Below are 115343 nucleotides of genomic sequence, written 5' to 3'. Positions count from 1 at the left end.
GGCTGGGAGGCCGGACTGCTGATGGGATGGCGTGCCCGCCGGGCTAATGGGCGTGACCACTGGATCCTTATTGGCGCGAGCTGTGTTCCGGTCGGACTGCGCTGGCCCGCGACACCGGGCGTCACCCTGCTCGGCGACGCGGCCCACCTCATGTCACCGTTCGCGGGCGAGGGAGCCAATCTCGCCCTGCACGACGCCTGTGAACTCGCCCTCGCCATCGTCGGGGCCCAAGGCGATCTCCACACCGCACTGGAGAAGTACGAGCAGGCACTCTTCGATCGCGCCACCCCCCGCGCCGCGGAATCGGCGGCCAACCTCGAACTGTGCTTCTCCACCGACGGCGCCCGCGCGATGGGCGCACTGCTCAACGGGCAGGACGGCAACGGCGGCGGCAACGCAACTCGCACGCCGCAGGCCCCCCAGATTCAGCAGGCGGCACGGTGATCGACTGGATGCAGCTGGCCGAAGACCTGATCACCTCACCCTGGCTCTACCTGGTGCTGGCCGCGGTGTCCATGCTCGACTCGTTCCTGCCACTCATACCCAGCGAACCCGTCATCGTCGTTGCGGGCGTCTACGCGGCCGGCGGTGAGACGAGTCTGGCCGCCTGCATCGCCGCCACGGCACTCGGAGCGTTCCTCGGTGACCTGGTCCCCTGCGCGCTCGGCCGTCTGGTGGCAGGCCGCTTCGCGAAACGGCTACGCCCCGGGACCAAGCGCCGACGGGCGCACGACTGGATCGCCGGTGAGCTGGAGGCCCGCGGCGGCTATGTGCTCATCACCTCCCGCTTCATCCCCTTCGGGCGCTACCTGGTCACCGTTTCGGCCGGCATGGTCGGCTACCCGTGGCGGAAGTACGTCTTCTTCGCCGTGTTCGCCGGGCTGTGCTGGAGCAGCTACACGGTGCTGATCGGCTATGTCGGCGGCACGCTCTTCCAGGAGAACGACCTGGTCGCAGTCGGCGTGGGCCTCGGGCTCGCGTTCCTGCTGAGCGGCGTCATCGAGGCAGTGCGCCACGTCCGCCGGCGCCGTGCCCCGGCGGCCGGGCCCGAGCCCGCCCCGCGCGTCAGTCTCACAAAGGGTTCGGACCCGCGGATCCCGCTCACGGGGACGTACACCGAGCCCTGACCGGCGGACTGCGTGACCGCGTGACCGCGTGACCGCGTGACCGCGTCCCAAGAGGGTGCCCCCGGCCGACGGTTGTCCGGCCGGGGCGCTCGTTCTCAGCCCTGCGACATCTGCTGGATCTTGGCCAGGGTCAGGGACTCGCCGCCGATGCCCCAGCCGCCGTCCGTGACCTCCTCGACCAGAACCATGGTGTTGGCGCGGTCGGGTGGTACGGGAAATGCCTGACGCCTGCGGAACGGAAGCCGGTCAGACGATGCCGCCGTTGGCGCGGATCACCTGGCCGTTGACCCAGTGGCCCGCCGGGGAGGCGAGGAAGGCGACGACCTCGGCGATGTCGGCGGGGGTGCCCAGCCGTTCCAGCGGGGGCTGGGCGGCCAGCCGGGCGATGGTCTCCTCGTCCTTGCCCTCCAGGAAGAGGTCGGTGGAGGTGGGCCCCGGGGCGACGGTGTTGACGCTGACGTCCCGGCCGCGCAGTTCGCGGGCGAGGATCAGCGTGACCGCCTCCACCGCGCCCTTGCTCGCGCTGTAGGCGCCGTAACCGGGGAAGGCAAGGCCCACCACGGACGTGGAGAACGTGACGATCGCGCCGCCACCGCGCACCTTCCGGGCTGCCTGCTGGGCGACGACGAAGGTCCCGCGGATGTTGGTGCGGTGCGTCGCGTCCAGCTCGGCCAGATCCAGTTCGGCGATCGGCGCCAGATACATCCGTCCGGCGGCGTGGACGACGACGTCGACGCCGCCGTACTCGGACTCGGCGGTGGCGAACAGCGCGGCCACGGCCTGCTCGTCGGCAACGTCGGCCTGGACGGCGACCGCCCGGCCACCCGCTGCCGTGACCTCCTGTACGGCCGCCTCGGCCAGCTCCCTGTTGCCGGCGAACCCGACCACGACGGCGAACCCGTCGGCGGCCAGCCGGCTCACCGCTTGGCGGCCGATACCGCGCGATCCACCGGTGACGAGGGCGACGCGGCCGGAGCCGGGAGCGGAGCTGCGGTCAGGGCTGGGGCCGGAGCCGTGGCGGGTGCCGGAACCGGGCGCGGCGCTCTCCGCGGGATTCGGGAGGGACATGGAGCGCTCCTGCAAGGGATCGGCCTCGGGCCGCGGCCTGGTCGCCGCGCCCCGTCGGTCCCTTCACGATCGGCCGACTCGCCTCCGCCAGCCAGGGCTGTACCTACCCTGGGGTCGGCAACCCCTGGCTCAGGCCCGCCGTACGGGTGACGATGGTGGAGTGAACCTTCCCGAACTCGCTGCTTTCCTGAAGTCCCGGCGCGACCGGATCCGGCCGGCCGACGTCGGTCTGCCCACCGGCCCCAGGCGCCGGGTCCCGGGCCTGCGGCGCGAGGAGGTCGCCCAGCTGGCGGGCCTGTCGGCGGACTACTACACCGAGCTGGAACGCGGCAGCGCCCAGCCCTCCGCTCAGGTGCTGGCCGCCCTCGCCCGGGCGCTCCGCCTGGACGGCGACCAACGCGACCACCTGTTCCACCTCGCCGAGCGGCCCGTCCCTCCTGCGGCGCACAGTCCGACCGCGCACGTGCAGCCCGCCCTGCTCGGCCTGCTGGACCGCCTCACCACCACTCCGGCGCAGGTCATCACCGACCTGCACGAGATCCTCGTCCAGAACGCGCTGGCCGCCGCGCTCGTCGGCAGACCTCCGGCGGTACGCGGCACGGCGGCGAGCTTCGTCTACCGCTGGTTCACCGATCCGGGCGCCCGTGCGATCTATCCGCCGGACGAGCACCCGCACCACTCGCGGGTCTTCGTCGCCGACCTCCAGGCCGTCGCCGCCCGGCGCGGCCGGGACACCGAGGTGGCTGGCCTGGTGGCCGTGCTGCGGCGGCGCAGCGAGGAGTTCGCCGCACTGTGGGAAACCCGCGATGTCGCCCTCCGGAGGAACGACCACAAGCGCATCGTCCACCCCGCGCTGGGCGTCATCGAGCTGGACTGCCACAGCCTGTTCAGCGAGGACGGACGCCAGCGTCTGCTGTGGTTCACCGCCCCACCGGGCACCCAGGGCGCCGCCCAGCTGGAGTTGCTCTCCGTCATCGGCACCCAGGACATGGCGAGCCGGTAACGCCCAGGGGGCGCGTCAGCCCTCGGTCGGCGCGGTGGCGGGCGCGGGTTTCGGAGCCGGCTGGGAGGGCGCCGGGCTGTTGCGGTGCGCTCCGGGCAGGAAGGCCGCGATGGCCAGCGCGGCGAGGGCGGCACCGACCCCGATGGCCATGACGAGGCGGAAGCCGTCCTGGGAGGGTACGGCGACCGGCCCGAGGGAGACGGTCATCTGGGCGAGCACGACACCCGCCACGGCGCTGGACACGGACGTGCCGATGGACCGCATCAGGGTGTTGAAGCTGTTTGCCGTTGCGGTTTCGGAGACGGGCACGGCGGCCATGATGAGGGCCGGCATGGCGCCGTAGGCCAGCCCGATGCCGGCGCCGATCACCGAGGAGACGAGCACGAGCTGCCAGACGGCGGACATCAGGGCGATGCCCAGTCCGTACCCGGCGGCCACCACCACGGCACCGGCCATGAGCGTCACCTTGGGCCCCCGGGTCCGTGAGATACGGGCGGAGAGCGGGGCCACGGCCATCATGACCAGGCCGGACGGGCCCATGACCAGGCCCACGGTCACCATGGAGGTGCCCAGTCCGTAGCCGGTGCTCTTCGGCAGCTGGAGGATCTGGGGCAGGACGAGGGACATGGCGAACATCGCGAATCCGAAAACGGCGGAGGCGATGTTGGTGAGCAGCACCTGACGGCGGACGGTCGTGCGCAGGTCCACCAGCGGCTGCGGCGTCCGCAGCTCCCACCAGCCCCACAGTGCCAGGACGGCGGCAGAGGCGCAGAAGAGCCCCACGGTCAGGGCGCTGCCCCAGCCCCAGGCCGCCCCCTTGGAGATGGCCAGCAGCAGGCACATCAGAGCGGTCGACAGTCCGACGGCGCCGGGCAGGTCGAAACGTCCGCCGGTGGGGTTTCGTGAGGCGGGGACCAGCGTGGCGACCAGCACGGTGGCGAGCACACCGATGCCGGCAGCTCCCCAGAACAGCACGTGCCAGTCGGCGTGCTCGGCGAGGAAGGCCGCGATGGGCAGGCCGAGCGCTCCGCCGATGCCCAGCGAGGCGCTCATCAGGGCCGTCGCCGTCCCGAGCCGGTCAGCGGGCAGTTCGTCGCGCATGATGCTGATACCCAGCGGGATGACGCCGGCTGCCAGACCCTGAAGGGTGCGCCCGGCGACCATCGGCAGCAGGCTGTCGCTGAGAGCGCTGACGACGGAGCCGGCCACCAGCAGGGCGAGACTGGCGAGCAGCATGCGCCGCTTGCCGTACATGTCGCCGAGCCTGCCCGTGACGGGGGTGGCGACGGCCCCGGCGAGCAGGGTGGCGGTGATGACCCAGGTGCTGTCGGCCGCTGAGGCGTCCAGGAGCCGGGGAAGGTCCGCCACCAGGGGGATGACCATCGTCTGCATCAGCGCGACGACGACCCCGGACAACGCCAGGACCCAGACCAAACTGCCCGCCGGCTCCCGGCCACCCTCTGTGGCCCGCGGTGAGGCACTGACTGCCACTGGTCCTCCTGCTCGTTGGATGTGTGCACGCGCTCGGCGTGCTTTTAATTCAGTCGCTTGACTGAAGTTAGCAGGAGGCGTCTACTGAACGCACACGGCCGCCGAGTGAAGGGAGTCACGAATGAGCCAGAAGACGGGCCGGACCTCACGAGCGGAGGGGACGCGCGAGGCGATCCTCACGGTGGCCGAGCGGCTGTTCGCCGAGCGAGGCGTGTTCGCCGTCTCCAACCGCCAGATCAGCGAAGCCGCCGAGCAGGGCAACAACGCCGCCGTCGGCTACCACTTCGGCACCAAGACGGATCTGCTGCGGGCCATCATCCGCAGACACGCGGACCAGATCGACGAGCTGCGCACCACGCTGCTGGCCGAGACGGCCGACTCCCCGCACGTACGCGACTGGGTCGCCTGCCTCGTGCGCCCCAGCAGCCGGCACCTGGACGCACTGGGCTCACCCAGCTGGTATGCGAGGTTCGCCGCCCAGCTGACCACGGATCCGGTGCTCCGAGAGCTCGCGATCGACGAGGCGTTCGGGCCGTCGATCGAGCAGACGCTCCACGGGCTCAACCGCTGCCTGCCGAGCCTGCCGGTTTCCGTGCGGCTCGAACGCGGTGACATGACACGGACCCTGCTGGTGCACATGCTCGCGGAGCGCGAGCGGTCGCTGGCCGACAACGCTCCGACTGCCCGGTCCAGCTGGGACGACTACGCGAGCGGGCTCATCGACGCCGTCACCGGCCTCTGGCTCGCCCCGGTGGCCGGTTAGGGCCTCTCCGGTGGCGGCCCCGGGGGTCAGCGGCCCAGGGCTTCCTCCAACTGCTCCTTGTTCATCTTGGAGCGCCCCTCGATGTTGCGCTGTTTGGCCTCGTTGTAGAGCTGGTCGCGGGTCGGACTGACGGGGCCCTTGTGTGAGCGCTCACCGCCGCGCTGAGGCGCGGGCTTGTCCTTGGTGGACGTGCGGGAGGCGCGCCGTGACTCACCGCTCTGGGCGCGTTCCTTGTTCACCGTGCGCGAGGCGATCTCCTTCGCGCGGCCCGTGGAGGCACCCCGCTCCTCGGCACCCTCCTTGATGTGCTCGTACTGGCGTTCGCGCTTGGCGTTCGAACCTGCCGGCATCGTTCCTCCTCGGTCGGTGGACTGCGCTGAGTCCTTCCTGCAGAAGCGGGTAACACCCGCGTCGCCGGCTCACACCTGCTTCACGTCTCTCACCTCAACGGCTCACCCGCCCGGCTCACCCGCCTGCCCACGGCGGGCACCGCCGTCACGACGTGCCGGGATCTCGATGGAACCTTGCGTGTGCGCGTGGTCGAACTCCTCCAGCAGGCGGTAGACGTCCGTGAGCAGCACCCCATGGCTGGGCCAGGCGGAGCTGTCGCCGACCGACGCCGTGAGATCGCTGTGCCGGGTGTATCCGTCGTCCAGCGCCCGGCGCAGGGCGTTGCCTCCGTCGGCGTCGTCGGTCGCCCCGATCGCTCCCGCGCCGCGGGAGGCGATCTCCAGCAGGTCGCCGTACGCGCGCAGGTAGCGGTCGTCGGGGCAGAGTTCACCCTCGGAGTCGCACATGCGCAGCAGGGCGTACGCGATGCTGCGGAGCTGTTCCGCGGCGCGGCCGAGCGCTTCGGTGGAGGTGCGGTAGCCGGAGAAGGTGACCGGTACGCGCCGGGAGACCATGCGGCGCGGGTTGTAGAGGACGCTCTCGGCGCCGGTCTCGACGGCGTGCCGCGCACTGGCCACGGTGCTGTCGAGCTGCCGGGCGCGGTAGAGCCACTCGGCGAGCATTCCTCGTTCGGGCAGCCCGTCCTCCAGTCCCTCCGCCATGTCGTGCAGCAGGGTGGCGAGGGCGGCCGAGAGACTCTGGACGCCTTGTGCGGCGGTGCGGTAGCGCAGGGGAGGCAGGATCAACAGGCTGACGCAGACACCGACGCCCGCACCCAGCAGCGCCATCATGACGATCTCCCAGAGCATCGACGTCTGGGCGCCCGACAGCGCGTTGTACGCGAAGACAGCGGCGACGGAGACCTGCAGGCCCTGAGGGCCGAGCCGCTGCCAGCGGCCGATGGCCAGGGTGACGGCGAGCATCGCGGCGAAGGCCGCGACGTTGACGCCCAGCAGCGGGCCAGCAGCTCCGGCGGCCAGGACGCCGAAGATCACCGCCAGGATGTACTGGGTGGAGTAGAGCAGCGAACGGTAGACGGTGGACTGCACCACCAACAGCGCGGTGAACGGAGCGTACGTCGGCTGCGGCGAGGCGATCACGTACTGGGCGAGGCCCCAGGAGAACACACCGGCCACCAGGCTCTTGAGCAGCAGCAGCAGCGTCTCCCGTTCCGGTCCCGAGTACTGCGCCGCGCGCTGCAGACGCGCCTTCCCCCGCCTGGGGCCGTGCCGCGCCTGCTCCCACCAGTCGGCTAGCCGGGTGCCGCCGTCCGCCACGAGTCCGCTCCAGCCTCTTGGCTCGCTGTCACAGCGAGGCTCCTTGCCACTCGGTTCCGCTTCCTCTTCGCCGACGGGCTCAGTCCGGCGCTTCGCCATGCGCCCACTCCTGGGCCTTCTCGTACCGCCTCAACGCGTCGCCCGCCTCGCCCGCACGCTCGTCGTCCGACTCCTCCCCGCCGACCGGGGTGAGGGCCTCCCGTACCTCCTCGGGCGCTTCCGCGTCGGGCGCGTGCGGCTGGTCCTGGTGTGGCATCGCCGATCCCTTCCTCACGCGTGCAAACCGGGTTCCGGGTTCCTTGTGCCCGCCCCGCTAACCGTCCCGGCTCATGCGGCCTGCTGGGCGGCGTTCGCGACGGATTCCTGCAACTCGTCGCGGTTCATGCGGGAGCGACCGGTCACGTTGAGTTCTGAGGCCCGCTGGTAGAGCTCGTCCTTCGTCAGCCCGGCCCAGTCCTCGCCCCCGGACTTCGCCTTCCGCTGCTGCTTTCCCTTTTCCTTCCCCTCCGCCTTCGTCTTCTTCGCGCCGCCGGTCTTCGTGCTGCTGCCCTTCTTCTGCTTCCGGCCGGAGCGGGCCTTGTCAACGGACGCCTCCAGAGCCGACATCAGATCGACCACGTTCGTCGATTCCGGCGGCTCGCTGCCCTTGGGTACCGACTCCCCGGCCCGCTTGGCCTCGATCAGCTCCCTCACCCGCTCATGGGTGCGGTCGTGGAAGTCCTCCGGATTCCACTCGGCGGCCATGGTCTCGACCAGCTGAGTGGCCATCTTCAGCTCCTTGGACGTGCCGGGGGAGCCGGAGGGCAGGTTGTCGAGCGTCTCGTGCGGGTCCCGGACCTCGTCCGCCCAGTGCAGGGTGTGCATGACCAGCACCCCGCCCTGCTCGTGCACGGCGACGAGGTAGTCCTTCTGCCGCATGCTCATCGTGGCGACGCCCGCCCGGTTCGTCTCAGCGAGCGCGTCCCGTAGCAGCCCGTAGGTCTTCGCATGCTCCTTGCGGGGCTGGAGGAAGTAGGTCGTGTCGAAGAAGACCGGGTCGATGGCGTCCAGTTCGACGAAGCCGGAGATCTCGATGGTCTTCGAGCGGCCCGGTGTGATCTCGTCCAGCTCTTCCGGCTCGACGATCACATATTCGCCCTCGTCGGTTTCGTATCCCTTGACGATCTTGTCGTAGGGGACTTCCTTGCCGGTCCGCTCGTTGACCCGGCGGTTGCGCACCCGGTCCGCGGTGCCGCGTTCCAGCTGCCGGAAGTGGACGGTGTGCGAGCTGGTGGCCGTGGCAAGCTGCACAGGCACGCTGACCAGGCCAAACGTCAATGATCCCGACCAAACCGCCCGCGCCATGGCGTCTCCTCGCAAAGACTTACCAGCTCATGACCATTTTCACCTGATCTGTACCGATCCGGCATGTGGGCGGCGCATGCGGTCAGGGAGAGGAGCTGCTGTCGCGGATGAGGAGTTCGTGGGGGGCGGTCACATGGCGTGCGGGTAGGTGGCCGAGGCGCCCGTAGATCCGGTCGGCCAGGCACTGCAGGGTGCGTTCGGCGATCTGCGCCTTGTCCGGGGCGATGGTGGTGAGGGTGGGGGTGGAGTAGCGGCCGTCCTCGATGTCGTCGAAACCCACGAGTGCGACGTCTCCGGGGACGGTCAGGCCGTGTTCGTGGACGGCGCGCAGCGCGCCCAGGGCCAGCTCGTCGCTGAAGCAGAAGACCGCGTCCGGTCTGACGGGGGCGGCCAGCAGTTCACGCATGGCCCGGTGCCCCTCCGCGCGGTGCAGTGTGGAGACCGTCCGGGTGAGTTCCGGTGGGCGGGCCAGCCCCGCGGCGGCGAGCGCCGCGCGGTAGCCCCTGGCCCGCAGCTCGGCCGTGCCGTTGCTCAGCTGCGGCTGGAGGCCGATGGCGCCGATCCGCCGGCGGCCGAGCTGGACGAGGTGCGTGGTGGCCTCGCGCGCTGCCGTCACGTTGTCCACCACCACGTGGTCGGCTGTGCCCTTGGGGTCGCGCTCGCCGAGGACTACCAGCGGGGTGGTGGCACTGCGGCGGCCGAGCTCGTCGGCGGTCAGCGCCCAGGGGCTGAGGATCATGCCGTCGACGGAGTGTGCGTCGGGGCCGTCGGCGAGCAGGCGCCGTTCGTGGGCCGCGAGGCCGCCCGTACGGTCGATCAGCACCGTCCAGCCCCGCTCCTGGGCGGCGTCGATCAGCAGTTCGGCGATCTCGCCGAAGTACGGCGAGCGGACCTCCGGTATGGCCAGGCCGATCAGCCCCGTGCGTCCCTGGCGCAGATTCCTCGCCGCGAGATTGGGGCGGTAGCGCAGCTCCTCGATCGCCTTCAGTACGCGCTCGCGGGTCGCCGGTGCCACGGGGGCGGCGTTGCTGACGACGTTCGACACCGTGCGCACGGAGACGTCGGCCCGTGCCGCCACGTCCTTCAGTTTCGCTGCCACGCTCGCTCTCCCTCGGTGCCCGCGCTCTGATCATCCCACGCCGGTGGGTGGGGGAACAGAAAACCACTCCACACATCTTGCCACGATGATTGCAACGTTGCAGAGTGGCTGCCGTGTTCCTCTGCCCGAGGTGAAACAGAAGGAGAACCCCGATGACTGCTGACCGCGCGGCAGCTGCGCACACCGACACCGCCGACAATGCCGCCCGCGACACCGTCGTCACGCCGGAGGCCGTCGCCGCGGCCCGTCACGAGCTGTACACGGACGGCGTCACCGCTCGGCGTGGAGCCTTCCGTACGGAGTGGGCCGACCGCCTCCGCGAGGACATCGAGGCCGCCTTCGACGAAGCGAGGCAACGCCCCGGCGGCGCAGTGGGTCGCGGACCACACCGCTACTACGTCGAGATCCACCCCGAGCAGATGCGCGGCTTCGTCGATCTCGTGGACCACCCCTGGGTCCGGTCCGTCTGCGAGGCAGTGCTCGGCCCCGAGTACGCGATCGTCGAGCTGGGCTTCGACATCCCCTTCGCCGGGGCCGTCAACCAGCCCTGGCACCGGGACTTCCCCCTGCCCGAACCCACCAGGACGGAGCGGCGCCTCACCTCGCTCGCCTTCAACCTCACCGCCGTCGACACCGAGGAGAACATGGGCCCCTTCGAAATCGCCCCCGGCACCCAGTGGGAGGAGGGCGAGCACTTCGCGCACGGCATGTTCCCGCCCCGCGCCGACTTCCCCCGCTACGAGTCCCAGGCCGTGCGGAAGTACCCGCGACGCGGGGACATCTCGGCCCGCTCGGCCCTGACCGTGCACCGGGGCACCACCAACCACTCGGCGGCCTCCCGGCCCGTACTGGTACTGGGCGTGGACGCCCCGGGGGCGGGCAACGACGCGCACCACGACATGGCGGTCACGCCCGCCTACTGGGAATCCCTTCCGCAGCGGGTCCGCGCCCATCTGCCCTGCCCCGTCGTTGACGAGCTCGCACCCCTCGTGCAGAAGCACACAATCGAGGGACCTTAGAGCCCAGTGCCGCGCCGCGTCCCGCGTTCGTATCGCGGCTTCCACACCGCCCGGTAGATCAGCCGGACCGGGGGTGGCAGGGCGCCGAGAGCCGTCCGGCGGGTTTCCTCGGAGGCCCCGTCCAGCACCCACGGGAGGAACGCCGACCCGGCCCTGAGTCCGAGCATGCGTCGCTGCTCCTGACCGAAGGCGTCGTACTCGGCAACGGTCATGACTTCCTGGATGAGCGGCAGGGTGTCCTTCTCCTCGTGGTCGAGGTGGGCGGTGAGCTTCTCGGTGGCCTGGTCCAGGAGCGGGGCCACCTCCTGGCGGCGCCGGCCGGCCAGCGCCGCGCCGACGCTCGCGAGCAGGGGGTCGAGGACGGAGTGCTCGGCGTCCATCTCGTCCAGCAGCCTCTCCCTCTCGGGCTCTCCCGCGACCTTCGGGCGCAGTACCGGCCACAGGTGGGAGTCCTCCGCCCGGTGGTGGATGGTCAGGACTTCTCGGAACCGCCGAGTACGTCGAGCAGGTGGTCGACGGCTTCCTGTGCGCGCACCGGAACTGAGGCGGGCCGACCGCGGCGGATACGGCCGGGGAGCCGCGCACACCCTTCACACGCATGTGCGCCTGCTATTCGACCTGGCGTGCGATCGGCTGATCCGGTGCTTATGCGCCGCGCCTAAGCTGCGAAGAGGTCCTGCCTCTCCTCGTACTCAGCGATCCTCCCGTACGGGCCTTTGAACGGAGCACACCCCCGAAATGCGCCTGGTCCGCCTCGTCAAGCATGCGATCCAGCGGTTCGACCAGCACACCATCGTCTGGAAGACCCTCATCCTCTTCGCCCGGCTGGCCCTGGCCGCGGGCTTCCTGTCAGCCGTCGCCGACCGGTTCGGCCTCTGGGGCCCGCCGGACACCGGTGAGGTCGCCTGGGGCAGCCTCGACGCGTACGTCTCCTACGCGGGCGAGCTCACGCCGTACCTGTCCGACTGGATGGTGACCATCGTCGCCTCGATCGCCACCGTGGCCGAACTGGTCCTCGGACTCGCTCTGTTGACCGGCGTTGCCTGCCGCTGGGCGGCCCTGGCCAGCGGTGGGCTGCTGCTGATCTTCGGCCTCTCCATGTTCTTCTTCCGGCACCCCGAGGCGCCGCTGAGCCTGTCCGTCTTCAGCGCGGCCGGCGCCGCACTGCTGCTGGCCCTGCTCACCTCCGGCGGGGGTATGCCGGTCTCTCCGGCCCAGGGGCGCCTGGACGCGGCTCCGGCCGGCGTGACGGGGAGCGGCCCACGCACTTCGTGACGGGCCCGCCGGACGAGTGTCATGCTGGTGTCCTCCACCACCGCTTCCTCCTCCGCCCCCTTCGATCACTCTGTACCGGGACCATGCCTCAGCACTCCACCGTCGACCGTGCCCTCGCCGCCGCCCTTGCCACCGACACCGGCACCCCTGGCGGAAAGGACCTGGACTCCGCCCTCGACACGGCCGCCTCGCTGCTGGCCGCAGACTCCACCAGCGATGCCGAACTGGCGCGCAGGGGCGAGGAGTTCGTGCGCAGGGCCTGGCAGTACGGATGGCAGCCCGCGGACGTGGCGCGCGCGGTACGCGGACGGCTGGGGGAGGACCACCTGAGGATCGCGGCGCGCCTGATCGTCTCCGAGACGCGGCGGTACGGCACGGCACTGCCGCATCGCTGGCCGGAGCAGCTCAGGCGGCTCGCGGCCGAGGAGAAGGCCGCCACGGCTCCCGCCCCGAGCCGTTTCGCGCAGGCGACCACCGTCCTTGAGCTGTATCGCCTGCTCACCGGACTGCCCCGGATCGAACCCGCCGGCCCCGTCCCCGGCCAGGCACCGGCCGTTCCCGTCGCCGGCGAACCGAAGACGTTCGCCCGCATCCGGGCCCTGCTCGCCAAGGCCGAGGCGACGCCGTACCCGGAAGAGGCCGAGGCGCTCAGCACCAAGGCGCAGGAGCTGATGGCGCGGCACAGTGTGGACGAGGCGCTGCTCGCCGCCCGGCGTCCGGCTGCCGACGAGCCCGCCGTCTGCCGTATCGGCGTGGACGCCCCGTACGAGACGGCGAAGGCGGTGCTGCTCGACGCCGTCGCCACGGCGAACGGGTGCCGGGCTGTCTGGAACAGCTCGCTCGGCTTCACCACCGTCGTCGGTTTCGAGTCGGATCTGGACGCGGTGGAGCTGCTGTACACCTCGCTCCTGGTCCAGGCGCACAGCGCGATGAGCCGGTCCGAGGGCGAAGCGCGCAAGGCGGGCCGCAAGCGCACCAGGACCTTCCGCCAGTCCTTCCTCGCCGCCTATGCCCAGCACATCGGGGACCGGCTCCGTGCCGTCGCCCACGAAGTGGCGGCGGAGCAGAGCTCGTTGCTGCCGGTCCTCGCCGGCCGCGAGGTGGCCGTGACCGACCGCATGGAGCAGATGTTCCCCGAGACGGTGACCACCAGAGTGCGCGGAGTCACCGACGCGGCCGGCTGGCACCGCGGCACCGAAGCCGCCGACCGGGCAGCCCTCCGGCCGGGCCGGGCCGAGGTGTCCGGCGGGACCGGCCGTCCCGCCCGGTAATCCCGCCGGGCCACCTCAGCGGGCGGCCTTCTCGCGGCACGGCCCTGCGGGCCGGCGACCCAAGCGTCTGGTGACACCGGGCAGTCCGGGCAAGCGCGGGCGTCAGCCTCCGGCGGCCGTCGCAGACTGCCGGGAGCCGAGGCGGAAGCGCGCCGGGGGCAAGAATCTGGTGCGGCTGAACGCCCGGTTGAAGGCGTAGACGGAGGTGTATCCGACGGACCGGGCGATCGTCTCAATCTTGGCGTCGGTGTCTCGCAGTTGGCGGGCGGCGAGATCCATGCGCCACTGCGTCAGGTAGGCGCCCGGAGATTTGCCGGTGGCGTCCTGGAAACGCCGGGTGAAGGTGGAGCGGGACACGGCCAGGGCAGCCGCGAGCGTCTCGGTGGTCCAGGGGGGCGCCGAGCTGGCCATGGCCGCCGACATGCGCTTCGCCGCAGCCGGCGAGACCTGGCTCTCCCAGCCGGAGACCCGGATGGGCATCTTCCCCGGCGGCGGCACCCAGTACCTCACCCGGCTCGTCGGCCGCGCCCGCGCGCTCGAGGCCGTCCTCGGTGCGGAACTGTTCGGCACCGGCATGGCCGAGCGGTACGGCTGGATCAACCGTGCCCTCGCTCCGGACGAGCTGGACGTGTTCGTGGACTCACTCGCGCACCGGATCGGCGCACTTACGGCCGGTGTCGCCGAAGCGGCGAAGCAGGCGATCGACGCCGCCGAAGCCAGCGGCCCGGTGCCGGACCTGACGGAGGAGGCCCAGGCGCACGCCAAGGTCTACCCCGCTCCGCAGCCGGTCGTCGAGCGCATGGGGCGAGCGGTAGCAGCCGGTGCCCAGACCCGCGAGGGCGAACTCGCTCTGGAAGAACTGCTCGACGGGCTCGCGTAGCCCAGCATCAGGGGTTCAGGCACCAGCCCACGAACGGGGCGATGCTGTCGTGGAGTTGGTGGTCATCGGAGGTCGTCACCGCGGCCGTGCAGAAGAATCTGACCTCCCCGAACTCCAGCTCCATCGCCTGGACCAGATTGTGCAGTCCCAGTTTCTCGCGCAGCCAGGCGCGGGCGGCCGCGCTGTCGTCCAGGCGGTCGGGAACCAGGCCGTGTTCGGTCAGGAGGTCCGTCTTGCTGATCGCCACCGCGAGGCGGCAGTGCTGCAGGGGCGTCCCCATCGTGGCCACCGTCTGGGCCGACTGGCCGAACACCACCTCAGGGGAGACCGGTGAGGCGAGCGTGCGGTCCACCAACGGTCCCGGCGACGGCTCGAGCCGGGTCCAGAAGCTGTCCACCGCCAGCGGGTCCAGCACGAAGACGAAGGTGCGGGCAGCCCGGACATAGCGCAGGGCGTCGACGTCGTCACGGTTCACGAACCGCTCCCCGGCCGTGTCGAAGACATGGACGAGGCGCTCCGCGCGTCCGGTGCCGAGCACGAAGGAGTGCGCGCGGGGGAGCGCACGCTGAGTGCCTCGGGTGTGGCCGCCGATCCGCAGCACCTCGCGGAGTACCTGGTAGTTGGAGAGCGAGACGTCGTCGGCCAGGCGCACTGCGGGGCCGCCGTCCCCGGCCGCGTTCTCCAGCGACATCAGCATGGCCGCCATCAGCTGGGTCTTGCCCGCGGCCCGGCCGCCGATCAGCGGAATCACCAGCTCGGGCGCGTGCCCGGCGTCCGCGTTCATCGCCTTGCCGCAGCTCTCGTGGGTGCAGTACGCCTGGAGCCTGCCGTCCCTGCTCATCAGCATCAGGAGCGTCGGCATCCGCCCGCCGCACTCACAGCGGCGCCGGAAGATCCCGTACGTACCGGGTCGGATGTCCTCGTGCCGGCGGCGGCAGGTATCGCGCGGGCAGTCGTAGGACGGGTAGGGGACGCGCTCGAAGCAGTGCGGGCACAGCATGCCGGTGTGCAGCTGCTTCGCCCGCAGCAGGACGCGGTCGACGGCACGCAGGGCGCCCGCGGTCAGCCTGGCCGCCCCCGTCAGCACCCCCACACCCACCGCCTGCAGCAGCCAGAGCAGGAAGAGCGGCGGCACGGCGAGGACCGCGCCCACGGCGAGGCCCACGCAGAGCGTCAGCCCCCATGGGACCGTGACCAGCCGGCTCCGGCTCGGTGCGGTCAGGTTCTCCCGGACGGTGCCGCGGAAGCTGTCGCCGACGCACCGGCCGTACATGCGCTGCCCCAGCGTGAGGAGCTGACGCAGATCACGGACGGCCGGACCGAAGAAGTAGTTGCGGTACGCCTTCGTGCTCTCGTCCTGCGGCCGGTACGGGGGGAGGACCTCGAACTCCGGGGTGCGGCGGTGCAGTACGCCGACCAGCAGGCGGCCGTAGAGCCGGAGGAGCTCGCCGACCAGGCCGAGGGCACGCAGGGCCGCGATGAGCGGGGAGATCGTCAAGTACCCCGAGAGCAGGGCGAGGTAGAAGACGGCGAGGACCAGATAGATGATGATTTCCGCCATGGCCGGCTCACCTCCTCGTGTCCGGGCCGGTGCCCCGGTAGTCGTCCCGGTCACCGTCCCGGGGTCCGCGCCCGGTGATGCGGCGCACGAACTTCCCGTAGCTGCTCAGGCGCTGCTCTCCATGTTCGAAGATCCGCTCCGCGAGCAGCGGGGCGTACGGACGCACCAGCTGCGCGAGGCGCCGGGTGTCCCTGCTCCGCCAGTTGTCGAGCGCATGGGCCAGGATCGCGGCGCGGATGTCGGCGTGCGCCTGCGGCAGCGGACCCAGCGAGCTCACCAGGGTCACGCCTGCCACATGACTGAGAAGCACGTCGTCGATTGTGTGGCGGCGGACGGTCAGTCTTTGCAGGGCGCTCAGGTAGGCGCCGCGCGTCCGGTCACCGAACCCGACCACCATCGCCGGTATGTGATGGACCTGGGCAGGACGCTCAAGGAGGGCGTTCACCAGGCGGAACTGCTTCAGGGCCCGTGGCGGCGCCCATGTCTCCGTTGCCGGGATCGCGAAGCCGCGGGCAAGCGAGGTGGCGTCGGGGGCGTCGCGCAGCAGGCCGTCCAAGGTGAGCGTGGCGGTGACACACTCCTGGGTGACCGGCCGCAGCCAGGCGTACCTGCCGGGGGAGTCCAGCAGCTCGCACAGGAGCAGACAGTCCTTCAGGCCCTGTTCGTCCGCGATCGGCTGTTTGACCGCGCCGTCGAACCACTCGTCGACCGCCGGAGCGAGCACCCGGTCCGTGGGCAGCCGCTCGGCGATCTCGACGGCGTCCCGGTGTGGCCAGAGCGGCTTCCGCCAGAGCGCGCGCAGCAGGTCGGCGTCCGGTGTCTCCTGGCCCCGCACGGCCAGGATCTTGAACAGCAGCTCGACCGTGCGGCCCGGCTTCCGTTCGGCCTGCGCCATCCAGTAGTGCTCCAGGAGCCGCGGCCGGTCCTCCAAGTCCCGCTCGTCGAGCAGGTGAGAGGGGAACTGCGAGAAGAGCTGCTCCTGGCCGCCGCGACGGGCGACCAGCTCGGCAAGGCCCTCCACCAGTGCGCTCCTGAACTCCGGCAGGCGGGCGAGGAGGTGTTCGACCTCGCGCCGGAAGCCTGCTCCGGCAGACCGGGTCGACGCCGAGCTGAGGAGCTCGCGGGCGAGCTGCCCGGCCTGGTCGGCCAGCAGCGGCTTCGGCGGGTCCAGCCCCGCCCTGTCGGCCCACAGCAGCAGCCGCACTCCTTGGCGTACGTCCTCCGCCTGGCCGAGGAGCCGCCGCCAGTGTGCGGTGGCGTGCTCGCGTTGCTCGGGGTCCGTGACCGGTACCGGCTCCACCGCGTCCCCGGCGCCGGTCATGTACGCCCGCATCCGGGACGCGTGCAGTCTGCCCTCCAGCCTCTGGTGGAGGTCCGGGGCGCCGCCCGCGAGCGCGGCGGCGCTGAGCTTCGCCAGTGCGCCGTCATCCAGGGTCTGGTGGCTCTCGTCGATGCCACGGGCCACCTTGGCCCGCAGGGGCCCCAGATGGTCCGCGCGGCCCAGCCACTCGATCACCGCCTCGACGTCGACGCCGTCGAGCGCGACGCCGCCCTCGGTCGCCGCCGCGGCCACCGGGGCGTGCCAGTCGCCGGGGTCGCGCTCGTGTCCGTGGGTGTAATCCCGTGTCCACGCCCAGACGGACCTGATGGAGCCGACGCCGATCCGGACCAGCAGACGTACCAGGTAGTGGGTGTAGACGAGCGAGGGGAAGTCGCCTTCGGCGAAGTCGAAGACGAGGTACGAACCCTCGTCGTCGGGGCCGAAGCCGGCCTCGGCCTCCGGAACCGTGCCGATCAGATGCAGGCGGCTGAGGCCGGGCCGGAACAGATAGGTGGAGAAGGAGAGCTGACGCGCCAGCGGTGGCGGCAGCAGATAGCACACCGCCGCGAACCAGTGGGCGATCCGGTCGGTGGAGCTGTCGACCAGGACGACGGAGGGCTGGTCCTCCTCGGTGAGCGCGGCGAGGACGGCGGCCAGAAGCTGCGTCAGTTGGTCCGCGTGCGGGTGTCCGCGGAGGAACGCCTGTACCGTGCGCGGGTTCAGCGGCCCGCGTGGCGGCGCGGACTGGAGCACCGGGATCTCGGTGTCCGGCGCCACGGTGGACGTCCACACCGGCGAGCCCCACAGTTCGATGCCGAGCATGCCGCTGCTCGCGGCGCCGAAGTCGTCGGTGTGCAGGGCGTGTGCGAAGTAGTTGCCGAAGCGGCGGGCCGAGTCGCGGCCCACGTACTGCACGCAGAGTGCCGTCGCGCCCTTGCCCAGCGGTACGTAGCAGAGGTTGACCGGGCAGCGCGCGAGCTGGTCCGGGGTGTCCGACTCGACAAGGGAGCGGGGTGGATCGTATCCGGCGAGGGCCTCGACGGTGTGCATGGTCTCCGCCGCGACGCCGGTGCTCACCGCGTTGAACTGGAAGCCGGAGAAGCCGCTGAGGCCGCGCTCGCAGGAGGTGTAGTAGAGCTGCTGGAACTGCGCGCCGTCCTCCGGCAGCCGGGGAGGGGCGCTGCCGTCGCCCGTCATCCCCGCCCCGTCTTGGGCACCGAACCGAACTCGCTCAGCAGCCAGAGCAGCGGATCCGCGACCCGGTAGGGCTGGATACCGGTCGGGGCGACGCGGGCGTCCGGGGTCGGACTGTGGCCGAGGGCGGAGACTCCGAAGTAGCGGTAGCGGGCATAGGTGTTCTCCAGGATCTGGTCGATCGGGACACCGTCCCAGTCCTTGAGGAGCTGACGCACCTCCTCGTGGCCGCTCAGGCTGTCCTCCACAGCGAACCGGCCGCCCCCCGGCGGATGCGCGCGCAGCGGGCTGCCCGGGTCCAGGAGATGCCAGAAGGCGTCCAGCTTCGAGAAGACCACCGCGACCGGGGTGTCCACCTTCTGGGGCGACTTGCCCGGCAGTCCCGGTATCCCAGGCCGTGCCCTGCCCGCCTGCGGGGCGAGGAGCATGTTCGTGACCCGGCCCAGTACGTTGACCGGCGCGTCCAGACCCTCGGTGCCGGGCAGCGCGGTGCCCGGAAGCGCCGAGTCGCGGGCGCCCGGCATCTGCAGCGGGTCGAGCAGCAGGACGATGCCGTCGGCGTTTGCCAGGTACCGGGTGTTGAGCTCCACGCTCTCACGGGAGCTGAAGTCCTCGCCCGCCGTGTCGAAGAAGGAGAGGACGGTGTGCTGCGGCCGGTCACCGAAGAGGTGGCGGCGGCGCAGGCCGAACCGGAAGACCAGCGGCTCGACACGGTTGTCGTTGGTGGCCGCGGTACGGGTGCCGAGGAACATCTGGCGGTCGCGGTAGAGGCGGTCCTGGTAGTCGGAGCTGTAGCGGCGCATCGTGTTGTCGTCCGAGCCCATGAGGAAGGCTCCGAAGTCGGCGCCGACCTGGTTCATCATCTCGTGCAGCAGCACCGTCATGTAGACCGTCTTGCCGGATGCCTTGGCCCCCACCATGGCGATCAGCCGGTTCTCCACCATGCCGAACTGAACGGGGAGCAGGGAGTGGCACACCGGGCAGATCCGGTAGGTCGTCTCTCCGTCGCAAGTCTGGCAGACGGCGGTCGGCTTGCGGCCGTCCCCGGCGAAGTCGGGTCCGAGTTCGTGGGCGGGACGTCTGCCCATCCGGTCGTCCAGCACTTGGTCCCGCACCCGGGCGCACCGCTTCTGGGTGCGGCTCAGACGGCTGTTGCAGCGGAACCGGATCTCGCGTGCGGTGAAGGTCTCGTAGCAGTAGGGGCAGGTGAGTCGTCGGGGCATCAGGTCACTCGCAGTCGGTGCAGCGCCGTGGGGCGGATGTCGATGTCGGAGGCGGCGGCGTCGGCGGGAAAGCAGACGAGCCAGGACGTGTCCCGCGTGGCGGGCAGCGGGAACTCGACGGACAGGGGTGTCCGGGCGGGCAGCCGCTGGGCGGGTACTTCGTGCAGGACGGTGCCGTCGGCGAGGCTCATGGGGCGATAGTTGCCGAGGCCGTGGACGATGCGGACCGCGGGGAGTTCACAGGCGGTCTCGCTGGTGAACGTCACCGTGGCGACGCGGCCCTTGATACGGCGGCGCACGGACGGCACGTACTCCACGACGGGGGCCTCAGCGGCGATCAGCAGCGACGACGAGCCCTCGCAGTCCACTTCCGGATCGGCGACCAGCGCCTCCACGGTCAGGGTCACCGCGCCGCGGCCCACCTTCAGGCTGAGCCCGCCGTCATGCTCGTACACCCGGCGCAGGCAGCGCAGTTCACCGGTGTGCGACGGGTGGCCCGGATCGGCCTCGCCGAGCTGCCAGCGGACGCGCGCGCTGAGCGCGGTCTCGGGCCAGGCCCAGATGACGAGCAGGTGGCTGCCTCGGCGGGTGGCATCGAGTTGGTCTACGGGGACTGCCACCAGGGGGGACTGGAGGGTGGCCGAGGGCGTGGGGCCCGGAGGCTCTGGGGGATCTGCGGGACGGGAAGCGGCGCTGGGTGCGGGCCCGTGGGAGGTTGCCTGGCTGGGCGGGGTCTCCGGCGCTTCCGGCGCTTCCGGCGCTCGCGGGGGTTCGGGGGTGGCCGGGGGCTCGGGGGGCTCGCGGGGTCCGGAGGTTTGCGGGCCGGACTCGGGCTCCGGACCGGCCGTCCATCCGGCACCTTCGGTCTTTGGGGCGGGCCCGGTGGGTGAGCTGACGGCCGGATCGGGGTCCCGCACGTGGTGCCGCGGCTGTGGCTCGGGGTCTTCCGCTGGCGGAGGCGGCGGCGCCTCGGAGCGGGCCGCCCCGCGATGCTGGTCAGCCGGTCCGGACTGGAGGCGGAGCGCACCGAAGTCCTCCAGAGCCAGCAGGCCGTTTATCACGGCGAGTTCAGGCGTCGTGCACCGCACCTGGATGCCGAGGCCCAGTCCCTCCTCCAGTTGCCGCGCCGCACCCGGCGTGGCCCAGAGGCCGCCCGCCAGGAGGATGGTGTCCGGCATCCGGTCCGCGTCGGTCAACGCCCGGACCACCGCGTTCCGGGCTTGCTCCCGCAGCGGTGCCACCAGGCGGTCGAGCGTCGCCCGGTCCAGGCTCACTTCGAGATCCTGCCCCTGGGAGGGGGCGGACGCGGTCACGTCGTCCCGCGGGGAGAGGTCCCGCCGAAGGCGCTCGGCGACCGCGCGGGAATCGGCGTCGGCGGGCAGTTGCCGGAGAATCCCGGCGGCGACGGCCTCGTCCCAGTCGTCGCCGCCGAGCCGATGGGTGCGGGTGTCCAGGATGCCCACGGTGCGGTGGGGTGCGACGTCGAGGACGGTCAGGTCGAGCGTCGTCGCCCCCTGATCGCAGACGAGCACCGTACGGTTCACCCCCTCCACGACCGCGCCGTAGTGCAGTGCCACGGCGACCGGTTCGGGCAGCAGGCGGGCGACGGTCAGTCCGGCGGCCTCCGCGGCGCGGCGCAGTTCGGAGCCCGTCCCGTCGGACGGCCAGAGTCCGAGTACCGCGGTCGGGTCCGCCGGACAGCCGTTCTCCGCCGCGGCGTTGGAGCCGAGCAGTGCCGCGAGCGCCGTCGCGGCGTGCCCCTCCCCTTCGAGCCGGTCGAGCGGCACCGTGGTGACGACCGGTCGCCCGTCCGCACCCATCCGCCCGATCCGCCCGTACCGGTGCCCGATGTCGATACCGATCACGCTCACACGCCCCCTTCGTGAGTCACCTGCGGATCGCCGTCGCGAGTCACCCGCGGCTCTCCCTCCTCCGAGATCCCCGCCCGGATCCGGCTCCCTGCCGGGGGCCGCCGCTCGATGAAGTGGCGGACCACCGCCGTGCGCAGCTGCTCCAGTTCGTTGCGGATCTGGCGTCCGCCGTACGCCTGGTGCTCGGGGTCGGACATCCGTGCGGTGATCCAGGGGTAGAGCGTGGCGGTGTCGGGCACGAGTTCGACCTGATGGCGTTCCCGTACGGATTCGGCGAGCTGGCCGAGCAGCCTCTCGGCGATCTTGACGATGTGCTCGCGGCGCAGCATGTCGAAGACGACGACGCCGGGCTTGAGCCGTCCGTAGATCTCCGGCCGCCCGATCTCGCGGAACTTCTCCTCCACCGCCAGGGCGAAGTGCGCCTTCAGGGCCGAGTACGGGAGTTCGTCGCCGCGCTCGGCGAGGAGATCCTGCACCGTCTCCGCACCCGTGTTGGAGGTGAAGATGATCAGGCACTGCGAGAAGTACGCTGTCTGGCCCCGGCCGTCCGTCAGGCGGCCGTCCTCCAGGATCTGCAGGAACTTGTCCAGCACCTTGGGGTGGGCCTTCTCGATCTCGTCGAAGAGGAGCACGCTGAAGGGCCGCTCCTGCACCCGCCGCGTCAGCTCGCCGCCCTGTTCGTGCCCCACATAACCGGGCGGCGCTCCCGCGAGGCGCTCGGCGGCATGCTCCTGCTGGTATTCGCTCATGTCGAAGCGCGCGTAGGCACTCTGATCGCCGAACACCAACTCGGCGACGGCCTTGGCGAGTTCGGTCTTGCCGACGCCGGTCGGCCCGACGAAGAAGAAGGCGCCACGGGGCCGCGCGGTGCCGGAGTTGCCGAAGTCCACGCCCACGTAGGCGGCTTGGAGGGCCGCCGCCACGGCGTCGACGGCTGTGGCCTGGCCGACGACCCGGGCGCTCAGTGCTTCGGCGGCGCTGCCCACGGTCTCCCGGTCGAGCTGGGTCCAGGGGTCGACGCTCACATTGAGGCGGTGCTGTTCGAGTAGTTTGTCGGGCTTCTGGAGAGGGGCGTTGCGCAGCCAGGACGTCTTGGTGAGCGCGTCGATGTCCCAGGCCGCCATGCCGTCGGTGGCACCGAGGAGTGCTTCGGTCTCCGCGCGCGTGGCCTCCGGCGCGCCCTTGAACTCCTGTCGCAGCCATGACAGCCACAGGCGTCGCTCGCTCGGGTCCGGCGGCCCGATGTGCAGGGAGGCGATCCGCGGGTCCTCCAGATGAAACCAGCCCGGGAGGCGCCCGACGTCGCCGACCGCGCACAGCACCGCGTTGCGGGCGTGCGGCGCGGGCCCCGTGTCGGGCCCGGGGCGCGGCGTCACGGCATCCGTCATCGCGGCGCGCAGGCGTAGATAGCCGAGGGGCGATTCAGGCTGGTCGGGCGGGAGCTGGTGGTCGACGTCCTGGAAGACGAAGGCGGTGGCCGCGTCGGGCGAGGCCACCAGACGGTGCACCGTCGCCGCCACATCCTCGAAGGAGCGCGGCCGCCCGGCCGTCGTCGGCGACAGCGCCCGCGCGCCCATGCGCCGCCGCTCCGCACCCCGCCGGGTCGGTGGCCGGGCCGGCGCCTCGTCCCCACGCTGGTCCGGGCCCGCGCCGTTCGCGGCGACGGGCTGCGTGGCTGGAGAGGCGGCGGGTCGCGCCGCGGGCGAGGCGTGTCGGGCCACCAGCTGGTCGAAGCGCTCCGCGTGCTCTGGCAGCGGAAACGTGAGCCCGTCGACGGGATCCCACCAGCCGACCACCTCCGCGCCGCGCAGATCCAGTACTCCGGCGACCACTTCACGGAACGAGGCGGGCCGGTCCTCGAACCACCAGCGGTCCCTGATCTGCCCGTCCAGCACCAACTGGCGGCCCCGGCGCAGCTCCCAGCCGAGCGACACCGCCCACCGCGGCATCATCCCGTCCGCCGCGTCCGGGCCTTCCGCGCCCTTGCCGCCGGGCTCCTGCTTCCCCCAGTCGATGGTGCTCACCGGGCCCTCCGTACGTCGCTGCCCGGTGGCGGTCTCCGCCCGCCCGGCGGCTTGCCCCGCCAGGTGATCTCGCCCGGCACGAAGGTGTCGTCCCTGCTCAGCTCCTCATGCACCCGCTCCAGGAAATCCTCCGTCGCGTCGCGTACGCCGCCCTCCGTGTCGTGAGGGGATGCCGCCACGGAAACGTCGGCTTCCCCCTCCACGCAGTAGACCAGGACCGGTGTCCCCTCGGCGTCGGAACCGACCGTCGTCTCGTATGTCGCGCCGGTGGGCCGTACGAAGGAGAGCAAGAGCTGCTCGCCCTGGTCCTCGCCCCCGGTGAAGGAGAGGCCCTGCCCGGCCATCGCCTCCTTGAGGGCCTCGGCCAGCTCGCTCCGCCGTGTGTACGCCGACTGCAGCTCGTCCAGGCGTGCTTCGGCCGAGGGCAGCAGCTCCTCGAGCGCCGTGACCGCCGCGAGTGCCCCCTCCGGGTGGCGCGCGGAGAGGGTGTCCATGACGGCGAGCAGGGCGCCCTCCAGACGCCGGCCGAGGTCCGGGTCGCCCAGCTCGAAGGCGTCGGCCACGGCGTCCCGTGCCGCTTCCCGTAGGACGCCGAAGTGGTCCGCGGCCTCGGCGAGCGCCGCCTCCCGCGCCTCGGCCCTCTCCCGCTCGGCCTCCGCCCGCTGCTCCTCCGCCTCTGCCCGCTGGCGTTCCCCCTCCGCCTGTGCCGCGGCCCGCCGCCGTTCCGCTTCGGCCTGCTGGTGGTACTGCTCGGTTGCCTGCGCCACCGTCGCCGTATGCCGCGCGATCGCGTGCTCCGCCGTGCCGAGCAGAGCCTCGAAGCGAACCTTCTGTCCAGGGCCGGACGCGGCACGCAACTGGCCGAGCAGGTCGACGCAGTGCTGCCGGCCCGGTTCGTCGTGCGCGGCACCCTCCGCACCGGCTTCCGCGAGGCGTCGCTCCAGACCTGCCAAGACCCCACTCGTGTCCGGAGTCTGGACGGGCCCGCCGCCTCCCAAGTGGCGTCGCATGACGACCCGGCCCCGCAGCTCCTCGATCGCCTCGCCGAGCGGCTCTCCCAGGCCGACGCGCCCGCCCAGCTCCGTCAACCGCCTCTCCAGCGCGTCCAGTTCACCATCCGGTCCGCTCTCCTTGCGGAGCTGGGTGATCAGCGTCCGCACTTCGTCGAGCCGCCGTGCGTCCGCACGGCCGTGCTCCGCGCGGGTCCGTGCCTCATGGGCCTGCTGCTCGGCTTGGCGGCGCCGGGCCGACTCCGCCTTCCTGCGCTCGTTCTCCGCCCGCGCCCTCTCACGGCGCATCGCGGTCTCCCTGGCGCGCTGGGCGGCGAGTGCGGCCCGCTCCCGGGCGCGCTCGGCAGCGCGGGCCCGGCGCTCCTCGGCCTGCCGCGCGCGCCGGACCGCCTCGCGCCGCGCGTAGGCGGAGCCGATGGAGACAGTGCTGTATCTGGGTGATCCGCTCATGGCTCTCTCCGTGCTTCGGCGTGCAGCACGAACCCCCGTGCCGCGAGGTGTGCTTCGAACCCCTCCCGGAAACCAGAAGTGGGTGGTACCCCGGCCCAGGCGAACGAACCGTCGGTCGCCAGCGAAAGTTCGATGCCCGCGCTCGTGTCGGATTCCGTCAGCACGTGTGCGTACCGGTCCGAGAGGGCGAGGACCCGCTGATTGGCCGAGCCGCGCCAGCGCAGACTCCCGTGCTTCGAGGCGACGTACGGGCCGTCGATCAGCAGGTCGAGCCGGTCGAGGAGCGCCCGTCGGCCCGCGTCGCCCCGGCACAGTGCCTCGTAACGGAAACCGGAGTACGCCATGACGCTGAAGTCGGGACGCCGTGCACGGACCGTGTCGATCAGCTCGACGAGCGCCGCCGCCTGACTGAACGGCTCACCGCCGGACAGCGTGACGCCCTCCACGCCGCCCGCCACCTGGCTCAACCCGACCAGCCACTCGGTGAGTTCCGCCACCGGACGAGGCGTACCACCCTCGAACGGCAGCGTCTCGGCCGCCACGCAGCCGCGGCAGCGCAACGGGCAGCCCTGCACCCAGATGACGGCACGGGTGCCGGGGCCGAGGACGGTGCAGTTGTCGAGAGTCCTGGCCACGGAGAGCAGGGTCGTCGTCATGGTGCCCCTCTCGCGGAGTCCGCGCCCGGATAGCTGTCCATGCCGCGTTCCGCCTGGTCGCACCAGGGGCACCACGGCCGCTCGATCGTGTACACGTGCAGTTTCTGGACGGCGCAGACGGTGAGCCGCTCCGCTGCCCGCGCCACCGCCAACTCCTCGGCCCAGAGCCAGGCGTGGGGACGGGTGCCGCCGAACGCGTCACCGAAGAGCGACGCGAGCCGTCGCGGCAGCAGGTCGGCGGGCGGAGCGGAGCGGGGCAGCACCACCGAGGTGCGGTCGACGGCGCGGCACCTCCCCTGTAGCAGGTTGTCGTCGAGTGAGAGGTAGTCGCCGCCGTCCGCGGGATGCCCGGTGAAGGGGTGCAGACCCGACATCAGGAGCTGGTGGATCAGGACCGCGAGCACGAAATCGTCCGAGGAGCTGTCCGGCGGTGCGCCGACCGGGCCGATCCGCTCCGGTGCCGTGTAGCCGGGCGTACGCATCCGGCCCGGGAACACCTCCCGGCCGTCCGTGAACTGCCACGAGTCGACATCCGCGAGGCCGACCCGGCCCTGCGTGTCGACCCAGAGATTGTCGGGCTTGAGGTCCCCCACCACATAGCCCCCGGCGTGCAGTTCGGCCAGGAGGCGGGCGAGCGCCTCCGCCGCGGCCAGGGCGGTCGCCCAGGTCGCGCCGGGCAGGAAGGCGCGGCGGGCGGCGGGTGACACGAGATGGGTGAAGGGCTGGTAGGCGAGTCGCATGTCCCGCATCACATAGCCGTCGATGCTGTCGGTGCCGCCGCCGAGCACCGTCCGCACGGGCACCATCGGCCAGGCGAGCCGGGTGGGGGAGCCGGACAGGAGACGCACGGTGCGTGGTTCGCGCCGCTGGCGCACCAGGCGCTCCACGCGCCGCCGGTACGCCTCCCGGTCCGGCGGGTCGGGGACGAGCTTGGCGACCAGGGCGCGCGGATCATCGACCGCGTACACGATCCCCTCCGAGCCGCTGCCGATCCGCTCGGTGAGCAGCCACTGGTGCCCTCTGCCGGACACCACTCTGATGGCCATCGCTCATCCGCCTTCCACCAGTGCGCACGCCACCGTGAGGTCGTCGCCGGTGCGGGCGGCCCGTGGTCCGGAGAGCAGGGCGCGCAGTGGTTCGGCGTCCCCTCCGTTGCCGCGCAGCGTCGCGGCGAGTCCGCAGAAGAACCGCTCCGACGGTAAGAGACCCGCGTGCAGGGGGAGCTGCCGCATAGCGGGATGGTCGAGAGTCAGGGACGCGCACCCGTCGGAGGCGAGCACGACCCCGCTGAGTCCGGGTTCCCACACGGTGAAGGTGCGGATCCGCAGTGCGGCGCCGGGTGAGGAGAGGAAGGCCGGTGGCGGCTCGCCGGGCACGGGCGGCGGCAGCACGAGGTGGCACCGCTCGGGCCCTTCTGCGTCATCTCGGGTGAGGACCGTGCCGAAAGAGTCGCCGAGCGACAGGAAGGCCGCCCACGGCGGCCGCACCACAGCGGCGACGAGCGCGGCGGCCAACTCCCCCACGTCCGCGGCGTGTGCGCCCTCCGCGGCCTCCCCGCCCTGCGCAGGCACCGCTCCCAGCACGGCCCGTGCCGCCCGCAGATAGGCCGCCAGCACCAGCGCGCCCCGCGCGGCGATCCACTCCGTCCACTCCTCGGGCCGCGCTGCCCCGTCCGGCATCTCAGCGGCAAGGACCCGGCACGCGACGTCCACCGCGAGGTGCGCGCCGAGCGCGCTGCGCTCCCGGCTGCCGGATCCGTCCGCGAGGGCGAGAACCGCGGCGTCTCCCAAGTCCACCGCCTTGAAGGCGTCCTGGCAGTCCTGCCCGGCGGCGAGATGGCTGGTGCCCTGGACGGCGGCGCCCGTGACGATCATCGGAACTTTCTCTCCAGCTCGTCCATCCGCTTCTGCCGCGCAGCCCTCTCCGCCACCTGCCGGTGGGCGTCGTCGGCGTGCTGCACCGCGCCGAGCTGGTCGGAGCTCTGGAAGACCAGGTCCAGGATCTGGCCGAAGTCGTAGCTGTCGAGCATCAACGTGCTCTTGGGCGCGAGGACATGGAGCAGCGGGAGATCGGCACCCCGCACGCCCACCGCCTGGAAGATGCACTCGCCCTGCTCCTCGCCCTGCCGCAACCGCCGCGCCGTGCCGGCCAGGGCCGCGGCGTCCTGCGGCTGCCCTTCCGCGTCGCTGGGCGCGCCGTCTGTCAGCACCCACAGGAACGGGCGGCGCACCTGGACGCGCTGCCCCTGCAGGGCCCGGTAGCGCTCCCGGGCCAGGGTGAGCGCCGTCTCGACGGCCTCGGTGAGCCGGGTCACGCCGGACGCGGTGAGCCGGGGCGGGCGGACCTCATCCACCGGCGCGAAGAGCCGGTCGGAGGCCACGCCTTCCACCGGCACCAGACTCTCCGCCCGGGCGTCGTAGGCCCGGACGCGGGAGTCGAAGGTGATCAGAGCGACCTCCACGCGTGAGCGCAGCCTCGACAACGACCGCACCTCGTCGAACCACCGGGCCAGGGCGTCGTTGAGCTCGTCGATCCGCGGGCTTTCGGCGGGCCGCCCCATGGACGCCGAGGTGTCGAGCAGGATGACGACGGGCTGCCGCTCCTCGCATCCGTCCGCGAGGCCCATCTCGTACGTACTCATCAGTGCCCCGTTCCGCTCTCGTACGCGATGAGCCGCTGCTGTGCCGGGTCGAGGCGCACCTCGACATCCGCGCCCGGTGCGAGCCCGGGGGAGTGCGGGTGTGCTCGCAGCAGCACCCCGTCCACCAGGACATAAGCGTCCGGGTCGGGCCAGGTGATGATGCGGCCGGGCGAGCCGTCGGCCCACTGCCGCATCCTGGTGATGACGTGATCCACGCTACTAGACACCCTTCTCCACTGTCCGGCTATCCGGGGAAGGCCGGCCCGGGCCGCCCAGGGGCGTCCGGCTCCCCCGCGGCCTCTGAACGGCCCGGTGTCCCCAGTCAACCGGGCTGTCCGGTCCTGGATTGGTCGCGGGACGGGCGAATCCTGGTGGGCAGCCGCTCCAGGAGGGTGGCGGCGGCCGGGGCACGGACGACGAAGTGGACGTCCCACCGCGCGCCTCGCGCGAACTCCGCCTCCACGGCTGCCCAGACGGCACCCAGACTGACCTCGTACGGCAGGCCGCCGCGCCCCGAGCCGAGCAGTGGGAAGCACACCGTACGCAGGGGTGGCGTGAAGCGTTCGTGCTCGTCGGCGAGGAGCGCCAGTGCGCGGGAAACAGCCCGGGTGACGTCGGCGGGCAGCACGTCGTAGTCGTTGGTGCCGGCGCGGGGTACGGCGATCGCGGCGTGGTAGATCCGGCGTATCCCCTGGCTCGCGAGTGCGCCGGAGCCCGTCGCGGCCACCGTGCCGGGAAGCACCGGGTGGCCGGAAGCGCCCTGCAGGGTGGGCCACTTGCGCAGCTCGTCGAGTATCGGGTCGTCCAGTATGTCCCCGGTCACCCCGCGCACCGCACCCGCGCGGCGCAACGACGCCGAGACCGAGGACTTGTACGTCTCGGGCAGCGCGAAGTGCGTATTGGTGGGGGAGACGACCACGTCGACGTCGCGCAGCAGATCGACCGGATGGACATGCACGCTGAGCCGTACGCTCCGTCCGGCCAGCCGGAAGTCCACATGCCGGTGCGAGGCGTCGCCCCAGCCCTCCGCCGCGCCGCCGTCCGCCAACGCCACGATGTGGTCCGCGATTTGGCCGAGGACCATCAGCTCCTGGTCCTTGCGGAAGCGTTCGACGCTCACCCCGTACACCTGGGCGGCTCGTGTCCGCCGTGAAGAGGCGGGCCAGTCCCGGGTGCCCTGCGCGAGGCCGAGGGTGTACTCGGCGGCGGCCCGCAGCGTGTCCGCGTCGACCCGCGCCACGGCGAGGCGCAGCAGTGCCTCGATCGAACCGTCCGGTATGCGGGCGGCGGCCGCCCGCTCGAGGGCGGGCAGCGCGCGACCGCGCAGCCGTACGAGCCCAGCCCGACGAACGTCCTTGAGTTCCGCAAAAACTGACGCTTGGTCAACAGGTGCCGCCATCCTGTCACCATGGCATCAGGTGCCACCCGACGACAAGCGATCAGTCGGGCCAGGGTGGCACGATCGCTGCTCGCAGCGGGGCGAGCAGCCGGTTCGCCTCCGTCACGCCCTCGGGCGAGCCGAGATCCAAGATCCCGCTCATCGGCACCGTGGCGAGCGGCTCGCCTCCGCACCGGTCCTGGAAGAGCACCGACGCGAGGTGCGGCCGGTTGCGCCGGGACTGCCAGATCAGGCCCATGGCCGCGGGCATCTGCGCGCGGATCTCACTCGCCCAGCGACGCGTCTTGGCGTAGCGCTCGCCCTCCGCTTCGAGCAGCCACGAATCCTGGCAGACGGCGGCCAGATCCGCCTCGGTGACCAGGGAGACGAGGCTCAGCTCGCACCGGGTGCGCAACAGGCTCAGGGACTTGCCCGCGACCGCGGCGTACGGGACGAGCCGCATCCCGGTCTCCGGGTCGAACTCCAGGGAACGCAGCAGGGATTCGGCGAGCGCGGTGGTCGGATCCTCGGCCAGGTAGAGATACCGGTACGGGTCCGGCACGGTGCCGTCGAAGCGGTTGCCGCCGAAGTGGGCATCCACCGGGACCGGGTTGAACTGCTCGGCGGGGCGCTTGGTCCTGTGCATCCGCCACAGCCGCGTACCGGGCGGAAGCCTGTGTCCGTTCGGCCGCATCGCGTACGCGGACGGGGGGAGGGTGCCGGGCATCAGTCCCCCTCCACAAGTGCTGTGGCCACGCCCACCAGCTGCTCGTCCGGAAGCTCTCCGAGCAGCGAAGCGGGCTTGCCGCCGAGCAGGGTGTTGCCGCTCAGCCACCAGTCGGCCGCGCCCCAGGGGTCGATGTCGGCGAGGAGGAGGCGGTTGACGTACAGCACGAGGGGGATCGGCCCGCCGGAGTCGCCGGCGAACTGGAAGGCCGGATAGCGGTCGCCGCGTTCCGCGTCGCCGAGGCGGATCAGCTCCGGCGGCGGTTCGTCGAAACCGGCGGCGTGGCACCGGGCGCACATCAGCAGGGAGTTCAGCGCGGGCTCTTCCAGCAACCGGTCCTGGGCCGTCCGGATGATCGTCGCGGTGTCCGGACCGGGCGGGGGCTCCGTGAGCCGTACAAGGAGGTCCCGCGCCCCCGTCACGCTCTCCGGCCCGATCGGCGCCCCGCCGAACCGGATGGCATCCACAGCCAGGCGCGCCGGATGGTCGAACGCCAACGGGCGCAGGGCGAGCCGGACGCCCTGCAGTGCGTTGCGCACGGCCTTGTGGTCGTCCTCCGCCGTCTCCGCGAGCGCCCGCAGCCTGGTGAGCAGCTTCTCGTGCTGCTCGTCGTCGAGGCCCTCGCGGATACTCTCCCGGTGCTCGCCGACCAGGTCGAGCAGCGTTTCCCCCGGATTCACACGGTCCCCTTTCCCGGTGCGGTCCCTCTTCCTGGACCCGGGTGCCCCTGGTGGATGAACGCCGCCCAGACCGGGAGGCTTTCGAGCCCAGGGCGCCCCATCTCGCGGAGCAGCTCTCCGCTCAGCGAGCCCGGATCCTCCCGGTCCGGGTCGAGCATCCAGACCTGCGCCGCCCTGAGCGCGTCCGCCGGGCTGTTCCCCTCGACCGCCAGATAGTGGTGGAACACCGCCATCATCAGTGCCGACGCCCCGTCCTGAGTCGTCCACCGCGAGCCGACCACATCGCGCGCGCCGCCCGACACGAACGCCGTCGTCAAGGTCAGCGCCTCATCGTGGTCGCGCGTGCTCAGATCGGTCTCGCAGGCACTCAGGACGATCAACGGGCCGTCCGCCGCTGGCTGTTCCCCACCCACACGGTCGAGGATCCGGGTCACGGTCAGCATCCCCGAATCGGGATCGCCCCCCGGGCCGCCCTCCTCGGCGGGCAGTGCCTCGCTGCCGTCCGGGAAGGCGAGATGCAGGGACGACACCGTCGGGCGGACCCCCGCGGAGCCGTGCGAGGCCACATGGAGCAGCGAGGGGCTTTCGCTCAGGAGCGCAAGGATTTCGTCGGGAGTGCCGGGCGCGTCCGGCTCCACCGGGGGTTCGTAGAACTCTCCGCACATCCGCGCCAGCGGATAGTAGGCCTCATACAGCGCCGTGGCCTCCAGTTCGGCGTGGGTCAGCTCCTGCCGCGGGTCGGCCACCAGGACGGGGGCGGCGGCCGGGTCGCGCCGTCCGCGCCGCACGGTGCGCAGGAACTGGCTGCCGGACGCCGCGTAACTGATGACCATGATCTGGCAGAGGTAGTCATGGGGCGCCTCCTCGGGCAGGCGTGCGGCGTGCCAGGGGACGACGCCGAGGCGTCCGCACGGAACCAGCACGATTCTGGGCGGCCCCGAACGGGACGTGTCGCGTTCGTCGTTGGCCGCGAGCCGCTGCGCGACGGCTGGGATCACGGTGTCGAGCGCCGCGGCGTATGCCCAGTCGCAGAGCGCCGAAAGGGCGTCCTGCCAGGCCTGTTCGGCGGCCGGCTCGCCGAGGTGCCCGGACCGTTCGGCAGCCGCGTCGAGGTAGCGCTCCAGGGGGCCGCTCTCGCTGCCGGAAAGCAGCGAAAGGCCGCCTATGCCGACGCCGATGTCCGGCCCCACGACGATCGCCACGCCGGGTGACTCGCCCTCGCCGGGGAGCAGATAGACCAACGCGTCCGCTTCGCCTTCGGCGACTCCGTCGCACAGTTCATTCAGCGTGGGAGTGGTGAACAGGCCCTGCTGCCGGTAGCCGAGAGCTTCCAGGGCGCGGCGCCGCAGGGTGCTCGGCAGCTCACGGGGTGGCCCGTCGTCCGCCGGCGCCTGAGCCGCTCCGGAGGCGCGCCACGCCTCGGCGAGCTCGTGATGCCCGCAGGCTTCGAGGCGTTCCGGCACGGCACGCGCCGTGGACGCGGCGTGCAGCACCAGGGCCCGGCCCAGCTCCAGTGCACCCACCGCCATCTCCGCCTGGTTGTGCGAGGCGGCCCAGGTGGCTGCCTTGACGCTGCGTGCGGCGCCCGTCCGTGCCGCCAGGAGCCCGTGTTCCGCGCCCTGTTGAAGGATGACGTCGGCAGCGAGCGTGTCCAGGGCCTCTTTTGCCGTGTCCAGGGCGGGAGCCACATGGGCCATGTCGTGGCTGTGGTGCCAGCGGGCCCGGTACGCCTCCGCAAGCGCCCAGAGGGCTTCTGCCGCGAACTGGGGGCCCTGGCCCGCACGGACGCCGTCGCGGAGCAGCTCCAGCTCGGCGATGACCGGCTCGAGATCCGCCGGATCATGGGTGAGGCCGTACCGCGTGATCAGGGACAGCGCTGAGCTCCACCGGTCACCTGTCGAGGCGCCGGCGGGCGCGGGGGTGTGGTTCTTGAGCAGAGTCGGGTCGTCGGTGAGAACGGCTCTCACGGCGTCGGAGTCCCGGAAGATCCAGGAGAGCCACTGCTTGGCGAAGGCGGGCGCGGACTGCTCGGCTGCCGCGGCCCGTTCGATGCAGGCGAGACCGCGGAACTGCATGTCGTCGTCGTTCGTGAGAGTGCCGAGCGTCCTGCAGGCGTAGCCGTGGGCCAGCAGGACCAGGAAGTGGAACTCGTGGTCCTTCGGGGTATCCGCCTCGAGTGCGCCGAGCTCGGTGACCAGCGCCCGCAACGTCGTCACCTCCTCGGCCTGCGCGGCCTCGCGGACCTGGTCGAACAGCGGGTACACCCGCGCCATGAGCCCGATCTCATCGGCCAGCGGAGTCCCGCTGTCCGCGATCAGGGCGAACTGGTCGACAAGTGTCTTCGTGTAGGTGCGACCGAGGGACTGGTCCTGGAGATTGCCGCCGCCCAGCGGCCCGAGTTGCAGCAGGGCACCGATCAGGCCCTCGATGGCAGCGGTGTTCTCATGGCCGCGTGGCATGCGGTCATACGCGGTGCGCATGCCCTCGATCGCCCCGTTGAGGACCTCCGGATCACCGCTCTGTGCGGCTTCGACCACGCTGAACAGCGAGGGGAGGACCGCGTTCAGGGCGACGGCGTCGGCAAGTCCCCCGGTGTGGTCGGACGCCGGGGGCGTGGCGGGCTCCGGACCCGCCGCAGGGCCGGCAAGGCCTGACATCATGCCCATCATCCGCCGCATCTCGTCCGCTCCGGGGAAGCCTTCGGGCGCCAAGTCGGCCACCTGGCGCATGGCGGCGACCGGAGAGTCGGGCCCGGCAAGGACGGACAGCATGGTGCCCATCTGCTGCAGTTGCCCCCGCACTTCGGGGGGCAGCGGCAACTCCTGTACCTCGGGTAGCAGTACGCGTATGTCGGTCGCGGCGGCTGCCATCCCCTCGGGCCCCAGCTGTTCGGCCCAGCCGAGGAGGGAGGAGAATCCAGGCGCTTCACCGGCCCCCCTTCCCACCCGCGGCACCGAAGCCGGCACCGGCATCGCCAGCGCGAGCAGGAAGAACGCGGCCCACCGCCGGTCCTCCTCATCCGTCACCGCTCCCGTCGCCGTCCCCCGATCGCGGACCTCCCGCAGCAGCCGCTGCGCCCGCCCCCGGTCCTCCGGCACACCGCCCCCCGCGAGATGGCGCATCGTCAGCACGGAGGAGAGCTGCACGGTCACCGTGGCCCGGAGTTCCGCGTCATGGTCCAACAGGCGGGCCAACTCGCTGAGTTCCTCGACCGAGCGGTCGTACGCTTCCGGGGTGCCCGCAGCAAGTCCCGTATACGGGTAAAGCCGCAGGGCTCGCTTCGTCGCGGCCATCACCCAGGCGCGCAGCCCCTGGGTGCCCCCGCTTTCCCCTATCGCCTCGTCGTCCACACATCCCCCTTGCCCGTCTGCGCGCCCGATCAGGCAGCAACTGCACCTGATTCTTGACATGATGACGGTCACTCAGGCGCCGTGGGGGCGGAGTCCGGTCAACGCCCCGAATCCGCCCCCGCCGCGCCCAGGTCGGCCCGCATCTCCCGCCGCATCGCACGCAACCGGTCCCACAGCGCATCGATGTCCGCATGCGCGGCTGCCAACGAGTCGCCGGGCCGCGACACCCCGCCCTCAAGGCGTTTGAGCCTGCCGTACACCGCGCCCAGACCGTGGCTGACCTCGGCCGCGAGGTCGAGCACCCGCTCCGGCATCCGCATCTGGGCCTCCGCGTGGACGTCCCGATGCAGATCGCGGGTCTCGGTGAGCCGGTGCCGCACGTCGCGCACGTCGTCGGTGCGGCTGAGTGCGTGCAGCTGGTCGGTGAGGGCGGCCAGATACTGCCGCGCGGCAGTGTTGAGCGCGATATAGCCCGAGCGACGCGCCTCGGTGTCACTGCGCCGCTCCCGCTCGCGCTCTGCGCGCTCCTGCTCGCGCTGCCTGCTGCGGTCCGCCGCGCGCTGCGTCAGCAGCGCGGACATCAGTGTGCCCAGGACCCCTACGACCGCGACCGCCGGACCGGTCGCACTACCGACGTCCATGCTGCCTCGATCCCGGTCCTTCGACCTGGCCGTGTCCTGTCACTGTGCCAGCGAAGCAGCACCATCCGGGCCGGGTGAAGCCCCGCCCCAAAGACCGCCCAGTCCACGACCGGCTCCCGCCCGCCGTCCGCCAGGGATTACGGGACGGCCCTTAGGCTGCCACTCGGCACCGGCCCTGACCCAGGAGCGCACCTCATGTTCGACCCCGCTCAGAAGCACCCGTATCCCGACGCCTTTCGACCGGACGAGGCACCTGCGCCGCATGTGCTGCTCGCGCCGCTGATCGGCTTCCTGGGCACCTGGGCCGGCCGGGGCAAGGGCGGGTACCCGACCCTCGCCGAGGACTTCGCATATGCGCAGGAGGTCACCTTCAGTCACGACGGGCGGCCCTTCCTCCACTACGAGGCACGCGCCTGGCTGCTCGGCGCGGACGACACCCCGCTGCGGCCGTCGGCCCGGGAGAGCGGCTGGTGGCGACTGCAGCCCGAAGGGCGCGTGGAGGCATTGATCACCCAGCCCACCGGCGTCGCGGAAATCATGGTCGGCCATGCGGTCGAGGGCACCCTCGACCTCACCACGCAGCAGGTGGCTCTCACGCCCACCGCCAAGGAGGTCAACGCGACCCGCCGCCGCTACACCCTGACGGGCGAGGACACGCTGGACTTCGTCCACGACCTCGCGGCGGTCGGCCGGCCGCTGCAACACCACCTTTCGGCCCATCTCAGACGCTAGGGCGGGCGTGCGACCGTAGAGGCGGGGCCGGTACCGGGTCCGGGGTCGCGAAGGGTTTGGTTGCGGCGTTGGCGTAGCGGCGGGCCAGGTGCGCGAAGGCGTCCTTGAGTTCGGTCGGGGAGACGACCTCGATGTCGGCGTCGAACCTGCCGATGGTGGCGGCCAGCCCGGGCCATGACCATGAGCCCAGTGCGAGCCGGCAGCGATTCGGGCCCAGTTCCTCGACGAGCGCATCCTGCGCGTAGCGGGCGACGTCGGCGGCGGGCAGGTCGAGGATCACCTCGCCGCGGCAGGGCCAGTCGCCCGAGCCCGCGGAGCCGCGGAATCTTCCGGCGACGAAGGCCGTCACGTCCCCTCCGGGCAGTTCACGCGGGGTGAAGCGGGGCCCCGTGGGGCTGCGCGGGGTGATCCTGTCCGCGCGGAAGGTGCGCCAGTCCTCGCGGTCGAGGTCCCAGGCGACGAGGTACCAGCGCCCGCCCCAGGTGACGAGGTGGTGTGGTTGGGCCCGGCGCGGAGTCGGTTCGGCGCGGCCGTCGTCGGTGGCTCCCGGCGGTGGCGCGGGGGCGTAGTCGAAGCGCAGTACCTCGCGGGCGTGGACCGCGGCACTGAGAGCCATGATCACGCTGCTGTCGGCCTGCGGGCCCGGCCGGGTCGCGGGCGGCTCGACGGCAGTCACCTGGAGGGTGTCGATGCGGCGGCGCAGCCGGTCGGGCATGACCTGCCGGACGGTGTTCAGCGCACGTGCCGCGGCTTCCCCGATGCCGGCGCCGGTGGCGGTGGCGATCTGGAGGGCGATGGCGAGGGCGACGGCCTGTTCGTCGTCGAACAGCAGCGGGGGCAGTTCCGCTCCGGCGTCGAGCCGGTATCCGCCGTCGGGGCCCTTGGCGGCCACGATGGGGTAGCCCAGCTCGCGCAGGCGGTCGACATCACGACGCACGGTGCGCGGGCTGACGTCCAGCCGCTCGGCCAGCAGCGCTCCGGGCCAGTCCCGGCGGGTCTGGAGCATTGAGAGCAGCGCGAGCAGTCGCGCCGAGGTCTTCGGCATGGCTCCATATTGCCGGAAGAAGCGGACACATCCTGGCCGCTTCTGCTGCGACTGTTGTCTCGTGCCAGACAGCGACACCAACCCGAAGGGCCCGAACGCCGTGACCGTCACCACCACGCCTCCCGCAACCCTCGACGCCGAGCGGGCCGACCTGCTCGCCGAGCTCGCCACCGCGCGATCCGCCCTGACCCACCCGACGCGCGGCCTCAGCGACGAGCAGCTCGGCGAGCGCCCGACGGCCGGCACGCTGTGCCTGGGCGGGCTGGTCAAGCACGTCGCGTCCATGGAGGAGGGATGGATGCGCTTCGCGGCGGAGGGCCCGTCGGCCTTGCGCTATGACCTGCCCGACGGTGTGACCTGGGACGACCTCGCAGCCGGTACGGCACGGGAGTTTCCGCAGTGGGCGATCGACCACCAGAACGACTTCCGGATGCTGCCCGGTGAGACGCTGGCCGGGATCGTCGCGCGTTACGAGCAGGTCGCTGCGGCGAGCGAGAAGACCATCGCCTCGGTCCCCGACCTGTCGACGGCACATCCGCTGCCGGAGGCACCCTGGAACGAGCCGGGAGCGGTACGCAGCGTGCGCCGGGTGCTGATCCATGTCATCGCCGAGACCGCCCAGCACGCCGGGCACGCGGACATTCTCCGCGAAGCGCTCGACGGTCAGAAGTCGAGCTGAGCGAGAGGAACGGCGTCACCGTGAAGACGGTTCTCAGCACCCGGGCGCTCAACCGCGCGACGCTGGCGAGGCAGTTGCTGCTCGACCGCGCCGACATACCGGCCCTCGACGCCGTCGCGCATCTCGGCGGCCTGCAGGCGCAGGAACCACAGGAACCGTTCACCGGACTCTGGTCGCGGCTGCGCGCGTTCGAACCGGCGGCGCTGGACGACCTGCTGACCGGGCGGAGCGTGGTGCGGACCCATCTGATGCGCCGCACCGTCCACCTGGTCACGGCCGACGACGTCCTGGCGTGGCGGGCCCGGCACGGCGCCATGCTGCGGCAACGGGTACTCGGGGTCTACCGCCGCGAGCTCGACGGGACGGACCTCGACGAACTCGCCGCCGCAGGCCGGGCGGTGATGGCCGATGACGAACCACGCTCGATGACCGGGCTCGCCCGGGCGCTCGCCGGGCGGTGGCCGACTCCGGGGCCGCGGGCGCTGGGGGAGATGCTGGTCGCCGCTCTCCTCCCGATGGCGCAGTTGCCGCCTCGCGGACTCTGGCGGACGAGGGCGGGAGTGCGCAACGTCCTGCTCTCGTCCTGGCTGGGGCGCGAGATCGACCCTCCGTCCACGGACGGCTCCGACCCGGTGGGCCAGGCGCTGGTGCGGCGCTATCTCGCCGCATACGGCCCCGCCGCCACCGCGGACCTGCGCGCCTGGTGCGGCCTCACCGGTCTGCCGGCCGCGGTCGCCGCGATGCGCGAGGAGCTGGTCAGCTTCCGCGACGAGCGCGGTCGCGAGCTGTTGGACCTCCCCGGCGCGCCGCGTCCCGACGCCGACACACCCGCCCCGGTGCGGTTCCTGCCCGCGTTCGACAACGCGATCCTCGGCTACCACGATCGCAGCCGGATCGTCGATGACGCCCACCGCGGCCTGTCCGTCTCCGGTACGCACGTCGTCCTGGTCGACGGCAGGGTCGCAGCGACCTGGAGCGTCGAGGCAGGCACCGTGAGGGTCACGCCCCTCCGCCGCCTCTCGCGCGCCGAGCGCACCGGTGTCGCCGAGCAGGGGCGGGCGCTGGCGTCGTTCCTCTCCGACGACGAGTGCGACCGCGTACGGATCGCCGCATAGCCGCGCTGAGCTGAGCGGCGGGCTGTACGCGGTAGTTACGACGAAGCAGGATTGAAACCGTTCAATCGCTCGGTCGCGCCGACCTTCGGATCCCGATGAAGGAGTATGCCTATCTGACGCCTTACCAAGAGAATCCGGCAGACTCATTGACCTACATCCTCTACGCCTCTACGTTCACGCCGTGAATCGATTCATCGTTTCTCAGTGAGGGGTCGTAGTGATCAGCAGGAGAAACATTCTGGCGGCCGCGGCGGGCACCGTGGCCGCCGCGGCGACCGACGCAGGATCAGCGGTGGCCGCACCGGCGTCCACACCAGCGGCCCGGGCGCGTACGCCGCGCGGCGGCCTGCGCGTCACCACGCCGACGGCCGAGTACGTGCGGCACCCACTCGGCCTCGACGTGCAACACCCGCGGCTGAGCTGGCCGATGGCCTCGGACAAGCCGGGCATGCGCCAGAGCGCCTATCAGATCCGGGTGGCCTCCCGCGAGTCGGGCCTGTCGGACCCGGACGTCTGGGACAGCGGAAAGGTCACCTCCGGAGAGTCCGTCCTCATCCCGTACGCGGGCCCCCGACTGAAGCCGCGGACACGCTACTTCTGGTCCGTACGCGTATGGGACGCCGAAGGCGGAGCCTCCCGCTGGAGCGCGCCGGCGTGGTGGGAGACCGGCCTCATGGAGGCTGACCAGTGGTCCGCGGAATGGATATCCGCTCCTCCGGCTCTGACCGACGCGCCGTCCCTGGAGGGAAGCGCGTGGATCTGGTACCCGGAGGGCGAACCGGCCACCAGTGCGCCCGCCGCCACCCGTTGGTTCCGCCGCACCGCCGATCTCCCGGAAGGGGTCACCGCAGCGACCCTCGCCGTCACCGCCGACAACGTCTACGCCGTCTCCGTGAACGGCACCGAGGTGGCCCGCACCGACCTGGAGACGGACAACGACGGCTGGCGCCGGCCGGCCGTCGTGGACGTCCTCGCCCAGGTGCGTTCCGGGAAGAACATCCTCGCCATCTCGGCGGCCAACGCGACCGAGGGGCCCGCCGGCCTGGTCGCCGTCCTCACCCTCCACACGGCGTCCGGCGAACAGCGCATCGTCACCGACGACTCCTGGAGGTCGACGGACAAGGAGCCCGCCGACGACTGGCGCCAGGCCGACTTCGACGACAGCGGCTGGCAGCCGGCGAAGGAGGCGGCCGCCTGGGGAGGCGGCCCCTGGGGGAAGGTCGTTCCGGCGTCGTACGCCGCCAACCAGCTGCGGCACGAGTTCAGGCTCCCGCGCAGGAAGGTCTCCCGCGCCCGCCTGTACGCCACGGCGCTCGGCCTGTACGAAGCGCACCTCAACGGCCGCCGCGTGGGCCGCGATCAGCTCGCTCCCGGCTGGACCGACTACCGCGAACGCGTCCAGTACCAGACCTACGACGTCACCAAGCTCCTGCGGCCCGGTGCCAACGCCATCGCCGCCTACGTGGCGCCGGGCTGGTACGCGGGCAACGTCGGCATGTGGGGACCTCACCAGTACGGCAAACGCCCGGCGCTGCTCGCGCAGTTGGAGGTCGAGTACACCGACGGGACGAGTGAGCGCATCACCTCGGGCACGGACTGGCGCGCCGTCTCCGGGCCGATCATCTCCGCCGACCTGCTCAACGGCGAGACGTACGACGCGCGCAAGGAGACCTCCGGCTGGACGTCACCCGGCTTCGACGACCGCGCCTGGCTCGACGTCCGCGCCGTGGACGAGGGCGCTCCCGACCTGATCGTCGCGCAGGTGGACGGCCCGGTCCGGGTGGAGAAGGAACTCCCGGCCAAGAAGGTGACCGAACCCGAGCCGGGCGTCTTCGTCTTCGACCTGGGCAAGAACATCGTCGGCTCGGTACGGCTGCGCGTCTCGGGCGAAGAGGGAACGGCCGTACGGCTGAGGCACGCCGAGGTCCTCAACCCGGACGGCACCCTCTACACCGCCAACCTGCGCACCGCCGCCGCCACCGACACGTACACCCTCAAGGGCGGTGGCGAGGAGACGTACGAACCGCGCTTCACCTTCCACGGCTTCCGCTACGTCGAGGTGACCGGCTTCCCCGGCACACCGACGGCGAAGGCCGTGACCGGTCGCGTCATGCACACGTCCGCCCCCTTCACCTTCGAGTTCGAGACCGACGTCCCGATGCTCAACAAGCTGCACGACAACATCACCTGGGGGCAGCGCGGCAACTTCCTCTCCATCCCGACGGACACGCCCGCGCGCGATGAGCGCCTGGGATGGACGGGCGACATCAACGTCTTCGCGCCCACGGCCGCCTACGCGATGGAATCGGCCCGCTTCCTCACCAAGTGGCTCGTGGACCTGCGCGACGCGCAGACCGCGGAGGGCGCGTTCACGGACGTGGCACCCATGGTCGGCACGGTCGGCCACGGGGTCGCGGGTTGGGGCGACGCGGGCGTCACCGTTCCCTGGTCCCTCTACCAGGCGTACGGAGACCGAAAGGTCCTGGAGGATGCCTGGCCCTCCGTCCAGGCATGGCTGAAGTACCTGGAGAAGCACAGCGACAAACTGCTGCGCCCGGCCAGCGGGTACGGCGACTGGCTGAACGTCTCCGACGAGACTCCGAAGGACGTCCTCGCCACCGCGTACTTCGCCCACAGCGCCGACCTCGCGGCCCGGACGGCGAAGGAACTCGGCAAGGACTCCGCCCCCTACCTCGACCTCTTCACACGCGTCCGCAAGGCGTTCCAGGACGCCTACGTCACCGACGACGGCAAGGTGAAGGGGGACACGCAGACGGCCTATGTCCTCGCCCTGTCGATGAACCTCCTGCCGGACGCGCTGCGGAAGGCGTCGGCCGACCGGCTCGTCGCGCTGATCGAGGCAAAGGACTGGCACCTGTCGACGGGCTTCCTCGGCACGCCCCGGCTGCTGCCCGTCCTCACCGACACTGGCCACACCGACGTCGCCTACCGGCTGCTCCAGCAACGCTCCTTCCCCAGCTGGGGCTACCAGATCGACAAGGGCGCCACCACGATGTGGGAACGATGGGACTCCATCCGGCCCGACGGCACCTTCCAGACCCCGGACATGAACTCCTTCAACCACTACGCCTACGGCTCGGTGGGCGAGTGGATGTACACGAACATCGCCGGCATCTCGGCGGGGCGGCCCGGCTACCGCGAGATCGTCGTCCGTCCCCGCCCCGGCGGCGAGGTCACCTCCGCCCGCGCCACGTTCTCCTCGGTCTACGGCCCGGTCTCCACGCGGTGGAAGCAGCGTTCCGGCGGCTTCGCCCTGACGTGCGCCGTGCCTCCCAACACGACCGCCGAGGTGTGGATCCCGGCGGACGCTCCGGACGCGGTCACCCACACCCCCGCGGAGTTCCTGCGCAAGGAGGACGGCTGGGTGGTGTACCAGGTCGGCTCCGGCGACCACCGCTTCACCGCGTAACGGATGGGGTGCCCTCTGAGCCTCGGAGGGCACCCTGCTGTACGTGTCAGCCCGGTGTGCGGGCAGCAGCTCCGGAGTAGCTGATGTCCGGCTGCGGCGGCCGGGCCATGTCGTTTCCGATTACCACCAGGCTCGGCATGGTGCCGTCGAGATAGCACACGCCGAAGCAGGCGTACATCGGGCCGTCCTCAAGGTAGTCGCCCGGCACCGGAGCCGTGGCGCGGGGCGCTCCGGTCTCGCCGTCGAGGATCGCGATGGACTGACGCCTGTCGTCCTCCTCGGTCCCATGTCGACCTCCCAGAGGAACTTCCCTTCGCTGGTGTATGCCTCCAGCTTCTGGGGGGCGTCTTCCGGTCGATCACGTAGTCGGACGCGCCGTCGCCGTTGAGGTCGCCGACTCAGGTGAACTTGACCTCACCGCTTTCGCGCGGCGGTATGCGGACCACCGGCTCCTCGGCGTGGTCGGCTGCGAGGGTGAATTCCCTGCTGGACTCCTGCTCCTCGCCGTCGATGACGGGTGCGCCCCGGAAGCTGCTGTCCTTGCTCAGGTCGGCCTCCGAGTCGACGTGGTTGGTTCCGCCGGTCAGGACCTCGAGTCTTTCCCAGTCGCCGCCGGATCGCTGATGACGATCACGGAAAGGTGTGGCCCGGGCGGGAACGCGACTCCCGCGTCCTGAGGGCCGACAGAGTTAAACCGTTTGCATTCCCAGGGAAAAGCAGGCACTCATGTCCACGTCAATACTTGCGGCACGCGGATCGCGTCCCGCTTGCACCACGACTGCCGGGATGCCGGTCGTCGCTGGTCAGCTGAACCACCCGCGCCCAGGGGCCCCGCATTGACGGGCGCGCTCGTTTCCGTAAGTATCAGTGTGTTCAATCGGTTACATCCCCTTGCGGGATGCAGGGAGGTCGGATGCCTCGCGCAGGCACGTCCGCGAACGGGCGGCCCCGCCCCGCCACCATCCGGGACGTGGCCGAACGCGCCGGCGTCTCGGTCGCCACCGTCTCGCGGATCCTTTCCGGCACGTACCCCAGCGCCCCCACGACGCGCGGCAGAGTGCTGCGTGCCGTGCGCGAGCTCGACTACGTCGCCAACGCACGGGCCCGTGGACTCGCGGGGGGCCAGGCCAAGAGCGTGGCCATCGTCGTCAACTCCGTCATCTCTCCGCACTACGCCCATGTCGCGCAGGGCGTGCAGGACGAGGCCGCCCGTGAGGGCAGGCTGTGCCTCGTCGGCACCACCGGCGGCGACGCGGACAGGGAACTGGCCACGGTCCAGCTGATGCGCGAAGAACACGCCGAAGCCGTGATACTCGTCGGGAACATCGTCGTCGACGACGCCTATCACGAGCGCATGGCGGGCTATGCCCGCGCGCTGGCTGCTGCCGGATCGCAGCTGGTGCTGTGCGGACGGCCCCCGCTGGGGCCCGACGTACCGGCCATCGTCGTGGAATACGACAACACCGCCGGCGCGCACGCTGTCACCAGCCACCTGCTCTCGGCGGGCCACGAGCGCATCCTGTTCCTGGGGCGGCGGGCCGGATACACCACCCCCGACAGCCGGGTGGCCGGCTACCGCGCGGCGCTTGCCGCATACCGCGTTCCGCACGACCCGGGGCTCGAGGTCGACGGCAGGATGGACCGGCAGGAGGGCTACCGCATGATGCGCGCGCGGCTCGACGAGGGGCCGCGCGACTTCACCGCCGTCTTCGCCTGCAACGACCTGATCGCCGCCGGCGCGCGCCAGGCCCTGCGCGAGCAGGGCCTCCGCATCCCCGACGACATCTCGCTGGCCGGGTTCGACGACCTTCCCTCGGCAGCCGACATCGACCTCACCACAGTGCACGTCCCGCACGAGGAACTGGGCCGCACCGCCGTCCGGCTGGCGCTGCACAGCGAGACGCCCGGCACCGTCCAGCACGTCATGCTGGGGACGCACATCGTCGTGCGCGACTCCGTCCGCCGTCGGGACGTGCTGTCGGCATAGCGCCGGCAGCTGCCCCGTGGGACACCCCCGGGGAGGTGCCGTCAGCGCTCGCCGCCCTCGCGCAGAACGGCCGCTCCGTACGGCGGCATCACCAGACGGTCCGCCTCGTACGCCTGCGCCCCGGGAGCCAGCAGGTCATGAGGCTTGGACGCGGCGGGCGCGAGCTCGACCGTCACCTCCTCCGGGGCGTGGTTGAGTAGGAAGAGATGGTCGGTGCCGTCGGCGCCGCGTCGGCGTACGGCTTCCACACTCTCGGGTGTGTCCATGACGGGTGTGACACCCGCGCCGGTCACACAGTCCAGCATGAGGCGGCGCAGCGTCTCCCTGTCGGGGGAGGTGCCGAGGTAGGTGGCGGTGCCGCTGCCGAAACGGTGCCGGGTGGCGGCTGGACCGCCGTCCTGTTCCCCGTCGGTGTACGTGGCCAGCGTCTCGGCGCCCGTGAGGTGGATGACGTCCTGCCAGTCGTTGGCCGTTCCTGTGTGCCCGGCGTGGTCCAACCCGTGGGTCTCGTCCGGCTGGAGCGGGTTGAACTCGTCGATGCCGATGCCGAGCAGGTCGCGGAAGGCGCCGGGGTGACCGCCCGGCCGTACCTGGTTGTGCTCGTCGACGATCCCCGAGAAGTACGACATGAGCAGGTGCCCACCGTCGTGCACGTAGGCGGTGAGGTTCTCCGCACCGGCATCGTCGACAAGGTAGAGGTTGGGCACGATGACCAGGCGGTAGGCGGTGAGATCGGTGTGCGGGCCGGCGAAGTCGACGGTGACGTTGGCGCCCCACAGCGGCCGGTAGTGGTCCATGACGCGGGCCTTGTGATCCACGTCGTGTGAGGGGAGATCGGGGTGGCCTTCCACCGCCCACCAGCTCTCCCAGTCCCACAGCACGGCCACCTCGGCCCGGTCGCACCGACCGCCTGCCAGACCGGCCAGCCGTGCCACGTCCTCGCCGAGGGAGACCACCTCCCGCCAGGTACGGGTACGGGTGCCGCCGTGCGGAACCATCGCCGAGTGGAAGCGCTCGGCACCGGCCCGGGACGCGCGCCACTGGAAGAACATCACCGACTCCGCCCCGCGCGCGACGGCTTGCAGAGAACGCACCCGCAACTGCCCGGCGGGACGGGCGGAGTTCCGCTCTTCGCCGACGACGGGCCCGGTGGCCGACTCCAGCAGCATCCACGGGGCGCCGCCCCGCAGAGAGCGCATGAGGTCGAAGTTGCAGGCGGAGTGCAACTGCCCTTCCGGATCCCAGGATTTGGGGTAGATGTCCAGGGACACCACGTCCTCCTCGGCCGCCCAGCGCCAGTAGTCCAGGTGCTTGAAGGAGGCCATGAAGTTAGTGGTGACCGGCAGTTGGGGCGTGTGGCGGCGGACGATATCGCGTTCGGCGGTGAAGCAGTCCAGCGCTGCCGCGTCCGAGAAGCGGGTGAAGTCCAGCTCCTGGACGGGGTTGGGAGCCCCCACCAGCCGACTGTGGCTTACCGGCGTGCCGATGTGGTCGAAGGTTTCGTAGCGCTGGCCCCAGAAAGCGGTTCCCCATGCCTCGTTGAGGTCGTCGATGCTGCCGTGGCGGTCGGCGAGCCAGCGGCGGAAGTGGGCGACCGACACGGGGCAGTGGCACCCCATCCCCATGTACTCGTTGCCGATGTGCCACATGGCCAGTGCGGGATGGCCGCCATAGCGTCCGGCCAGCTGCTCGGTGATCCGTGCGGCGTAGTAGCGGTACGCCGGCGAGGAAGGGCAGTAGTGGTGGCGGGAGCCGAAGCCGATCCTGCGGCCCTCGGCGTCGACGGGCAGCGTTTCGGGGTGTTCGTGAGCGAGCCAGGACGGTGGTGCGGAGGTGGGCGTGGCCAGATCGACGCTCACCCCGGCCTCGGCCAGGAGGTCCATCACCTCGTCCAGCCACCCGAACTCGAAGACACCGGGCCTCGGTTCCACCAGCCCCCAGGAGAACACGCCCAAGGTCACCAGATTCACCCCGGCCTCCCGCATGAGGCGGATGTCCTCCTCCCAGGTGGCGGCCGGCCACTGCTCGGGGTTGTAGTCACCGCCGTACGCCACACCCTGCAGTCGCCGGCGGAGTCTGTCCATGCGCGCGTCGGCGGGGTCGAGGCGGTTCACTGGAGCTCCTTGAGGGGGTGGGTCCTGGAGGACCGGGTAGGAGGGAGGGGATCGGCCCGCACGTGTTCGACCGTGCCGTCGGGGAAACGGACGGTCACGTTTCCTCCTGGCGCCGGGTGGGCCGCAGCGCCGGTGCGCAGGAGGGGGATGTCCCCGTACACGTCCGGATCGCTGGTGAGCACGACAAGGGTGGCCAGCAGCCGCGTACCGCCGGGGTGCCGGGGCAGGGTGAGCAAGGGCGTCGCCGAGTGCTCGCCGTACGCGTTGTGCCCGCGGGCGTGTGCGACGGTTCCCGGGACGGGAACGCCGCCGTCCTCCCACCCCAGCAGCCCCACCAGGACGCTGGTCAGGCCGTCGGCGCGGTGCGCCAGCGCCCAGCCCGGACCGCTCTCCTCCGCGGGGGGAGCGTCGTCGCCGGCCACCGCCCAGCCGCCTTCGCGTACCGGTGTTCCGGCCGGGGCCGTCACACGGTGGATGCGCACCTCCCACGGGCCGCGCACCAGGCTTGCCGTCGTGATGCACCGGGGCGGGTCGCTCTCCTGGTCCGCCGTGTCGGCGGCGTGCCAGGACGCGGCGTGCGAGTCCCCCAGGTACATCCGGTGGATACGGTTCCGGCGCGAGGGTCCGGAGGGTGAGAGCAGTGCGATCTGGTTGTCGGGACCGGGTGGTGCGTCCTTGCCGGGCGGGGTCTCGGGAGCCGCCGCGCTGGAGTACGCGAACCGGTTGTAGTGCGGGCTGGCCTGAGGAAGCCGACTCTTCTGGGAGCTTTGGGGCGCGGGCTGCAGGCGGTCGCTGCCGTGATTGACGAGCCGTACGATCCCGTCGGCGGCCGTGGAGTGCAGCAGCCAGCCGGGAGCGTCCAGGGAGATGCGCCGGTCAGCGGTGTCGACGGGCCCCGGTTCCTCGGGAGCGTTCCACACCGGGTGGTCCTCCGGCAGCAGCAGACCGAGGAAGCCCTTGCTGGCCCAGTACGGTGACGCGGGACCGGAGTAGGCCTGGGTGACCGGGAGGAAGGGGCGGTACCAGCCGAGGCTCAGCAGCCCGTCGCGGTCCGGTGCCCCGTGGTCGGCGAAGTGCTTGAGGGCGCCGGAGGCCAGCCGGCGGGTGCGGCCGGGCGACAGGGGTGTGGCGTCGGCCAGGGCACCGATCCACAACGGGGCGGCGGCGGCGTAGCGGTAGGTGAGGGAGCGGCCCTGGTGGACGGGGGCGCCGTCGGAGCCGAAGAAGTACTGGTGCGTCTCGAGGAACGTGCGCAGGCGGGCGCGATGCCTGGCAACGAGTTCCGGGTCGGCGCGGGGGCCTGCGATACGGGCCCACAGGGCGGGGTACAGGTGCATGGCCCAGCCGTTGTAGTAGTCGTACTTCTGCCCGTCGCCGTCCGTGTACCAGCCGCTCCCGCGGTACCAGTCCTCCAGCCGTGCCAGGCCGGCGTCGATCTCGGCGCGGCTGTGCGGGGCGCCGACCGAGACGAGGAACTCCTCGGTGATGACCTGGAACAGGCGCCAGTTGGAGTCGTTGGCGGTGGCTCCCACGAAGCCGCCCAGCCAGGCAGCGACGTTCTGGCGTACCGGGTCGTCGAGTTGGTCCCACAGCCACGGCCGCGTTTCGTGCAGGGCGATGGCGACGGAGGCGGCCTCGACCATGGGCTGGGCGTGGTCGGTGATGGGCGGCCAGTGCTCCGGGTGCCCGGGCTCGGTGCCGGACGCGAGGCCCGCGGAGTAGCGCAGGATCAGGTCGCGTATGACGGTGCTGCCGGGCCGGTCGCAGCCCCGGGCCCCGGCGATGCGGAAGGCGGCGAGCAGGAAGGAGCGGGCGAAGCCCTCCAGTCCGTCGCTCCACCCGCCGGAGTGGCTGGCCCGGCCGGGGAGGCGGTACTGGGCCAGACCGGGAGTGGCGTAGGGGAGGAGAGCGTCGAGAAGGTTGTCGGCCGAGGCTTCCCAGTGCGCCCGGGTGTAGGCCGTGTAGGGAGACAGCGTGAAGTCGGGGGGCGGTGTGAGACCGGTGTCGTGCGAAGAGCGCGCGGTCGTCAAGTCGGCTCATCTCCTTTGTGGGTCCGGTGGGTCCGGTGGGCTCCAACGTGGGCGGGCCCACGCTCTTCCGTACGACGATGGGGGTGCTGAGTACGTGTCGCGCGTGCCGGTGGTATTGCGGGCTCGTGCAGGGGCCGGGTGTACGGCGGCACAGCCCCAGTCCTGCGCCCTGCCGCCCGCCGCCCTGCCGCTTCACGAGTTGGCGGCGTACTCCTTGGTGAACTCCTCGGTCATCTTGTCGCCGCCACGTGAGCGCCACTTCTTGACGGCGGCGTCGTACTCGGACAGCGGGGCGCGTCCGGCGACGACCGAGGTGATCGTGTCCGTCATCAGCGACTTGAGGGTGGCGCCCTTGGTGCTCGCGGTATTCGACCGGAGTCCGTAGGAAGGCTTGCGGATGGAGACCGGCACCACCTTCTGCTGCCAGGCGTGCAGATCACGCACGACATCCGGCATGCCGGGCACGAAGAGCACCTGAGGCCCCTCCGCCAGGTACTTGAAGGGCAGGTTGGTGATGTTCTCCACCTCGCCCAGCTTCGTCACCTCCGGAGAGCCGTCCTTGCCGCGCTTGAAGTGCGTGCCCTCCACCCCGTAGTGCAGGAGCTCCCATTCCTTCGTGCCGAACGGGGCTGCCAGATAGTCGAGGACGCGTAGGAGCAGCTGAATCCGTTCCTTTTTCGCCTTCTTCAGGATGGTCTGGCCGAAGGAGCGCCGGGAGCTGACGAGTCCGCCCGGAGTGCCGTTCACGCTGTACGGCAGTGAGGCGGCCGGCGTGAACAGGCCACGGGAGTCGGGGAAGACCTGCTGGTAGCTGCCGAATCCGTTCTGCAGGGAGGCGACGGTGCCGTTGAGGAACAGGGTGTCCAGATCCGGGGTCGACATCGACGCCCCCTCCGGGTGATAGAGGCCGCTCTTGCGCAGCTTGGCCTGGAAGGCGACGGCCGCCCGGAAGCGCTCGTCCCCGTAGGCGCTGTGGAATGTGCCGCTCTTGTCCACGGACCACTCCGACGGGGCGTTGTGGGCCGCGGCGTGCACCGCGTTGCCGTAACCGGATCCGGCGGCGGCGCCCAGGGCGAACTTCTTGCCGCGTGTCGCCTTCTCCGCGACGGTGGTGAAGTCCTCCGCGGACCAGCCTTCCTTCATGCCCGCGTCGGTGAACGTGCCCTCGTTGACCCACAGGGTCGAGCCGGGGACCGGGCGCTCCAGGGGGACACCGTAGATGCGCCCGCCGATGCGGCCCATGTCGCGCCAGGCGTGCGTGGGGATGTTGGCGAGGTTGGGGTAGTCCGCGGCGGCGTCGCCCGACAGGAACTCCGACAGATCCTGGGCTCGCCGCTGCACGAACTCCGGCTCGCGGGGCAGGACGAACCCGTGGAACAGGTTGATGATGTCCGGCAGCGCCTCGGGGTCGTCGGCCAGCACCGTGGCCATCTTCTTCTGGTAGTCGCTCTGCGGGACGATGGTGAACTCGATCTTGACGCCCAGTGCTTCCTCGACGGCCTTCCAGTAGCGGTTCTCGCCGCGGCCCTTGGGCGGTGTGCCGAAGGTGAGGCTCATGACTCTGATGGTGGAGCCGTCGCCCGGCTTGCGGGAGACCGACCGGGACAGATCCGACGGGTAGGACGTGTAGCCGGGCTGGACGCCCTCGTCGGTGGGGGCGAGATCCGGCTTGGCCCCCGCGACGGCCTTGTACGCGGGCCAGGGGGCGAGCTTCTTGCCGGAGTTGGAGACGTCCCCGCCCTCCGAGCCGGAGGAGCAGCCGGTCAGCAGACCGGGGACGGCGACGGCGGTGCCCGCTGCGGTGATCGACTGCAGGAGAGTGCGTCGGGACATGCTGGACATGAGGGTGTGGCCTTTCCGATCGGGGCTAAGAGACTCTCAATGCTTGTCAGCTCTTGATGGCGCCGGTGAGAACGCCCTTGGTGAAGTACTTCTGCAGGAAGGGGTAGACGAGCAGGATGGGCACCACGGCGATGACGAGGATCGCCATCTGGATCGTCTGTGGCGCGTTCACCGTGCCCTCGCCGGTGGTGGTGTCCGTCAGCCCGGCGCCCGAGATGACGTAGGTGCGCAAGACCTGCTGGAGCGGCCAGTGGTCGCTCTCGAGGAAGAGTGAGGCGTAGAACCACGAGTTCCAGTACGTCACTGCGTAGAAGAGGCCGATCACCGCGAGGGCGGCCTTCGACAGGGGCAGCACGATCGTCCACAGCACGCGGAGGTCCGAGGCACCGTCCAGCCGGGCCGCCTCGTACAGCTCCTCGGGGATGCCCTGGAAGAAGCCACGCAGAACCACCAGGTTGAACACGTTCACCAGTACGGGAAGGATCAGCGAGGCGTACGAGTCCAGCAGTCCGAGTTCCTTGACCAGCAGGAAGCTCGGAATCATGCCCGGCGGGAAGAGAAACGTGAACAGGATGAGGATCAGGAAGGGCTTGCCGCCGAAGACGCCGGGGCGGCACAGGGCGTAGGCGAGCGTCACGGTGCAGGCGAGGCTGAGCAGGGTGCCGATGACGGTGACGCCGACACTGACGCCGAGGGCATGGGTGACGATGCCGCCCTCGAAAATGTCGCGGTAGGCCTGGAGTGTGGGTTCCGTCGGCCACAGCACCCAGCCGCCGTTCTCCACCACCTCGCGCTGGGAGGCGAGCGAGGTCGACACGATGACGAGGAAGGGTACGCAGACGATCAGCACGACAACGATGAGGGCCACCGCCTTGGCCGCCTGGGTGAGGGGCTTCGGCTTCTCCATCCAGGAGGGCCGGACCTGAGTGCTCACTTGTAGACCCCCGATTCACCGAGGCGGTGGGCGACCTTGTTGGCCGCGTAGACGAGCAGGGCACCCATCAGGCCCTTGAACAGGCCCGCGGCGGTCGCGAAGCCGTAGTCGCCGCCGACAACGCCCTGGTAGTAGACAAAGGTGTCGATGATCTCCGCGGCCTCGGGTCCCACCGCGTCGCGTTGGAGGAGCATCTGCTCGAAGCCGACGGAGAGGATCTCGCCCAGACGCATGATGAGCAGCAGGATGACCACCGGGCGGATCGCGGGCAGGGTGACGTGCCAGAAGCGCCGCCAGGGACCGGCTCCGTCGATCGCGGAAGCCTCCAGCAGCTGCTCATCGACCTGGGTGAGGGCCGCCAGGAAGATGATGGTGCCCCAGCCGGCGTCCTTCCAGATCACCTGGGCCACGACCAGTGGCTTGAAGGCGTCGGGATTGCCGATGACGTCCACGGTGCTCAGGCCGGCGTCGCCGAGGAAGCTGTTCATCAGGCCGGTGTCGCCCAGCATCTGCTGGAAGAGGGCGACCACGATCACCCACGAGATGAAGTGCGGCAGATAGGCCACCGACTGCACGAATCGGCGGACGGTGGACCAGGTGAGACTGTGCAGGAGCAGAGCCAGGGCGAGGGGGACGGGAAAGTAGAAGACGAGCTGCAGTACCGAGATCACCAGGGTGTTGACTACCGCGTCCCAGAACTCGGCGTTGCCGAACATCCGCTGGAAGTTCTCGAAGCCGATCCACGGGCTGCCCCAGACCCCGTCGAAGGGCACGTACTCCTTGAACGCGATGGCGCTCCCGAACAGCGCGCCGTACTGGAACAGGAGGAAGTACGCGAGGCCCGGCACCATGAGTGCCGTGAGCGTCCAGTTCCGCTGTCGGTGAAAACCTTTTCGCTTGGTTGAAGCGCCTGGCGGGTGGTGACGGGAAGGGCGGCCTGCCGTCGTTTTCCCAGGGCGCTCGCGTAGCGGCGATGCCACGGAGCCTCCTCGATCGTGAAGGGAATGCATGGGAAGTTAAAACGCTTACACAGGAGGGTCAATACCTCTGGCGCATCTTTCGCGCAGGGGCGGGTAGCCGGTGCGAGGTGCGGGGGTGCGGTGCTCAGGCCTGGGTGCGCGCGGCCTCCGCCGAGACCGAGTAGCGTGGGGGGAGTCCGTGCGCGATGCGTCGCAGCTCGTCGACGGCCAGCCGTCCCAGCGCCCGGCGCTCGCCGCCGATGGTTCCGGCGACGTGCCCGGTGAGCATGACGTTCGGCAGGGTGTAGAGCGGTGAACCGGGCGCGGGCGGTTCCTTGGTGGTGACATCGAGTACGGCGAACAGGTCCGGCCGTTCGAAGAGCACCTCGATCATTGCCTCCTCGTCGATCACACCGCCGCGCGCCGTGTTGATGAGGGTCGCGCCCTCGGGCAGCAGCCGGAGCAACTCCCCGGTGATCAGCTTCTCGGTACGGCCCGGGATGAGGGGCGTGTGGATGCTGAGGACGCGGGAACGCGAGACCATCTCGGGCAGGCCGTCCGCTCGGATCACGTCTGCCGCGCGGAAGACACTCTCGTCCTGGTAGGGGTCCCAGGCCAGAATCTCCGACTCCAGCCCGTGCAGCCGGTGTGCGGCCTTCCGGGCGGTCGACCCGAAGGACACCAGGCCGATGTTCTGGCGGTAGATCCCGGGTACCGCCTCCATCGACGGGTACTCACCCTTCTCGACGATGTGACGCGACCGGCGGTGGGCGTCCTTGAGGGCGAGCACCGTCTGGGCGTAGACGAACTCGGCGACGGGCTCGTTGTTCACCTCGGCAGCCGAGGTCACGACCAGGCCGCGCTCCCAGACGGAGTCGCTGACCAGGCGGCGGATGGAGCCGGCGGCGTACACGACGGTACGCAGGGACGGCAGTTCGTCGAGCACCTCCCGTGTCAGCTGTGGCGCACCCCAGGAGGTGACCAGCACCTCCCCTTCACGGCGCCGTGGATGGGCCAGCAGCGCCGGGCCGTTCTCGCAGTCGGCGACGACATCCACCGTGCGGGTCAGCTCTTCCCACTCGGCACGCCCGAACAGATCGGCGCGCAGGGTGGCGGGCATGACCACCATTGCTCGCGGGGGACACGGTGAGGGGTCCGACGTCACGTTCTTCTTCCTCCTGAAGTGAAGTCACAGACGCGTGCCGGCCCGGCTGTTGTCCGGGCGGGGCTGCGTCGCGCAGATCGGTTCGTCCTGCGCCCGGTTCGAGGTGCGCAAGTCGGAACCACGTGCTGGCTGACCGGCAGTGATGCTCTCGGACGGGCCCGCCGCACGGGCGACACCGTCGAAGGAGCCGCCGACCAGCTGATGGGATGGAGCGATCCAGTCCGCGTGGGACGGTGTTGTGGATTGTGCACCGTCGAGGGTAGCCAGGGCTACAGTTCCGGCAAAGATCGCTGAACTTTGCTTCATGAGTGAGCATAAGCAATCACCTCATGAGCGGGCTCGGGCCTCGGACGCGACTCGTCGGTAGTCGCCAGCTTCCGCACATTTGCTGGTCATGGGCGTTCGCGCGAGATCTGGGGCCCCAGGGGGCCCGGTGCGGGACACGAACTCTGTTCCAGGTCTGGTTCATGCGAGCGGACTGGTGTATCCATGTGACCACTGCTGAGCCAAAGAGGAGTGGAAGTCGGCACGACGAGACGCCAGGAATCCCTGGCGCGCGTCCGCCAGGGATTAAGGGACAGCCCTCACGGCTGCCCGGCCCGGATCTCTCCCCGCTGGGTTCTCCTCTGGGTTTTCTCCGCTCCGCCGCACTCCTGAACGGCCCCCTGAAGCCCCGTTCGTCCAACCGTCTCCTCCAGAAAACACTGCCGCACTGTCCGCGATCACTCGGTAAGCGCTATCAGTCCTTGCCTTCGAAGGAGTTGAACACCGTGGGACAACTCAGCCGACGCTCCGTGCTGGCCTCGGCCGCCGCGGGCGGTGCCACCGCCCTGCTGGCCTCGTCCGCGAGCCCGTCGCATGCTGCCGCGCCCAGCAGCCCGCAGCAGCCCCTCGCCGATCCGAAGGGGCATGACCCCATCGGTCTGAAATGGCTCGAAGGCGGCAACCCGGCCGAGCTGGCCGGTGGGACGACCTGGGGCGTGCCGTGGGCAAAGGGCTCCTTCGCGCCCGGCCAGGAGTTCTCGCTGACCACGGAGTCGGGTGACGCGGTCCCGATGCAGAGCTGGCCCATCGGCTGGTGGCCGGACGGCTCGGTGAAGTGGACGGCCCACTCCGTCGGCGGAAGCACCCCGAGCGGTGACCGTTACGTACTGAAGGCCGGGTCGGCCCAGAACCCCGCGAAACCGCTGACCGTCCGTACCACCAGGGGCGGAATCACCGTGGACACCGGTGTGGTCCAGGTGACCTTCGGCCGCGAGGGCGAACATCTCGTCAAGTCCATCAAACGCGGCAGCAAGGTAGTCGCCGAGGCCGGCTGCCTGGTCGCCTCCCGGCAGGACAAGTCCAGCACCGACCGCGCGGCGGTGGTCAAATCCGAGTCGTTCACCGGGGACGTGCAGTCGGCACACGTCGAGCAGGACGGCCCGGTGCGCGCCGTGATCAAGGTCTGGGGCAAGCACCGCAAGGGCCGCCGCGCCTGGCTCCCCTTCGTCGTGCGGTTCTACTTGTACGCGGGCTCCGACGCCATCCGCGTGGTGCACAGCTTCATCTACGACGGCAACCCGGAGATGGACTTCGTCAACGGCCTCGGTGTGCGGTTCGCGGTGCCGATGCGCGGTGCGCCGCACGACCGGCACGTCCGCTTCGCCGGAGAGGGCAAGGGCGTTTTCGCCGAGGCCGTGCGCGGTATCACCGGACTGCGCCGCAACCCGGGGGACGCGGTCAAGAAGGCGCAGTACGAGGGCAAGGCGACCCCGGAGACCAGCACCTGGGACAGCCGGGTCACCGACCGCCTGCACTGGATCCCCGCCTTCGGCGACTACAGCCTGCGCCAGCTCAACGCCCACGGCTTCGAGATCCACAAGCGCACCAAAAAGGGCCACGCCTGGATCCGGTCCGACGGCGGGCGGCGTGCCGAGGGACTCGCCTATGTGGGTTCCCCCGCCGGCGGCCTCGCCTTCGGCATGCGGAACTTCTGGCAACTGCACCCGACCGAGCTGGAGGTCACGGGTGCCGCCGGAGACGAGGCGCAGGCCACCGTCTGGATGTGGTCACCGCGGGCAGGCGCGATGGACGTGCGCTTCTTCCACGACGGCCTTGGACAGGACACGTACGAGAAGCAACTCGACGCGCTGGAGATCACCTATGAGGACTACGAGCCCGGTTACGACACCCCGCACGGTGTCGCACGCACCACAGAGCTGACGTTCTGGGCCCTGGAGGCGACCCCCACGGCCGAGCGCTTCACCGAACTCGCCGCGGCGAACGCGACACCGCCCCTGCTGGTGGCGAGCCCCGAACACCTCCATTCGGCCGGGGTCTTCGGCTCATGGACCCCGGTGGACCGCTCGAGCGACGCGAAGAAGCAGCTGGAGGACAGGCTCGAAGCCATCCATCGCTACCACCGGGAGCAGGTCGACCAGCGCTCCTGGTACGGCTTCTGGGACTACGGGGACGTCATGCACAGCTACGACGACGTCCGCCACGTATGGCGGTATGACGTCGGCGGCTACGCCTGGGACAACTCCGAGCTCTCCACCGACCTGTGGCTGTGGTATCACTACCTGCGCACCGGCGACGCGAAGGCGTTCCGCCTCGCCGAGGCGATGACCCGGCACACCGGCGAGGTCGACGTCTACCACCTGGGCAGATACAAGGGTCTGGGTACCCGGCACGGCGTCCAGCACTGGGGTGACAGTGCCAAGCAGGTCCGCATCAGCAACGCGGGCTACCGGCGGATGTACTACTTCCTTACCGCCGACGAGCGTGTCGGTGACCTGCTGCACGACCTCATCGATTCGGACCGGACCTTCCTGACCGTCGACCCGGGACGCAAGGTGCGGGAGGAGCCCATCGACCCCCATCCCAAGGCACTGTCGGTGGGCAAGACCACCGACTGGGGCGCAATGGCACTGGCCTGGCTCACCGAGTGGGAGCGCAACGGTGACCCGATAGCCAAGAAGAAACTGATCAACGGCGCCACCACCCTCGCCGCGCTACCGAACGGATGGGCCCAGGGCGGAGAACTCACCTACAACCTGTCCGACGGCAAGTTCTCCTCGGCGACCGAGCCGAGCGTGAGCGTGGGCTCCCTGAACTGTGTGTTCGGCCTGATCGAGCTGATGACGGAGTTGCTGGACCTGGTCGACCTCCCGGAGGCGAAGGACCAGTGGCTGATGTACTGCCGCCTCTACAACGGCACCAAGGAAGAGCAGAGGGAAGCCACCGGTGACGACTGGGGCAGCCAGAACCTGCGCCAGTCGTACTCCAGGGCCACCGCCTACGCCGCGAAGCACATGGACGACGACAGGCTCGCCGCACGCGCCTGGGCGGAGCTGCGCACGGGCCACGCGGGCTATCCCGACGACCAGGACTTCGGGTCCAAGCGCGTCGAAGGGCCGAGCGTGCTCAACCCCGTCGACGAAGCGGATTTCAGCAGCAACGCGAGCGCACAGTACGGTCTTGCTGTCATCCAGTGCCTCGCACTCGTTGGAGACCATCTTGACTAGGGTCTGTCCGGCTCGCGCGACAGCGCACTGTGCTCATTTGCTCCATTCTGGAGCATGATCGCTCAGATTCCTCTAAGATGCTGAAGATCTACTCACGGAGAAGGCCGGAGGCCATGACCGACATGCTTGTCGCGCAGAGGCGTGAGCGACTGATCAGTGAGCTGGAGGCGTCCGGCGGTCTGAAGGTCACCAGCCTCGCCGCGCGCCTGGGCGTGTCACGCGCCACTGTCCGGCGGGACCTGGTCGACCTGGAGACCGAGGGCCTGGTGACTCGGGTGCGCGGCGGCGCCATGGTGGCGACGCCGCGCACCGAGGGCCAACAGGCCCAGCCGCGGCAGGCTGTTGAGCCCTCCGGTGCGCTCTCCCAGGCCGCGCCGCCGGAGGACGGCTGCGTGCTGGGGCTGCTGGTCCCCTCGGCGACGTACTACTACCCCCGGGTGGTCGCCGGGGTGCAGGCCGTGGCCGCCGCGCGGGGTGCCCGCGTCGTCATCAGCCTGAGCCACTACGCACAGGACAACGAAGCGGAACGGCTCGAGGAACTCGGTGCCTCCGGCGCGTCGGGACTGCTCGTCGCCTCCCCGGGAGGGCACACACTGCCTCCGGAGACGTACGACCAGCTGCGGGCCACCGGGCTGCCCTTCGTACTGATGGAGCGCCAGCCGGACGACCCCTTCGCACCCTGCGAGTTCGTGGCGACCGACCACCAGCAGGGGGCGTTCGCGGCGGTGCGGCACTTCGTGGAGCTGGGACACGAGAGCGTGGCGCTGTTCACCAACGGCAGCCCCACTGCGGCTCTCCTCCGGGAAGGATACGAAGCGGCGGTCCGGCGGCTCGACCTCGCCCCCGGCGGGCCGGTCCTCGACAGCGGCCGCCCCACGCTCGGTTCCACCGAGGCCGCGCGGTACTACGACCGGTTCATCGAGGAGTGCCTGGCCGAACACACGAAGGCGGCGCTGGTGCACTCCGACCACGACGCGATCGAGCTGATGCGCCGTCTGCGCCTGCGCGGGCTCCGCACCCCCGAGGACCTGGCGCTGATCGCGTACGACGACGAGATCGCCTCACTGGCCGACGTACCGCTGACCGCGATGGCGCCTCCCAAGCACGAGCTCGGCGAGCAGGCCGCGAGAATGCTGCTGGACCGGCTCGGCGCGCCGGACCCGCAGGCCGTCCCCGTCCGCCAACTCCTGCTCCAGCCGTGCCTGAACATCAGGTCGTCCTGCGGAACCGTCCCCCGGGACTGAGAGCTGAGAGGTGAGACACGCCCTGACCTTGGCCGGTGGGACGCACGACGCAATCTTGCCCATCGTGTCCAGCATCCGGGCCTTGGCCTCGGGGTGCGACATAGGTTCTGCGAACTCTGTGCGGACGAAGCCCTGCGGCACCGCAGACCGCCGAAAGCTGACGGCAGTTCCCCGGGCATCGCCCCGAAGTACGTCACGAGCTCGCGGAGCACACGCGGGGAAGAGCCCCCTGAGGCAACTGGGGCAAGGACTCAGCAGAGCTCAGGGGAAGCTCAAGGGATGCCGCACACTCAGCGGAAGAGGCGTGCGGGCAGCAGCCTCTGACTCCGCAGTTCCTCGGCGACGAGGGCGGCGAACTCCGTCGCCCCTCCGGGGTCCGTGTGCGTCGAGTCGCCCTCCACATAGAGGTCCTTGGACGCCTGCTCGCCCAGGCTCTCGACGACCTGCTGCGTCAGGGCGGTCAGGTCGATGACCGGGAGGTCCAGGTCGTCTGCGAGGGAGCGCATCTCGTCGGGGAGGTTCGCCTGGCCGGTGACGTGGAGACCGGTGGGCTGGAGGGTGCCGTCGTCGTTGAACCACCGGCGCACGGTCGGTGTCACGAACACCGGCCGGCCGCCCTTCGCGGATATCCGCTCGGCCATCTCCGTCAGCCGGCTCCGATATTCCCCGGCTGTCGTCTGCTTGTCGTTGTGAGCGAGCTGGATGAGGACCACATCGCCCCGCCGCACCCGTGATTCGACGTTGTCGAAGAGCTCGGGCTTGGCCAGGTAGCTCCCCGTACCCTCGCCGGAGTCGGCGTAGTTGGCGACCGAGCCCCCGCGCTTGAGGAACTGCGGCAGGTGCTGGCCCCAGCCGGCGTATCTCCCGTCGCCGCCCTGGTCACAGACCGTCGAGTCACCGATGAGGAACAGCCGCGGGACCTTGCGCGCGGGGGTGACGTGCAGCTCGGACAGGCGGGGCGCCTTCCCCTCGAACCGCAACTCCAGGCCCGGGCCGCCCTCTTCGTTCTTCGTCGGCTGGCCCTCGGGCTCCCGTACGTTCACCGTGAAGCTGCGACGGAGCCGCTGACCCGCCTCGGTGGGAGTCTCGGCGAGCATCCCACGGTACATCTCCGCCGAGATGCCGGTGCTGCCTGCGGTCTTCCCGCCGATCAGCGCCTTTACCTGGTAGTCGCCCGGGGGTACGTCGAAGTGGCACACGACGGGTGCGCTGCCCCGGCATTCTTCCGGCAGCCCCGGCCGGTTGCCGGAGTCAGCCTGGGCGGGGCCGGTGAGTACGCTGCTGAATGCCGCGCTCAGTAGTGCCGTACCGACGGCACCCCTTCGGAAAGCGCTTGCTGAAACCATGCTCGTCTCCTGTCTTCTTCAGCGGTTGAGTGGCAGGGCCGGGCTGGTGCCCGTCAGTGGTCTCGGCCCGCATCGCGAGGCGCGACGGTGAGCTCCGTGACGTCCCGCAGGACGTAGTCGGCGTCCTCGCGGGAGCGGACATCGACGTTCTCCAGGAGCAGACCGGTGACGTGTGTAGCCTTGAGGCCGTAACGTCCGACGGCGCAGATGTCGATCAGGCGGATGTTCTCGAGACTGCGCTCCGGCAGCCCGGTGAGGTGGATCGCGTTGCCCGCTACGGTCTCCAGGGTGATCCGGCGGAACGTCACGTCCCGGACGGCGGGTGTGCTCTCGTCGAGCCCGGCCTTCGTGCGGGCGTCGACGAGATCGTGGCTGTAGAACTGGTCGATGTTGACCGCGCCGCGGAACCACTTGCCGTCCGTGTGCTCCGGGCTGTGGTTGGTGTACGTGATGTCCTCGAAGCGCACGTTCTCGACGACGGATCCGCGGCCGCGGGGCGCCTTGACGCTCGCGAGGCTGTAGACGCCCTCGAAGGTGCAGTCCCGCACCAGTACGTTGCGCACCCCGCCGGACATCTCGCTGCCGATCGCCACACCGAAACCGCTGCGGAAGCGGCAGTTGGTGATTCGGATGTTCTCCGAGGGCCGGTTGACGCGCCGACCGTCGGTGCCGCAGCCGGACTTGACCGCTATGCAGTCGTCCTGGCTGGCGATCAGGGTGTCGAAGAGGTACACGTGGCTCGATGAGTCCGGGTTGATGCCGTCGCCGTTGACGATGCCGGGATACGGAATCCCGTCCGCGTCGTACTTGGTGTGCACCTGGACGTGGTTGACGCTGACGCCGTCGCAGTAGATGAAGTGGACGCACCAGGCGGGGGAGTGCCGCACCGTGACGTCGAGCAGGTAGACGCCCTCGACGTTGCGGAAGGCAAGCGCACGGCCGGGCGCGCCGACCGCCTCCGCCAGTTCCCTGGGCCGCAGCAGGCTGCCGGAGGCGTCGATCGTGCCGCGGCCGGCGATCGTGACGTTGACCAGCGGCGGGCCGCCAAGGGTGCCCGCGTTGACCAGACTGGCGTAGCTCGGGACCTCCCGGCCCTCCCAGCGGCAGAGCACCTCCGGATAGTCGGCGGGGTCGCCGCTGCCCAGGACGACGCCGCCCTCGTCGACGAGGAGCGTCATATCGCTCTTGAGGAACAGGGCTCCGGTGCGGAACACGCCCCGGGGCACCCGCACCGTACCGCCCGGTGGGCAGGAGTCGACCGCTGTCTGGATCGCGGCCGTGTTGAGCGTCTCGCCGTCGCCGATGGCGCCGAACGCGGTCACCTCCAGGACCGCTCCGGCCGCCGCGGTGGAGACGCGGACCGGTTCGCTGTGCGCGGAGACCGCGCCGCCGCGCAGCACGGCGCGCACGCAGGCCGAGTACATGCGCCCGGGTGCCAGGTCGCGCGCGGTGTAGTCGGTGGCGGAGGTGCTCCCCACGAGCTTTCCGTCGAGGAGCAGTTCGTAGCGGTCGACGTGCTGCCACGCGGGCGGCTTGTCCCACAGGAGCGCGATGCTGCCTTGCGTACGCGCGGCGGGAGGCGAGAACAGGTGTGGTGCCGCCGGGGCGGACGGATCTTCGGCGGCGCTGGTGTCTGGGCCGGTGGCAGTCAATTGTCCCCTTGAGGTCGAACCCAAGGCTATGTAAGCGCTTTAGCCCCAGGATGGCGGCAGCTTCGCTGATCGTCAACGGCCTGAGGTGGAAGCGCTTTAACTCCTGCGGTAGTGATCGATCACTTTCGGTGCGCTGAGCGCTCTATCCTCTGGAGGGGGTAGGTGTCCCTGTGCGGATCGCTGCGGCGGAAGGTGTCGAGGAGAGCCATGACAGACAGCACGGCTCCCGCGGGTGCGGGGAAGAAGCGGCCCACCATCTGGGAGGTCGCCCGGCTGGCCGGAGTGTCCCACCAGACCGTTTCGCGCTACCTCAAGGGCACCACAGGAATGAAACCCGTGACCCGGGAGAAGATCGACCGGGCTATTGCGGAGCTGGATTACCAGCCGGATCTCATCGCTCGCTCCATGAGGACGCGCCGTTCCCACCGCATTGCCGTCGTGCTTCCGGAGCTGACGAGTTTTGTTCCTGTTCCGGTCCTCCGGGGAGCGGCCGCCGCTGCTCACGAAGCGGGCTATACGACCGATGTCCTCGGGCTCGAGGGTGACGAGTCCCGGCGTGCCGAGGGCGCGCTGGCGCTGCTGGAGTCCGGCCGTGCGGAAGGGCTGTTGTCGTTCGCTCCGCTGGCGCGACTGGGAGCGGAGGCGGGCGGCGCACCCAAGCCCGTGCTCGTGTACGGCGAGTACGACGACAACATGCGCTCCCGCGGTCAGCTCGCGGACGGGCGTTTCACCGAGGAGATCATCCGTCACCTTGCCGGCCTGGGCCATCGGTGCTTCCTGCATGTCGCCGGATCCCCGGACTGGGCGTCCGCACGCAACCGGCGTGACGTCTATGTGGACACGATCGCGAAACTCGGACTCGAGTCCTTCGGCGTCGTCGACGGGGACTGGTCGGTGCGTTCCGGATATGAGGCGGCCCGGGATCTGCCTGCGAATTCAGGGGTGACGGCGGTGTTCGCGGCCAACGACTACGTGGCGATGGGAGTTCTCCGGGGCTTCCAGGACCGCGGTGTCCGCGTCCCTGAGGCGATCAGCGTCTTCGGCTGGGACAACGAGCAGTTCACGCAGTACTTCTCGCCGACCATCTCCACGGTGAGCAGCGACCGTGAGGAGCTGGGGCGGCGGGCCATGCTGTCGCTGCTGGCGTTGATCGACGGCAGGCCCCAGCCGGCCGTGCATATCGATGAACTCTTCAGGCTGATCCCGCGCGGCTCCAGCGGGCCCGCTCCCCGCTGACGGTGCTGAAGAGCGATCACCGCATAGCTATTGACGCGAAAGGTGATCGATCACTATTTTGCTGATGGCCCCGCATGTGGACGGCGAGCCGCTTCTCTCCTTCGAGCCCTTCGCCCGCCCGCCGTGGCCCTCGTCAGCCTGCGCTTCTCTCTCCCCCCGCCCAGACCAGCCGCAAGGAAGACTCCCATGCCCAAGTCGGACCAGCCGATCGCGGTGGCGATCGTCGGCGCCGGAAACATCGCCGACGGCATCCACATGCCGGCTCTCCTCGCCCAGCACGAAGTGACGGTCACCGCCGTCCTGGACGTCGACGAAGAACGAGCCCAGGACTTCGCCGCCAAATGGAAGATCGCGGCAGCGCACAGCGACCTGAGCAGCATGCTCACCACAGAGCGCCCTGATCTGGTCGTGGTCTGCACGCCGCCCTTCGCGCACCGCGACGCGGTGATCGCCTGCCTGGACGCCGGAGTCTCCGTATGGTGCGAGAAGCCGCCCACTCTCTCCGTCGCCGAGTACGACGAGATCGCCGCGCATGAACGCGAAGGCGGGCCCTACGTCTCCTACGTCTTCCAGCACCGCTTCGGCTCCGGAGCCCGCGCTCTGCGAGAACACATCCGCGCCGGCACCCTCGGAGTGCCTCTCGTCGGCGTCTGCCACACCCTGTGGTACCGCGACGACGCCTACTACGAAGTGCCCTGGCGCGGCACCTGGCAGAGCGAAGGCGGTGGCCCGGCGATGGGCCACGGCATCCACCAGATGGACATGATGCTCGCCGTCATGGGGGAGTGGACCGAAGTCCGCGCCTCCGCCGCGACGCTCGCCCGCGCGGTGGAAACCGAGGATGTCTCCATGGCGCTGGTCCGCTTCGCCTCCGGAGCCATGGTCTCGGTCATCAACAGCGTGCTCTCTCCCCGCCAAACCAGCTATCTCCGCTTCGACTTCCCCGAGGCCACCGTCGAGTTGAGCCACCTCTACGGCTACGACAACAGCAACTGGACATGGACGCCCGCCCCCCACCGGGCGGACCACACGCCCGAACTCCTGGGCGCGCCGAAGGAGAACGAGGCCAGCTCGCACACCGCCCAACTGGGCCTGCTGTTGCGGGACCTACGGGCCGGTCAGCGCCCGGAGGCAAGCGGAGCGGACGGCAGGCGCGTGCTCGCCTTCATCGCCGCCCTCTACGAGTCGGCCGCCGGCGGCCGTCCCGTCACGCCCGAGACGCTCACACCCGACAACCCCTACTACCACTCCATGAACGGCGATCCGGAGACTGCCGCCCGAGCCCGCACCGGTGAGGAGGCGCTCCATGCCTGACGCACTCTTCGGGACGCGGCGCAGCGACGATGAGACCGAGCTGACCGTCACGGTCGCCGGCACCGACATCGCCCAGTACGTCTACCGGCCGGACACCCCCGACGAGGAGTCCCCCAAGCCCTATCTGCACCCGATCAGGACCCTCTCCGGTGCGCCCGTGAGTGTCTACCGCCCTTGGGACCACCGCTGGCACAAGGGCCTGCAGTTGACCTGGTCGCACCTGTCCGGCGACAACTTCTGGGGCGGACCGACCTTCGAACAGGGCGCCCCGGGCCACGGATACGTCTGGCGGAACAACCACGGAAGTCAGCAGCACAACGTCTTCGACACCTGCGACAGCCAAGGGACGCAGGTGTCCATCCGCCACCAGCTGGACTGGATCTCCTCCACCGGCGGGACATGGATGGACGAGAGGCGCAGCCTGCGCTTCCACAGCGCGGACCTCGCACGCGGAGTGTGGGCCCTGGACTTCGCCACCGATCTCACCAACGTGCACACGGAACCCCTGCGGATGGGCAGCCCCACCACGCACGGGCGGCCGAACGCTGGCTACACCGGGCTTTTCTGGCGCGGGCCCCGCTCGTGGACCGGTGCGGCTCTCCGCGCGGCCGGCGGGCACGAGGGCGATGCCGTCATGGGCGCCGAGGCGGCGTGGGCGGCGATCAGCGGGGAACACGACGACACCGACGGCGCAGGCACCGTCCTCGCCCTCGCCGGTACGTCGTCCGCCTCCGTGCCACTGAAGTGGTTCGCGCGCAGCGAGCCCTTCGCCTGCCTGAACGCCTCACCGGCGTACGACACCGAGATCAAGCTCGCCCCCGGGGAGGCCCTCAGCCTGCGCCATCGCTTCGTCTTCATCGACAGTGCCTGCGAACGCGACGAACTCCAGTGGTTCGCCACGGAGTTCGCCCTGTGACCGCTCCCGCCTCCCTCCCCGCGCCCCTTCCTGACTTCCCCGGATCCGTGGGCCTCAGCCAGTTGCAGGTATATCCGTGGCCGACGGCCGACCTGGAACACGGCGGCTCCCCGCACATGCACCTGACGTGCGCCGAGTGCTACGTCGTCACCGGGGGGCGGGGGCGGCTGCAGACCCTCACCCACGAGGGGCCGCGGACCCATCTGCTCGACCCCGGCGACGTCGTCTGGTTCACCCCGGGCACCATTCACCGCGCGGTCAATGACGACGACCTGCGGGTCCTCATCGTCATGCAGAACAGCGGACTGCCCGAAGCAGGCGATGCCGTCCTGACCTTCCCTCCGGAGTACCTCACGCCGGAGCGCTACCCCGAGGCCGTCGCCATCGACGACGAGGACGGTCGCCCCTGCCCGCAGCGCGCCCGAGCCCGCAGAGACCTGGCCCTGGAGGGGTTCACCGAACTGCGGAGACAGACGGAGGACGGCAACACCTCCGCCCTCGAAGGCTTCCACCGTGCCGCGGTGGCACTCGTCAGGCCGCGGGTCGGCCAGTGGCAGCGCGTGGTCGAGGAGGGAGCGGCAGCCACTGCCGCACGCGCACTCGCGCAGATCGACGCACTGAAGCAGGGTACAGCGGACCACCTGCACCAGGCCGAGGTGACACGCATCGCGGAACCCGCAGCGCAGTCACTGGGCATGTGCGGATTCCTGCGCCCTTACGACTCGGCCCGGCGCTCCGGCGGACCGCACGCGTGACGGACCGTCCAACAACGGGCGGCAGGGCGTGGCACTCATTCGTTCCGGGCCCAACCCGCGGGCAGTGATGTCCAGTTGGCTCCTCCGGGCATCCCCGTGGGGTGTTGCGCTGTGCAGCAACATTTTCGTTGTTGATTAACCCTGACTCAAACTGGCCACCAGGGGCCAGAGGTGGCACGTCAGGCATGTGCAATGCCGTCTTTATCTCTGTATGTACGCAAGTTGTGCCGAGAGTTATGAAGCTAAGAGACTCAACTCGCGCAGTTCTCTTGACTTGCGTCCACTCGCGGGTCGACAGTGCAGTGCGCGTGGCGCCAGGGCCCGTTCCCCCACCAGCGGTCGTCCCGATCCCCGCCCCTTTCGACGTGCTGCCGCCCCCGTTACTTCCCGAGGCGGGTGGCGGCGCCAGCACCCCCACCCCTGGGCCGCGCCGCGCAACTCCGCACGTATGAAGCAACGTTCCCCCCACCCGAAGGGACGGCCCATGGAGAGGTCGCGGCAGAGCGGTCCGGTGGACCGTGGGTCCGAGTCCCGACAGAGATGGCTGAGAAGCCAGGAGGTTTTCATGCCAAGCACACACCGGCGGCGAGTCCGCCGAAGGCCACTCGGCGCAGCGGTCGCGGTCGCGGCACTGGTCGCCAGCGCCGTGCTCCTGGGCCCCGCGTCGGCTGATCCCGCGTCAACCGGCCAGTCGTCCCGAACCCCGACCTCGACCGACGCGGTGCAGGCGACGCGCCCGATGGAGAACCTCGACCGTGGGGTCGTGGCAGTGCGCTCCAGCGAGACCGATGTGTTCGTCTCCTGGCGGCTCCTGGGCCTGGACCCGGAGGACATCGGCTTCCACGTCGAGCGCGCGACGGGCGACGGTGACTGGAAGCGGATCAACGACGACGTCCTGACCGGCGGTACCAACTTCGAGGACTCCGAGGCCGACCTGAGCGAGGAGAACCGCTATCGGGTTGTTCCCGTCGTCGACGGCGAAGTGCAGGAACCCAGCGGCGCGTTCACACTGGACGCCGACCACGCCGAGGAGCCGGTGGTCCGCGTCCCGCTGCGCGACGGTGACCAGATCAAGTTCTCCTGGGTCGGTGACCTCACCGGCGACGGCGAGTACGACTACCTTGTCCTCCGGAACGCGCCACGGCCCGGGCAGAAGCTGGAAGCGTACGCCAGCGACGGCGAGTTCCTCTGGGAGGTCGACATGGGGCCGAACAGCTCGGACTCCGGGTCGGCCACGCTCGGGACCGGCCACTGGGACGGCGCCACCGTCTACGACTTCGACAGCGACGGCACCGCCGAGGTCGCCGTGCGTGTCGCCGACGGGGTCACCTTCGGCGACGGCAGCGTGCACTCCGAGGAGGACGACGTCCACCAGTCCATCGCGATCCTGGACGGCGAGACCGGAGCGCCCCGGGCCACGGGGCCCGTGCCGGACGACTACATCGAGACAGGTCCGATGAACGCCCGCTTCGCCGTGGGCTACCTCGACGGCACCACGCCGAGCCTGGTCGCCTACCAGAAGAACCGAAAGTCGGACGGCTCCTTCAACCTCGTCATATCCGCCTGGAACTTCGAGGGGAAGGACCTGACCCGGCAGTGGAAGTGGCTGCGCGGGAACCAGGACGCCGCCGACGGTCACAACACCCGCGTCATCGACGTGGACGGTGACGGCGACGACGAGGTCGCCGAGATCGGGTTCGTGCTCGACGGCGACGGCACCATGCTCTACTCGCTCGCAGACCAAGGCGTCGTGCACGGCGACCGCTTCCACATCGCCGACATGGACCCGGACCGGCCGGGTCTCGAGGGCTACGGTGTGCAGCAGAACCAGGCCGACGGCCTGCGGGAGTACTACTACGACGCCAGCGACGGCACCATGCTCTGGCAGCACGTCGAGGACGGCGAAGGCGACGTCGGGCGCGGCATGGCCGGCGACATCGACTCCCGCCACCCCGGCATGGAAGCATGGTCTTTCTCCGGTCTCTACAATGCGCCCACCGACGAGCTGATCCAGGACCCGGACGACGCTCCGTGGCCTGAACTGGGCATCTGGTGGGATGGTGACCCCATGCTGGAGCTGCTCAGTGACGGCAAGTTCGAGAACTGGGCCCCGGACGGCTCACAGCGGCAGCTGACCACCTGGCACTACGGCGCGACCAACGTGGGCCAGGGCAATCCGACGATGGTCGGTGACGTCTTCGGCGACTGGCGTGAGGAAGCCCTCTACGTCAACGGGGACCACAACGAACTGATCATCTTCACGACGGACCACGCGACGGACACCCGGCTCTACACCCTGCCGCACAACCCGGGCTACCGGAACGACATGACCGTCAAGGGGTACATGCAGTCGCACCACGTCGACTACTTCATCGGCGACGGCATGGAGCAGCCGCCGCGGCCGGACATCAGCTACGTGGAAGCCTCAGCTGACTAACACCGCCACGGTGTGGGCCCGTCATGGCCGGTTTCTGGGGCGGTGGCGGGCCGTGGGCAGCGGGATCGGCTCGGGCCCGGGGACGACCGTGTTGGAGAGTGCCGATGCCTTCCACGGTGAGGGTGACGGTGTCGCCGGGCTGGAGGGGCGGGGACGTCCGCTCGCCCCGTACGCCCCACAGTTCGGCCAGGCAGCCGCCGTTGCCGCAGGTGCCTGAGCCGAGCACGTCACCGGGCATGACCCGGGTGCCACGTGAGGCATAGGCCACCATCTCCTCGAAGGTCCAGCTCATGTTGGACAGCAGGTCGGTGCCGACGACCTGTCCGTTGATCTCGGCGGTCAGGGCGAGTTCCAGCAGTCCGTCGGCGTTCCGGTACGGCTCCAGTTCGTCTGCGGTGACCAGGTACGGTCCGAGGGCGGCGGCGGTGTCCTTGCCCAGTACGCCGCAACGGCGGCGCTCCTCCTGAAGGTAGGTGGCGAATCGCATGGGGCTCCGTAGGAGGGAGGGGGCGAGCGGGCGAGTCACACGGGCGGGGCGACGAAGCAGCTGCGGTCGATGTCGTTGAAGGACTCCTTGGCGATGAGTTCGTTCATCGGGTTGGCGGTGCCCCACTGGTCGGTGACCTCCGGCTGGGAGAAGTCGTAGACGTGCGGGTGCCAGGTGTCCTCGTCGAGCTCCTCCAGTTCGGTGGTGTACTCGACGGTGTTGCCGTGCGGGTCGAGGAAGTACGTGAAGGTGTTGTCGCCCGCCACGTGGCGGCCGGGGCCCCAGACCTTGCGGAACCCGGCGCGCATGACCCGGCCGGAGCCGCGCATGTACTCGTCGATGCCCCTCATCTCGAACGAGACGTGGTGCAGCGAGGTGTGCGGCCCCTTGGCGAGGGCCATGGAGTGGTGCTGGGAGCTGATCCGCATGAAGTGCATGACCTCGCCCATGTGCGGCGAGCTGAGGGTGTCGGACAGCGCGAAGCCGAGGTGCCGCTCGTACCAGGCACGAGTGCGATCCAGATCGGGGGAGTTGAGGACGACGTGGGAGAGGCGGACGGGGACGGACTCCTTCTCCTCGACGCGGCGGTGCCGGCGCGCCCGGACGTCGGCGGAGACCTCGACGGTGCGGCCGTCGACATCGAAGAAGCGGAATCCGTAGCCGCCGCCCGGGGTCTTCACCTCTCCCGGCCGGGTGATCAGCTGGACGTCACCCGCGAGGAGGCGTTCGGCGAGGGTGTCCACGTCCTGCTGGGTCGCGGCGCCGTACGACACGAGATCGAGGCGCTTCTCGTCGGCCCGGCCGCTTCCGGCCGGGCTGCCGGTGAGTACCAGGTCGCCGGGGAGAAGCCGGGCGGTCTGCGAGACGTACGACACCATCCGCGCGACCGAGAAGACCATGTCCTTGGTGGACTCGTCCTGCATGGTTTCACCGTTGAGCCGCAGTGTCAGCCGCAGGTCGCCCGGGTCGCCGACCGACCCGGCCGGGATGAGCCAGGGGCCGAGCGGGGTGAAGCCGGGGGCGTTCTTGGAGCGCAGCCAGTCGGTCCCGATCGGCGGCATGTCGCGGCGGAAGACACCGGCCCGGTCGGTGAGGTCGTTGGCGATCGTGTAGCCCGCGACGTCCTCCAGTGCTTCCTCGGGGAGACGCGGTGGGCGGGGCGGGAGATCACCGCCGCCAGCTCCAGTTCCCAGTCCGGCTGGGCGCACCACGCGGGCAGGACGACCTCGTCGTAGGGGCCGGTGAGCGAGGTCGGCAGGCCGATGAAGACGTACGGCAGGTCGTCGGCGGCCCGCCGGTTCATGATCTCGGCTGCCTCGGCGCGCAGTTCCTCCTCGCTCCTGCGGTCGTCGGGGGAGCGGTGGGCGACGTGCAGGTCGATGACATGGCGGCGGTAGTTGGCGCCGGACTGCCGCGAACGGGCCGCCGAACAGCGGGGCGGGGAGCGAAGAGGAAAGAGGCATGGGATCGGCTGCGGGTTTCTCTCTCCATCGACGGCATGGATGCAGGTGCTGATGGACAGCACGTGCCGATGGATGCGGGAGGGGATGCGGTGAACCTCGCCAAACTGGACCTCAATCTGGTGAGCGCCCTGCGCGCCCTGCTGGAGGAGCGCAGCGTCACCCGCGCCGGGCAGCGCAACGGGCTCAGCCAGCCGGCGATGAGCGCCGCCCTGGCGCGCCTGCGCCGCCACTTCGACGACGACCTGCTCGCCCGGGACGGCGGCCAGTACGCGCTCACCCCGCTCGGCCAGGTGCTCCTCGACCGCACCACCACCGCATGCGCCCTGCTGGAGCGGGTCTTCACCAGCCAGGCGGACTTCGACCCGGGGCGCGAGGCCCACGAGTTCACCGTCATCGCCTCCGACTACGCGGTGGCCGTCATCGGCGCCGAGCTGGTCCGCCTCGTCCACCGGGAGGCCCCCGGCATCCGGCTGCGGTTCCAGCAGGTGCCCGCCGACATCGACGAAAGCACGGGGGCGCGGCTGGGCACGGTCGACGGCATGCTGAGGCCGCACGGTGTGGTCAGCGGCTTTCCCGCCACCGACCTGTACGACGACCGCTGGGTCTTCGTGGTCGCCACCGACCACCCCGAGATCGGCGACCAGCTCACCATCGACGACCTCCAGCGCCTGCCCTGGGTGATCTACCAGCGTACCTACGACGCCCCCGCGGTACGGCAGCCCCACCCTGGACTTCATCGGCCTGGAGAACTTCCGCGCCATCTGGCAGGACGAGGCGGCCCGTTCGGCCGTCACCAACACGCTGCTGGTCGCGCTCGCTATCACCGTCGTGCAGAACGGCATCGGGCTGCTGCTCGCCCTGGGCGTCAACTCCCGCATCCGCAGCCGGAACGTGCTGCGCGTCTTCTTCTTCGCACCGGCCGTCATCACCCCGGTCGTCACGGCCTACCTGTGGAAGTACCTCTACGCCCCCGAGGGCGCGATCAACGCCCTGCTGGAGGCGATCGGCCTGGGCTCCCTGAGCCAGGACTGGCTCGGCGACCCGTCGATCGCCCTGTGGTCCGTGGTCGCCGTCATCATCTGGCAGTTCGCCGGATACTCCATGGTCATCTTCCTGGCCGGGCTGCAGAGCATCCCCCAGGAGATCTACGAGGCCGCCGACATCGACGGCGCCGGTCCCCTGCGCCGCTTCTGGTGCGTCGTACGGCCCGTGCTCGCCCCGGCCATCACCATCAACCTCACGCTGTCTCTCATCGGCGGCCTGAAACTCTTCGACCAGGTCTGGGTGATGACCCAGGGCGGCCCCGGCGGCTCCACCGACACCCTCTCCACAGTGATCTACCGGCAGGCGTTCCAGTTCAACGAGTTCGCCTACAGCATCGCCCTCGCCGTCGTCCTCACCGTGTTCGTCGCCCTCTTCAGCTACGTCCAGTACGGCTGGCTCAAGAGGCAGGAGAAGTCCGCGTGAAGCGCTACACCTGGCGCACCGGCGTGTGGAGGCCGTCACCGGTCGCCCCGCCGACCAGCCCCACCCTGAACAACTACGCCGACGCCTGGCAGTTGGCGGGTCTGGGGCAGGCGCTGCTGCACAGCCTGCTGGTGACCCTCGGCAGTGTGCTGTTCCTCGTGGTGCTGTCCTCGATGGCCGCCTACCCGCTCGCCCGCTCCACCCGTTCCTGGTCCAAGGGCGCCTTCCTGCTCTTCATGACCGGACTGCTGCTGCCCTTCCAACTGGCCCTGATCCCGCTCTACCAGACGATGCGGGACCTCGGACTGCTGGGAAACCCACTGGCACTCGTGATCTTCTACATCGGCCTCCAGATGCCGTTCTCCGTCTTCCTGTACACCGGCTTCCCGCGGGCCCTCGACCGCGGCTACGAGGAGGCCGCCCTCACGGACGGCTGCGGCCCGCTACGCGCCCTCTTCCATGTGGTGCTGCCCCTGATGCGGCCCGTCACCGGCACCGTGGTCATCCTCAACGTCATCTTCGTCTGGAACGACTTCCTCACCCCGCTGCTCTACCTCAGCGGCACCGACCGCCAGACCGTGCCCGTCGCCCTGTTCGGCTTCGTCGGCCAGTACGACTCGCGCTGGCCCATGGTCTTCGCCGCGCTCGTCATCGGCATCGCGACCGGCACCCCCGCCGGCGTCGGGCCCCTCCACCACGGCGACCGCGTCGTCGTGGAGGTCGAACGGATCGGCAGGCTGGAGGTCGGCGTCGATGGCTCCCGCGCCACCCCGTACGACGAACGCCCCGGCCGCCGCACCGCCCCCTAACCTCCCTCTGACGCGCCAGCCGCCCCCTGCTCGTGCTGACGATCGCCCTTCGAGGCTGAGGACGGCCTCAAGCGGGCGGTCAGGAAGGCGAGGATCTCGTCCTTGGCCCTCAGCGTGGGATGTCCCTCCTCGTCGACGAGATGGGCGGTGACGACGCTGTGGGGGGTGCCGACCACGTCGCGGAAGAACGGGGGCGGGTCGGCGTGGGCAGACCTGCCCGGAAGGACGCGCCCGTCGAAGGCGTCGCCAAGGAGTGCTTGGTAGGCGGCGAAGCGCCGGCCGGTGCACCAGCGGTCACCGTCGAAGCGGTACCCGAGGACCTTCAGCCCATCGCGTGCGATGCGGTCCCGGACGGTGCGCGCGTCCTCTTCGCTGATCTCGAGTCCGGCGGGGTCGTCCAGCGGCAGTGACGGGTGGTTGACAACTGGCGCGATGACGGCCGGCTCCATCGCCATCGTGAGGGCGAAGTTACCGGTGAAGCACAGCCCGAGGGCGCCGACTCCCGGACCGCCGCACTCGGCGTGGGCTTGGCGTGCGAGCCCGCGCAGCCACGCCGTGACGGGGCTGGTGCCGCCCCCGGCGAACGCACGGAACTCGGCACTGACGCATGCGCGGCGGGCAACCTCCTTACCGTTCTCGGTCGTCGGGTAGGCACCGTCGGTCCCGAAGAGTGAAGGGACGTAGACGGTGAAGCCCGCATCCCGCACCCACCGTGCCAGCCGGAGGACGTCGGGGCTGATGCCGGGCATCTCCGGCATCACCACGACGGCCGGTCCGGAACCGGCGGTGTACACCGTCTTCACCACCCCGTCCACGTCCGTGAGGCGGCGTGAGAAGTCCGTGATCGCGTCGTCAAGACGCCCGTTGGCAGCGCTCATGGGGACAGCGTGCGGGATGTGCCCGTGCACGGGTATGGGCCGGATCGCCAAGCACGGGGGTAATCTCGCCACAGCCACGGCGGTGAGGAGGCGAGCGTGAGCGCGCTGCGGGTTGGGGTCCTGGCCTATCCGGGCTGCTTCGCGTCCGAGGTGTTCGGCGTGCCCGACCTCCTGACGATGGCCACGCACGTTGCCGGCCCGGACCGCGCCGGATACGAGGTGTCGGTTGTCTCGCCTCGCCGCCGAGTCGCCGCATCGGGTGGTGTGGAGTTGGCCGTCTCACCGCTCTGCGAGGTGGACGTCCTTGTCGTGCCGGGGTTCGAGCTCGTGCCGGGCCTCGACATGGACGCGAAGCTCGCGCCTCTCGCCCCCGAAATTGCGGCGATCCGCTCCCACGCGGCCGCGGGCAAGGCCGTCGTCTCCCTCTGTGTCGGTGCGTTCCTGCTCGGCGAGGCAGGGCTTCTCGACCGACGCCGGGCCACGACGGCATGGCTGCTCACGGACGAGCTGGCCCGGCGCTGTCCGAGCTGCGATGTCCGCCCCGAACGCCTTGTCGTCACCGACCAGGGAGTGACGACGACGGCGGCCTTCAGCGCCATGTACGACTTCGCGCTGGAGCTGATCCGTGAGCACAGCGGTGCGGGCGTGGCACGGACAACCGCGCGGGTGGCGCTCGTCGACGACGCACGCTCGTCCCAGACGCCGTACGTGGACGCGCGGCTTCTTCCGCAGCCCGGAGACGAGTTCTCCCGCCGGGTCATGCGGCAGCTCGACCAGAACCTCTCCGCCCGGTACGACCTCGGGGCGTTGTCGGAGACGTTCCACGTCAGCACGCGGACGCTGCTGCGGCGCTTCGCGGACGAGACCGGCAGGAGTCCCCTCGCATACCTGCAGTCCTCGCGCGTCCGCCGTGCCCGCCACCTCCTGGAGACCACGGACCAAACCGTCGCCGGCATCTCCACCGCGGTCGGGTACCGGGACTCGGGAACCTTCGCTGCCCTCTTCGCCAGGCACACCGGACGGCGCCCCAGGGACTACCGCGCAAGCTTCCGGCGTGCGCGGGCGACGACGGGGGTGGTGGCAGCGGATGGAGGAGAGCAGCTCTGAGGGACCTCACTCCGGGCGCGCCACGCGCACTTCCACGCCGCTGGCCTGCAGGGCGTCCAGGTCGGTCGCCGATATACCGGCGTCGACGATGACGAGGTCGAAGGCGGTGACGGGTGCGAGCTGGTAGAGGCCGCGGCGTTGGAACTTGGTGTGGTCGGCCAGCAGCACCTTGTGGTCACAGGCTTCCATGAGGGCTCGTTTCACTCCCACGGTCTCCTGGGACTGGTGGTAGCAGTGGCCGCGGGTGATGGCGGTCGTGGAGACGAACAGCGTGTCCGCGCGCAGGGTGTTGGCGGCGTCGATGGTCCGGATGCCCAGGAAGGCGTCGTAGGCGGGATAGTACGCGCCGCCGAGGGTGATGAGCTCGATTCCCGGACTGCCGGCGAGCACCTGGATCACGGGTACGAAGTTGGTGATGACCGTCAACGGCGCACGCTGCGAGAGCAGTCCGGCGAGCGCGAGGGCGGTGGTGCTGTCATCGATGATGAGGGACTGTCCGGGCTTGACGAGACGGAGTGCGGCACGGGCGAGTGCGCTCTTCTCCTCTGCCATGGCCTGGGTGCGGTGCCGGATGTCGCCGTGGAACGCCGTCGACGGTTGTGCGGTCGCCCCGCCGCGGACCTTTCTCAGCCACCCCTTGCCCTGGAGGTAGTCGAGATCGCGGCGGATGGTCATCGGGGTCACGCCCAACTCGTCGGCGAGCCTCTCGATGCGGACGAAGCCTTCGTCGACGACGCGGCTCTTGATCTGCTCACGCCTGTCGTGCGGTCCTCGTCCGCCTCTGTCCTGGGCGGCCGGATCTTTGCCTTCCTCCATGGATTCCCCCTGTTCCCTTTCTGTTAACGGAACACATGTGGGCGGTGCCGGTTTCGCCCCATCCGCTACGTGTTCTCGCTGGGTGGAGCGGGCCGCAGCTTGGTTCGGGGCCCGCTCCTCGCAGGGAGCATGGCACACCGATGTTCACCCGTACCGGCAACTGAACAGCCCTGCTGATCAATGGATCACACCGCGGTGTTCAGTTCTCAGCACATGTTGACACCCTGCCCGGGTCGCGAGTTTCTTGTGCGTTACGTCACAGCGAGTCGACCGGCAGCTGCACGGTCCCGGATCAAGGAGTGGAACATGAGAAGACTGGCCAGTGGTGCTCTCACCGGCATCCTCGCCTTGGGCGCTCTCACCGCATGCGCCGAGGAACCGGAGTCCGGGACCTCCGAGGGGGGCGGCAAGTCGGGCAAGGTCGCGTTCCTCATGCCCGACCTCGCCTCGCCCCGCTACGAGCAGTTCGACGCTCCGCTCTTCAAGAAGCGTATGGCCAAGCTGTGCTCGGACTGCGGAGTGATCTACCAGAACGCCGACAGCGACGCGTCGCTCCAGCAGCAGCAGGCGAACTCCGCGATCGCCCAGGGCGCCAAGGTGATCGTGCTCGACCCGGTGGACTCGGCCGCGGCGGCCACCATCGTGCAGACGGCGCAGTCCCAGGGCGTCAAGGTGATCGCGTACGACCGTCCCATACCCAAGAAGCCCGCGGACTTCTACGTGTCGTTCGACAACGAGGCGATCGGCGAGTCCATCGCCCAGTCGCTTGTCGACCACCTGAAGGAGACCAAGGCCAAGGGCGGTGTGCTCCTTGTCAACGGGTCTCCCACCGACGCCGCCGCCGGGTTGATCAAGAAGGGCATCCACAACGCCGTCGACGACAGCGGATACGACCTGCTCGCCGAGTACGACACGCCGGACTGGTCGCCGGAGAAGGCCCAGCAGTGGGTGAGCGGGCAGATCGCCCAGTACCGCGGCAAGATCGCCGGTGTGGTGGCGGCCAACGACGGCACCGGCGGGGGAGCGATCGCGGCGTTCAAGGCCGCGGACGGGAAGGTCCCGCCGGTCACCGGCAACGACGCGGAACTGGCGGCGATCCAGCGCGTCATCGCGGGAGACCAGTACAACACCATCTCCAAGCCGATCAGGATCGTCGCCAAGGCGGCGGCGGACGCCGCCTACAAGCTGATGCAGGGCGAGAAGCCGAAGGCGGAGACCGAGCTGTTCGACACCCCGTCACAGCTGTTCAAGCCGACCGTGGTGACACAGAAGAACATCAAGAAGGTCGTCTTCGGTCCCGACGCGGTGTTCAAGACCGAGGACGTGTGCACCAAGAAGTACGCCGCCGACTGCCAACGCCTGGGCATCAAGTAGCGATCCGAAGTCTCTGAGGGAAGTCCGAGGGAAGAGGGCATGATGAAAGGCACCGCGGTTACCGGTGCGGGCACGGACACCGTGTTGTCGCTGAGGGGAATCTGCAAGCGCTTCGGCGCGGTCGCCGCGCTGACCGATATCGAACTCGACGTCGCGGCCGGTGAGGTGGTGGCCATCGTCGGGGACAACGGCGCAGGCAAGTCCACGCTGGTGAAGGTCCTGTCGGGGGTGTACGCGCCCGACGCGGGAAAGATCTTCCTGCACGGCGAGGAGGAGTCTCTCGGCTCACCGGCCCTCGCCCACGCGAGGGGCATCGCCACGGTTTTCCAGGACCTCGCCCTGTGCGAGAACCTCGACGTCAAGGCCAATCTCTTCCTGGGTCAGGAGATCCGGCCCTGGCTGCTGGACGACGTCGCCATGGAAAAACGTTCCTGGGAGCTGCTGCGGCAGCTGTCGGCGAAGATCCCCTCCCTCAGCGTGCCGGTGGCTGCCCTCTCGGGCGGCCAGCGGCAGACGGTCGCGATCGCACGCTCGCTGCTGAGCAACCCGAAGATCATCCTGCTCGACGAGCCGACGGCCGCCTTGGGCGTCGCACAGACGGCCGAGGTCCTCAACCTCGTCGAGCGGCTCAAGCAGAACGGGCTCGGCGTCGTCATGATCAGCCACAACATGGAGGACGTCCGGGCCGTCGCCGACCGCGTCGCCGTGCTGAGGCTGGGCCGCAACAACGGCGTGTACGACGTCGAGGACGTCTCCTCCGAAGAGATCATCGCCGCGATCACCGGTGCTACCGACAACGCGGTCTCGCGGCGAGCCGCCCGCCGGGTCACCTCCCCGCAGGAAGAGAGGGAAGAGCTGTGACACCGCCCGACACCTCGGTGGCCAGAGTCACCGAACTGCAGGACGAGCGTCTCGTGACGCCGCAGGGCATCACCGACAGTATCCGGGCCTCGGTCCGCCGCGTCCGCGACGGAGACCTGGGCATGCTGCCCGTCGTCGGCGGCATCGTGGTGATCTGGACGATCTTCCAGTCGCTGAATCAGACCTTCCTCTCCAGCACCAACCTGGTGAACCTCACGTTCGACATGGTCCCCGTCGGGGTCCTCGCACTGGGGGTCGTCTGCGCCCTGCTGGTCGGCCAGATCGACCTCTCCGTGGGATCGGTGAGCGGCGTGTCGGCCGCGATCACGGCCGTCATCATGGTCAAGCACGAGCAGTCGATGTGGCTTGCCGTTCTCGCGGCCGTGGCCGCCGGCTGCCTGATCGGATGGCTCTACGGCCAGATACTCAACCGCGTCGGCGTACCCAGCTTCGTGGTCACCCTGGGAGGGCTGCTGGCCTTCCTGGGCGTGCAGCTGTGGCTGCTCCGCGGCCAGAACGCGATCAACCTGCCCTACGACTCCACCCTGGTGAAATTCGCACAGCTGTGGTTCGTCCCCGCCTGGATGGCCTACACGCTGGCGGTGGCGGCCGCGGGCGGATTCCTGGCCAACGGATGGGTACGGGCCCGCACCCGCCGTGACGCCGGACTGTCGTCCTCATCGCTGCAGTGGCTGCTCATGCAGGCGCTCCTGCTGCTGACCGGGCTGCTGCTCGCGGTCTTCTACCTCAACCGCACCCGCGGCGTCGCCTGGATGTTCGTGTTCTTCGTCGCGCTGGTGCTGGTGATGAACTACGTGCTCACCCGCACCAAGTTCGGACGCTCGCTCTACGCGGTCGGCGGCAACGCCGAGGCGTCCCGCAGGGCCGGCATCAACGTGCGGGGCGTGTACACCTCGGCATTCGTCATGTGTTCCGCACTGGCCGCGCTCGGCGGGATCCTGGCCGCGTCGCGGCTGGCCGCGGCGAACCAGAGCACCGGTACCGGAGACGTCAACCTCAACGCCATCGCCGCGGCGGTGATCGGCGGGACCAGCCTGTTCGGCGGCCGCGGTTCGGCCTTCGCCGCCCTCCTCGGGGTCCTGGTCATCCAGTCGATCTCCAGCGGGCTCACCCTGCTGAACCTCGACTCCTCCTACCGGTTCATGATCACCGGCGCGGTGCTGCTCATCGCGGTCGGCCTGGACTCCGTCGCCCGGCGCTCGCGCCAGGCACACGGGCGGGGGTGAGCCATATGACTGCGATCGCCATCGACGCGGGCACCACCACCATCAAGGTGGTCGGATACGGCGACGACGGACAGGAGCTGGCGGTGAGCCGTCGGCCGACCGAAGTGCGGCGGCCTCATCCCGGATGGGCCGAGCAGGACATGACCGAAGTCTGGGCCGCCGTCGCCGAAGCCGTCCGGGAAGTCGTCGCCGTGCTCCCCGAGGCACCCGGCATGGTCGCCGTCACCGCACAGGGCGACGGCGCCTGGCTGGTCGACGGCCAGGGCCGTCCCACCGGGCCCGCCGTGCTGTGGAACGACGGACGAGCCACGGCACAGATCGCCGCGTGGGAGCGCGACGGGGTGGCCCAGGAGGCGTTCCGGATCTGCGGATCGCGCGTGTCCACCGGGATGCCCAACGCCGTGCTGGCCTGGCTGCGCGAGCACGACCCCGACCGGGTGGCCCGCTCGAGTCACCTGCTGACCTGCGGTGGCTGGGTCCACCTGAAGCTCACGGGTGAGCCCGCCGTCGACGAGTCGGACGCCTCAGCGCCTTTCATGGACATCAGACGGCGCGACTGGTCCGACCGGCTGTTCGAGCTCTACGGCCTGGAAGGGGCACGGCGGCTGCTGCCCGAGCTGCGCGACGACGATCACCGAGTCACCACGATCAGCGCCTCGGCAGCCGCCGAGACCGGCCTGCCCGCAGGCACCCAGGTGGTGCTCGCGCCGTACGACATCTGCGCCACCGCCATCGGCGCCGGCGCGGTGACCGTCGGCCAGGCATGCTGCATCCTCGGCACCACCCTGGCCACGGAGGTCATCACGGACACGGTGGTCACCGACGAGCCGGTCGGCATCACCGTGACGCTCGGAGTCCCGGACCGCTACCTTCGGGCCTTCCCCACCATGAGCGGCGGCGACGTCCTGGACTGGGGGACACGCATGCTCGGGCTGACCTCTGTCACCGATCTGATGAGTCTCGCGGCACAGGGCAGCCGGAACACGGCCGGAGTGCGGTTCATCCCGTACCTCTCACCCGCAGGGGAGCGGGCCCCGTTCTTCGATCCCACCGCACGTGGCTCCCTCTCCGGCCTCTCCCTCGAAGCCGGCCGCGAGGACATGGCCCGTGCCCTGGTGGAGGGTGTCACCATGACCATCCGCGACTGCCTGACCGCGGCCCCGGGCTCACCCGAAAGCCTGGCGCTCTGCGGCGGCGGCACCAGAAGCGACTTCTGGATGCGGCTCATCGCCGATGTGACCGGCCTTCCCGTGACGATCCCCGCAGGCGCGGAGGTCGGGGCCCGCGGCGCCTGGTTGACCGGCCTGGTCGCCACCGGCCGTGAGCCAAACTTCAGGACCGCCGCCGCGCGGCACGTCGAGACTGCCGCCACGTACCAGCCCGACCCAGAGGAGTTCGCGGCCTTCAGCGAGCGGTACGCCGACTTCTTGCACCTGCGGGAGCTGAACCAGCCGCTGTGGACAGGCGGCAGTGGACAGCCCCGTTCGACCGGTGGAGCCGGCGCATGACCGTCACCGGATCGGATGCCTGGCTGGGGATCGACCTGGGCACCCAGGGCGTGCGCGTGGTCGTCGCCGCGGCCGACGGCGGTCTGCTGGGCGAGGGATCGTCCCCGCTGACCAGCTACCGCGAGGGGGAGCGCCATGAGCAGGACCCCGAGCAGTGGTGGCGCGCCGTCTGCACCGCGATCGGCCAGGCACGCGCCGCCGGTGCCGACCTCAGCCGGGTCAAGGGCGTGGCCGTGGACGCGACCTCCGGCACCCTCACCATGCTGGACCGCCAGGGCCGCTGCGCCACACCAGGGCTGATGTACGACGACGGACGCGCCGCGGCGGAGACGGAAGAGGTGAACGCCGCCGGGGAGCAGCAGTGGGCACAGGCCGGCTACCAGCGGATGCAGCGCTCCTGGGCCCTGCCCAAGCTCCGCTGGCTGCTCCACCGGTTTCCTCACGCAGCCGAGGACGGCTGGCGGCTGGCGCACCAGAGCGATGTCGTCAACCGCAGACTCGCAGGGCACGAGGTACCCACCGACACCAGCAACGCCCTCAAGACCGGCGCCGACGCCGCACAGGTGAGCTGGCCCGAGCGCGTACTCGCCGCCCTGCAGATCCCCCGCGCGCTGCTGCCCGACCTGGTACTGCCCGGCACGGTCATCGGTGAGGTCTGTGCCGAGGCGGCTGCCGAGGCCGGGCTCACCGAAGGCACCACCCTCGTCGCCGGGATGACCGACGGCTGCGCGGCCCAACTGGGCTCCGGGGCGACCGCCGTCGGAAGCTGGAACTCGGTGATGGGCACCACCCTGGTACTCAAAGGCGTCACCGAAGAGCTCATCCACGATCCGCACGGGGTCGTCTACTCCCACCGGTCACCCACCGGCCACTGGCTGCCCGGGGGAGCCTCCAGCGTCGGAGCCGGCCTGGTCGCACGGGAGTTCGCGGACCACGACCTGGAGGGGCTCACCCGCGAGGCCGCGGGACTGCTGCCCACCGGCCTGTTGCGCTATCCACTGGTCTCCACGGGCGAACGGTTCCCCTTCGTCGCCCCGGAGGCCCGCGCCTTCGGCAGCCGTGAACCAGCCACCCGGGCCGAGTCCTTCGCCGCGCTGATGCAGGGCGCCGCATACATCGAACGGCTCTGCTTCGACTACGTGGACCAGCTCGGCGCCCCGACCGACGGACCGGTCATCCTCACCGGCGGGGCCACCCGCAACCACCTGTGGAACCAGTTGCGCGCCGATGTGCTGCAACGCCCGGTGACCCTGCCGCGCAACGCGCAGCCGGCGCTCGGCATGGCGGTGCTGGCCGCATCGAGCCGTGACCCTCTGGACAGCGTCGCCACCGCGATGGTGCGACTCGACCGGACCCTCGAGCCACGCCGTTCGGAGCAACGCCCTCACGAGGAGGGCTACCTCCGGCTGCTCGATCTGCTTGTCCAACGCGGCTGGCTCCCCGGTGTCGTCGCGGCCCACGCACGAGAGAGGACGGCACTATGAGCCTCCATGTCATCTTCGCCCGGCACGGGGAGACCGTGTGGCACGCCGAGAACCGGTATGCCGGCAGCACCGACATCGCGCTCACCCAGCGCGGCTACGCACAGGCGGGCGCGCTCGCGGACTGGGCCGAGCAAGCGGACCTGACCGCCATCTGGGCCTCCCCACTGGCGCGTTCCCAGGAGACAGCCCACGACAGCGCGGTGCGCACCGGACTGCCGGTGCGCGTGGATCCACGACTGCGCGAGCTGGACTTCGGCATCGCCGAGGGCCTCACGCGCGCCGAGATGCAGCAGCGGTTCCCCGACCAGCTTGCGGCCTTCCAGACCGACCCGGTGACACACCACCTCCCCAAGGGGGAGAACCCCCTCGAGGCCGGCGACCGCTACCGGGCGTTCCTCACCGACCTCCAGGCCGATCACAGCGAAGGCCGCGTCCTCGTCGTGGGCCACACCACGGCGATCCGGCTCGTGCTCTGCCGCATGCTGGGCCTGCCCTTGCGCGAGTACCGTCGGATCTTCCCGTTCCTGGTCAACTGCGCCCTGAACGAGCTCGTTCTGCGTGACGGAGTGCCGTCGCTGCTGACACTGAACCGCCCCGTGACCCCAGGAGCACTCAAGTGACCACCATCCTCGCCGCCGGTGACCACTTCGTCCTCAACTCCCTGCTCATCGACCGGCTCCGGTCCGCGGCACCTGCCGCGGTCTTCCGCGAGCTCACCCTGCCCTGGCCGGTCGAGCCCTTCGGGGAGGTGGCCGAGGTGCGGGAGGCGTCCGGCACCGAGGAGCAGCTCATCGAGGCCCTCAGCGGAGTGGAAATCTGCCTCACCCAGATGGCTCCGCTCACCGAACGGATTCTGAAAGCCAGCCCTGATCTGCGCCTGTTCTGCGTCAGCCGCGGCGGCCCCGTCAACGCCAACCTGGAGGCGGCCACCCGGCACGGCGTCGCGGTCTCGTTCGCCCCCGGGCGCAATGCCACCGCCACCGCCGAGCACACGGTCGCACTTCTGATGGCCGCGGCCCGGCGTGTCCCCGCCACTCACGGGGACCTCGCCGCCGGCACCTGGCGAGGTGACTACTACATGTTCGAGAAGGTCGGGCCGGAGCTCGAGGGCAGCACGGTCGGCATCGTGGGATATGGCGCCATCGGCTCCAGGGTCGCCCGGATCGTCCGTGGATTCGGGGCGAACGTGCTCGTCGCCGACCCCTTCGTCCGTGCGGAGGACGTGTCACCCGCCGAGGTCACCGACCTGGCTGACCTCATGCGGCGCTCCCAGTTCGTCACCGTCCATGCCCGTGCGACGCCGGAAACCGAGGGCTTGCTCTCCAGGCAGATGATCGACCTGATGCCCGCGGGCGGCGTGCTGGTCAACTGTGCCCGCGGGTCCCTCGTCGACTACGACGCCGTGTGCGACGCCCTGGATGCCGGGAAGCTCTTCGGCGCGGCCTTCGACGTCTTCCCCCGTGAGCCGATCCCCGCGGACTCACGCCTGCTGACGACCCCGCACCTCGTCATGACGCCACATCTGGCCGGCGCCAGCAAGCAGACCGCCCTCAACGCCGCCTCCATCGTGGCCTCGGACGCGGCCAGGTTCCTGGCCGGCCGGCCCCTCGCGCACTGCGCGAATCCAGAGGTTCTCGCACAGCCCCGCTGATCCGGTTGCGGATCCGGATGCGCCGCCCCGCCCGGGGTGGCGCATCCGGGCGCGTGGTCAGTCCTTACCCGCCGCGTGCCAGGTCATCCCCCAGCCGTACTCGATATCCACGGCCTGCTGTTTGAGGATGCCGGGGGGCAGCACGAGGAACTTCGCCTCCCGCCGGACGATCAGCTCCCCGCCCGCGTTCTCGATCAGTGCGATCGCAGCGACCGGTGCGGGAACGGTGCACTCACCCAGACGCATCTCGATCGGCGGACCGACAGGCGGATACAGCGTGGCGACCCCGTCCAGACCCGAGAAGCTGGACGCCCCGGAGTAGACGGCCACGAACACCAGGATGCGCTTGATCTCGGCCACGTGATCAAGATTGATCATGAGGTTCTCACCGGCCGTACTCGAGCCCGTCCGGTCGTCCTGGTCCAGCCGGATGTAGGGCGGCTGGTCGAACGCGCCGAACTGGTTTTCGATGGGGTGGACGATCCCCTTCGCTCCGTTCTGCAGCTCCCACAGGCAGGAGAGGTCCAGATCGACGTCCTCCAGCCGGACGGCGCCGTCCCCCTTCTTCATCCAGCCACGCGACGGCTTGGCAGCGCTCCAGGAGAGATTGACCCGCATGGCACCGGAGGTGGCGCCCTGCTTGGTCAGCGACACCGCGGGCGCTGCCTTCGTCAGTGTGATCTTCGACAGCTGCACCGGCTGCACCGGCTGCACCGGCTGCACCGGCTGCACCGGCTGCACCGGCTGGGCAGGTGCAGGCGGGGGCGAGGCGGGTTCGTCGACGGAGATGCCGAAGTCGGTGGCGAGCCCCTCCAGTCCGGAGGAGTACCCCTGGCCTACCGCCCGGAACTTCCATGCGTCGTTTCGCCGATAGAGCTCCCCGAGCACGAACGCCGTCTCCGTCGTGGCACCCGTGGCGTCGAACCGCGCCGTCTCGGCGCCGCTCTCCGCGTCCAGTACGCTACGATCCGCTGCCGCGCGTCCGGGGGAACTCTTCCGGCCCGACGCGGGAGTCTTCCTCGACACGCCGGTTACGGCCTCTCCGCCGGCCGGTCCTGGCAGGGGCCACGGAAGGTACGCCGGTAGGCGTTGGGCGTCGTGTCGAGCCGCCGGAGAAAGTGGTGCCGCAGTGTCGCGGCGTTGCCGAATCCCGCTCGGGCCGCGATGGCGTCCACCGTCAAGGCCGTCTCCTCCAGCAGGTGCTGGGACCGCAGCAGCCGCTGTCCCAGCATCCACTGGTAGGGCGTGGTGGCGGTCACCTGCTGGAAGCGGCGGGCGAAGGTGCGCGGTGCCATATGCGCCCGTGCCGCGAGCTGTTCGACGGTTACCTCCTCGTCCAGATGTTCAACCATCCAGTGCAGTGAGGCGGTGATCGCGTCGCCGTCCCGCTCCTGCGGCAGCGGATGCTCGATGTACTGGGCCTGCCCGCCCTCACGGTGCGGCGGTACGACCATCCGGCGCGCGATCGCGTTCGCGACCTTGCTGCCCTGCTCGCGCCGGACCAGATGCAGGCAGGCGTCGATCCCGGCCGCAGTACCGGCCGAAGTGATCACCGAGGCGTCGTCCACATAGAGCACCTCCGGCTCGATCCGCGCCGCCGGAAAGCGCTGGGCCAACTGCTGTGTGTACCGCCAGTGGGTGGTGCACCGCCGCCCGTCCAGCAGCCCCGCCGCGCCCAGTACGAACGCCCCCGAGCAGACACTGAGCACCCACGCCCCACGCTTCACCGCGGCACGCAGCGCCTCCAGCAGCTCGGGTGGGAACTTTCGGTCGACGTATCCCTCCCCTGCCGGGATCGCGATCAGATCCGCCTCCGCGAGCCGGTCCAGGCCGTGCGGGGTACCGATGGTGAAGCCCGGATTGGCCCGGATAGGGGTGGGTTCGGCGGCGACCAGGGCGAAGTCGTAGACCGGGAGACCCTGATCCCCGCGGTTCAGCCCGAAGACCTCGGAGATTACTCCGAATTCGAAGGCGTTGACTCCGTGGGTGAGTGCGACTGCCACGTTCGTCAGCATGACAGCAGTATGGCAGTAATTCGACGAATGCCGACAGTCCTGCCACTGCTGTCGAGCGTCGAGGGCAGCCAGGATCGAGGCATGAACAACACACTCGACACCATCGGCCAGAACGCCATCGCCATCGCCGTGCTGGCTGTCGCACTCCTCCCCGCGATCGTCGGCGCCGTCCGTGACCGTCGTATCGATATCCAGCTACGGGACGCGGAGGAGGGCCGCGACCGCCGCACGGGCGTCCTGGTCATCTTCGATCTCGCCTACGGCCCGCACGAGGAGCGGGTGTTCCGGGCGAACGCGGGCCGCCACCGGTCGTAGCACGCCAGGAGGTGTGAGCCGGGCAGGGTCATGACCGGGGCGCGGCAGCAGGCCCCAGCGGCTGATCGCCTACCGGGTTCCCTCCGGTGCCGGAGGGAACCCGGTAGCGGTCACTGGCCCACCCTGCCGTCGACGCACTCGCGCAGCAGGTCGGCGTGACCGCAGTGGCGGGCGTACTCGTCGATCCTGTGCACCATCAGCTCCCGGATGGCGACCCCGTCCTTCCCCACGCGCTCGCCCAGATCCGGGTGCTCGGCCAGCGCGGCGTCGGTCGCGGCCTGTTCCCGCGCCAGATCGGAGTACGCGGCGTCGACCTCGCCCTGCTCGGCGACCGCTCGGTGGAAGTCCGAGTCACGCTCGCCGTACAGCTTCGGCAGCGGGTCACCGTCGCTGAGCCAGTTGCGCCAGTCCCGTTCCACCTCGACGAGGTGCCGGAGCAGGCCGAGCAGCGACATCGTCGACGGCGGAACCGACCGGCGGGCCAGTTGCTCCGCATCCAGGCCCTCGCACTTCATCAGCAGGGTCATGCGGTAGCCCGCCAGGAAGTCCTGCACCGTCGCAAGCTCGCCGTCCGGACTGTTTCCTTCGCTGTTGCGGGGGTCGTCGTCCGGGTCGGCCCACATGTCGGGGTAGACGGTTGCCTGGGTCCATCGTGCTTGTTGATCACTCACGCGCTCCATGTTCGTCTGCGAGGGCCCAGCGCGCCAGTGCCCGGCGCAGCTGATTCCGAGCCGTGCAATCCAGCGAATGGCTGGGCCGGGAATGTAACTTTCGGTGTGCTGGTAATAGCTGGTCGTGACTCCTGCGTGGCTGGTGCGCGTGGAGAGGTGATCGGCATGGCGAATACCCCCCGATGAGCAGAAAGGTCGTGAGCGATTCCATATCTGTCCATCACGGCGTTTAAACTTGTGACTCAAATCACGTCTCACGCTGCAAATGATCATGCATCCGCATATCCCCATCGCGGTATGCCTGTGACACGATGCCACCGTATCGGCCTCGAGACTCGAGCAGTACAGCGCACGGCTTCTTGACAGTTTTGGCTAGTCTTAGTTCGGGGAGACAAGAATGCCAACCGTGATTGTTATCGGGTATCGGGAAGACCTTCACCAGGCGCTACAGCGCAGAGGTTTGAATCCTTATTACATTGTGCAGACTCCGATGAGCCCGCCAGCGGGGCGGAGTTTCACCCGGGTTACCGACATGGAGAACGCCCAGGAGATACTGCGGGCAGTTCTCTCCGCGCGCATCGCCGAAGTGACAGGAGTGCTCAGCGTCCATGAAATGGGCGTTTTCGGGGCAACTTATTTGCGGCAGCAGCTGAACCTTCCCGGAAATTCAGACTCAAAAACAGCTCTTTACTTCCGGGATAAATACCTTCAGAAGAGCAGCCTGCCGGCTCACGTCAAGCGCGCGCGCTGCCGATACGTATCACCGGATACTTCATTCAAGGAACTGGCCGAAGACCTGGGGGATGCCTTCGTTCTCAAGCCGGCGACCGGAGCCGGCGCTCTGCGGACGAGCATCGTTCGTTCCCCTGACGACCACGCACGGGCCTTGCGGTTGTTTCCCGGCCAGTCAGACGTCGAGATCGTCGCCGAGTCCTTCATCGACGCCTCGGAAGTTTACCTGGACGGCGTCTGGAAGAACGGTGGTCTTCGATGGTCGTCGCTGAGTCGCAATCACATCTCACCGCTCAGCGCTGTGCAGGGCGGTGTGCTGGCGGCGCATGTCCTGGACAGAAGGCGTCTTCCCACGCTGTTCCACCAAGCGGAGACGCTTGCCAGGCAAGCGCTCACCAGTCTGCGCGCACCTGATTGCGTATTCCATCTGGAAGCGTTTGCGGAAGACACCGGCCTGACTTTCGGCGAGTGTGCCATCCGTCTCCCCGGTGCACTTTCCCCGCAGGTGAACAAACTGACGTTCGGCGTCGACCTCTTCGACGTCGAGATAAGTTTCGCACTGGGCGAAGAGCCGACATGCTCTCTGGACAGCAGCATCCCGGACCGCTTCTACGGATACCTCCTGCTGCGTCACTCCAGCAGCGGCACGCTGACCCAGAAGGATTTCGAACGCAATTTCTCATTCGACGAGATCGAATACGCACCCGATGCGCCGATCGGGCCGTACGGCCGCGTGGGACATGCCGTCGTATCCGATCCGGACGAGCTGCAGCTCCAGCAGACGATCGAAGAAATCGCGCGATTCAACGAGTTCGGCTGAGGGCCTGCTGGACGACACGGACCGCACAGGCCAGGCCGAGCACCGGGACGCTCCGCGACGCCAACCCGGTTGTATTCATCGGTGACTGCCCCACGATCTCCCCCCACCCTGCATCTGCTCGCCCTCATGGAGGTCTTCGCCACTATGCCGGATAAACTTCCTGCTTCGACGCTCCCGCAGTTGCTCGAGAGTGCGGCCCATGACACCTCTCGAGGAATCACATTCGTCGGCGGCTCTTTCCTCTCCTACGCGGAGCTGCGGGAATGTGCCGTCGAAGTTTCACACGGGCTGCGCGGCCATGGCGCCGCCCCGGGCGACCGGGTGCTGATTGCCGCCCATGACCCCGAGAGTTTCCTCCATTCCTTCTGGGGGTGCGTGCTGGGGGGCTTCGTGCCGTGCCCGGTCGCACCGCCGGCGGACCCGTCCCGCTGGCGTGCGCAGCTGGAGCACCTGCGCACGCTCCTGGGCGACCCGTTGATGGTCGCTTCCAAGGCGGCCCACGGAGCCCTGCCCGAGACCGGGTTGCGGACGGTGACAGTGGAGGAGCTGAGGCATGCTGTGCCCGGGGACGAGCAGCACCATACGCCCGCTCCCGGCGATCTCGCGTTGCTGATGGTGACCTCCGGGTCCACCGGAATGAGCAAGGCGGTCAGGCTCACCCACGCCAACCTGCTGGCGGCACAGGCCGGGAAGGCGGGGGCGCTGGAACTGGGCCCCGACGACACCTCGATGAACTGGATCTCGGGCGATCACATAGCGGCGATCGAGGCACACCTGCTGCCGATGTTCAACGGGGCCGACCAGGTGGTGGTCGCTCCGGCGAGAGTACTGGCGGATCCGGTGGAGTTTCTCCGGCTGGTCGCCGCTCACCGGGTGAGAGTGACCTTCACGCCCAACTTCCTGTTCGGGCAGATCAATCAGGCACTCGCACAGCGTCCTGCCTCACTGCAGGAGGTTGACCTCTCAGGCGTGCGGTACATCATCTCCGGTGGTGAGGCCACCGTGACCGCCACCGTACGGACCTTCGTGGACGCTCTGTCTCCCTACGGGCTGCGCCAAGACGTGATCGTGCCCGCGTTCGGAATGACCGAGACGTGCGCGGGCAGCGTGTTCAACCGCGAACTCGCCACCCGTGACCTGGAGACGGAGTTCCCTCCGCTGGGCCGCCCGGTGCGGGGCCTGCGCATGCGTATCACCGACGGCGACGGCACGGTACTGGCTTCCACCGACCGGCCCGGGACCGCAGAACCGGGCGAGGTGGAGCTGCACGGCCCGATGGTGACCGACGGGTACTTCGGTAATGACGAGGCGACCGCTCAGGCGTTCACTCCCGACGGCTGGTTCCGCACCGGCGATCTGGGGCGCCTCGACTCCGAGGGGCGGCTGACGCTGGTCGGCCGGGCCAAGGACTCCATCATCGTCAACGGCGTCAACTACTACAGCCATGACCTGGAAGCGGTCCTGGACGAGCTCGACGAGGTGCAGCGCGGGCAGGTCGCGGCCTTCCCGATCCGGCCGGACGGGGCCGATTCCGAACAGCCCGCCGTCGCGTTCGTCCCGGCGTGCGACCTCACCGACGACACCGCGGTGTACCAGGCGATCGTGGCGATCCGCAGCTCCACAGTCATGCACTGGGGCTTCCGCCCGCAGCTGATTCTTCCCCTCACCGAGGCGGAGATCCCCCGCGGCAACCTCGGCAAGATCCAACGGTCCCGGCTGCGCACGGCAGTCGAGGCGGGGAGCCTGGACGAGGCGGCCCGCCGCACGGACGAGGTGAGCACCCGGTTCCTCGGCGACTACGTGGCACCTGAGGGGGACGCAGAGACCGCGCTGGCCGGCGTTTACGCCCGCGTGCTGAACACCCAAGTGGTGCCGGCGACTGCCAGCTTCTTCGATCTGGGCGGAACCTCGCTGGACGTGCTGCGGCTCAAGCTGGAGATCCAGGCCGAGTTCGGCATCGAAGAGGTGCCGATGTCCCTGCTCCTGCAGGCCCCGACCGTCCGGGCACTGGCCGGTCGCCTGACCGCCGTGCAGGGCGGCGCTGGTGGCGACGCCGCCTACGATCCGCTGGTGCCCCTACAGGTAACCGGAGACGGGACGCCGCTGTTCTGCGTGCATCCCGGCCTCGGAGAGGTACTGGTGTTCGTCAATCTCGCCAAGTACTTCACCGGTGAGCGGCCGTTCTACGCGTTGCGGGCCCGCGGGTTCGGGCAGGCCGAGACCCACTTCGGGTCGTTCGCCGAAATGGTCTCCACCTACGTAGCGGCGATCCGGCGGGCGCAGCCCAGCGGCCCCTACGCGGTTGCGGGGTACTCCTACGGAGGGGCGGTCGCCTTCGAGATCGCCAAGGTACTGGAGGCCGAGGGCGACACGGTCAAGTTCGTCGGGGTCTTCAACCTGCCGCCGCACATCTCCGGCCGCATGAACGAGATCACCTTCACCGACGGCGCGATCAACCTTGCGCTGTTCCTCGAGTTGATCGACGCCGCCGACATCGAGGAGCTGAACACCACCCTCCGCCACCTGCCGGAAACCGATCAGCTGGCCCGCCTGGTCGACCAGGCGCCGAAGCGCCGCCTGACCGAACTGGACCTCACCGTGGAGCGGTTCGGCCACTGGGTGCACCTGGCGCAGAACATGGTGCACATCGGCCGCACCTACGCACCGTCAGGATCGGTCGGGGAGGTCCGGGTCTTCTACTGCACTCCGCTGCGCGGCACCAAACAGGAGTGGCTGGACGAACAGCTGCGCCACTGGGACGAGTTCACCCGGCGCCCCACCACCTTTGTCGAGGTCGACGGGGAGCACTACACCCTGATGAGTCCGCAGCATGTGCGGACCTTCCAGGCGACACTCCGGCGCGAACTGGCCCGTGCGCTCGGCTGAGGACCGGCGCAGATCGGTTGAGGACCGGCAGAGGCAACCGCCGACAGGACCAGGAGCCGCTGAACATGCAAGGCAGGAAGATTCTCATCACCGGCGGGACCGGGCAGGTCGCGAGGCCCGTCGCCGAAGCGCTCGCTCCGCACAACGAGGTGTGGTGCCTGGGCCGGTTCCATGACGCGACCGCCCGCCGCGCTCTCGAGGAACGCGGCGCCCGCACCGTCACCTGGGACATGGCCACCGACGAACTGGACAGCCTGCCCAGGGACTTCACCCATGTGCTGCACTCGGCGGTGCAGCGGGGCGACGGCCACGACTTCGAGGAGGTCGCACGTGTCAACGCGGTCGGCACCGCCCGGTTGATGACGCACTGCTCCACCGCCGAGTCGTTCTTGTACGTCTCCTCCGGGGTGGTCTACCACCGCGCCGACCGGACACATCAGTACCGGGTGGGCGATCCTCTGGGTGGGGAGGTGCCGTGGCTGCCGACCTACCCCATCGCCAAGCTCTCCGCCGAAGGCGTGGTGCGGGGACTGGCCGAAGCACTCGCGTTGCCCGCGGTGATCGCCCGGCTCAACATCGCCTACGGCCCGTACGGCCACGGTGGTGTGCCCATGATCCTGTTCGAGCAGATGCGCAGGGGCCAGCCCTGTGCCGTGCCCCGCGAGGGGCAGAACTACTGCAACCTGCTGCACACCGATGACGTCGTCCGCCAGGTGCCGCTGCTGTGGGACGCGGCGCGCGTACCCGCACGGGTGGTGAACTGGGGCGGTGACGAGGAGGTGGGCATCACCGACCTGCTGGAACACATGTCCGCGCTCACCGGAGTACCGGTCCGACTGGACCGCAACGACTACAGCCGGGAGACAGCGGTCTTCGACCACGAAGCCCGCCGCAGCCTCATCGGCGACTGCTCGGTCGGCTGGAAGGCCGGTATCGCCCGCACCCTGGCCGAGTTGTTCGAGGAGTACCGCGACCGCATCGAGGAAGGCCGGAATGCGTAGGTCCACAGATATCGACGCCCTTCAGCACGTGCTGTGCGCCGCCCTCGGTTCCCCCGCGCCGGTGTGCTCTCCAGCTCAACTGGAGACGGCTGCCGAGGAGTTCGCCGCACTGGAGCCCGCAGCACTCAAGCGCCCCACCCTGATGGGCGGGGCCCTGTACAGCCCGACCAGCCCCGCCCCGACCGGTCGCACCCTCGGTGCGCTGCTCCGCCGTGCGGAGGAACTGGACGTGCGTCAGGTCCTCGTGCCCCACGTGCGCCGCAGTGACGACACCCGTGCGCTGCGGGCAGCCGGCTTCGTCCCCTTCGCCGCAGACACCGAGTGCGTCCTCCGTCTGACCGGGGACGTGGACGACCTCCTGCGGAACCGCATGGGCACCGAGGAACTCGACGATCTCCGTCGCCGCCACCACGCGGCCGCCCAGGAAGTCACCTGGGAGCGGGTCCGCCTGAGCGAGCTGGACGGGGCGGACGGGGCGGACGGGGCGCGAGACGCCTTCGTGGAACTGCACCAGCGCCAGGCGGAGAGCGGCGGCGGCCGCCGCAATCCGTACACTGCCGAGGCCCTCGACGCGCTGGCACAGGGCGCGTTGGGGGAGCGCACCGAGATTCTCGTACGGCGCCGCAAGGACAGCGTGGTCCAGGCCGGCCTGGTGACCACGTCCCACAACGGCCGGGGGCTCTACTCCCTCACGCAGGCAATGGACCCCGACGACCCCGTCATGGACAACGGCCTCTGCGCGGTGACTCTTTACGGGCTCTGTCTCGACGCCCAGCGCTCCGGTCTCGACTGGCTCCACCTCGGCCGGGGAGACGTCCACCGCAAGCGCATCCTCGGAGCTGACCTGTTCGTGCCCCTCGACCACTGGCTGCGTGCCGAGGACCTCACGCCCCCGAAGGAGGGAGAAGAGGAGCCGGAGCTGTCGCGGTTCGCGGCTCCCCCCGTCACGACGGTGCCGGTCCCCGGCCCGGCCCGCTTTCGCCGTCGGCCGCGGTTCGACACGATCGACCTGTCGGGCAACACCAACCCGCTCCTGGGCGCCGAAGCCCAGTATCCCCACCTCGACACGACCGAACTCGCCAGGACGTACCTGACCACGCTCTCCAAGGTGCCCGGCCACGACGGCACCGGCGCGCTGAGTACGGAGCACCTGCTGTTCACCAGCGGGGCGGTCGACGGCGTCATGCTGCTTCTCGCCGCGCTGACCTCGCCCGGCGAGCGCGTCTGCGTCACGCCGCCCACCTTCGAGCTCTACGCCCACTTCGCCCGCCTGCTGCGGCTTCCCGTCGTCGACGTGCCGCTGCGCGGCGACGATCTCTTTGAACTCGACACCGAGCGGATCCTTGCCGCTGATCCGCGGGTGACCTTCCTGTGCGATCCGAACAACCCCGTCGGGACCAGGCTCGACCCGGCACAGGTGCATGCCCTCGTCGCGCGCTGCCGCGGGCTGGTGGTGATCGACGAAGCCTATGTCGAGTTCAGCGAGAACCCCTCGTACGCCGAGTTGGTCGGACAGCACGACAACCTCATCGTCCTGCGGACTCTCTCGAAGGCGTGGGGGCTCGCCGGTGCGCGCTGCGGAGCCGTGCTGGCCCAACCCGGCATCATCGACGCACTGCGGCGGGCGCAGGTGCCCTTCGGGTTCACCGACGCTTCGCAGCGGGCCGTACGCGATCGGCTGACCAACTCGCAACGGGCACTCGCCAGCATCCCGCTCATCCGTGCCGAGCGTGAGCGGATGGCCGCGGCACTCGCCGCTCATCCCGCCGTGGAGCGGGTGTTCCCCTCCGAGACCAACTTCCTGCTGGTGCGGCTGCACGAGCACGAGCACGTGATGGAACAGCTTCGCAGCGCGGGAATCATCGTCGCCGACACCGGGCATCTCGTACGCGGTACCTGCCGCATCACCGTCGGCGACCGGCATGCGGACGACACCCTGCTCGAAGCACTCTCTGCCGCCCTCTGAACCGGATCACGCAGCAGGCGCCGGTGTCGTCGACGACGACACCGGCGCGCGTGCGGCAGAGTCCGAAACCTTACGGGAGCTGAAGAGGCTCGTTCGCCCCGTCCTTCATCTCCACCGTCAAGAACGACAGAACGTCATCGCCGATATTCTTGATGTCATGCAGGTGATACTGCCCTTCGGAGAAACGGAAATGGCAGGTCTGCCCGCGAGCATAGGAAATCTCCCGAGTGGTGCCGTCGCTTGTGTGCTGGCGGACCCGGCCGTCCGTAAGGCATATCCAGAAATAGTCCAGCACATGCCGGTGAACAGAAATTCGCTCCCCGGGGGACAGGGTGGTCTCCCAGATACGCGACGAATCGGTCTCTTTCAGCAGAGACTGGCCCAGCACGCCCCTGTAGGCGTTGTCATCGCACTCCTTCCGCAGCTCAGGGCTCCAGTGGGCGTATCCTTCGGCGACGGTGGTGCCGATCAGAGGGAGATTGGGGGAAGAATCACTACCCATGAACCGGATCCTTTCGGTCTTAAGGCGGATTGCCTGCCCCAGGCTATATCCGAGTGAAATGCAACGGCAAGTAAGCATGCGGGGACGTGGTATTCCTGTTTCGGGCCGCGTCAGCCTCGTCCCGGCGGCAGGATTTCGTCGGGTCACCACTGGGTGATGATCGGCGTTTCCGGTTCGTGCTGCCGCCAGGCTTCGGTGAGGCGGTCGAGGCGGGTGGGGGCGGCGATACCGCGCACGGTTGCGATCCTGCCGTTGGCGATGTCGAACGTCACGGCGCCGACGACCTTGCCGCCGAGCACGAAGAGGAGGGCGGGGGAGCCGTTGACGAGCGCGTAGTGGACGGCGGGCGTGCCGCCGGCAAGTCGCCGTTTCGCGGGTGTGGGTTTGAAGCCGGCCCGTGCGACGGCGGCGATGCGCTGCGGAGTGTCGTACCGCAGCAGCGTCCCGGTCAGGCCGGCGCCGTCGGAGATCGCGGTAGCGTCGTCGGCGAGCAGCACCACCAGCCGTTCGGTGCGGCCCGAGGAGGCAGCGGTGAAGAACGCCTCGACGATCCTGCGGGCGGATGCCGGGTCGACCTCGCCGCCGCCGCGGCGCGTGGTGGTGATGCGGCGCCGGGCCCGGTGGAGGTGCTGCTGGCTCGCGGACTCGGTGATGTCGAGGATCTCGGCGATATCGGCGTGGCTGTAGGAGAAGGCCTCGCGCAGGAGGTAGACGGCCCGCTCGAGGGGTGACAGGCGCTCCATGAGGGTCAGGACGGCCAGGGAGACCGATTCGCGCTGCTCGAAAGTGTCGGCCGGGCCGAGCATGGGATCGCCGTCGAGGAGCGGTTCGGGCAGCCAGGCGCCGGCGGTGCGTTCACGGCGGGCCTGTGCCGAGCGGAGCCGGTCGAGGCACAGGTTGGTGACGACCTTGGTCAGCCATGCTTCCGGCACCCTGATCCGCTGCCGGTCGGCGGCCTGCCAGTGCAGGAACGCATCCTGCACGGCGTCTTCTGCGTCGGCGGCGGAGCCCAGCAGCCGGTACGCCAGCGAGGCCAGCCGGTTCCGGCTGGCCTCGAACCGGCTGGTGTCGAAGCCGTCAGCAGCGGTGCTGTCCACGCGGACCACCCTAGGGTCTACGCGACCGCCTTCTGGGCGGACGTATCCGGCGCGGCGGCCAGACGGCGCTTGCGCTTGGGCACGCCGAAGGTGGGGTACGAGACGGCCCACAGCGACATCTTGACGATTCCCGCCTTGACCCGCGCGGCCTTCCGGCCGCCCACGTACTTCGGCTTTGCCTGCGCTTCGCCGTCAACCATCTGCAGGATCCCGTCCCGCCGCCCGAGGCTGATGTGGTTGCCCGGGTAGACCAGCTTGATGTGCGCAATCTTGCGGCCGGTCAGGCGTCCCACGATCGCCTCCATGGCCTGCCGGCCGGTGTAGCCGGCCGAACCGCAGGACATCGGCAGCGGCCGGCCGTTGTCGCCGATCGCGTGGACGCTGTCGCCGATCGCGTAGATGTCGGGGTGCGAGACCGACCGCATGGTGCGATCGACGACGATCTGACCGTTCTCGGTGACCTCCAGCCCGCCGGCGGCGGCGATCGGGTTGACGGTGAACCCGGCCGTCCACACGGTTGCGTCGGATGCCAGGGCGCTGCCGTCGGCGCACAGCACCCGCGTCGCTTCGACGGCTTCGACGCTGGTGTGCTCCAGGACGGTGATGCCCAGCCGGTGGCAGGCCTGGCGCAGGTGACTGCGGGCTCCGGCCGAGAGCCGGGCCCCCAGCTCGCCGCGGGCGACCAGCGCCACCGACAGGCCGGGCCGGGATTCGGCGATCTCGGTGGCGGTCTCGATGCCGGTCAACCCGTCGCCGACGACCAGCACATTTCCGCCTTCGCCCCGCCTGGCCGTGCCGCCCAGGCTGTCCAGGCGCTCGCGCAGGCGCAGCGCCGAAGGCCGGCCGGTGACGTTGAAGGCGTGCTCGGCCACGCCCGGGACGCCGTGGTCGGCGACGTGGCTGCCGAGCGCGTAGAAAAGCGTGTCATAGCCGAGCTCGCCGCCGCCGTCGGCGTCGGCCACGGCGACGACCTGGCGCGCGGGGTCGACGGCGGTGACACGGGCCAGGCGCAGCCGTATCCCCGTGCCCGCGAAGACGTCGGCGAGCTTGCGGACCTCGATCTCCTGGCCCGCCGCGAGCCGGTGCAACTGGAGCCGCTGGACGAAGTCCGGCTCAGCGTTGACCACGGTGATCTCGGTGTCCGCCGGGGACAGCCGGCGCGCCAGGTTCCCGGCCACGAAGGCCCCGGCGTAGCCGGCGCCGAGGATGACGATGCGGTGCTTCATGTGTTGCTCCTGTCGGTATCTCCTGCTCTCGTGAGTTGAGCGGGACGGCGCACCGATTGCTGACAGGAACTGCATGTGGCATGGGTCACAGAGTGGCAGGAGCGTCGCCCAACGGTGCTCGCGACGCGGAGACGATGCCGGGACGACGCCGAGACGACGCCGGGACGGCGCACGTCCTCCCGGCCCGTCCACCGTCGGAGTACCCCCCTCTGAACTGGACGCGCGGCGAGCGGAGTTGATCAGTGGTCCCGCTCGGCCCTGCCCGACCCAGGCCCCGGCTGGTGACCTGCCGTCAGTTCGCCTTGGCCGGGCCCGAGGTGTCGATGGCCATTGAGACGGAGAGTGCACCCAGGGCGGTGCCCATCGCGTAGCGCTGCACCTTGAGCCAGGAGGGGCGGCGTGAGAGGAAGACGGCGATCGCGCCGGCCGCCAGGACGATGGCGAGGTTGACGGCGACGCTGACCATGATCTGGATCGAGCCGAGGATGAGGCCCTGGAGGAGGACGTGGCCCTTGTCCAGGTCGATGAACTGGGGGATGAGCGAGAGGTACATGATGGCGATCTTCGGATTGAGCAGATTCGTCATCAGGCCCATCGTGACCAGTTTGCGCGGTGAGTCGTGCGGCACGTCCTGCGGGGCGAAGACGGATATGCCGCCGGGCTTCAGGGCGTTCCAGGCCAGGTGGGCGAGGTACGCGGCACCCGCGAGCTTCACCGCGAAGTACAGCTCGGGCACGGCGACGAAGACGACCGACAGGCCCAGGTTCGCGGCGAGCAGGTACACCATGAAGCCGAGCGCCACGCCGCCGAGCGAGACGATGCCGGCGCGCCTGCCCTGCGTGATGCTGCGGGAGACGAGATAGATCATGTTCGGTCCGGGGGTGAGCACCATGCCGAGAGCCACCACCGTCACGCCGAGAATCCCGCTCAGTTCAACCATGAACACGCCTCGTTCGCTGTTGTGTTGCCCCGGTGTAACCGTCGGGCGGGGGCGGGGAGTCCGGGCCGGAGCTGGGGCTCGGAGCAATGCTCGGAGTTTAGGTCGAGAGCAATGCTCAATGCAATGCAAATATTGCACTCAGGGCAATGCTGTGCTGAAATGGACGCCGCACGAGCAGACCACCGGGACAACGGGGAGCGCCGTGAAGGACTACCAGAGCGTCGCCGACGACGTGGCGGGGGAGATCGGCGCAGGCATCCTCCTGCCCGGTGACCGCCTCCCCCCGCAGCGCGAGTTCGCGCGGCAGCACGGCATCGCCAACTCCACCGCCACGCGCGTGTACCAGGAACTGTCCCGCCGGGGCCTGACGGTGGGCGAGGTGGGACGCGGCACCTTCGTCCGCGCGGAGACCGCCAGGACCGCGGCATCCGCCCCCGCGCTCACCGAACCCGCCGACGGCGGGCGGATCGACCTGGAGCTCAACTATCCCGTCGTGCCCGAGCAGAGCGCACTCCTCGCCGAGGGGCTCGGCGGACTGCTCCGGACCGACGCCCTCGGGTCCGCCCTGCGGCCGGTGGGCACGTCCGGCTTCCCTGCCGTCCAGGAAGCCGCCGCCGACATACTCGCCAGTGGCGGCTGGCGCCCCGATCCGGCACGGATCCTCTTCGCGGGCAACGGCCGGCAGGCGATCTCGGCCGTCGTCACCGCCCTGGTGCCGCCGGGTGCCCGGCTTGGCGTCGAGGAGCTGACCTACCCAGTCGTCAAGCCCATCGCCGCCCGGCTCGGCATCACCGTCGTCCCCCTGGCCATGGACAATGACGGGCTCGTGCCGGAGGCCGTCGAGGAAGCCCACGCCGCGGCCCCGCTGCACGCCGTCTACGTACAGCCAAGGCTGCACAACCCGCTCTCGGCCACCATGCCCGCAGGGCGCGTCGAGCGGCTGGCAGAGGTCCTGCTCAGACTGGGGATCACCGCAGTCGAGGACGCCGTCTGGGCTTTCCTCCATGACGAACTGCCGCCGCTCGCCGCGTACGCCCCCGAGCGGACCGTCCTGATCGACAGCCTGTCCAAGCGCCTCGCACCCGGCCTGACTCTCGGATTCGTGGTGGCGCCGGGCGCTCTGGCGAGCGAGATCGTCTCCACCCTGCGGTCGGGTGGCGGGATCCCCGGGCGGTTCGCCCTGGAGGCCGCCCACCGCTGGCAGCAGGACGGCACAGTGAAGGCACTGGTGGAGGCCAAACAGCGGGAAGCGGCAGTGCGGCAGGAGATCGCGGCCCGGCACCTCGCCGGTTTCGCCGTGCAGAGCGATCCGCGCTCCTACCACTGCTGGTGGCAGTTGCCCCGCCCGTGGCGCGCGGACACCTTCGTCGCCGCTGCCGCGCGGCACGGCATCGGGGTGGTGCCCGCCGCCGCGTTCACCATCGGCCGCAACCACGCCCCCAACGCGATCCGGCTGGGCCTCGCCTCGCCGCAGCCGGATGTCCTCTCCCAGGCGCTCGCCACGCTTGTCGAACTCGCCCGTTCCGCGCCGGAGGACCTCGTCACCGACTGACGGCGACGCCGACCACCTGACCAAGCCGGGTGACCGTGGACGTCAGGCCATCGGCGTTCGAGCGTCCGCCGAGGTGGTCAACTCCACCGGCGCTCCGGCGAAGAGGCTCCACGTCGTTCATGTGTCTTCAGGCCTGGTCTGCTGATAGCCGCTGAAGGCGGCTCCCGGCGTGGGCCTGACCTTGAAGTGAGCTCGCTCGCCCTGCCCGCCGAAGAGGCTGAGCACCTCGACGCTGCCACGGCCGGTTGAGCCGAACCAATGCGGGTGCTGGGTGTCGAATTCGGCGACCTCCCCTGGGCCGAGGAGCAGGTCGTAGTCACTGAGAATGAGGCGTAGCCGTCCGCTGAGCACGTAGAGCCACTCGTATCCGGCGTGAGTACGCGGAAACGGCTCGGACTCGCTCGCGGGGATCGTGAGCTTGTATGCCTTGGGTTCACCTTGTGTCCGCGACAGCGGAACGATGACGCGACCGTCTGTCCGCCTCGGTTTCTGCGGCATCCGCGGGTCGACGATGCGCGGGGCGGCGACGATCTCATCGAGAGGCACCGCCAAGGCGGCGGCGATCGGCAACAGCAGCTCCAGGCTTGGCTTGCGGTGCCCTGATTCGAGCCGGGACAGAGTGCTCTTGGAGACACCGGTCGCGCGGCTGATCTCCGCGAGGGAGAGGTTCTTCTTCTCTCTGACTCCGCGCAGGCGGTGCCCGATCTGGCTGAGGGTCGCGTCGATCGCGGGATGGGACTGCATTGAACCAGACCATCAGATCGTTCCTGTTTCGGCAACGCTAGTTGCGGTTCCCGAGGGTGATGGATCACGGTCGCTTCAGGAGGTGGCAGTGATGAAGAAACATCGCGATGTTGTGATCAACGGCGCCGGCCCGACCGGCCCGACCGCTGGAGAACTTGCCGAGCGGGGAGGTGAGTTGGCTCAAGCACGCGTCGCCGACGCGACCGTCGTCAGCCAAGACGGCCCGGTAGCGACGGAACGGCGCCTGCCGCTCGGGGTGTATCTCCTGGCGTTCAGCCTGTTCGCCATGGGCAGCGCGGAATTCCTCCTCGCCGGGGTCCTTCCAGCGGTGGCCGCCGACATCGAGGTCAGCCTGGCCACCGCGGGTGGGCTGATCACCGCGTTCGCGGTCGGGGTCGTCATCGGTGGCCCACCCTTCGCGGTCATCAGCCTCAAGTGGCCACGTCGGACGGCGCTGGTGCTGACCCAGCTGATATTCGCTGCCTGCATCGCCGCCGGGCTGATCATCGGCAGCTACACCGCGCTGCTGATCAGCCGCTTCGTCGCCGGACTCGCCTACGCAGGGTTCTTCGCCGTCGCGTCGGTCACCGCCGTCAGTCTGGTCACCCCCGACCGAGTAGCCCGCGCATCGGGCGTCGTCGTCAGCGGCCTCGGCCTGGCCATGATCCTCGGCGGTCCCGCCGGAACACTGATCGGCCACCACACCGGCTGGCAGGGCGGATTCTGGCTCGTGGTCGCCCTCACCCTAGCCGCTGCCACCACCGTGGCTGCCGCCATGCCCCGGACGACCGCTGGGCAGGACCCCAGCATCAAACGTGAGCTCCGGATGATGCGGCAGCCACGCCTGTGGCTCGTTTACGCTGCCACGCTGCTGAGTACGGCGGCGTACATGATCACCTTCAACTATCTCGCCGAACTTCTCGACAGCGTCACCGGAATCCCGGACACGTGGACCCCGGTCGTCCTCATGCTGTTCGGCGTCGGGGCGTACGTCGGCTTGGCGATCGGTGGCCGCATGTCGGACAGACGGCCCCACGAGGCCCTGCTCGCAGGATCGGCCGGGATCATCGTGTGCTCGGTGTTGATCGCCGCACTGGCCGAACACGCTCTCGCGATCGTCCCGCTCGTGCTGCTCCTCGGCGTGGCCGGATTCGTGCTCAACCCCGCCATCTACAGCCGGGTGTTCACCCTCGCCTCCGACGCCCCCACCCTCGCCGGGGCGACCACGGTGTCCGCCGTCCAACTCGGAATTAGCATCGTTCCCCTCATAGCCGGCATCGCGCTCAACGCCGACGCGCCCATCACCACCGTCGCGTGGATCGGCGCTGTCCTGGCCGCGATCACCATCCCCGTCGTCCTCTGCGAGCGTGCCACCGGCCAGCCGGAGACCACGCAGTGACCCACCTGCCCAGCGGATGGACTTCGCACGGTGTGGAAGTGGCTTTGGAGCGTGAGAAGTCGGTCCGGCTCCATTCTGCGTTCCTGGCGAGGCGCGGATCTTGGACGTCGGTCAGGGTCCGGTGGGAGGTGTGGGGATGAGTTTCCGGCCGGCGGCGTACGCCGTGTGCGTCGAGGACGGGAGCGTGCTGCTCGCCCGTCACGTACCACCGACGGGCGAGAGCAGCTGGACCCTCCCGGGCGGCCGGGTCGAGCACGGTGAGGATCCGATTGACCCGGTGATCCGGGAGGTCACCGAGGAGACCGGCTGTGACGCGGTGGTTGGACGCCTGCTGGGCGTGGACTCGAGGGTGATTCCCGCGGCGGCCGCGCGTGCGGGAGTCGACCATCAGAATGCCGGCGTCTCTGGTTGATGCCCGTACGGCACATCCGTCAGGTCTGTGCCGCACGGGCGGTCAGCTGGCCCGGCTGCCGGTCGTGGTGATGCGTGTGACGGCTTCCAGGGTCAGGGCGCGGTCGTGGGGTTCCTGGGCGACGGCGCGGTGGAGGGTCAGGCCCTCGATGAGGGCGTCGAGTTGGCGGGCGGTGTCCGGGTCGAAGTGCTTCTCCAGGTGGGTGCGGCTGCGGGCCATCCACTCATGGGTGAGTTCCCGGTAGGAGGGCTGCCGGGCGGCGAGGGTGTACAGCTCCTGGGTGAGGACGAGGTCGCGCCGGCTTCCGCCGGACAGGGTGTGGATGAGGTCGGCCACCGCGGCTCTGGCCTGGTCGCGGTCGGCCGGGGCACTGAGGCAGGTGTCGAACAGCTCGACGAGGTGGTCGGTGAAGCGGCGGAACGCCTCCCGCAGCAACTGGTCGATGCCGCTGAAGTGGTAGGTCATCGAGCCCAGGGGCACTCCGGCGCGGGCGGCGATCTTCCGGTGGGAGACGCCGGCGACTCCCTCCTCGGCGACGAGGTCGAGGGTCGCGGCGAGGATGCGTTCGCGGCGCTGGGGGTCGGTGTGTCCGGTGGCCATGGGGTGCGGGGTCAGAGGGTGCGGACCGGGCGGGCGGGGTTGCCGACGGCGACGACGCTCGCGGGGATGTCCTTGGTGACGACGGCGCCGGAGCCGATGACGGAGTTGTCGCCGATGGTCACGCCGGGCAGCACGATGGCGCCCCCGCCGAGCCACACGTTGTCGCCGATGGTGATCGGCTGGGCTGCCTCCAGCTTGTCGCGGCGGGGCTGCGGTTCCAGCGGGTGGGTCGGGGTGAGCAACTGGACGTTGGGTCCGATCTGGCAGTCCTCGCCGATGGTGACCGCGGCGACGTCCAGGGCGGTCAGGTTGTAGTTGACGAAGGTCCGGGCGCCGATGGTGATGTTGCTGCCGTAGTCGACCCACAGAGGCGGACGCACGTGTGCTTCGTCGCCCAGAGAGCCGAGCAGTTCAGCGAGGATCGGCCGGGCGGAGTCGGCATCCTCGGCGTAGGCGGCCTGGTAGCGCGCTGCCAGGCGCACAGCCTGCTGCTGGCGGCGGGCGATCTCGGGGTCGTCGGCGATGTAGAGGTCGCCTGCCTGCATGCGCTCCAGGTTCGTGCGCGGGTCCTCGGCGAAGTAGTCCGTCGTCGGCATGCGTATGAGCCTACCCGCCAGAGTGTACGAACGTACCTTCTGGCGGGTGCCACCCTTTGCCGCTTCGTGGCCTTCGGAGTCAGCCATCCCGGAGCAGACCGGCAGGTGACCCAGGGGAATCGGAGGCGGGGCCCAGCACGGCTAAGAGCCCCTAACAGAATGGGCGGTCGGCTTGCGACGCCTGGCACGCGCGCTCGCCGCGTTGTCGGAGTCGTCCATGTACGCCCAGTACGAGGACGATCCTCCGCCTTGCGAGCGCACGCACCAGACGCCGCAAGCTGATCGACCGCCCATTGTGTTAGGGGCTCTAAGCGCCGATCTCGTTGTCGGCGATCCAGTTGCCGTGGAAGCCGAAGGGGACGCGTCGTGGCAGGTGTACGCGCGCGAGCGGAGCGGCCTTGAGGTCGGCGGCGTCGAGTACGACCAGTTCGCTGCGATCGGCAGTGCCGTCGTAGACGACCGAGAGAATCCAGCCGTCGTCCTCGGCCTCAGCGCCGGGCCGTGCCACGAACGTCGGCTCCTGTGTCACACGCCCGGTTCCGAAGTGGTGTGCCGATGCCTCGCCGGTCGCGGTGTCGAACTTGACCAGCGGCCCGGGTTCGAAGCTGCCGCCACGGTCACGGCTGACGTCGTCGGACAGGCGCAGACTGTCGGGTCCGGTCCCCCCGAACCAGCCGTAGCGGTGGGAGCGCCCGGCCCATGCCTGGTTGATCCGGGGCCATTCGACGCTGTAGTCGGACATGATCTGCTCGGAGACGGTGCCCCGGTCCGGGGCGATGGTCCACCGGGCGAGCGCAGGCGGCCCGTCGGCGGGACCGCGGAACACGTCGCGGAACACCGTGTCGTAGCGGACGACGTCCATGATGATCGAGCCGTCCGGGGTGTCGTACGCATTGAGGACATGGAACACATAGCATCGCGGCGCGTCGAACCACCTGATCTGATCCGCCGTGCCGCCGCGCGGCAGCACTCCCACCCGCGACGGGTGCTCCTCGTTCCAGCGCATCGGGAGCGCGTCGCCGCTCTCCGGTGCTCCCGCAGCCAGGCGGCCCATGGCGTCCATCGACAGGGTCACCGGCAGGTCGAGCACCACTACCCGGGTGGCGGTCATGGCCATGTCGTGGACCATCGGTACCCCAGAAACAGGCAGTTCGGCGGCGTGCGTCGCCTTCCCGGTGGCGTCCATGACGACGTAGCGCAGTTCTTCCGTACCGGGCCTGATCAGGTAGCTGAGGGAGTGCATCTCACCGGTGGCCGGATCGGTCTTCGGGTGGGCGGTGAAGCCGGCGCGCAACGCCCCGTCGGCGTCCCAGGTCGACATGCGGTTCAGGTCGGGGGTGATCGACACCGGCGCCCCGCCTCCCTCGACGAGCGCGAGGAGCCGGCCGCCGTGGGCGAGGATGTTGGTGTTGGGCGAGTCTTCGGGAACATCGCCCCGGACGAACCGGTTGCGGTACCACTCGGCATGCCCGTCGCGCAGCCGGACGCCGTGCACCATGCCCTGGCCGACGAACCAGTGATGGCTCATGCCGGTTTCGCCAGACCCCTTGGGACTGGGGCCGATCCGCAGATAGCGGCCGTTCAGCTCGGGCGGCAGAGTCCCGGTCACCGGCAGGTCGTTGACGCTCACCTCGTCGGAGACGGGGGCGAAATTGCCCTCCAGATAGGGATTGCCGATCGCCGTGGTCATCGATGACTCCGATCATCAGTTTCGAACGTGCAGCCTGTACTGTTCAGATGCTCCAACTTCGGAGTCGGGCGTGCAACGCCGGGATTCAGACCGTCCAGATCGGGATATGGGATGCCAACGTTCTCCGCCAGCACCTACGTCGTGCTCGGCCTCCTCGAGCAGTCGGGCTCCGCGACGCCGTACGCGCTCGATCGAGAGATCCAGCAGAGCATCGGACATTTCTGGGCCTTTCCGCGGTCCCAGATCTACGCGGAGGCTGCCCGGCTCGCGCGCCACGGGCTCGTCCTCGAGGAGCGGGAGAGCGCCGGACGTCGGCGCCGGACACTGTCGATCACCCCGGCCGGGCAGGACGTACTCGCCAAGTGGCTCACCGGCCCGGCCGATCAGACCACCGAGATCCGCGACGAGGGTCTGCTGCGGATCTTCTTCCAGCAGGACGGCCCGTCCAGCGAGGCACAGGTGCGTCAACTCGCCGAGCAGCAACTGGAAGCACACCGCCGTCAGCTCGCCGAGTACGAGAGGATCCTCGCGTCGGCTCCCACCGCGGACATGCCTGCGCAAGACGCTCCCGGGCTCGGCTTCAAGTTCGAACCCCCGCAGGCCGCCGCCCTGGCATTCGGTCTGCGGTTCGAGCAGTTGGCCGTCGATTTCTGGTCGGAGATCGCCGAGCGCGGCGCGAGCGCGGTGGATCCACGCGCTCCCGCTCCGATCCGGAAGTTCAGGACGTGAGGGGGCCCTCTGTGGAAGCCTGGTGCGGTGGCTCGGCTCGGGTGGCAGGTGCGGGGCAGGCGGTCCCGCCTGGTGTTGTTCGCCTCGGTGGCCTGCGTATCGCTCGGGCTGGGTTGGGCGCTGATCAGGGCCGACCCTGAGTCCGCGCAGGAGCTGACCGGTATCGCCGGTATGTTCGCTGGACTGTGGTCGCTCGGGGCGGCGGGCGCCCAGCTTCTGCCTCCGCCCGCCCCGCCGCCGGAGGCGGGCGTGGCCGCCGACCGGCTGGCGGCCACGGTGCGGGAACAGTGGTGGGAGGAGGTGGCGGCCCGGCAGTTGAGGGATCCACGGGTGATCCCGCTGTCCTGGGACGCCACCAGACGGCCGGTGTCGGCACCACCGGATACCGTGGTCCCTCCGGTGGAGGGACGTGTTCTGCGGCTCTCCCTCCAAGGCCGGCTGGAGGGCGACTTCCCCGGTGCCGCGGCTCGGCTGGCCCAGGGATACCGGCAGGTGAGCAGCGGTCGGCTGGTGGTGCTGGGGGAGCCGGGTGCCGGGAAGACGGTTCTGGCTCTCATGCTGACGCTCGGCCTGCTGGCCGACCGCCCTGCGCAGACTCCGGTTCCGGTGCTGCTGTCCGTCTCGTCCTGGGACCCTGTCAGCGAGTCGCTGGACGACTGGATGGTGGGCACCCTGGCCACCTCGTACTACGGCGGCCGGTCCCAGGTCCCGCGTCTGCTGCTGGAGCGGCGGATGCTGTTACCCGTCCTCGACGGGCTGGACGAGATCCCCGAGGCGGCCCGGCGCAGCGCCGTACGCGCTCTGAACGAGGCTTGCGGCGACGGTCGCGGCGTCGTGGTCACCTGCCGGTCGGTCGAGTACCAGGACGTGATCGAGGGCGGCTCGCCCGCGCTGCGCCGGGCGCCGGTCGTGGAGGTGGCGCCCGTGGCGGTGCCGGATGCCGTCGCCTACCTCAGCGAGGTGAACTGGCCGGAAGGCGTGGACTGGGAACCCGTCTACGCTCACGTACGGGAACACCCCGACGGCCCGGTGGCAGCCGCCTTGTCCACCCCTTTGGCGCTCTCCCTCGCCCGTGCCGTCTACCGGCACTGCGACCGGGACCCGGCCGAACTTCTCGGGTTCGATGGCCGGCACGCGGTGGAGGACCACCTCGTCGACCACATCATCCCCGCGGCCTACGCGCCGCCGCCGGGAACTCTCCCCGGTGAGGCGGCCGCCGATTGGCAGCGGGAGGCCCGGCAGGCCGAGCGGTGGCTGACGTACCTGGCCACCTACCTCCACCGGCACCGTGAACGCGATCTCGCCTGGTGGCTCATGAGCTCCCGCCTGCTGTCCCGCTGGGTGGGGCTCCCGCTCGGTATCGGGATCGGCCTGGTGACGATGCTCGTCGTGGTCGTGGTGCGCGTGGCCGGGCAGCATGTGGACGAGGAGGCGATGCTCACGATCGGCCTGGCGGCCGCCGTGCTGGCGATGCTCACCTGGTATGCGGCGCCGCCGGAACGGCCGCCGGGCCGGGTGTCGTTGACACTGCGCGGGTCGCTGCACCGACTGCGGGGCGGGTTCCGCACGGGCTTCGTCCTGGCATCCGTGGTGGCGGTGACACTGCTGGGTACCTTCGGCATCGTCGTGACGTTCACCGGGAGCTGGTCCTCGAGGAATCTGGCCCAGTTCCTCCAGGTGGCCGCGTTCGTCTGCGGGGCCGTGACCGTCATCGGTCTGGCGTTCGCCGTCTATGAGTGGCTCGATGCCCCCTCAGCACACTCCACCCGCGCGACGCCGCTGGGCCTGGTACGCCAGGACCGCAGGTCGTCCCTGGTGGGAGCGGGGCTGGCCGGGACCGTGCTGGGGGCCAGCGCACTGCCGCTGATGACGGTGACCGTCTCGGCCGCCTACATGGTCTTCCTGGCGCTGACGGGCTGGTCGGGCGAACCCCGGTTCACCGACGTCCTGGCCCGGGTGGCCGACGAGACGGGAGTCCTCCGCACTTCCGAGCCGAACCTCGTCGCCACCGTGCTGCCCGGGGCCGCCTTCGCGGTGCTGATGCTGTTGCCGCGCGCCTGGCCCAGATTCTTCCTGCTCCGCCTGGTACTCGCGACCAAGGGCCGGCTGCCCTGGCGTTTCGTACGGTTCCTCTCGGATGCGCGGGAACGGCAGCTGCTGCGCCAGTCCGCCGGCACCTACCAGTTCCGCCACATCCGCCTGCAGGAGCGTCTCGCCAGCCGGTCCCTGGCGAGGGACCGGGTGGCGGTCCCACGGGACCGCGTCATCCGGCGGCGCCGCCTCCAACTCGCCGTCACCGGCGCCGTTCTGGCAGCGACCTTCCTCACCCTGGGCCAGGTGGTGCCCAAAGACACCTCACACACCACGCTGCCCACCGGCGACATCACGGCAATGGCCCTCGGGCCGGACGTTCTCGTCACGGTGGACGACGAGGGCGTCGTACGGCGATGGGACACCACACGAAAGGTCAGCACAGGGAAGACACACATGCCCACCATCGAGGGCAACACCGGGGCCGACGGCGAGACCGACACCAGAGTCGACGGCGTGGCCGCGCGCGAAGACGGTGCGGTGATCTACCAGGTGATCTACCCGGTGAACGAGTCCAGCAGCAGTGAGTTGGTGGCGCGGCGGCTCCCCTGGGAAGGGAATAGACAGCTCATCAGAGCCGACCCCCCGGAAATCGCCGCCGACCAGGAGCCAGTCGTCATGAGCACCGGTGGACGCCGTCTCCTCATCACGAACCCGCAGGGCCTGGTGCTGCAGAACACCCGTACGGGGCGGACTTCGCAAGTGCCCCTCAACAGGCACCTGCAACATTCCCTTGAAGCCGGGAGCGAGTCCTGGGCCGTCAGCGACAACGGGAAGCTCCTGGCCCCCATGCTTTCGACCTCCGGCGCGACGATGATCACCGTGACCGACACGAGCAGCGGCAAGCGCCTTTGCGAGATCCCGGACGATGCGGACCTGCTCGCGACCGACGCCGACGGCACCCGCTTCGCCACCGCCGACACTGACGGCAGCACCGTGCACCTTTGGGACTCCCACTGCAAGCCGGAGAAGAAACTGTCGGTCCCCGGGCGGTTTCCGGTAGACACCCTCGCCCTCGCCGGGAACGGCGACCAACTGGCGGTCGCCGGCCAAGGAGTGACCCGCCTGTACGATCTGCCACCGCACCAGAGTTAACACCCACCCACACCCGTCACAGCACCGCGCACTCGTAGGGGTTCGACGACCAGTTCACGGCAGACGTGGTCGGCAAGGAGGATGGCGGCCCGGCCCGGCCCGGCCCGCGACCGGCTACGGCGTGGGCTCGCCCGCGTCCGTGCCGCTGTCCGCCGGGCAGTGCACCCGCGGGTTCCAGTCGGCGAACAGCCCTAGGGGGTTCTTCTCCCACAGCCACACGTGGAGCGCGTAGTGCACGCCGAGCTGGGGGATGTTCGTGATCGGCCCCTTGAGCCGCTGCCCGAACGCGTAGATGTCCTCCACCGTCTCGGGGTTCTGGTCACGGTCGGGGACGATGTACTCGAGCGCGACCATCTTCCGGCCTCCCTCGCCGTCGGGGGCGTAGAGCACCGCGGCGGGCTTGCCCGGCTCGGTGGAGCCGAGGTTGTCCGGATTGAGGTAGTGGTAGCCCATACCGCCCTCCGGGGAGCTTACGCACTCGTCCGTGCGCTGGTATCCGGCCGTCTCGGCCAGCTCCTCCGAGAAGAAGGCACCGGTGGCGTACCGCGCCCGGTCCAGGTCGCGACCGACCTCGCCGTGGCCGCCGCCGGCCGGTGCCGCGGCCGCCACGGTCAGCGAGGCGCAAGAGGCGAGGGTGAGAGTGGCCAGCACCAGTCGTGCTCGCATGGGGGTCTCCTGTCATGGAAGAAGAGCGTGCGACCACGCGATGCCGCGCCGTCAACCACGAGTCTGGGAAGGGCGGTAACGCACCGCATCTCGGAAGCCGCCGTAGGAGCGAGCACCCGAACGGCCCCCAACGCCCACCGAACGCCCCCGAGCTGTGTTCTTGCTGGACTTACTCCTGCCGCCGCCAGTGAGCCGCTGCGAGGGATGGACCGGGTTTATCTGGTGCCTCCCCGCGAACGCCGTGGATCCGATGCCGCTGGTCGGTCCGTTCCTGGCCGAGGCGCAACGCCTCGGCGTGCGCCGCGTGGTGCTGCTCGGCTCCGCCACCGTGCTGCCGAATGCTCCCGGCGCGCTGGAGCTGGCGCGGAGGGTGCGGGCCCGGCCCGGGGCGGGTCGTGCTGCGCGCTTCCGGGTTCATGCAGAACTTTCTGCGCCCGCACCCGCTGGGCGAGCAAATCGGGCGGCACAGGGAGATCCGCACCGCCGCCGGTGACGGCCGACCGGGCTGGATCGACGCACGGGATATCGCGGCCGCCGCCTCCGCACTGCTGACCGAGACCGGAGCCGATGCCGACGACCAGCGCGACTACCTGCTCACCGGGCCGAAGGCGTTGAGCTACGGCGACGTGACGGCGGTCATTACCGCAGAGCCCGCTCCGGCACCCCCTCGGCGTCGCATGCCGGACTTGGTTCAGGCACGCAGGAACGTCTCCAGCGTCGTCGCCAGGGCCACCGGGGTCTCGTGCATCGGGTAGTGGCCGCTGTTGGCGATCTCCTCCAGTTCCGCGTTCGGGTAGTGGGAGAGCCACGTGTCGCGCATCGCGTCGGCCGTCAGCGCGAGATCGTGCTCGCCGACGATGACCTTGACCGGGACGCGGATACCGGCGATTCGCTCCGTCAGGTCGGCGGTGACCCAGTCCTTGACGTAGCCGCCGAACGCCTCGCGGGTCGAGAGCCGTAGGGAGCGGTCGACCATCAGGTCGATCCACGTCCGGGATGCACGCTGCCCGGTGACCAGGTCCACGATGGCCAGTCGCTTGTCGCGGTCCTGCGCGGCGCCGTAGAACAGTGCCTTTCCGTCGGCATCCAGCAGGTACGGCCCGGCGGGGACGGGGGCGATTCCCACCAGTTTGCGTACCCGCTGCGGGGCCTGCGCCAGTACCTGTTGCGCGGCCTTGCCGCCCATGGAGTGGCCGACGAGGGAGAAGCGCTCCCAGCCGATCTCGTCGGCCAGGGCGAGGGCGTCGTCGGCGATCTCGGCCAACGTGTATGCGCCGGTGACGTCCTGGCGGTCACCGTAGCCGCGGTAGTCGAGGAAGGCGTAGCTGAAGGTGTCACCGTCCAGGCAGTCCAGGAAGGAGCCCCAACCGGCGCTGGTGCCGAACCAGTCGTGGAGTACGAGGACCTTGTGGTTGCCGGAACCGGTCATGCGGTGCGCAATGCTCATGGTGTGGGCTCCTCCCGTGGTGGTGATCAGCCAGGGCGCGCGTGAGCGAAGTGGCTGGTCCTCTCGCTACAGCGCGCGGACGTTGCCTGCCGACGCGCACGCGGGCCGACCGCAGCCTCGGCCTGGCCCACCATCCTTTCCCTCAGCGGGGCTTGCGAATCGCAGCCGCTGAAGGCCACCACGGCCGGGCTTCAGCACCGGCGAGTGGTGGTCATCGGCCTGGGCGGGGGAGCAGGGACGATCGCCGGGGAGAGCGGGGGCACGCTCCCACTCCAGCCGGGAGCCATCCAGCTCACGCCGAACGTAGGCAATCTGCCCCGCGAGCGGCGCGCATGGGCGGAGGGTTCAGCTCGTCACCGGGACGTTCGGCTCCAGCGGCACTCGGCGCCAGGTCAGCGCCCGAGAGCGGGGATGCTCCATGCCCGTCCCTTCAGCAGCTCTGGAAGAAGAACTCGGCGTTCTTGCCGTCCGGCGAGAGGAACAGGTAACCCACCCCGCTGTCACCGAAGTTGACCTCGAAGGGCAGTTGGTAGGAGTCGAGTTGTGCGACCAGTTGCCAGTCCTCGCCCGGCAGGTCGTCGCCCTGCAGCCAGACCGGCACCACATCGGGGCCGCCGAGCTGGTTCATCCGGATGCTCCCTGCGGCGTCCTTCTGTCGCTCTACGAGCAGCTCCTCCAGCCGCTCCTCCCGGTCGTCCTCGTCCTCGTCCTCGACCGGCTCCAGTTCCTGCTCGAGGTGGGAGAAGTCGACCTCCTCCTCCACTCGGAGCAGGTGGACCCTGGCCAGGTCGGTCGGCCCGGTGGCCGCCGCCCGTGTCTCGAAGGACTCGGTGACCTGCCCGCCCGGCTGGACGACGGTGGCGTGTTCACCCGAGAACCCGATGGCGAACAGATACACCATCCGGTCCCCGTTCCCGCCGGCTTCTGCCGCCGGCACCCGGAACTGGCCTATGAACGGGGCGAGTTCGTTCTCGTACGGGTCGACGGGCCACTGCGGTTCCTCCAGCCAGTGCGGCAGGCCGCCCAGCCTGGTGCCGTCCGTGACGGCCGCCTCGGCGTCACTCGCCGGGTGGTAGGACGTGAAGCGGTACCGCATAGGGAGCCCCCGTTGTCGACCGGCCTGCTGTGCTGCCGCACAAGTTATCGCCCGTCACCGACAGCCGGGCCCCGCCCCCACCGCGTTAGACCTTGCTCCGGAGTACGCCGCCTCCGGGCAGCCGGATGGCGGGGCACACATGTGCCTCTCCCAGGAACAGCGCTCCGTAGTTGCGCATCGCTCTAGTGCTTCCCTGGAGTCGGCCGTGAGGATCTGCACGTGCTCCGAGGCGGAAGTGCACGGCCTGCACCCCGCCGAGCACATAGATCTCGTCGCGCCGGCAAAGGTGCCTCGCCGCGACACTGATCTGTGAGGGGCCGTCGTTGGGCGGGGTGGTGGCGGCCACCCGCTCCATTCCGGCCCAACGCCGCCTGGACTCGGTCCGCGCCGGTACGAAGTACACCGCAGGCCGCATCCGCGTCACCCACGGCACCACCACGGTCCAGTTCGCCCTGCCCCCCCCGCCGCCGACGGGACCCGGACGATGCTCCGCTTCGACCAGGAGCACCTGGCAAGCGCTGAAGAGCGCGAACGGCAACGGGCGCACTGGCAGCGCGTCATGGACCAGCCCGCTACCGCCCTCCAGGCGGCTGCCCTCGCCGACGGCGCGGTGCGGACCGGCCACCTCGTCGGCGAGGTCCGCACCTTCCCCGTGCACCGCGTCGTTGGCGTCGCAGGGCTGACGGAAGACCCCGCCTGAGGACGGCGCTCAGCCTCCTCCTTCGAGTTCCTGGCGCACGGAAGCGGAGATGCGGGTGAGTGCGGCCCCAAGGTGGCGGCGCTGAGCGGCGCTGAGCGGATCGAACACGAGCCGCTTCACCTGTGCGACATGTTCCGGCGCGCTCTCGGCGAGTTTCCGTCGGCCGGCGTCCGCCAGGGTGGCAAGGGTGTATCGACCGTCGCCGGGGTCAGGGCGCCGGGCGACCCAGTCGCGGGCTTCGAAGCGGTCCATCACCTTCGACAGGCGGGGCAGGGTGCTGTCGCAGGACCGGGCCAGGTCGCTGAGCCGCATCGTGGCCTCGTCGGCCATGGACAGCTGGGCCAGAACTCCGTACTCGAAGTTGGAGATGCCTGCGTCTCGCTGCAGCTGACGGTCGAGGGCTGCCGGGAGGGCGATGACGACGGTGAGCAGAGCCTGCCACAGGTCCTGCTGGTCGTCGTCGAGCCAGGGTGACTGGGTATCCATGAGCCCCATCGTACTTGCCCGGGCAACTCGCATCACTTGCCTGGGCAACCCTTGATGGGCTACCTTTTGACTTGCCTGGGCAAGTGAAAACACTTGTCCAGGCAAGCGAAGGAGTTGATTTCGATGACCGCCACGAGCAGCCTGGCTTCCCCCTCCCCGCCGCGCACACCAGCCGCGGCGTACGACGACCTGCTGGCCCGAGTCCTGCCACAGGCACGCGAGCAGCGGATGTGGAACCCGTCCGACGGACCACTGCCCAGCCTCTTCGTCAGCCACGGGGCCCCCTTCACCCTCGACGACCCGCAATGGCTCGGCGACCTCTTCGACTGGGCCCAGTCGATGCCCAAACCGCGCGCCGTCGTCGTCGTCTCGGCCCACTGGGAACGGGCACCCGTCGCGATCTCCGGAGCCGCGGCCGGCACTCCGCTCTACTACGATTTCAGCGGCTTCCACCCGCGCTACAAGACCCTTCCCTACGCGACCCCGGATGCCACCGATCTGGCTCGGCGACTCGTGGGCCTGCTGGGCCGGACACCGGTGCACGAGTTCGCCGACCGCGGCCTCGACCACGGCGCCTTCATCCCGCTCATGGCCATGTACCCCGCGGCCGACGTCCCGGTCGTGCAACTGTCGATGCCCAGCCTCGACCCCAGCGCACTGCTCGAGCTCGGGGCACGCCTGCGGCCCCTGCGCGAAGAAGGCATCCTCGTTCTCGGCTCGGGCTTCATGACGCACAGCTTCGCCGTCTTCCGCCGGCCGGAGCTCGCCGCCGACACCACGGCCTTCGACGAATGGGCCGTTGACGCCCTCGCCCGGGGCGACGCCGACGCCCTCACCGACTACCGCGACAAGGCACCCGGCGCCGCGGTCGCCCACCCGACGGCCGACCACTTCGTCCCGCTGCTGCTCACCATCGGCGCCGCCGATGACCCCGGCAGCGCCGTGAGCGCCATCGACCGCATGGTGCTGGGCAACTCCACCCGTTCGGTGCAGCTGACCTGAGCGCCCGACGTTCTTCATCTTCCCGCCTGATCGCCTCATCCCTTGGCGACGACATCAATATCCCCTGGAGGAAAGTGCCATGAAGGCAATGCGTTTCCACGAGTTCGGCAGCAGCGACGTCCTGCGCTACGAGGACGTCGACCGTCCGGTCCCCGGCCCCGGCCAGGTGCTGGTGCGGGTGGCGGCCACGTCGTTCAACCCGGTCGACGACCACATCCGCGCCGGTGTCCTGGCCGAGATGCTCCCGATCACTCTCCCGTACGTGCCGGGGATCGACCTGGCGGGCACCGTCGCTGAACTCGGCGCGGACGTGACGGGCCTGGAGGTCGGCGACCGGGTCGTGGCGATGCTGCCCCTCGACTCCGCCGGCGGCGCCGCCGAGTACGTGCTCGTCCAGGCCGGGACCGTGGCCCGGGCACCCCGGACGATCGAGCTGGCCGACGCCGCGGCGCTGCCGCTGACCGGCCTGGCGGCCTGGCAGGCGGCGTTCGAGCTCGCCGAGCTGAAGCCCGGTCAGACCGTTTTGGTCAACGGGGCGGGGGGCGCGGTGGGCAGCCTCGTGGTGCAGCTCGCCGTCGACGCGGGAGCGCACGTGACCGCGGTGGACGGGCCGCAGCACGCCGACCGCCTTCGGGGCTACGGCGCGGACCGGGTCGTGGGCCCCCTCGCCCTCGCCGCGGGCCCGGACGCCGTGGGCGGTCCGTTCCAGGTCGTGGTGAACCATGTGCGCGTCTCCCCGGAGGAGCTCGCGCAGCTGACGGACTATGTCGCCGACGGCGGGGTCGCCGCCAGCACAGCCGGCCCGATTCCCGAGGACACCGCTCGGGGGGTGCGCAGCTCGAGCCTGTGGGTCCGCAGTGACGGAGCCCAGCTGGCCGAGCTGGTAGCCAAGGTGGATGCTGGCAAGCTCCGGGTCCACGTCGCCGCCCACCGCCCGGTGGCCGAGCTGGCCGCCGTGCATGAGGATGCGGGCGCCGGGCGGCTGTCCGGCAAGACGGTCGTGCTCGCTCCCTGATCGCACCCCACCGGGCCGTCCGCCGCGCTCTCCCGCCGGTGGGCGGCCCGGTGGTTCGACGGCGGCCGCACCCGCTCCGCCGGCGCCCGGAGGGACACGTCCAGATCGAAAGTCCCGCGTCGGTGAGTTTGTCCGCCCATTTCGGATCAGCCAGGACCTCCTGCGTCAGCAGCGTGTTGACGTACGCCAGCGCCGACTGGAGCCCCGAGAGGATGGCGCACGCGAGCCGTAACGCAGTCCAGCGGAACCCCGGGGGCGGAAGAGGTCCGACAAGGTGAGGTGCCCCTGCCGCGGACAACGAGAAGCCTCCTCCGCCGTAGGCGAAGGAGGCGCGGATGGGGACAGGGTCAGGGGGCCTGGACAGGGCCATGAGAACGGGACAGCCCTTAGCTCGGCAGTGTGGCGCGCTGCGTCCACTTCGGGGTCCAGGTCCCGCTGCCGGGGCAGCCGGGGTATGCGGAGGCGAGGTGGTTACGCAGTGCGGTGAGGGCTGGGTGCGGGTTGTCGGTGCGCCAGATCAGTGAGTGCGGGTAGACCGGGGTCGGGTCGTGCAGGGGGATGCGCCGCAGGTCGTGGCCAGCAGGCCAGACCAGCGGAGTCTGCTCGCTGACGAAGGTCGCCAGCGTCGAGGAGCCCGCGATCGTGTCGAGGAGGGGCTCGATACCGAAGTCGGGGCCGACCGAGTCGATGGTGAGACCGAACGTGGCGGCGAGCTCGTCGTAGTAGGCGGCCCACTCGGTGCCGGGCCTGTTGCCGGGCATCCAGATCCGGCGCCCGGCGAGCTGGGCGGGAGCGACCGCTCGGGCGCCGGCGAACTCGTGAGCCGGCCCGGTGAACAGGTGCAGCGGTTCATCGAAGACCGGAGTGGCCTCGATACCGTCGGGGAGCTGTCGGCCCGGCATGGTGACGGCGCGGAAAGTCGCGTCAATCGTCCCGGACCGGACGGCGGCGATGGCGGTCTCGGAGTCGAAGAGGGTCACGACGTCAAGGTCGGTCTCGGGATACGCGCGGTGGAAGTCGCGCAGCAAGCCCGCTACCGAGAGCCGGCGGCCGATCACGTCGATGCGCAGTGCCCGGCGCCCTGGCCGCACGGAAGCGGCTGCCCGTTCCTCGGCTTGGAGGAGAGCCCGGGCGTAGGGCAGGAACGCCTGTCCGTCGATGGTGAGCCGGGCTCCGCGGGCAGTGCGGCTGAACAGCTGCACACCGAGGTCCATCTCCAGCGCCGCGATGCGCTTGGAGACGGCTTGCGGGGTGATCGACAAGTTGGTGGCGGCTTCTTGGAACTGTCCCGCCTCCACGGCGGTGACGAAGGTGCGCACGGCGGTGAGGTCCACGCGGACCATTCTATGCGGACAACCAATCGTTGTGTCTGATCGGGGAAATGGTTGTTTGATTCCAGTACGCCTCCCTCGCTTTGATGTCTCTGGTCAACATGCGGTTTTGCAGACAGTGCGGCAGGAGAAGTGGGGGCCCGCCGCCGCCGGGGTGGAGGGCAGCGCGAAAAAGTGACGGGCAGAAAGCGGGA

97 protein-coding genes and 6 pseudogenes (1 of these 103 only partly in view) are annotated in these 115343 nt (G+C 70.0%); 45 read left to right on the top strand and 58 right to left on the bottom strand.

What is annotated here, in order from left to right; all coding sequences use genetic code 11:
• A protein-coding gene (locus LHJ74_RS17195) for an FAD-dependent oxidoreductase (RefSeq protein WP_375546766.1) crosses the window boundary here: on the top strand, positions 1-444 show its 3' portion. The gene continues 78 nt to the left of window position 1, outside the view; 444 of the gene's 522 nt are visible here — the last part of the coding sequence; the start codon falls outside the window, past its left edge; the stop codon is at positions 442-444.
• Positions 441-1127, top strand: coding sequence for a DedA family protein (locus LHJ74_RS17190; protein WP_260218916.1), 687 nt, complete (start codon positions 441-443; stop codon positions 1125-1127). The genes LHJ74_RS17195 and LHJ74_RS17190 overlap by 4 nt, the downstream gene beginning before the upstream one ends.
• A gap of 95 nt (positions 1128-1222) precedes the next feature.
• Here the strand turns inward: LHJ74_RS17190 and LHJ74_RS17185 are convergent.
• Together LHJ74_RS17185 and LHJ74_RS17180 are read right to left on the bottom strand one after the other, a co-directional pair.
• A pseudogene (locus tag LHJ74_RS17185) lies at positions 1223-1327 on the bottom strand (tautomerase family protein); the annotation flags it as partial.
• 46 nt (positions 1328-1373) lie between these two features.
• On the bottom strand, positions 1374-2195 hold the full coding sequence (locus tag LHJ74_RS17180) for an SDR family oxidoreductase (RefSeq protein WP_260218915.1): 822 nt from the start codon (positions 2193-2195) through the stop codon (positions 1374-1376).
• Positions 2196-2355: 160 nt separating this feature from the next.
• Here LHJ74_RS17180 and LHJ74_RS17175 point away from each other — a divergent pair, with 160 nt between their 5' ends.
• Positions 2356-3198 (top strand): helix-turn-helix domain-containing protein, encoded by an 843-nt coding sequence (locus tag LHJ74_RS17175; protein WP_260218914.1) that lies wholly within the window; start codon positions 2356-2358, stop codon positions 3196-3198.
• 15 nt (positions 3199-3213) lie between these two features.
• On the opposite strand, the gene LHJ74_RS17170 is transcribed toward LHJ74_RS17175, so the two are convergent.
• Entirely contained in the window at positions 3214-4689 is a 1476-nt protein-coding gene (locus LHJ74_RS17170) for an MFS transporter (protein ID WP_260218913.1), read from the bottom strand.
• A gap of 121 nt (positions 4690-4810) precedes the next feature.
• Between LHJ74_RS17170 and LHJ74_RS17165 the strand changes: the two genes are divergently transcribed.
• On the top strand, positions 4811-5452 hold the full coding sequence (locus LHJ74_RS17165; RefSeq protein ID WP_260218912.1) for a TetR/AcrR family transcriptional regulator: 642 nt from the start codon (positions 4811-4813) through the stop codon (positions 5450-5452).
• Between the two features lie 26 nt (positions 5453-5478).
• Here the strand turns inward: LHJ74_RS17165 and LHJ74_RS17160 are convergent, their stop codons facing one another.
• The 5 genes from LHJ74_RS17160 to LHJ74_RS17140 form a co-directional block, all read right to left on the bottom strand.
• Positions 5479-5802, bottom strand: a complete 324-nt coding sequence (locus LHJ74_RS17160) for a plasmid stabilization protein (protein ID WP_260218911.1) — start codon at positions 5800-5802, stop codon at positions 5479-5481.
• A gap of 102 nt (positions 5803-5904) precedes the next feature.
• Complete coding sequence (locus LHJ74_RS17155) at positions 5905-7218, bottom strand: FUSC family protein (protein WP_260218910.1); 1314 nt, start codon at positions 7216-7218, stop codon at positions 5905-5907.
• Positions 7199-7375, bottom strand: a complete 177-nt coding sequence (locus tag LHJ74_RS17150) for a hypothetical protein (protein ID WP_260218909.1) — start codon at positions 7373-7375, stop codon at positions 7199-7201. Before LHJ74_RS17150 ends, LHJ74_RS17155 begins: the two co-directional genes overlap by 20 nt.
• A 71-nt stretch (positions 7376-7446) precedes the next feature.
• On the bottom strand, positions 7447-8463 hold the full coding sequence (gene ku, locus LHJ74_RS17145; protein WP_260218908.1) for a non-homologous end joining protein Ku: 1017 nt from the start codon (positions 8461-8463) through the stop codon (positions 7447-7449).
• Between the two features lie 82 nt (positions 8464-8545).
• Entirely contained in the window at positions 8546-9562 is a 1017-nt protein-coding gene (locus LHJ74_RS17140) for a LacI family DNA-binding transcriptional regulator (RefSeq protein WP_260218907.1), read from the bottom strand.
• Positions 9563-9714: 152 nt separating this feature from the next.
• On the opposite strand from LHJ74_RS17140, the gene LHJ74_RS17135 reads away from it, so the two are divergent.
• Positions 9715-10581, top strand: a complete 867-nt coding sequence (locus tag LHJ74_RS17135; RefSeq protein WP_260218906.1) for a phytanoyl-CoA dioxygenase family protein — start codon at positions 9715-9717, stop codon at positions 10579-10581.
• On the opposite strand, the gene LHJ74_RS17130 is transcribed toward LHJ74_RS17135, so the two are convergent.
• Complete coding sequence (locus LHJ74_RS17130; RefSeq protein WP_260218905.1) at positions 10578-11168, bottom strand: hemerythrin domain-containing protein; 591 nt, start codon at positions 11166-11168, stop codon at positions 10578-10580. The two genes, LHJ74_RS17135 and LHJ74_RS17130, sit on opposite strands and share 4 nt — an antisense overlap.
• A gap of 151 nt (positions 11169-11319) precedes the next feature.
• Here LHJ74_RS17130 and LHJ74_RS17125 point away from each other — a divergent pair, with 151 nt between their 5' ends.
• The gene (locus LHJ74_RS17125) at positions 11320-11856 is read left to right on the top strand and encodes a hypothetical protein (protein WP_260218904.1); all 537 of its coding nucleotides are present in this window, start codon (positions 11320-11322) and stop codon (positions 11854-11856) included.
• Positions 11857-11939: 83 nt separating this feature from the next.
• On the top strand, positions 11940-13127 hold the full coding sequence (locus LHJ74_RS17120) for a DUF2786 domain-containing protein (RefSeq protein WP_260218903.1): 1188 nt from the start codon (positions 11940-11942) through the stop codon (positions 13125-13127).
• A 102-nt stretch (positions 13128-13229) separates the two neighbouring features.
• Here LHJ74_RS17120 and LHJ74_RS17115 read toward each other — a convergent pair whose 3' ends face one another.
• A complete protein-coding gene (locus tag LHJ74_RS17115; RefSeq protein ID WP_260218902.1) occupies positions 13230-13538 on the bottom strand; it encodes a helix-turn-helix transcriptional regulator in 309 nt (102 codons plus the stop codon).
• On the opposite strand from LHJ74_RS17115, the gene LHJ74_RS17110 reads away from it, so the two are divergent.
• Entirely contained in the window at positions 13537-14007 is a 471-nt protein-coding gene (locus LHJ74_RS17110) for an enoyl-CoA hydratase/isomerase family protein (protein WP_260218901.1), read from the top strand. The genes LHJ74_RS17115 and LHJ74_RS17110 overlap by 2 nt on opposite strands.
• A 7-nt stretch (positions 14008-14014) precedes the next feature.
• Here the strand turns inward: LHJ74_RS17110 and LHJ74_RS17105 are convergent, their stop codons facing one another.
• The 16 genes from LHJ74_RS17105 to LHJ74_RS17030 all read right to left on the bottom strand — a co-directional run bounded on the left by LHJ74_RS17105 (position 14015) and on the right by LHJ74_RS17030 (position 34734).
• Positions 14015-15568 (bottom strand): TRAFAC clade GTPase domain-containing protein, encoded by a 1554-nt coding sequence (locus tag LHJ74_RS17105; protein ID WP_260218900.1) that lies wholly within the window; start codon positions 15566-15568, stop codon positions 14015-14017.
• Between the two features lie 7 nt (positions 15569-15575).
• On the bottom strand, positions 15576-18086 hold the full coding sequence (locus LHJ74_RS17100) for a GTPase-associated protein 1-related protein (RefSeq protein ID WP_260218899.1): 2511 nt from the start codon (positions 18084-18086) through the stop codon (positions 15576-15578).
• The gene (locus tag LHJ74_RS17095; RefSeq protein ID WP_260218898.1) at positions 18083-19306 is read right to left on the bottom strand and encodes a TRAFAC clade GTPase domain-containing protein; all 1224 of its coding nucleotides are present in this window, start codon (positions 19304-19306) and stop codon (positions 18083-18085) included. The genes LHJ74_RS17100 and LHJ74_RS17095 overlap by 4 nt, the downstream gene beginning before the upstream one ends.
• Positions 19306-21177 carry an Hsp70 family protein gene (locus LHJ74_RS34220; RefSeq protein WP_311203313.1) on the bottom strand — a complete coding sequence of 624 codons (1872 nt, stop codon included), beginning with the start codon at positions 21175-21177 and terminating at the stop codon, positions 19306-19308. The genes LHJ74_RS17095 and LHJ74_RS34220 overlap by 1 nt, the downstream gene beginning before the upstream one ends.
• Positions 21174-23201, bottom strand: a complete 2028-nt coding sequence (locus tag LHJ74_RS17085) for an AAA family ATPase (RefSeq protein WP_260218897.1) — start codon at positions 23199-23201, stop codon at positions 21174-21176. Before LHJ74_RS17085 ends, LHJ74_RS34220 begins: the two co-directional genes overlap by 4 nt.
• The gene (locus LHJ74_RS17080; protein WP_260218896.1) at positions 23198-24661 is read right to left on the bottom strand and encodes a hypothetical protein; all 1464 of its coding nucleotides are present in this window, start codon (positions 24659-24661) and stop codon (positions 23198-23200) included. Before LHJ74_RS17080 ends, LHJ74_RS17085 begins: the two co-directional genes overlap by 4 nt.
• A complete protein-coding gene (locus LHJ74_RS17075) occupies positions 24658-25317 on the bottom strand; it encodes a 4Fe-4S single cluster domain-containing protein (RefSeq protein ID WP_260218895.1) in 660 nt (219 codons plus the stop codon). The genes LHJ74_RS17080 and LHJ74_RS17075 overlap by 4 nt, the downstream gene beginning before the upstream one ends.
• Positions 25314-26363, bottom strand: a complete 1050-nt coding sequence (locus LHJ74_RS17070) for a protein kinase domain-containing protein (protein WP_260218894.1) — start codon at positions 26361-26363, stop codon at positions 25314-25316. Before LHJ74_RS17070 ends, LHJ74_RS17075 begins: the two co-directional genes overlap by 4 nt.
• A gap of 3 nt (positions 26364-26366) precedes the next feature.
• Entirely contained in the window at positions 26367-27191 is an 825-nt protein-coding gene (locus tag LHJ74_RS17065; protein ID WP_260218893.1) for a protein phosphatase 2C domain-containing protein, read from the bottom strand.
• On the bottom strand, positions 27188-27958 hold the full coding sequence (locus LHJ74_RS17060) for a vWA domain-containing protein (protein WP_260218892.1): 771 nt from the start codon (positions 27956-27958) through the stop codon (positions 27188-27190). The genes LHJ74_RS17065 and LHJ74_RS17060 overlap by 4 nt, the downstream gene beginning before the upstream one ends.
• Positions 27958-28173: a hypothetical protein gene (locus LHJ74_RS17055; RefSeq protein ID WP_260218891.1), complete on the bottom strand. Its 216-nt coding sequence runs from the start codon at positions 28171-28173 to the stop codon at positions 27958-27960. The genes LHJ74_RS17060 and LHJ74_RS17055 overlap by 1 nt, the downstream gene beginning before the upstream one ends.
• Positions 28174-28280: 107 nt before the next feature.
• On the bottom strand, positions 28281-29357 hold the full coding sequence (locus tag LHJ74_RS17050; protein ID WP_260218890.1) for a macro domain-containing protein: 1077 nt from the start codon (positions 29355-29357) through the stop codon (positions 28281-28283).
• Positions 29358-29397: 40 nt separating this feature from the next.
• Positions 29398-30063, bottom strand: coding sequence for an RES family NAD+ phosphorylase (locus tag LHJ74_RS17045; RefSeq protein ID WP_260218889.1), 666 nt, complete (start codon positions 30061-30063; stop codon positions 29398-29400).
• Positions 30063-30743, bottom strand: a complete 681-nt coding sequence (locus LHJ74_RS17040; RefSeq protein ID WP_260218888.1) for a hypothetical protein — start codon at positions 30741-30743, stop codon at positions 30063-30065. Before LHJ74_RS17040 ends, LHJ74_RS17045 begins: the two co-directional genes overlap by 1 nt.
• Complete coding sequence (locus LHJ74_RS17035; RefSeq protein WP_311203312.1) at positions 30740-34093, bottom strand: CHAT domain-containing protein; 3354 nt, start codon at positions 34091-34093, stop codon at positions 30740-30742. Before LHJ74_RS17035 ends, LHJ74_RS17040 begins: the two co-directional genes overlap by 4 nt.
• A gap of 98 nt (positions 34094-34191) precedes the next feature.
• Positions 34192-34734 carry a hypothetical protein gene (locus LHJ74_RS17030; protein ID WP_260218887.1) on the bottom strand — a complete coding sequence of 181 codons (543 nt, stop codon included), beginning with the start codon at positions 34732-34734 and terminating at the stop codon, positions 34192-34194.
• Positions 34735-34929: 195 nt separating this feature from the next.
• Between LHJ74_RS17030 and LHJ74_RS17025 the strand changes: the two genes are divergently transcribed.
• Positions 34930-35466 carry a nitrobindin family protein gene (locus tag LHJ74_RS17025; RefSeq protein ID WP_260218886.1) on the top strand — a complete coding sequence of 179 codons (537 nt, stop codon included), beginning with the start codon at positions 34930-34932 and terminating at the stop codon, positions 35464-35466.
• On the opposite strand, the gene LHJ74_RS17020 is transcribed toward LHJ74_RS17025, so the two are convergent.
• Positions 35456-36511 carry a helix-turn-helix transcriptional regulator gene (locus tag LHJ74_RS17020; protein ID WP_260218885.1) on the bottom strand — a complete coding sequence of 352 codons (1056 nt, stop codon included), beginning with the start codon at positions 36509-36511 and terminating at the stop codon, positions 35456-35458. The genes LHJ74_RS17025 and LHJ74_RS17020 overlap by 11 nt on opposite strands.
• 100 nt (positions 36512-36611) lie before the next feature.
• On the opposite strand from LHJ74_RS17020, the gene LHJ74_RS17015 reads away from it, so the two are divergent.
• The 3 genes from LHJ74_RS17015 to LHJ74_RS17005 all read left to right on the top strand — a co-directional run bounded on the left by LHJ74_RS17015 (position 36612) and on the right by LHJ74_RS17005 (position 41735).
• A complete protein-coding gene (locus LHJ74_RS17015) occupies positions 36612-37190 on the top strand; it encodes a DinB family protein (protein ID WP_260219039.1) in 579 nt (192 codons plus the stop codon).
• 20 nt (positions 37191-37210) lie between these two features.
• Positions 37211-38305, top strand: coding sequence for a winged helix DNA-binding domain-containing protein (locus tag LHJ74_RS17010; protein ID WP_260218884.1), 1095 nt, complete (start codon positions 37211-37213; stop codon positions 38303-38305).
• 217 nt (positions 38306-38522) lie between these two features.
• Entirely contained in the window at positions 38523-41735 is a 3213-nt protein-coding gene (locus LHJ74_RS17005; RefSeq protein ID WP_260218883.1) for an alpha-L-rhamnosidase, read from the top strand.
• A gap of 46 nt (positions 41736-41781) precedes the next feature.
• Here LHJ74_RS17005 and LHJ74_RS17000 read toward each other — a convergent pair whose 3' ends face one another.
• Positions 41782-41943, bottom strand: coding sequence for a hypothetical protein (locus LHJ74_RS17000; protein ID WP_260218882.1), 162 nt, complete (start codon positions 41941-41943; stop codon positions 41782-41784).
• Between the two features lie 762 nt (positions 41944-42705).
• Here LHJ74_RS17000 and LHJ74_RS16995 point away from each other — a divergent pair.
• On the top strand, positions 42706-43722 hold the full coding sequence (locus LHJ74_RS16995; RefSeq protein WP_311203311.1) for a LacI family DNA-binding transcriptional regulator: 1017 nt from the start codon (positions 42706-42708) through the stop codon (positions 43720-43722).
• A gap of 41 nt (positions 43723-43763) precedes the next feature.
• On the opposite strand, the gene LHJ74_RS16990 is transcribed toward LHJ74_RS16995, so the two are convergent.
• The 6 genes from LHJ74_RS16990 to LHJ74_RS16965 all read right to left on the bottom strand — a co-directional run bounded on the left by LHJ74_RS16990 (position 43764) and on the right by LHJ74_RS16965 (position 52721).
• Entirely contained in the window at positions 43764-45836 is a 2073-nt protein-coding gene (locus LHJ74_RS16990) for a beta-galactosidase (RefSeq protein WP_260218880.1), read from the bottom strand.
• A complete protein-coding gene (locus tag LHJ74_RS16985; protein ID WP_260218879.1) occupies positions 45833-47866 on the bottom strand; it encodes a DUF2264 domain-containing protein in 2034 nt (677 codons plus the stop codon). Before LHJ74_RS16985 ends, LHJ74_RS16990 begins: the two co-directional genes overlap by 4 nt.
• 192 nt (positions 47867-48058) lie before the next feature.
• Complete coding sequence (locus tag LHJ74_RS16980) at positions 48059-49708, bottom strand: extracellular solute-binding protein (protein WP_260218878.1); 1650 nt, start codon at positions 49706-49708, stop codon at positions 48059-48061.
• 46 nt (positions 49709-49754) lie between these two features.
• Positions 49755-50642: a carbohydrate ABC transporter permease gene (locus LHJ74_RS16975; protein ID WP_260218877.1), complete on the bottom strand. Its 888-nt coding sequence runs from the start codon at positions 50640-50642 to the stop codon at positions 49755-49757.
• Positions 50639-51493 (bottom strand): ABC transporter permease, encoded by an 855-nt coding sequence (locus tag LHJ74_RS16970; protein WP_260218876.1) that lies wholly within the window; start codon positions 51491-51493, stop codon positions 50639-50641. The genes LHJ74_RS16975 and LHJ74_RS16970 overlap by 4 nt, the downstream gene beginning before the upstream one ends.
• 253 nt (positions 51494-51746) lie before the next feature.
• A complete protein-coding gene (locus tag LHJ74_RS16965; protein WP_260218875.1) occupies positions 51747-52721 on the bottom strand; it encodes a hydroxyacid dehydrogenase in 975 nt (324 codons plus the stop codon).
• Positions 52722-53536: 815 nt separating this feature from the next.
• Here LHJ74_RS16965 and LHJ74_RS16960 point away from each other — a divergent pair.
• Together LHJ74_RS16960 and LHJ74_RS16955 are read left to right on the top strand one after the other, a co-directional pair.
• A complete protein-coding gene (locus LHJ74_RS16960; RefSeq protein WP_260218874.1) occupies positions 53537-56275 on the top strand; it encodes an exo-rhamnogalacturonan lyase family protein in 2739 nt (912 codons plus the stop codon).
• A 113-nt stretch (positions 56276-56388) separates the two neighbouring features.
• Positions 56389-57519: a substrate-binding domain-containing protein gene (locus tag LHJ74_RS16955; RefSeq protein ID WP_260218873.1), complete on the top strand. Its 1131-nt coding sequence runs from the start codon at positions 56389-56391 to the stop codon at positions 57517-57519.
• A 290-nt stretch (positions 57520-57809) separates the two neighbouring features.
• Here the strand turns inward: LHJ74_RS16955 and LHJ74_RS16950 are convergent, their stop codons facing one another.
• Together LHJ74_RS16950 and LHJ74_RS16945 are read right to left on the bottom strand one after the other, a co-directional pair.
• Entirely contained in the window at positions 57810-58865 is a 1056-nt protein-coding gene (locus tag LHJ74_RS16950; protein ID WP_260218872.1) for a rhamnogalacturonan acetylesterase, read from the bottom strand.
• Positions 58866-58918: 53 nt separating this feature from the next.
• The gene (locus LHJ74_RS16945; protein ID WP_260218871.1) at positions 58919-60517 is read right to left on the bottom strand and encodes a glycosyl hydrolase family 28 protein; all 1599 of its coding nucleotides are present in this window, start codon (positions 60515-60517) and stop codon (positions 58919-58921) included.
• Between the two features lie 207 nt (positions 60518-60724).
• On the opposite strand from LHJ74_RS16945, the gene LHJ74_RS16940 reads away from it, so the two are divergent.
• From LHJ74_RS16940 to LHJ74_RS16920, 5 genes are all read left to right on the top strand, one after another.
• Entirely contained in the window at positions 60725-61753 is a 1029-nt protein-coding gene (locus LHJ74_RS16940) for a LacI family DNA-binding transcriptional regulator (protein ID WP_260218870.1), read from the top strand.
• A gap of 186 nt (positions 61754-61939) precedes the next feature.
• Positions 61940-63067 (top strand): Gfo/Idh/MocA family protein, encoded by a 1128-nt coding sequence (locus LHJ74_RS16935; protein ID WP_260218869.1) that lies wholly within the window; start codon positions 61940-61942, stop codon positions 63065-63067.
• A complete protein-coding gene (locus LHJ74_RS16930) occupies positions 63060-63983 on the top strand; it encodes a DUF6807 domain-containing protein (RefSeq protein ID WP_260218868.1) in 924 nt (307 codons plus the stop codon). The genes LHJ74_RS16935 and LHJ74_RS16930 overlap by 8 nt, the downstream gene beginning before the upstream one ends.
• Positions 63980-64738, top strand: coding sequence for a cupin domain-containing protein (locus LHJ74_RS16925; protein ID WP_260218867.1), 759 nt, complete (start codon positions 63980-63982; stop codon positions 64736-64738). Before LHJ74_RS16930 ends, LHJ74_RS16925 begins: the two co-directional genes overlap by 4 nt.
• A 565-nt stretch (positions 64739-65303) precedes the next feature.
• Positions 65304-67175, top strand: coding sequence for a rhamnogalacturonan lyase family protein (locus LHJ74_RS16920; protein ID WP_260218866.1), 1872 nt, complete (start codon positions 65304-65306; stop codon positions 67173-67175).
• Positions 67176-67196: 21 nt separating this feature from the next.
• Here the strand turns inward: LHJ74_RS16920 and LHJ74_RS16915 are convergent.
• From LHJ74_RS16915 to LHJ74_RS16905, 3 pseudogenes are all read right to left on the bottom strand, one after another.
• Positions 67197-67611: pseudogene (locus tag LHJ74_RS16915) on the bottom strand (fumarylacetoacetate hydrolase family protein); the annotation flags it as partial.
• Between the two features lie 86 nt (positions 67612-67697).
• Positions 67698-68462: pseudogene (locus tag LHJ74_RS16910) on the bottom strand (VOC family protein); the annotation flags it as partial.
• Positions 68463-69073 (bottom strand): annotated as a pseudogene (locus tag LHJ74_RS16905) (fumarylacetoacetate hydrolase family protein); the annotation flags it as partial. It lies immediately after the preceding pseudogene.
• 141 nt (positions 69074-69214) lie between these two features.
• Here LHJ74_RS16905 and LHJ74_RS16900 point away from each other — a divergent pair.
• The 3 genes and pseudogenes from LHJ74_RS16900 to LHJ74_RS16890 form a co-directional block, all read left to right on the top strand.
• A pseudogene (locus LHJ74_RS16900) lies at positions 69215-69844 on the top strand (LysR family transcriptional regulator); the annotation flags it as partial.
• Between the two features lie 109 nt (positions 69845-69953).
• A complete protein-coding gene (locus LHJ74_RS16895; RefSeq protein WP_260218865.1) occupies positions 69954-70592 on the top strand; it encodes a carbohydrate ABC transporter permease in 639 nt (212 codons plus the stop codon).
• Positions 70589-71401 (top strand): carbohydrate ABC transporter permease, encoded by an 813-nt coding sequence (locus LHJ74_RS16890; RefSeq protein WP_260219038.1) that lies wholly within the window; start codon positions 70589-70591, stop codon positions 71399-71401. The genes LHJ74_RS16895 and LHJ74_RS16890 overlap by 4 nt, the downstream gene beginning before the upstream one ends.
• Here the strand turns inward: LHJ74_RS16890 and LHJ74_RS16885 are convergent.
• The gene (locus tag LHJ74_RS16885) at positions 71398-72279 is read right to left on the bottom strand and encodes a dienelactone hydrolase family protein (RefSeq protein ID WP_260218864.1); all 882 of its coding nucleotides are present in this window, start codon (positions 72277-72279) and stop codon (positions 71398-71400) included. The genes LHJ74_RS16890 and LHJ74_RS16885 overlap by 4 nt on opposite strands.
• 96 nt (positions 72280-72375) lie before the next feature.
• Between LHJ74_RS16885 and LHJ74_RS16880 the strand changes: the two genes are divergently transcribed.
• Positions 72376-73386: a GlxA family transcriptional regulator gene (locus LHJ74_RS16880; RefSeq protein WP_260218863.1), complete on the top strand. Its 1011-nt coding sequence runs from the start codon at positions 72376-72378 to the stop codon at positions 73384-73386.
• A 6-nt stretch (positions 73387-73392) separates the two neighbouring features.
• Here the strand turns inward: LHJ74_RS16880 and LHJ74_RS16875 are convergent, their stop codons facing one another.
• Complete coding sequence (locus LHJ74_RS16875; RefSeq protein ID WP_260218862.1) at positions 73393-74202, bottom strand: DeoR/GlpR family DNA-binding transcription regulator; 810 nt, start codon at positions 74200-74202, stop codon at positions 73393-73395.
• A gap of 306 nt (positions 74203-74508) precedes the next feature.
• Between LHJ74_RS16875 and LHJ74_RS16870 the strand changes: the two genes are divergently transcribed.
• From LHJ74_RS16870 to LHJ74_RS16840, 7 genes are all read left to right on the top strand, one after another.
• The gene (locus LHJ74_RS16870) at positions 74509-75576 is read left to right on the top strand and encodes an ABC transporter substrate-binding protein (RefSeq protein WP_260218861.1); all 1068 of its coding nucleotides are present in this window, start codon (positions 74509-74511) and stop codon (positions 75574-75576) included.
• A gap of 39 nt (positions 75577-75615) precedes the next feature.
• Positions 75616-76437, top strand: coding sequence for an ATP-binding cassette domain-containing protein (locus LHJ74_RS16865; protein WP_260218860.1), 822 nt, complete (start codon positions 75616-75618; stop codon positions 76435-76437).
• Between the two features lie 122 nt (positions 76438-76559).
• Entirely contained in the window at positions 76560-77684 is a 1125-nt protein-coding gene (locus LHJ74_RS16860; RefSeq protein ID WP_260219037.1) for a sugar ABC transporter permease, read from the top strand.
• 5 nt (positions 77685-77689) lie between these two features.
• A complete protein-coding gene (locus LHJ74_RS16855) occupies positions 77690-79192 on the top strand; it encodes an FGGY-family carbohydrate kinase (protein ID WP_260218859.1) in 1503 nt (500 codons plus the stop codon).
• Positions 79189-80676 (top strand): FGGY-family carbohydrate kinase, encoded by a 1488-nt coding sequence (locus LHJ74_RS16850; RefSeq protein ID WP_260218858.1) that lies wholly within the window; start codon positions 79189-79191, stop codon positions 80674-80676. Before LHJ74_RS16855 ends, LHJ74_RS16850 begins: the two co-directional genes overlap by 4 nt.
• Complete coding sequence (locus LHJ74_RS16845; RefSeq protein ID WP_260218857.1) at positions 80673-81296, top strand: histidine phosphatase family protein; 624 nt, start codon at positions 80673-80675, stop codon at positions 81294-81296. The genes LHJ74_RS16850 and LHJ74_RS16845 overlap by 4 nt, the downstream gene beginning before the upstream one ends.
• Positions 81293-82327, top strand: coding sequence for a 2-hydroxyacid dehydrogenase (locus LHJ74_RS16840; protein ID WP_260218856.1), 1035 nt, complete (start codon positions 81293-81295; stop codon positions 82325-82327). Before LHJ74_RS16845 ends, LHJ74_RS16840 begins: the two co-directional genes overlap by 4 nt.
• A 57-nt stretch (positions 82328-82384) precedes the next feature.
• Here LHJ74_RS16840 and LHJ74_RS16835 read toward each other — a convergent pair whose 3' ends face one another.
• Positions 82385-83353, bottom strand: coding sequence for a TerD family protein (locus tag LHJ74_RS16835; protein WP_260218855.1), 969 nt, complete (start codon positions 83351-83353; stop codon positions 82385-82387).
• Positions 83354-83358: 5 nt separating this feature from the next.
• Entirely contained in the window at positions 83359-84342 is a 984-nt protein-coding gene (locus LHJ74_RS16830) for a helix-turn-helix domain-containing protein (RefSeq protein ID WP_260218854.1), read from the bottom strand.
• Positions 84343-84423: 81 nt separating this feature from the next.
• Here LHJ74_RS16830 and LHJ74_RS16825 point away from each other — a divergent pair, with 81 nt between their 5' ends.
• On the top strand, positions 84424-84657 hold the full coding sequence (locus LHJ74_RS16825; protein WP_260218853.1) for a hypothetical protein: 234 nt from the start codon (positions 84424-84426) through the stop codon (positions 84655-84657).
• Positions 84658-84767: 110 nt separating this feature from the next.
• Here the strand turns inward: LHJ74_RS16825 and LHJ74_RS16820 are convergent, their stop codons facing one another.
• Positions 84768-85337 carry a DinB family protein gene (locus LHJ74_RS16820; RefSeq protein ID WP_260218852.1) on the bottom strand — a complete coding sequence of 190 codons (570 nt, stop codon included), beginning with the start codon at positions 85335-85337 and terminating at the stop codon, positions 84768-84770.
• A gap of 388 nt (positions 85338-85725) precedes the next feature.
• Between LHJ74_RS16820 and LHJ74_RS16815 the strand changes: the two genes are divergently transcribed.
• From LHJ74_RS16815 to LHJ74_RS16800, 4 genes are all read left to right on the top strand, one after another.
• Positions 85726-86880, top strand: a complete 1155-nt coding sequence (locus tag LHJ74_RS16815; protein ID WP_260218851.1) for an ATP-grasp domain-containing protein — start codon at positions 85726-85728, stop codon at positions 86878-86880.
• A 144-nt stretch (positions 86881-87024) separates the two neighbouring features.
• A complete protein-coding gene (locus LHJ74_RS16810; protein ID WP_260218850.1) occupies positions 87025-89766 on the top strand; it encodes an alpha/beta fold hydrolase in 2742 nt (913 codons plus the stop codon).
• A 65-nt stretch (positions 89767-89831) separates the two neighbouring features.
• Positions 89832-90767 carry an NAD-dependent epimerase/dehydratase family protein gene (locus tag LHJ74_RS16805; RefSeq protein WP_260218849.1) on the top strand — a complete coding sequence of 312 codons (936 nt, stop codon included), beginning with the start codon at positions 89832-89834 and terminating at the stop codon, positions 90765-90767.
• A complete protein-coding gene (locus LHJ74_RS16800) occupies positions 90760-92733 on the top strand; it encodes an aminotransferase class I/II-fold pyridoxal phosphate-dependent enzyme (RefSeq protein ID WP_260218848.1) in 1974 nt (657 codons plus the stop codon). Before LHJ74_RS16805 ends, LHJ74_RS16800 begins: the two co-directional genes overlap by 8 nt.
• 70 nt (positions 92734-92803) lie before the next feature.
• Here the strand turns inward: LHJ74_RS16800 and LHJ74_RS16795 are convergent, their stop codons facing one another.
• The 4 genes from LHJ74_RS16795 to LHJ74_RS16780 all read right to left on the bottom strand — a co-directional run bounded on the left by LHJ74_RS16795 (position 92804) and on the right by LHJ74_RS16780 (position 96498).
• Entirely contained in the window at positions 92804-93235 is a 432-nt protein-coding gene (locus tag LHJ74_RS16795; RefSeq protein ID WP_260218847.1) for a cupin domain-containing protein, read from the bottom strand.
• 143 nt (positions 93236-93378) lie between these two features.
• The gene (locus LHJ74_RS16790; protein WP_260218846.1) at positions 93379-94332 is read right to left on the bottom strand and encodes a sigma-70 family RNA polymerase sigma factor; all 954 of its coding nucleotides are present in this window, start codon (positions 94330-94332) and stop codon (positions 93379-93381) included.
• Between the two features lie 17 nt (positions 94333-94349).
• Complete coding sequence (locus tag LHJ74_RS16785; RefSeq protein ID WP_260218845.1) at positions 94350-95558, bottom strand: NAD(P)/FAD-dependent oxidoreductase; 1209 nt, start codon at positions 95556-95558, stop codon at positions 94350-94352.
• A gap of 292 nt (positions 95559-95850) precedes the next feature.
• Entirely contained in the window at positions 95851-96498 is a 648-nt protein-coding gene (locus tag LHJ74_RS16780) for a LysE family translocator (protein ID WP_260218844.1), read from the bottom strand.
• A 202-nt stretch (positions 96499-96700) separates the two neighbouring features.
• On the opposite strand from LHJ74_RS16780, the gene LHJ74_RS16775 reads away from it, so the two are divergent.
• On the top strand, positions 96701-98050 hold the full coding sequence (locus LHJ74_RS16775; RefSeq protein ID WP_260218843.1) for an aminotransferase-like domain-containing protein: 1350 nt from the start codon (positions 96701-96703) through the stop codon (positions 98048-98050).
• Between the two features lie 117 nt (positions 98051-98167).
• Here the strand turns inward: LHJ74_RS16775 and LHJ74_RS16770 are convergent, their stop codons facing one another.
• Positions 98168-98794 carry a helix-turn-helix domain-containing protein gene (locus LHJ74_RS16770; RefSeq protein ID WP_260218842.1) on the bottom strand — a complete coding sequence of 209 codons (627 nt, stop codon included), beginning with the start codon at positions 98792-98794 and terminating at the stop codon, positions 98168-98170.
• A 175-nt stretch (positions 98795-98969) separates the two neighbouring features.
• Here LHJ74_RS16770 and LHJ74_RS16765 point away from each other — a divergent pair, with 175 nt between their 5' ends.
• Positions 98970-100193 (top strand): MFS transporter, encoded by a 1224-nt coding sequence (locus LHJ74_RS16765; protein ID WP_260218841.1) that lies wholly within the window; start codon positions 98970-98972, stop codon positions 100191-100193.
• A gap of 136 nt (positions 100194-100329) precedes the next feature.
• Positions 100330-100596: pseudogene (locus tag LHJ74_RS16760) on the top strand (NUDIX hydrolase); the annotation flags it as partial.
• Positions 100597-100647: 51 nt separating this feature from the next.
• Here LHJ74_RS16760 and LHJ74_RS16755 read toward each other — a convergent pair.
• From LHJ74_RS16755 to LHJ74_RS16745, 3 genes are all read right to left on the bottom strand, one after another.
• The gene (locus tag LHJ74_RS16755) at positions 100648-101205 is read right to left on the bottom strand and encodes a TetR/AcrR family transcriptional regulator (RefSeq protein WP_260218840.1); all 558 of its coding nucleotides are present in this window, start codon (positions 101203-101205) and stop codon (positions 100648-100650) included.
• Between the two features lie 11 nt (positions 101206-101216).
• Positions 101217-101801, bottom strand: coding sequence for a sugar O-acetyltransferase (locus tag LHJ74_RS16750; RefSeq protein WP_260218839.1), 585 nt, complete (start codon positions 101799-101801; stop codon positions 101217-101219).
• Positions 101802-102108: 307 nt separating this feature from the next.
• Positions 102109-103491 carry a carotenoid oxygenase family protein gene (locus LHJ74_RS16745; protein ID WP_260218838.1) on the bottom strand — a complete coding sequence of 461 codons (1383 nt, stop codon included), beginning with the start codon at positions 103489-103491 and terminating at the stop codon, positions 102109-102111.
• Positions 103492-103602: 111 nt separating this feature from the next.
• Here LHJ74_RS16745 and LHJ74_RS16740 point away from each other — a divergent pair, with 111 nt between their 5' ends.
• Positions 103603-104220: a PadR family transcriptional regulator gene (locus LHJ74_RS16740; protein WP_260218837.1), complete on the top strand. Its 618-nt coding sequence runs from the start codon at positions 103603-103605 to the stop codon at positions 104218-104220.
• A 27-nt stretch (positions 104221-104247) separates the two neighbouring features.
• A complete protein-coding gene (locus LHJ74_RS16735) occupies positions 104248-107406 on the top strand; it encodes an NACHT domain-containing protein (RefSeq protein ID WP_260218836.1) in 3159 nt (1052 codons plus the stop codon).
• A gap of 114 nt (positions 107407-107520) precedes the next feature.
• On the opposite strand, the gene LHJ74_RS16730 is transcribed toward LHJ74_RS16735, so the two are convergent.
• Entirely contained in the window at positions 107521-108072 is a 552-nt protein-coding gene (locus LHJ74_RS16730; protein WP_260218835.1) for a hypothetical protein, read from the bottom strand.
• 395 nt (positions 108073-108467) lie between these two features.
• Between LHJ74_RS16730 and LHJ74_RS16725 the strand changes: the two genes are divergently transcribed.
• The gene (locus LHJ74_RS16725; protein WP_260218834.1) at positions 108468-108827 is read left to right on the top strand and encodes a Rossmann-fold NAD(P)-binding domain-containing protein; all 360 of its coding nucleotides are present in this window, start codon (positions 108468-108470) and stop codon (positions 108825-108827) included.
• Here LHJ74_RS16725 and LHJ74_RS16720 read toward each other — a convergent pair.
• The 3 genes from LHJ74_RS16720 to LHJ74_RS16710 all read right to left on the bottom strand — a co-directional run bounded on the left by LHJ74_RS16720 (position 108764) and on the right by LHJ74_RS16710 (position 111030).
• Positions 108764-109519: an alpha/beta fold hydrolase gene (locus tag LHJ74_RS16720; protein ID WP_260218833.1), complete on the bottom strand. Its 756-nt coding sequence runs from the start codon at positions 109517-109519 to the stop codon at positions 108764-108766. The two genes, LHJ74_RS16725 and LHJ74_RS16720, sit on opposite strands and share 64 nt — an antisense overlap.
• 430 nt (positions 109520-109949) lie before the next feature.
• Positions 109950-110615, bottom strand: a complete 666-nt coding sequence (locus LHJ74_RS16715) for a YwqG family protein (RefSeq protein WP_260218832.1) — start codon at positions 110613-110615, stop codon at positions 109950-109952.
• 85 nt (positions 110616-110700) lie between these two features.
• Positions 110701-111030 (bottom strand): hypothetical protein, encoded by a 330-nt coding sequence (locus tag LHJ74_RS16710; RefSeq protein WP_311203316.1) that lies wholly within the window; start codon positions 111028-111030, stop codon positions 110701-110703.
• A 69-nt stretch (positions 111031-111099) separates the two neighbouring features.
• Here LHJ74_RS16710 and LHJ74_RS34420 point away from each other — a divergent pair, with 69 nt between their 5' ends.
• Positions 111100-111315, top strand: a complete 216-nt coding sequence (locus tag LHJ74_RS34420; RefSeq protein WP_375546765.1) for a hypothetical protein — start codon at positions 111100-111102, stop codon at positions 111313-111315.
• Positions 111316-111324: 9 nt separating this feature from the next.
• On the opposite strand, the gene LHJ74_RS16700 is transcribed toward LHJ74_RS34420, so the two are convergent.
• Positions 111325-111801, bottom strand: coding sequence for a MarR family winged helix-turn-helix transcriptional regulator (locus LHJ74_RS16700; protein WP_260218830.1), 477 nt, complete (start codon positions 111799-111801; stop codon positions 111325-111327).
• Between the two features lie 252 nt (positions 111802-112053).
• Between LHJ74_RS16700 and LHJ74_RS16695 the strand changes: the two genes are divergently transcribed.
• Positions 112054-112803, top strand: a complete 750-nt coding sequence (locus LHJ74_RS16695; RefSeq protein WP_375546770.1) for a DODA-type extradiol aromatic ring-opening family dioxygenase — start codon at positions 112054-112056, stop codon at positions 112801-112803.
• 79 nt (positions 112804-112882) lie between these two features.
• Positions 112883-113818 carry an NADP-dependent oxidoreductase gene (locus LHJ74_RS16690; protein WP_260218828.1) on the top strand — a complete coding sequence of 312 codons (936 nt, stop codon included), beginning with the start codon at positions 112883-112885 and terminating at the stop codon, positions 113816-113818.
• Between the two features lie 386 nt (positions 113819-114204).
• Here LHJ74_RS16690 and LHJ74_RS16685 read toward each other — a convergent pair whose 3' ends face one another.
• Positions 114205-115152, bottom strand: coding sequence for a LysR family transcriptional regulator (locus LHJ74_RS16685; protein WP_260218827.1), 948 nt, complete (start codon positions 115150-115152; stop codon positions 114205-114207).
• Positions 115153-115343 lie beyond the last annotated feature (191 nt).

The sequence above is a fragment of the Streptomyces gossypii genome, from assembly GCF_025165795.1.
In the GTDB taxonomy this organism is placed as follows: domain Bacteria; phylum Actinomycetota; class Actinomycetes; order Streptomycetales; family Streptomycetaceae; genus Streptomyces; species Streptomyces gossypii.
Note: the sequence above shows the minus strand (reverse complement) of the source record. Positions and strands in the feature narration are given on the sequence as shown.

What these genes read in the sequence shown, in the direction of transcription:
- LHJ74_RS16810 (WP_260218850.1), top strand. Translation starts at nt 87,025, where the DNA reads ATGCCGGATAAACTTCCTGCTTCGACGCTCCCGCAGTTGCTCGAGAGT.
- LHJ74_RS17095 (WP_260218898.1), bottom strand. Translation starts at nt 19,306, where the DNA reads ATGCCCCGACGACTCACCTGCCCCTACTGCTACGAGACCTTCACCGCA.
- LHJ74_RS17180 (WP_260218915.1), bottom strand. Translation starts at nt 2,195, where the DNA reads ATGTCCCTCCCGAATCCCGCGGAGAGCGCCGCGCCCGGTTCCGGCACC.
- LHJ74_RS17045 (WP_260218889.1), bottom strand. Translation starts at nt 30,063, where the DNA reads ATGCCCGGCACCCTCCCCCCGTCCGCGTACGCGATGCGGCCGAACGGA.
- LHJ74_RS16830 (WP_260218854.1), bottom strand. Translation starts at nt 84,342, where the DNA reads ATGCTGACGAACGTGGCAGTCGCACTCACCCACGGAGTCAACGCCTTC.
- LHJ74_RS16795 (WP_260218847.1), bottom strand. Translation starts at nt 93,235, where the DNA reads ATGGGTAGTGATTCTTCCCCCAATCTCCCTCTGATCGGCACCACCGTC.
- LHJ74_RS17105 (WP_260218900.1), bottom strand. Translation starts at nt 15,568, where the DNA reads ATGGCGGAAATCATCATCTATCTGGTCCTCGCCGTCTTCTACCTCGCC.
- LHJ74_RS16785 (WP_260218845.1), bottom strand. Translation starts at nt 95,558, where the DNA reads ATGAAGCACCGCATCGTCATCCTCGGCGCCGGCTACGCCGGGGCCTTC.
- ku (WP_260218908.1), bottom strand. Translation starts at nt 8,463, where the DNA reads ATGGCGCGGGCGGTTTGGTCGGGATCATTGACGTTTGGCCTGGTCAGC.
- LHJ74_RS17155 (WP_260218910.1), bottom strand. Translation starts at nt 7,218, where the DNA reads ATGGCGAAGCGCCGGACTGAGCCCGTCGGCGAAGAGGAAGCGGAACCG.
- LHJ74_RS17030 (WP_260218887.1), bottom strand. Translation starts at nt 34,734, where the DNA reads ATGGACGTCGGTAGTGCGACCGGTCCGGCGGTCGCGGTCGTAGGGGTC.
- LHJ74_RS17135 (WP_260218906.1), top strand. Translation starts at nt 9,715, where the DNA reads ATGACTGCTGACCGCGCGGCAGCTGCGCACACCGACACCGCCGACAAT.
- LHJ74_RS17110 (WP_260218901.1), top strand. Translation starts at nt 13,537, where the DNA reads ATGGCCGCCGACATGCGCTTCGCCGCAGCCGGCGAGACCTGGCTCTCC.
- LHJ74_RS16800 (WP_260218848.1), top strand. Translation starts at nt 90,760, where the DNA reads ATGCGTAGGTCCACAGATATCGACGCCCTTCAGCACGTGCTGTGCGCC.
- LHJ74_RS16715 (WP_260218832.1), bottom strand. Translation starts at nt 110,615, where the DNA reads ATGCGGTACCGCTTCACGTCCTACCACCCGGCGAGTGACGCCGAGGCG.
- LHJ74_RS16740 (WP_260218837.1), top strand. Translation starts at nt 103,603, where the DNA reads ATGCCAACGTTCTCCGCCAGCACCTACGTCGTGCTCGGCCTCCTCGAG.
- LHJ74_RS16730 (WP_260218835.1), bottom strand. Translation starts at nt 108,072, where the DNA reads ATGCGAGCACGACTGGTGCTGGCCACTCTCACCCTCGCCTCTTGCGCC.
- LHJ74_RS17025 (WP_260218886.1), top strand. Translation starts at nt 34,930, where the DNA reads ATGTTCGACCCCGCTCAGAAGCACCCGTATCCCGACGCCTTTCGACCG.
- LHJ74_RS17160 (WP_260218911.1), bottom strand. Translation starts at nt 5,802, where the DNA reads ATGCCGGCAGGTTCGAACGCCAAGCGCGAACGCCAGTACGAGCACATC.
- LHJ74_RS16815 (WP_260218851.1), top strand. Translation starts at nt 85,726, where the DNA reads ATGCCAACCGTGATTGTTATCGGGTATCGGGAAGACCTTCACCAGGCG.
- LHJ74_RS17080 (WP_260218896.1), bottom strand. Translation starts at nt 24,661, where the DNA reads ATGAGCGGATCACCCAGATACAGCACTGTCTCCATCGGCTCCGCCTAC.
- LHJ74_RS16750 (WP_260218839.1), bottom strand. Translation starts at nt 101,801, where the DNA reads ATGCCGACGACGGACTACTTCGCCGAGGACCCGCGCACGAACCTGGAG.
- LHJ74_RS16870 (WP_260218861.1), top strand. Translation starts at nt 74,509, where the DNA reads ATGAGAAGACTGGCCAGTGGTGCTCTCACCGGCATCCTCGCCTTGGGC.
- LHJ74_RS16850 (WP_260218858.1), top strand. Translation starts at nt 79,189, where the DNA reads ATGACCGTCACCGGATCGGATGCCTGGCTGGGGATCGACCTGGGCACC.
- LHJ74_RS16720 (WP_260218833.1), bottom strand. Translation starts at nt 109,519, where the DNA reads ATGAGCATTGCGCACCGCATGACCGGTTCCGGCAACCACAAGGTCCTC.
- LHJ74_RS17070 (WP_260218894.1), bottom strand. Translation starts at nt 26,363, where the DNA reads ATGGCCATCAGAGTGGTGTCCGGCAGAGGGCACCAGTGGCTGCTCACC.
- LHJ74_RS16780 (WP_260218844.1), bottom strand. Translation starts at nt 96,498, where the DNA reads ATGGTTGAACTGAGCGGGATTCTCGGCGTGACGGTGGTGGCTCTCGGC.
- LHJ74_RS16755 (WP_260218840.1), bottom strand. Translation starts at nt 101,205, where the DNA reads ATGGCCACCGGACACACCGACCCCCAGCGCCGCGAACGCATCCTCGCC.
- LHJ74_RS16710 (WP_311203316.1), bottom strand. Translation starts at nt 111,030, where the DNA reads ATGCGGCCTGCGGTGTACTTCGTACCGGCGCGGACCGAGTCCAGGCGG.
- LHJ74_RS16690 (WP_260218828.1), top strand. Translation starts at nt 112,883, where the DNA reads ATGAAGGCAATGCGTTTCCACGAGTTCGGCAGCAGCGACGTCCTGCGC.
- LHJ74_RS16865 (WP_260218860.1), top strand. Translation starts at nt 75,616, where the DNA reads ATGATGAAAGGCACCGCGGTTACCGGTGCGGGCACGGACACCGTGTTG.
- LHJ74_RS16965 (WP_260218875.1), bottom strand. Translation starts at nt 52,721, where the DNA reads ATGCCCGCCACCCTGCGCGCCGATCTGTTCGGGCGTGCCGAGTGGGAA.
- LHJ74_RS16700 (WP_260218830.1), bottom strand. Translation starts at nt 111,801, where the DNA reads ATGGATACCCAGTCACCCTGGCTCGACGACGACCAGCAGGACCTGTGG.
- LHJ74_RS16920 (WP_260218866.1), top strand. Translation starts at nt 65,304, where the DNA reads ATGCCAAGCACACACCGGCGGCGAGTCCGCCGAAGGCCACTCGGCGCA.
- LHJ74_RS17115 (WP_260218902.1), bottom strand. Translation starts at nt 13,538, where the DNA reads ATGGCCAGCTCGGCGCCCCCCTGGACCACCGAGACGCTCGCGGCTGCC.
- LHJ74_RS16745 (WP_260218838.1), bottom strand. Translation starts at nt 103,491, where the DNA reads ATGACCACGGCGATCGGCAATCCCTATCTGGAGGGCAATTTCGCCCCC.
- LHJ74_RS16980 (WP_260218878.1), bottom strand. Translation starts at nt 49,708, where the DNA reads ATGTCCAGCATGTCCCGACGCACTCTCCTGCAGTCGATCACCGCAGCG.
- LHJ74_RS16860 (WP_260219037.1), top strand. Translation starts at nt 76,560, where the DNA reads ATGCTGCCCGTCGTCGGCGGCATCGTGGTGATCTGGACGATCTTCCAG.
- LHJ74_RS16875 (WP_260218862.1), bottom strand. Translation starts at nt 74,202, where the DNA reads ATGGAGGAAGGCAAAGATCCGGCCGCCCAGGACAGAGGCGGACGAGGA.
- LHJ74_RS16970 (WP_260218876.1), bottom strand. Translation starts at nt 51,493, where the DNA reads ATGGTGCCGGGCCTCGCGTACTTCCTCCTGTTCCAGTACGGCGCGCTG.
- LHJ74_RS16845 (WP_260218857.1), top strand. Translation starts at nt 80,673, where the DNA reads ATGAGCCTCCATGTCATCTTCGCCCGGCACGGGGAGACCGTGTGGCAC.
- LHJ74_RS17050 (WP_260218890.1), bottom strand. Translation starts at nt 29,357, where the DNA reads ATGGCGGCACCTGTTGACCAAGCGTCAGTTTTTGCGGAACTCAAGGAC.
- LHJ74_RS16820 (WP_260218852.1), bottom strand. Translation starts at nt 85,337, where the DNA reads ATGGAGCGCGTGAGTGATCAACAAGCACGATGGACCCAGGCAACCGTC.
- LHJ74_RS16770 (WP_260218842.1), bottom strand. Translation starts at nt 98,794, where the DNA reads ATGCAGTCCCATCCCGCGATCGACGCGACCCTCAGCCAGATCGGGCAC.
- LHJ74_RS17120 (WP_260218903.1), top strand. Translation starts at nt 11,940, where the DNA reads ATGCCTCAGCACTCCACCGTCGACCGTGCCCTCGCCGCCGCCCTTGCC.
- LHJ74_RS16885 (WP_260218864.1), bottom strand. Translation starts at nt 72,279, where the DNA reads ATGAGCGCTGCCAACGGGCGTCTTGACGACGCGATCACGGACTTCTCA.
- LHJ74_RS16930 (WP_260218868.1), top strand. Translation starts at nt 63,060, where the DNA reads ATGCCTGACGCACTCTTCGGGACGCGGCGCAGCGACGATGAGACCGAG.
- LHJ74_RS17100 (WP_260218899.1), bottom strand. Translation starts at nt 18,086, where the DNA reads ATGACGGGCGACGGCAGCGCCCCTCCCCGGCTGCCGGAGGACGGCGCG.
- LHJ74_RS16950 (WP_260218872.1), bottom strand. Translation starts at nt 58,865, where the DNA reads ATGGTTTCAGCAAGCGCTTTCCGAAGGGGTGCCGTCGGTACGGCACTA.
- LHJ74_RS16855 (WP_260218859.1), top strand. Translation starts at nt 77,690, where the DNA reads ATGACTGCGATCGCCATCGACGCGGGCACCACCACCATCAAGGTGGTC.
- LHJ74_RS17165 (WP_260218912.1), top strand. Translation starts at nt 4,811, where the DNA reads ATGAGCCAGAAGACGGGCCGGACCTCACGAGCGGAGGGGACGCGCGAG.
- LHJ74_RS17020 (WP_260218885.1), bottom strand. Translation starts at nt 36,511, where the DNA reads ATGCCGAAGACCTCGGCGCGACTGCTCGCGCTGCTCTCAATGCTCCAG.
- LHJ74_RS34420 (WP_375546765.1), top strand. Translation starts at nt 111,100, where the DNA reads ATGCTCCGCTTCGACCAGGAGCACCTGGCAAGCGCTGAAGAGCGCGAA.
- LHJ74_RS16825 (WP_260218853.1), top strand. Translation starts at nt 84,424, where the DNA reads ATGAACAACACACTCGACACCATCGGCCAGAACGCCATCGCCATCGCC.
- LHJ74_RS17060 (WP_260218892.1), bottom strand. Translation starts at nt 27,958, where the DNA reads ATGAGTACGTACGAGATGGGCCTCGCGGACGGATGCGAGGAGCGGCAG.
- LHJ74_RS17125 (WP_260218904.1), top strand. Translation starts at nt 11,320, where the DNA reads ATGCGCCTGGTCCGCCTCGTCAAGCATGCGATCCAGCGGTTCGACCAG.
- LHJ74_RS17150 (WP_260218909.1), bottom strand. Translation starts at nt 7,375, where the DNA reads ATGCCACACCAGGACCAGCCGCACGCGCCCGACGCGGAAGCGCCCGAG.
- LHJ74_RS17065 (WP_260218893.1), bottom strand. Translation starts at nt 27,191, where the DNA reads ATGATCGTCACGGGCGCCGCCGTCCAGGGCACCAGCCATCTCGCCGCC.
- LHJ74_RS16935 (WP_260218869.1), top strand. Translation starts at nt 61,940, where the DNA reads ATGCCCAAGTCGGACCAGCCGATCGCGGTGGCGATCGTCGGCGCCGGA.
- LHJ74_RS16940 (WP_260218870.1), top strand. Translation starts at nt 60,725, where the DNA reads ATGACAGACAGCACGGCTCCCGCGGGTGCGGGGAAGAAGCGGCCCACC.
- LHJ74_RS17075 (WP_260218895.1), bottom strand. Translation starts at nt 25,317, where the DNA reads ATGACGACGACCCTGCTCTCCGTGGCCAGGACTCTCGACAACTGCACC.
- LHJ74_RS16805 (WP_260218849.1), top strand. Translation starts at nt 89,832, where the DNA reads ATGCAAGGCAGGAAGATTCTCATCACCGGCGGGACCGGGCAGGTCGCG.
- LHJ74_RS16955 (WP_260218873.1), top strand. Translation starts at nt 56,389, where the DNA reads ATGACCGACATGCTTGTCGCGCAGAGGCGTGAGCGACTGATCAGTGAG.